Raw genomic sequence first — 115,343 nt, 5'->3', positions numbered from 1 at the left:
CAAAAAAGCCCAGTTTTTTATCTGTTTTTGCAATGCCGAACTCACCGCCTAAAATAAGTGCGCTCATTTCGTGCAAAAGGCTATCCTGGAGGCGGCTATAGTGTGCAGTATCAAGCGGGAAACGGATAGTTTTGCCATCGGGGCTATATTTAAGCCATTTCTTATTCAACTTATAAACGGCAGCATAACGGTCTGCAAGCGATTCTGAGCCTTTTACATCATAAGGTGACAACAAAGTACCTTTTATAAGTTTCTGGCTTCTTAAGAGCTCCTGTACGTTATCACCGGCTAATACACCGCTGCTGCCACCTATACCATCAAGATTAAAGCCGAATTGGCCAGCCAGCGCACTAAGGCCGGCACCGCCGCCGCTCGATTTAGAATCGTCAACAACAAAGGTTAGGCGTGCAGTATAAGTAGGGGTAGACATCCAGGCGGCTAATGCACCTAAAGCTATACCGCCTGCCAAAACAAGTACAATGCCTTTTTTAAACTGAAAAACATATTTTAAATCATCAATACGATCATCAATCAGTTTCTTAAAAGAAAATTCGGGTTCGTATGGATATGATGGTTGCTCAGGATTCATTATTAATTCTTCAGAATGGCAATTAAACTTATTAATGCTGTTAGGGCCGATGCTATACCAGCAATGTCGCCAACGCCAAGCCCCCATAATTTGGACGACGGTTCTTTTTCGGGTACAATGATCTTGCTTCCTGGCTTAACCTTGGGATAATTGCGAAAAACAAGCAGGAAATGTTTTACCGGTTGGTTTAAACCATTTGGATACTTAATATAAGCCCCTTTAAGGCGGGCTTTTGCTGTTTTACCGCCTGCTGCATTAATGTAATACATAAAGTGGTGCCCATCATAGTTAATTAACTGAGGGTTATTTACCGCACCTGCAACTTCAACAAAAGCAATTACGCGTGGGATATAAATGCTATCGCCCGCTAAGAGCATCATGCTGGCGCGGGTTAATGAGTCTTTATTGGTATTGGTAAGGTCGAGGTTTACACGTACGCCTTTACGGTATACCTGTGCATTTTGTATCGAGCCATAAGGGGTAAGGCCACCTGCCCGCTGTAAAAAGTCCTGAGCAGTCTCGTCACGGCGTTGTACAGGGTAATCACCAGGAAACAATACTTCCCCACGGACACTTACATTACCTAACGATCTGTAATTAACCAGGCGTTGTACATAAATATAATCAAGAGGCTCTAAGTCCAGGTCGTTGTTGCTACCCTGGGTCATATCAACCGTAAAAGTTTTGGCAACCTGGTTGGATACACTATCCTGTGTGTTTTTAATAATTCGCGAAACTTCCACATGATGTTCGGCAGCCTGATCATCAAAACCACCAGCCATTGCAATTACGTCGGCAAGTTTCATACCCTTGCGATATATAAATTTTGACGGATTACGCACGTGCCCGGCTACAGTTACAGCTTGCTGTGATATAAAAACACTTTCTTCCTGTATGGTAATTGTGTCCTCGCGTAAAAGTGGGATATCATTTTTACCGGCAAGTATATCGGCCGGTTTAAAAGAAATAAACTGGCGCTCGAGGTTTGGCAATGTACGCTTAATATAGCCACGGTCTGTATAAGCTTCTGGTTTTAAACCTTGTGCCAGTTTTAATAATGAACCGAGGCTTAGCCCTGCTGTAAGTTCATAAGGCCCCGGGCGGAAAACCGCACCCTCCAGTACAACCCGGTTTGCGTATCGGTTTGTAATAGCGCCGATGGTTACCATATCGCCATTACGAGGGGTAAAGTTGGCGAAAAGGTTAGCTGGCACGTCTTTTACTTCGCGCTCTAAGGCGTTAATCTGCTCTATCTTGGCAATGCCTTGGTAAGCTATATCTGTAAAACCACCTGCATATTTAATAAGATCATCTAATTGTTCGCCTTCTTTTAATTCATAAATAGCAGGGCGCTTTATTTCGCCGCGTATAGCTACATGTTTTTTGTATACAGGGACACGAATCACATCCTGATCTTCCAGCCGAACATTGCCATCTAACAGGGCGTGCTGTAAAAAGCTGTAAAAATCAACAGTCTTATATACTTTGTTGTTCCTTATCAGCTCGATATAGCGCAATGATCCATTTGGAGTTGGCCCGCCCGAATTGTACAATGCATTATACAACGTAGATAACGATGACATGGTATAAGAGCCTGGCGTTTTAACCTCGCCTACAATAGTAATTTTAATACTGCGTGTGTTGCCCAAATTAACGCTTAACTGGGTTTGGCCATTGCGTAAACCCGGGTAAATTTTAGTCATTTTACCACGGATAAGGTTGGTGGCCTGTTCAATAGTAAAACCATTTACGTATACAATACCGGCATAAGGGATTTGCAGGTTTCCTTCAGGGGTTACTTTACTGCGTACGCTACTTTCATTTAAACCGGTAATCAAAACAATAAGCTCATCACCGGGGCCTATTACATAGCCTTTGGGCGTTGCCAGGTTACTGTTGGGCTCAAATTTAACAGCGTTTTGCGTAAAGAAATCCATACCGTAAACATTTAACTGGGCAGGTGCGGCCTGTACGGGTGGCGCTACCGGTTTAATTACCGTATTGTCACTATCTCTCGAGAAATCTATTTTATCCTTCTCAGATTTATTGTACGTCTTTTTTCCACCGCTTTTGCTATTTAAACCAAGCAGGGTTACCCTGTCTTTAAGCGCTTGTACCTGGTCTTCGGGCAGTCCCTTTTGCAGCATCAGTTTATACGCCTGATCTTCAGATATACCAGAATCCTGTATTTTTTGCCAGAGCTGTGTTATCTGATCGTCAGAGAGCTGGCTTATTTTGATATTTTGAATATTGCTGAGAGAAAGACTCTGAGCATTACCCTGCCGGTATGTAGCCGTTAATAAAATAAGCAGAATAAAGAGTACGTATTTAATGCGCATTGAAGATTATAATGGTAAACCTGTTGTACAAATATAAATTATTAATTGGGTCTAAAAACCATAGTTAACACCAAGGCTAACCTGGTTAGGCACGGCCGATGTTTGAACATCTGGTTCTATTACACCTTTTTGGTGCTGGTAAGCCATTCTTAAATATAAACGGTGTATCAATTCGTATTTGGCTTCTAACGATATTTGGGTTTGTGATTGTACTGGCCCCTGTTGTAAAAACTTAGGTTGGGGCTCGGCAAAATATTGATCGTATACTGAACCTTCCATTCCTTTTCTTACATATACTAACTGGGCGGTAGTAATTAACCTTGGGAACGGATTATACGATAACCAACCGATCACTTTATCTGCATTTTGGCCAATCCAATCGCCAAGCAGATAGGTTTGGCTGGTATAAGTTTGGGCCGGTATTAAGTTGTTATAAACAAAAGGATTAATACGGGTATACTCTACGCCCGCAGTCAGGTAGGGGATAAACAAATCTGTACGCGATACACCGATGTTAAAACCAAGCTGGTTACGGCTTTTTGCCGGGTTAAATGCTGTTTCTAAGCGGATCTCATCAATAAACAACGTGGCATATAAATGCGTTTTGGGGATATGGTTACGTGAGCTAACCTGGAAAAATACCTGCCCGTTAGAGCCGGTTGTAATTTTGTAACGGCTTGCATACTGGTCGTAAGCTTTATAGAACAAAACCGGTATTAAATAGCCGGGATCTAACTGATCGCTGCTGATCATAGATTCGCCTATACTAAGTTCTAAACCCTTTGTTGGCAAAAAGTTTAAACTATGCGAAGCCATGTATTTACTTACATATATTTCGCGGTTGTTGCTAAACAAAGAGTTGCCTTTATTATATGTACGGGCCGAATCGATAATGCCTGATTGCAGCGAGGCAAAAATGTAATTAAAGTGAAGCCATTTTAAAGGCGAGTAATCTAAACGGAGGTAAGGATAAGACGGGGCTTTGTCAGAAAGTATTAAGCGGCCTTCCTGTCCGTAACCATACAGTATTTGATCTTTACCAATGCTGATAGAACCATTGTTCCAGGCATAAGTAATGTTACCGCGTACATCACTGTAGTTAACCGCGGTTGATTTATTATCAAGATTGGCGGTGCGTTGTATTCCTGTTTCGGGGCTGAAGCGTTTTAAGCTATCTACCCCTTTACCGCTCTCATTTATATCCTGAAAATAAGCCTGGAAACTCCAGTGCTTGCCTGCCTGCCCCCAAAATGCTAATCCTGTAGCTTGTTTGTATACACCTTTGTTTTTTCCGGCGGTGTATTCGTCGGTAAGTGCAGGGTCTGCGCGTAGTATAAAGTCATCCTTTTTTACATTTAAAAGGGCACGGTTATTATACTGGTCCTTACCCCAAATGTAATGTGTGCTATCGCGATAATCGCTGTTAAACTCGCTATACTCGTTTAAATAAAAGGTTACTTCCTTTTGTTCTTTTACCGAAAGTGTTGTTACAGAATCCTGCAGGTAATGCAGTAAAGTGGATATCTCTTTGCGGCTGACAGGTTGTATCAGGTCATCGAAATTAATATTACCCTTTTGTGCCTGGCGGGCTAAAAACTGATAAACCGGATGGTTAGGGTTTTCGAAAACAACCTGAGCGTTACTTTTTAAACCAAAGGCGAGTAAAATTAATAATATGGATAGGACAGGGTATTTATGTTTCATTTCTTCAATAGGTAGAATTAAAGCTTAACGAAGCTGATATAAGTTTAGATGTTTTTCAAAAAATAACCGGGTTAATAACGTACACACCCTTATATATTATACAAAGGTAATTTTATAATTAGTAGGAAAACTGTGTTTTTTCTGCATTTCCTGTTAATTGTAGATAAGCTTCCAGTGTTTGTTCGGCCGCTTTTCTCCAGGTGTGCAAATTTATGATCTTTTCGGCAAGGGCTTCGTTAAAAGTTGCTTCAGCTGCACGGTCAACCGCAGTTCTGATACTTTCGGGGCTTTCGGGTTCGCAATAAAAGGCATCATCTCCAAAATATTCGCGGGTATCGCCTTTTTCTGTTATTACAATGTTGCAATGCATAATGGCTGCTTCTAACGAGCTTAAGCCGGTTGTTTCGAACCAACTGGCCAGTACGTGTACTTTTGCTAACTGATAGTATCTTACTAAATCCAGATGCGGTATATGCTGTAAAAAGGTTACGTTAGGCCCAGCTGCCGCTTTACACCTTAAGTAATACTCATTTTGGTTTGCAGAGGGTGCGCCTATCAGTACCAGTTTATATTTTGTATTATTTAAAGCCTTAATTAAATTGAGCTGGTTTTTCCGGTTTTCTATACGGCCTACACAAATTATAAGGTTTTCATCTTTAGGTACATCAGGGTTATAAGGAAACTTTTCGGGGTTGATACCATTGGTAACCACAATCGATCTTACATTGGGCGTGTAAAGCTCTTTTAACCGGTTTGCCTCTGATTCTGAATTAGGCAGGATAAAATTGGCTGTTTCCAGTACCTTGATAATGGTTTTTCGCTGCCCGGTTAAAAAATAATTGAGGCTTGGGCGATGGTCTTTTCCAACCAGCCAGCGGGCAATGGTTTTAAAATACTCCATACTGTCTGACGACAGTTTTGCGAAAATGGCACCAACACCCTGCTTGTTATACTTATAATAATCGCCATAGGTGCAGTGTATGGTTGATATTACAAAAGGCATTTTAGCTAATTGGCTATGATGCAGCATATCACCCGGACGTGGAATCCCAAAAAAGTGCAACACATCATAGTTTTCGTATGGTATAACATCTACCGATCGCAAAATATCAACTTCAATACCCAGGTTGGTTAACTGTCGTGCTGTTTGTTCAATTTGTACGGTATCGCCGCCGGCTATTTTATATAAGTTTAATCTTGTGATAAATGCTACTTTCATTTTAATAATAGTATTCCTTTAAATTAATGAAGGAAACGGGCCAAAGTTAAATATTTTAATATTTTAAAAGTTGAAATGCCCCTGTGCCGAATAATAGATTAGTGTTAATATTTTAATGGCATAATTTATGCTGCTTAACATTAAGATAATGTATTGCCAAAGATGCCAGTATTAAACCAAACTTTTTAAACTTTATAATGTTTTTATCTTTTAAATAATACTTAGTTATGAATTTTGTATTTTTCGAAATACTAAAAATTCAAAGCTTAAGTAAGAAATCATTGTTTATGAAGTTAAAAAAGCTATTTTTGAATTTTGTTCTAAAGTATAATTAACATATCTACCGCTGTTAGATGTTTTTTAACCTAATGGCATGAAAATACATAATGAAGAAAAAAATTTATATCGCCGGGGCCGGTGGGATGCTTGGTGAAGCCTTTTACCGAATTTTTAAAAGTGAATATGATGTTAGATGTACAGATAAAGATGTAAACGAAGAGTGGCTTGATTTTTTGGATTTTCGCGATTTCGAAAAATACAAGCGCGATGTAGAAAACTTTAAACCTGATTATCTATTTCATTTAGGCGCACTTACTGATTTGGAAGAATGTGAGCTAAATGTTGATGACACTTATCTAACTAACACCACTTCTGTCGAAAATGCAGTTTTGTTAGCTAACCAGCTTAACATCCCTATGCTTTACATAAGCACTGCCGGGATATTTGATGGCCAGAAAGATTATTATGATGACTGGGACGAACCTAACCCGCTTGGTCATTACGCACGATCTAAATACATGGGCGAGCGTTATGTACGCGAAAACGCAAAGAAATATATTATTTGCCGTGCCGGTTGGATGATGGGTGGCGGCCCTAAAAAAGATAAAAAGTTTATTAATAAAATTATCAAACAATTAGTAAGTGGTAAACGCGACTTGCATATTGTAAATGATAAAGATGGTACCCCAACTTTTACGGTAGATTTTGCAAAAAATGTAAAGCTATTGATTGAAAAAGAATACTGGGGCTTATATAACTTAGTTTGCAGAGGCGAAACCAGCCGACGCGAAGTTGCTGAAGAAATTATCAATATACTGGGCTTGCAGGATGAAGTGAAAATTCATGAAGTAAGTTCTGATTATTTTAAGGATACTTATTTTGCACCAAGACCATCATCAGAGCGCTTGATTAACAAGAAGCTCGAACTAAGAAAAATGAACATTATGAGCGACTGGAAAGTTGCCCTGAATGAATATATTACAGATTATTACTCAGATTATTTGGCCGAAAATATTTACACTGTTAAAGAAGACGGAATTACCCTTAAACCGGCTGTCTGATTTATGCGTATTGCTGCTTTTGGTTTCCGTACCATCCCGCCTACAAAAGGTGCGGCCGGTGCCGATAAATTTGCACTTGAACTATTTCCACGTTTAGTTAAATTAGGACACAGTGTTGTTGCTTATAACAGACGCTACCCCGACGTGTTTGTTGATATAGATGATTATAAAGGCGTAAAAATTAAAAATATTAAAACCGTTCGTAAGTCTGGTTTCGATACGCTGCTGCACTCATTTAAATGCACCTGCGATATTATTTTTAACAATACTGCCGATGTTGTACATATCCAAAACGGTGGCAACAGTATATGGGCATTGCCATTACGGCTTTTCGGTAAAAAGGTTTTCATCAGTCAGGATGGGGTAGACTGGAAACGTGATAAATGGCCCTGGTACGGCAAAATGTATTTAAAGCTCTCTGCTTACATTACTGCCCATGTACCGAACCAAATTATATTTGATAATGTAATTGCCAAAAAGCTTTTTGAAGACCGCTTTAAGAAAGAATATCGTTTTATACCTTTTGGCAGCGAGGTGGAACCCGGAAACGGTAATACCGAAGTTTTAGAGAGGCTTAACCTTAAAAAAGGCGAATATTACCTGTTTGTAGGGCGTTTTATTCCGGATAAGGGTCTGCACTATCTAATCCCCGGATTTAAAAAATCTATCTCCAATAAAAAACTGGTTTTGATAGGCGGCTCGCCCAACCCATCACCTTATGAACAGCAGATCTTTGATATGGGCAATGAGCGTATTGTATTTCCTGGTTATATTTATGGTGATGAGGTAAATACGTTAATGCAGAACTCATACTGTTACATTCAACCATCAGATGTAGAAGGTCTTTCTCCCGTAGTACTTACCGTAATGGGGCTTAACGTACCCTTAATTGTGAGCGATATTGAAGAGAATATTTATGTGGTGGAAGATACTGCCCGTAAGTTTAAAAAAGGCAATATCGAATCACTAACAGAAGAGATCAATTACTGCGAAACCCATTATGCAGAAATGCAGGCACTGGCAGTTAAGGCCCAGGCACGCGCATTAAGTGTTTTTAACTGGGATAAAGTTGCCGAAGAACACGTGAGGATCTTCTCAGAATAATCAAACCGCTTTTCTAAACAATTCTACTAATTGCTCTGCCGCTATTTTCCACGAGAATAGCTTTAAACGTTCGCGGCCCTTGATAATCATTTCACTGCGAAGTTCGGCATCATTTAATACTTTGTTTATTTGGGCTGCCATATTCGCAATATCAAATGGATCGAAAGTTACAACAGCATCGCCCCCAACTTCGGGCAGGCAGGTGTTATTGGCTACCAATACGGGCAAATCATATTTAAAGGCTTCGAGTATCGGGATACCAAAACCTTCGTTTATAGAAGGGAATACGTACAATAACGCATGCTGATAAATACCGGTCAGTTCTGTATCTGATAAGTATCCGGTAAATATCACATCATACTGAAGGTCGGTTTCTGCAATAGCATTTTGAATAAGTTCAAAATCATTACCCAGATTTTTAGATGGGGGCGAGCCGGACAAAACTAATTTCAAATCGGGATGAGTAGTTTTAATCAGTTTAAAAGCATGAATCAACGCCGGGATATTTTTGCGCTTGTACATAGCGCCTACATGTAACAAGTAATTACCGCTTGATAGGTTATAACGGGCTAATAATTGGGATGAATTATCAGCGCCGATCTTATCCAGTGATTTCGGGCCTTCCGGTATCACCACCAATTGATCCGGAGGGATTTGTGTATAACGGTTGATCTGCTTTTTAGAATATTCGGTAGGCACCACAATATATGCTGCACGTTTACCTGCCGGGATTGCCGTTTGATGATATAACCATAACCATAGCTTGCCATAATGCTCCGGGTTTTCGAAAAAGAAAGCATCGTGAAAAACAGGAATAGTTTTATAGCCTAAATGAATAACAGGCGCAAAATTATCAGTACAAAATAAAACCTGGCAACCTTTCGACCATGCTTTAACGGGCAAAATCAGTTGCTTCCAGAGCTGATAGCGGAAATGCTCAATCCATTTCAACAACTTCTGTTTACCGGTATAAACCGGGATGGATACATCTAAAAACTGGAATTTAAGCTCATCGCTTTCCAGCAATTTAAACTGTGCACAAAGTTCTTCGAGGTATGTTTTGGTACCTGTTTGGGCAACCCGCAGGTCGCGCACATCAACGCCTATTACTAATAGTTTAGCCATCTGCCCGGTTACGTATTACTTTGGCCGGCACGCCCGCCACTATAGAGTTAGCAGGTACAGATTTAGTTACCACGCTGCTTGCAGCTATTACACAGCCATCGCCAATGGTTACACCATCCAGTATGGTTACCCCGCCGCCAATCCAGCAGTTGTTGCCAACGGTTACGCCAATGCGGGTTAACGGTTGTTCTTTAATAATTTGATTAAGATCGGCAAACACATGGTTCTCTGAAAAAATTTGCAGGTTAGGCCCTGTAATTACATCGTCGCCAATGGTTATGCCGCCTTGTCCGGCAAGGTAAGCGCCTGTGTTAATGCCGGTACGGTTGCCTATTTTAATCCCTTTACCTTTGTTAGAGATAATGCCGGTACCGAATAAAGTGGAATTACGACCGATAGAAACATGATCGCCAAATTGAATGCCATCGAATGACAGGGCATTTACGCTTACATTATCTTCCAGTATCAGGTTTTTGCCCGCAGTGATCTGGTAGGCATGGCGCACTTTTACCCGGCTGCCGATAAATAATAAACCCGATGCTTTTTTGAAGAAGATCCTCAGCCATAACCCCCTGATAACCTGTACAGCCCTGATCGTACTCACCACAGCCAAATCACGCACAGAATAGGTGCTGTCCCATTTATAATCTGGGTTGCCTTTTAATTTTCTGATGATATTCTCAATGATCATGGGGCCAATAAAAGAAAACGGAAGTATGATTGGGAAATAAACATGGTTAAATATAGCTCGCTTTAGTTATTAGGCCAAATTACGCTTCGTGGCGTAAACAGCCCTTCCTTTATTCCTTTTAATAAAAGAGATACCTTTTTGTTTCGGCCGCGCAATTTTAAATAGGTAAGTACTGCCAGGTAATAACCGGTATTGTAAATTAAGTTAACAGGATAAAAAACAGGCTTGCCATATTTTCTCAAAAACCAGAGGTGGTTTCTACTGGTGTAATAATGGATGAATGGGTTCAGAAAACCCTCGGCATTTTTTGTGCTCGATTTACCCGAAATACCAGCCTCATGATACATTTTATTTGTGGGCAAATAATGAACTTCATACCCGTGGCTCCGTAAACGATACGAGAGCTCCACATCCTCGTAATACAGAAAGAACTGCTTATTAAACATTCCGGCTTTTTTAAGAGCACTGTTTCTGATGAGGATACAACAACCCGTTACCCATTCTACTTTTTGATAAGAGGTAAGTTTTTGAATGCTATCCTGGGTTTTAGAGTAAGTAATACCCAGCAAAGCGTTAAAGCCACATGGACCGTTCCATAGTTTGGTACGGTTATGCATCCAGAAAATAGCCGGCTGTACTGCTGCTGCCTGAGAATGGTTATTGAGGTGAGTGGTTAAAGCAGTAACAATATCTTCATCAACTAAAGTATCTGTATTAATTACCAGCGAGTATTCATAACCTGCATTAATACTTTGCTGTAACCCGCGGTTATTGCCTTCGGCGAAGCCTAAATTCTCTTTATTATCAATATAAGTTAATTTGGGGAATTTTGCACTAAGAATCTGTAAGGAGTTATCGGTCGATCCATTGTCAACCACTATAATATCAAAAAGCCCGTTATCACAATATTCAATTAATGACCGGATACAATTAGCCGTAAATGCAGGCGTATTCCAGTTCACTAATATTACAGCAACAGCTTTGGGCATTTTGTATTAATGGGTTTAAGCCTGCTAAATTACTATAATTTGTCGATTAGCTAATTCGGCAATTTGTCAATTAAAACACAGTAATGCTAATTTGTGTATTCATTAATTGGATAATAAAGGCCATTGACAAATTGCCGAATTAGCTAATTGTCAAATTGAACTCAAATCGACAAATTGATTTTCACTGTTGTGCCTTTGCCTGGTGCAGATTGAATATCGAGTGTGCCGTTGTACAAACCTAAGCGATTCTTTATACTACTGAAACCCGAGCCTGTCGGTTTGCTTTCCTGCTGCCTGGCGTTAAACCCTTTGCCGTTATCTGTTAATACAATTTCTATCGTATCGCATTTGCAGATGCACAGATCTATAAGACTTGCTCCTGAGTGTTTCATGCAGTTATTAATGAGCTCCTGGATAATACGGAATATGCACGATTCGAGAAATAAGTCTAATCGTTCAGTAAATCCTTTAATCTGGGTGTTGATTTGCAATTGAGGGGTTGATAACCTGTGTGCTAATTCGGTAATGGTGGTAGGCAAGCCGAAATCGGTTAATATGGATGGCGCCAATGCAAAAGAAATATCACGCGTTTCTTTAACTGCCGTATCCAGTAATTCATAAATGTGGCTGATAGCATCCGTAGGCTGTAACTGGTCGAGCTGTAATTTTATGCCATATAATAACTGGCTCACACTATCATGCAATGCTTCGCTAATGCGTTTGCGTTCGTTTTCGCCGGCGGTAAGTGCAGCCGTTGCAATGTTTTTTTGCTGATCTTTTTTAAGCTGGGCGGCCTCTTCTTCCATCAGCTTTTTCTCCGTAATATCCATCAGGATACCAATGAGCCGTTTATTGTGATCAAGCCCATTCATCACATGCCCGCGGATACCCGCGTAACAGAGTTTTCGATCCGTATTAATAAAGCGGCATACCAGGTCAACCTCTTTACCCGTTTTTACCGCCGTTCTAAATTTCTGATCAACCATTACCTGGTCGTCTGGATGTACCAGGCTTATGAAACTCTCGTAATGGCCATCAAAGTTACTATCCTTTACAGCACACAGGCGATAGTTAAACTCGTGCAGGTAAAATGCCATGGTTTCGAGGTCGAGCTCCCAGGTACCAGCTGCAGCAGCTTCCATTGCCAATTCCAGGCGGTCTTTGGTTTCGGCTAAATGATGTTCGGCCTGTATACGTTCTGTGGTATCAACAATTGCAATGTAGCAATGTAGTTGTGCGTTAGCAGCGGTATAAATGGTAATGCCCTCTAATTGTGCATGAAACTCGCGGCCGGTTTTAGAAACTATTTTTAACTGGCAGGTTTGCCTTGCACGTGTATGCAGCATTTTTCTTAAAAATTGCTGGTATACGCCACCACAATCTGCGGTAATAAAGTTTTTTAATTTATGATTGATGAGCTCTGCCTTGCCACCATCAAGCAGGCCTGTTCCAATGGTATTTACTTCTACAATAATACCGGCCTTATCTAATATAAAATAGCCAATAGGCGCAAGGTCATAAATATTAGTAAGCTTTGCCAGTTGCTGTTGTAATGCATTACTATCAAAATATAACTGCCGGTTATGTTGTTCCAGGTCAGCTATATTTAATTTCAGTTCCTGTAATTGCGCATCATCTTTACCAGCACCGGCTTTGGTAATGCCTTTGCTTAATATTTTTTCGGCATCCGTACGTAGCTTATTCAGTATAGAGTTATCCTGTTGTAAGTATTTTTTCTCTTTCAAACCTTAAATCCTCTAATTGTTTATGTAAAAGCAGGATATCTTTGGTTGTAGCATCAAGTAAACTCTTAATGTTACTGTTTAACTGCTCTAGCTCCTGCGGGGTGGGGTAGTTGGGTATTAAGGCTGTTTTGGTATTATGTTTTTTATTGACCAGTTTTATTTCGACAAGCAAACTATCCATTTGCTTAGTGGCCATTATTAATTGTTGCTGGGTATCGGCAAATTTTTCCTGCAGGTATTTGATGTGGCTATACTGAAGCTGTGCTGAAGCTTTTTCTGTACTTGTTTTTTGCTGTTTACTCTCAGTAACAGGTTTTAAATCGGGTTTAACTTCATTGTCCCTGCGTTCAAATATCTTCCATTTTTCATCAACAGGTACAAACAACTCTGCAAGGCCGCTTATGTTTTCGGCCATACCGGTAAATATCAGCCCGCCATTATTAAGCGCGTAATGCATTATCGGTACAATTTTCTTTTGAAGCTCGGCCGTAAAGTAGATCATTACATTACGGCAGCAAAGCAGGTCGAGGCGGGTAAAAGGCGCATCTTTAATTAAATCGTGCCGCGAAAACGTAATCATATTACGTAACTCTTTAATTACCTGGTAGCCATTATCCTGTTTTACAAAAAATTTCCTGATGCGGCGCTCACTCAGGTCGGCAATTGCATTATCGTAATAAATACCGTGGCGTGCATATTCAATAGCTACGGCGCTTAAATCGGTAGCAAATATTTGCACTTTTAGGTTCATTTTTAGCTTCTCGAGGCATTCTGTAACCAGCATGGCGATAGAATATGCTTCCTGGCCGGTTGAGCAACCGCTAACCCAAATGCGTATAGCCTCTTTATCTTTTTTTGATTTAAAAAGGCTGATCAACTTTATCTTTAGTGAATCGAAAGCATACGCGTCCCTGAAAAATCGGGTAACCCCAATAAGTAATTCATTAAATAAAATATCTGTTTCGGCAGGGTTATGTTGCAGATAGGCGACGTATTCTGTATAACTGAGGTGTTTATGAAATGCAAGCCTGCGATTAATACGACTGGCTATTGTACTTTTTTTATAGCCGGTAAAATCGTGCCCCGAATGTGCCAGTAGCCACAATAAAACTTGTTGCATACCATGCGTATTACGCTGCTCTGAATCTAACAGATCTAATGTATCCCCAGATAAATCTGAGAATTTAATATACCGAATAATTTTAGTCGTTTCTTTCTCCGGCGGTGTGGTATCACTGGAGTTGGGTGCATTTATTAAACCAGCAGACCTTACAAATGTCTGCATCTGGTTTGTAGAATGCTCCGCAATACGCTCTTGCTGTTTTTTCGTCTTTTCTGACATGGGTCTATGGTCAAATAAACTAATAAGATGGGCATAACCTGTTGTTACAAATCAACAGATATTGTGCTTTATTAATTAAAATATGTGGCGAGTAAAAGATTTTCGCCGGGCACAGGATGGGCTAAAATATGGTACTAAAAAAGGTATTATAACTGCAATATAACAGGAGCGTTTATAAAAGTAATATATTGCTATCACAGCAGCAAATATTAAAGCACCTAAATTTGTAAGAATTTTATACCTGTAATGTTAATATAATACAGTCGTACTATCAGGGTGTTTAGCACTAATAAAAGAGTGTTTTCTGTGCTATGTAGGTAATATTTGCTTTTTTTGCCTTGGGTAAATCATAAAGTTTAATCAATGATAATTAGTTTAATTGTAGGATATTAACCTAATTACGGATATTATTTTGAGGGAGTTTGCCTATAGTGCTATAGGTTGTAAATATCCCATAAACAATAAAAGCACCTTAAGGTGCTTTTATCTAATTGTTATCTCCAGTGGCCGGCTACCCATACATAGCCGTGGCGGGTGTCTCTCCAGTGTCCGGGTACGTAAGCTACTCCGGGGCGTGGAGGAGCTGCCCAATAACCACCATGCCATACGTAGCGGCCATCACGTTCGGTCCAGTCTTCATCAACCCAAACATGTCTTGGCGATGGGGCTGGTCCGCGGCGCACTACTACGGTTTCATGTGGTCTTTCGGGGCGCACACGTACTATTACCTGTGCAAATGTGCTTGATGCCGCTAATGACATCATGCCTGCAATAATTAATGCTTTTGCTGTATTTTTCATAGTTATATTAGTTGTTATTGGTATGACAATTAATACCCGCCGAAGGTTTAAAGCATTTTTAATTGGTGGTTTAAAAAAGTTTTTTGTTGGCTATATGTTAAATTAGTTTTGATATTTATAGCTGTTCCATAAACAAGCAGTGTAGTGATTAAGATAATTAGTGATCAGGGTGATACGGCCGAAAACCATAGCGTAATATTTGAAGGGGTTACCATTGAAACCCTTTCTGAAGCTATTATTGCACAGCATGCACCCGCCGATATTTACACTGATGGCAAAGCTTATCAATATGTAATGCCTGTTAAACTGGGGATTGGTTATGGTGTTTTCATCAAACAATACAGCACTTTCGCCTTCCCGCATGTAACCGTTTCTCAGCAGGATGGCTTTATATCGCTCTCCTGTGCCTGCCATGCAGAAGAGGGCCGCTTATGCGAGCACCAGGCTTTGGTATTGAATGCTATAGTTAAGCGTGATGAGCTTCGCATATTTTTTGACGAAAAATACCGGCGCGAAAAACTCCAGAAATTTGCAGCTGATTACGGCCTGCAGCACGAACCGGATCTGGATAGTTTTTTTAAAATCGAATTCGACAATAAAAAACTTGTTATTGCACCAAGGCAATCGTCATTAATGCCGGTTACACGAGAGAGCCTGCATGCTTTAAATGAATTGATCACACCAGTTGCAGAACCTTTTATTTTACCCACAGCAGAGGAAGGCAAAAAGGTTTTTTTAGTGTTAAAAGAGCATAAATATTATAAGTACCTATTTATAGAATTATACGAAGCCCAAACTACTAAAGAAGGGAAGATTAAGAACCCTACAACCCCAATATCGCCACTTGATTTTGTCTGGAAAACGGAGGACACCCAGCAAATGAAGTTTTATACTGGGATTAGTAAGTTTCAAAACCACCTTAATGCAAAAAAATCAGAGGCCGACCTAATTGCTTTGAGGGCCATAGTTAAAAACCCATTAGGGTATGAATTTTATAGGCACTGGCCCGCAATGTCTGATAAGATAACTTCGGCTTCTGTTGATCGGATAAGAGTACAGGTTTTGCCCCATGATGGCCTTAAGTTAACAGTTACCCAACAAGATCAATTTTTTGAGGTGTCGGGGGGCATTAATATCGAGGGAAAAGTTTTTAGGCCCAAAGACTTTGCTGTGGTATACACCTATTTTATAGATACAATTCTGGGTAACCTTTACCTGGTGGACAACCTGCAGGTGCTAAACATTATCGAATTACTAAAAAAGAGACCGGGTAACCTGCTGATCCACGCCAGTAAATTCAATGAGTTTAAATCACTTTGGCTGAGTAAGCTGGAAGATAAAATTACCGTCGACTACCAGTACATTAAACCGGCCACCCCTGCGCAGTTGAAACAGCAGAGGTTTTACGAGGATACAGAGAAGATCATCTACCTGTCGGATTTTGGCAACCATGTGATGATTATCCCTGTAATGCGTTATGGTGAAATGGAGATCTCTACCCGCACCCGCAGGCTTATTTATGCGGTGGATGAAAAAGGGAAAGAGTTTGTAGTGCCACGCAAAGATTATGAAGAGGCCGATTTTACAGCCCTGCTTACCCGGCAGCATCCTTATTTTGCCGAGCAGCTGGATAACGATCTGCATTATTTCTACCTCCACAAAAAATATTTCCTGGACGAAGAATGGTTTTTAAATGTGTTTGAAGACTGGCAGCGCCACGATATTACCGTACTAGGCTTTAATGAACTGGAAGGTAACAAGCTTAACCCCAATAAGGTAAAGATCACTATTAAAATATTGAGCGGCATCAACTGGTTTAATGCCCTGGTTGATGTACGTTTCGGTAAAAAGAAAGCTTTGCTTAAACATGTACACAAAGCAGTTAAAAACAAGAGCCGCTATGTACAGTTGGATGATGGCAGCCTGGGTATTATCCCGGCAGAATGGCTGGACAAATTTGCCGATTACTTTAGTTCGGGCGAAATTGCTGATGACGATACAATTCAAATCCCAAAAGTAAACTTTGCAACCATTGAGGAGTTGTACGATGAGGAAATGCTGGACGAAGGTGTAAAGCAGGAGCTCAATACTTATCGTAAAAGAGTAAATGGCTTTGATAGCATTAAAGAAGTACAGGTACCTGCAGAGTTAAATGCAACGCTTCGTCACTACCAGCAAGCGGGATTAAACTGGCTTAACTTTTTAGATGAGTTTAATTTTGGCGGGGTATTAGCCGATGATATGGGCTTGGGCAAATCGATCCAGATCATTGCTTTTATTTTATCGCAGCGCGAGCGGGTAAAGCAAAACACCAATTTGCTTGTGGTGCCAACTTCGCTCATATTTAACTGGCAGCAGGAGGTAGCTAAATTTGCGCCAACCATCCGCATCCATACCATTTATGGTGCAGATAGGGTTAAGAGCACCAAAGGGTTCGACCAATACGAGATCATCCTAACCTCGTACGGTACGCTGTTATCAGATATTAATTTCATTAAAGATTATGAGTTTAACTACGTTTTCTTAGATGAGTCGCAGAATATCAAGAACCCGGAATCGCAACGGTATAAATCTGTTCGATTGCTGAAATCGCGTAACAAGATTGCCATTACGGGTACACCGATCGAGAATAATACCTTCGATCTATATGGCCAGCTCTCTTTTGCCTGCCCGGGATTGCTGGGGAGCAAGCAGTATTTCAAAGAGATTTATGCCATACCGATTGATCAGTTTAAGTACAGCAAGCGGGCTATTGAATTGCAGAACAAGATTCGTCCGTTTATTCTGCGCCGCACCAAGCAACAGGTTGCTACCGAACTACCCGAGAAAACCGAAATGGTATTGCACTGTGAAATGAAAGCCGAGCAGCGGAATATTTATGATGCGTATGAACGTGAGTTCCGCGATTATATTTCGGCAACCAATAACGATCAGCTAAAAAAGAGTTCGATTAATGTGCTGAAGGGTTTAACCAAATTACGGCAGATCTGCGATTCACCATTGTTGTTAAATGGGGATAAGTTGCCGGGTAACCAGTCAGCCAAAATTGATACCTTGATTGAGCAGATCGAGAGTAAAGAACCTCAGCATAAAATACTGGTGTTCTCGCAATTCGTAGGCATGCTCGATTTGATCAGGAAAGAACTACAGGGCAGGGGGATAGGCCATACTTACCTAACCGGCCAAACCCGTAACCGCGAAGCCGCGGTTAATGAGTTTCAAAACAATCCCGATGTCCGCGTATTCCTCATCAGCCTCAAAGCAGGGGGAACCGGACTCAACCTTACCGAGGCCGACTATGTTTACCTCGTTGATCCCTGGTGGAACCCGGCTGTTGAGAACCAGGCCATTGACCGCTGTCACCGTATAGGCCAAACCAAGCACATTGTTGCTATCCGGCTAATTTGTCCGGGTACGGTCGAAGAAAAGATCATGATACTACAGCAATCTAAAAAAGACCTGGCGAATGATCTGATCCGTACCGATGGTTCATTTGTTAAATCGCTCAATAAAGATGATTTGTTGAACCTGATTAGTTAAACTATAATCCTGAGTAATAATCGTATCCCAACTCGGCCCAGTAATCGCGCGGGCGTTTGTCGCTGAAGCTGATGGTGCCTATACGTTTCAGGTTTTTGATGCCATATTTTACCGGGATAATTAACCGCAGGGGCGCACCATGTTCAAGACTGATAGGCTGGTCGTTCATCTCATAAGCCAGGATGGTTTGAGGGTGCAGGGCGCTTTCACGGTCTAACCCGATGTAGTATTCGCCATTAGGGGTCTCCATGCCTATATATTGTTTTTTGGCAAGCTCGGTCAGCTTAAAATGCTCGACGAAATCTACAAAACGTAATCCCGCCCAATGCTGGATCTGGTCCCAGCCTTCCACACATTTAAAATCATAAATGATCTCTGTTTTGGGCAACGCTTTAATTTCGTCAATACTTATTTTGAGCGCCTGGTTAAGGCCTGTTATTACATTCAACTGCCATAAATCTGGTTTAAAGCCTTCATCGTTAATACCCACATCGCTGTTTACCCTTATTTGCTTAACAGCCATTGATTTAGGATAGGTTTTTACCTCGTGGTTATTGCTAAAGAAGTTTCGGAAAAATAGCTCTGTTTTATTCAATGCCCTTCGTAAAGGTTTATGCGCTCCGCCTGTAATTTCTGTTTTTTCCAGGGGAGAATTGTAGAGCCATTTCCAGCCACCTACAGCCGTACTGCCTGCAACAAAAAAGGTAGCGAATGATATAAAGTTACGCCGGTTAATCTTCTGATCAACAGTAAGCTCTTTTTTTACCTTCTTATTTTTTAGGTTCATGGCGGGGTTGGAGTTGAATGATTTTTGTTGGAGGGAGCGCTTTACCGGCTACAATGATTTTCGGTTTCTCTTCTACAACCTCAAAGCCAGAAATTACCGAGCGGAAGTTGTTCCATCCAGCCAAAATAACCTGGACAATGTGGACGATAAAGAAAAATACATAGCCAAGCGTTAAAACAAAATGTATAATCCGGGCTAAATGATAACCGCCGCAAAGCCAGCATAACCAGTAAAATTGCACGGGTTTATAAATAGCCAGTCCGGTAATTACAGAACCCAAGCCCATTACAATAATAGCAGTATAAGCAATGCGCTGGGCTGCATTATACTTGTTTTGTGGCGGTGCCATTTTGCGGATGTGCAAATCGTGTAGTATCACCAGCCAAGCTTCTTTAAATGATTTACGTTGCGGCACCAGCTCACGCCACTCGCCGGATATGATGGTATAGAGAATATAAAAGAAACCATTCAGCGTAAAGAACCACATAAACAGGAAGTGAAAGGCCATCCCTTCTGAAAGGCGGTGGGGGATGTGCAAGGCATTGTAAAACCAATCAGGGAAAAAGCGGAAGAAGGTATGCCCAAACAACCTGATGGTGTAAACATCATTTGCCCAATAGATCAACATCCCGCTCCAGATCATAATGCCGAGGATGGGGAAGTTGATCCAATGCGTCCACCGCATTACCAGCGGATGTTTTTCCTTAATTATTTTGATGGTTTTCATGCTTATGGCAATTGATTGATGGCATTTAATTCAGTCCGGCTGGCAGCCAGAATTTCGCCGTTTGACTCATTTTGCAGGAAACCTATCAACTCCAGATCTTTTGTATTTAAACCTTGCGGAATAATAATACTGCTATTGCCATCTGCCTTACCATTTATGTTGATGTTTTGCAACCCGCGAACAATTTGTACGTGCGATAACGTTCGGCCGCTATTTTCTCCACTTTTAACCTGGCTTCGGGCGGCTTTTTCAACTAAAGCTAAAACCAGCGAAGTATTATTAGATGTAGCCTGGGTGTGGTATTGAAGCGCAACGTTGTTGTTAGCCAATTTAATATTGCTAAAGTTTAAAGTATTTGGTGACGAATTTTGCAGACTGTTTTTAATGGCGTTACGCAAAGTGTTCTCTTCCGAACCTATAAATTCTTTTTTGCCATTCACCACAATCTGCGGGGTGTATACCGAACCCGATTTTAACCATTCGGAATATTGCCCCTGCCGCTTCGAATACTCGGCATTGCTGAATACATCTTTCCAGCCCAAACGGTTCCAGTAATCAACATGATAAGCGAGAATATAAATGGGTTGACCTGCGCTTTCTTTCTGGATGCGCGATACCAGTTCATCGGCAGGCGGGCAGCTCGAGCAACCTTCAGAGGTAAATAATTCTACTACGGCAAAACCTTTGTCGCCGAGGTTGCTGTGTACTTTATGTATATGGCCGGTAATTGCTTTGCTGATCATCCCTGCTGATACCAGGAATACTACGAGAATGGCTATTTTCAATATTTTCATGACGTGTCGAATTTGATTCTTGATGGCTTAGTCGGAGAGAAAAGAAAATCCTTACAAAAAAAATGAAAAAAGATTGTAAGGAAACCAAAGCCTCTACGACTAAGTATATATAATGAATAATAATACCCCTATGTACATATCAACCGGTAAAGCATTACCTTCATTTAAACATACGTTATTTTATGCCGGCAAGTAACCAAGCAGTATCAAATTTATCAGATGCGCAGCCAAATATCGATCCGCATAAATGGGTAGCCGCGCATGCCGATTACCTTTACAGCTATGCCCTCACCCGCATTAACGATGAAGAGCAAGCCCGCGATCTGGTGCAGGAAACCTTTTTGGCTGCGCTGGAAAAGGTAAAACAGTTTGAAGGCCGTAGTTCTGAACGTACCTGGCTCACTGCTATTCTAAAAAATAAGGTGATTGATGTGTACCGTAAAAAATCATCGGCTTTTGCCAAACGGACAGATATTACCGAAGCGGAGCACGATCAGGAAGATTTTTTTGACCCCACAGATGGTCATTGGAACCCCACGCACTGGCCCATGCCATTTGGGATAGAAACATACGATCCGCTGATGACCAAGGAATTTAACAACATACTGCAAAAGTGCATGCAGAAATTGCCTGCGCTATGGCTGTCGGTGTTCACCATGAAACATATAGATGAGGAAAGTACTTCCACTATTTGCAGCGAATTGAAGGTGAGCGATTCAAATTTCTGGGTAATTATCCATCGTACAAAATTAAACCTGAGGTCGTGCCTGCAGAAAAACTGGATTTAAAAGCATATTGAGAGATGAGTGAGCTTAAAAAGATAGCCTATAATTGCCGTAAAGCAACCTTTTTGATTGAGAAAAAACAGATCGATAGTTTAACCCTGCGCGAAAAACTGGAACTGAAAATCCATTTGGCGGGCTGCTCGGTATGCCGTACGTTTCAGCAGCAAAGTATAGTGATCAATAAAATGGTGCACGATCTTTTACATTCGACACAAAACCGTGAAATTACACTTGATAAAGAGTTTAAGGACGAATTGCAGAACCGTATTGAAGAAGAACTGAATAAAAAGTAAAAAAGATTGTAAGGTATGGTTATCACCTGCGACTAAGCGGGAAACACAAACGTTAAAATAACCACACAAATGAAAACTAACAATTTTAAATCGGGCATCGTTGCCGCTGCTATCATCGCTTGTTTCGCTGTTACCACCCAGGTTAAAGCTGCAAACATTACTTTAAAAGCCGATACTTCTAAAATGGCCAAGAAATCAGATAAAATGTCTGGTGGAAAGATGTCTTCGGATAAGATGTCAAAAGGCAGAATGTCCTCAGATAAAATGTCTGGCAGCAAAATGTCTTCAGACAAAATGTCGAAAGACAAGATGTCTAAAAGCAAAATGAAAAAGGATACTACTAAAGGCAAAATGTAAGTTTTGCTTTAATTATTTGGGTTTAGAAGAGGGGGATATTCCCCTCTTCTTTTTTAAATCAAAATCAATATGAAGAAATTAATACTCATAATACTTGGCCTGATACTGCAACTCAGTGTAATGGCACAAAGCGGCCTTAAAGCCGGAGATAAAGCGCCTGAATTTACTGCGAAAGATAATAATGGTAAAATAGTAGACCTGAAAGCATTGTTGAAAACACACCAATCTGTAGTGTTATTCTTTTACCGTGGCCAGTGGTGCCCTTACTGTAGCAAACACATCCAGCAATTACAGGATAGCTTACAAATGCTGACAGGCAAAGGAGCTTACGTAGTAGGCGTAACGCCGGAAACCGGTGAGAACATCAATAAAACCATCGAAAAAACGCACGCCTCGTTCTCGATGGTGCAGGATAAAGATTATAGTATTATGAAGGCTTATGATGTAAACTATGTGATGGACCCAGCGATGGTGGCCAAGTACAAGACTTACGGTGTAGACTTAGATAAAAACAATGGCAACACAGACCACGTGCTGCCTGTGCCGGCAACTTATATTATCGATAAGTCGGGCAAAATTAAGTATGTACAGTTTGATAAAGATTACCGCAAACGGCCGTCGGTAGCAACCATACTTAGCGAGTTATAATAAGAGGTGTTAGCTTAGGGGCGGCGTTGTGAACCGCCCCTTTATTATATTATTCGGCGGCCTTTTTCAAGGCGGCAACATCAAGTTTCACCATCTTCATCATGGCTTGCATAACCCTGTTGGCTTTTTCGCGGTCGGGGTTGCCCATTAGCTCGCCTAAAATCTCGGGCACAACCTGCCATGAGAGGCCGAATTTGTCCTGCAGCCATCCACATTGCGATTCGCGGCCACCATTGGCTAACAGGCTGTCCCAGTAATAATCTACTTCTTCCTGGGTTTTACATTTGATGAATAACGATACTGCTGGGTTGAACTGAAATTCAGAACCCCAGTTCAGGGTCATCAGTTCCTGGCCTTCAATTACTATGATGGCAATAAATGTTTTGCCATTATTGGTGTCCCTGCTTTTAATCTCGAAGTTTTTAAATACCGAAGCATAAAACTCAAGCGCTTCATCAAGCGTGTCGTTAAACCAAAAAAATGGCGTGATCTTATTTGTTGGTTGCATAATATTTGATTAACTGGTTTATACAAACTTACTATTGCAAACGGATATAAGCCGGGGGCAAAGCCGACATTGTAAAGGGTTGATTGCGACAAACAGCTGCGATTGTGAACCCAAAGTCATTTGTGAGATATTGACAAACCATACAACAGCTAAACTTTACTTTTGATTGTTATCACAGACCAAATAGTGTGGTAACAATATACAAATGGCTACGAAACAACTAAAAGACCTTAAATATTCGGTGCTCGACTTGGCTACCGTAGTACAAGGGCAAACACCAGCAGATAGTTTTAAACACAGTTTAGATTTAGCACAGCACGCCGAGCAATGGGGATACAACCGTTATTGGTTTGCCGAGCACCATAATATGTTTAATGTGGCTAGTAGTGCCACGTCGGTATTAATAGGCTACATAGCCCAGGGCACCAAGACCATCAGGGTAGGTTCGGGTGGTATTATGTTGCCTAACCATTCGCCTTTGGTGGTGGCCGAGCAGTTTGGTACACTGGCTTCATTGTATCCTGGCCGTATTGATCTGGGTTTGGGCCGAGCGCCGGGTACAGATCAGATAACCGCTATGGCCATCCGTGGCGAAAACTTTAATGCTGCACATAATTTCCCGAGGGATGTAGAGAAACTGCAGAATTTCTTTTCTGCTGATAATGTAAATAGCAAGGTCCGTGCTATCCCAGGGGAGGGTTTGGATATCCCGATCTGGATCTTAGGCTCAAGTCCTGATAGTGCACGTTTGGCCGCTGCAATGGGTTTACCTTATGCCTTTGCCAGTCACTTTGCACCGGCTCATTTTATGACGGCAATTAAGCTGTACCGCGATAACTTTGTACCATCAGAATACCTGAAAGAACCTTATGTGCTTGCATGCGTAAACGTGGTTGCGGCAGACACCGATAAGGAAGCTATCCGTTTAGCCACATCTGTGCAGCAATTTTTTATTGGTGTAGTAACCGGCAAACGCCAGCTTTTACCACCACCGATTGATACCATGGACGGCGTTTGGAACTACTTTGAACAGGAAGCAGCCGAGCAAATGCTGGCTTACTCTTTCTTCGGCAGCCCGGAAACTATTAAGGCTGATTTGCAATCATTTTTAGATCAGACAGGGGTTGATGAGGTAATGGCAACTTCGCATATCTTCAATCATGCGGCAAGGCTGCATTCTTATGAGTTGTTTGCGGAGATATTGAAGTAAGGATTGTTGGAGAAAGGACAAAAGACAAAGGACTGATAGCCTCCAGCCGTTATCCCGTCCCGATAACTATCGGGATTGTTTCGGGAACCCACATGCTAAGTATGCGGCATACCTGTCCTGTGGGGTGCTGATCCCAACGATAGTCGGGACAGCATGATGTGCCGTTAGATCAGGGGGTATTTTAGTGTTGTAACAAAGTGGACCGTTCCACATCTTCCACCTGTTCCATGTTACAGACTTAAATGTCATAAAATTCGACAAAAAATAGATATAATTATTTGTTAATCAATTAACTATGTCTGTTTTTTGATTGATACCCATGTTCCACTTTTCGTACTTTTAGGTAGACACCGGTTCATCCTTTACCCCTTTAATTAGCAGCCATAAGCAAATGCAAAGTTCGCCTAAGCTGGCCGGTAAGGTGATGTAATTTTCAATATGGGTTTCGTTGTAATGTGAGAAGAAAAAACTTCCGGCGAAGTTTGCCAGGTAACCAAAACAGCCAATCATTAGCAATATTCCTAAAGCCTTTGGCAAAAAAAAGATTTGAATACGAGATAGCCGAGAGGGAATAGCCATAATCCCCAAAATACCTGGCCCATTATCCCGCTTTCCGTGGTTTCCTGATTGACAGAATTTTGAAAAAAATGTTACATGTGGTTTGATAACAGCGTGTTGCAGTATTAGTAACCGTTTAATATATTGCATCTATATTAGCCCATGCTTTCAGATATAAAATCAAATCTCATCCCTTGAAGCAAATGAATATTGAAAAGCCTGTAAAAAAGAAATGGCTGAAGCCGGAAGTAGAAATTATTAGTGTTAAAGGTGGTTTTTTTCCGGGTAATTTTGAGGGCACAAATACATTTACTGTTACCGGTCACGTTGTAAAGAATACGTATCATAGTTAATAAACTCCTCCTAAGCATTATTAACGAGAGTAATAGAAATCCTAAGAAGAAAAGGGTATTATGATTCAACATAATGCCCTTTTCTTATCTCCGCCCGTCATCCCTAACTTGTTTCGGGATCCCACATGCTAATCACGCACATGCCAGTCCCATGAGGTGCTGAAACAAGTTCAGCATGACGTGCGGATTTTTATTTCGCTGTTTCTTTTCTCACCACCGGCGCTACCTTTGTTCCATACAATTCAATCGCTTTCAAAATCTTATCGTGCGGTGTATGGCCGGTTACCAGTTGCGCCACAAAGCGGGTGTTGCCGAATAGCTCATATTGCTTCATAATTTTATCAATAGCCAGTTGCGCATCGCCAACTACCAATGGGCCATCACTACGCAGGTATTCAAATTGCGGCCTGCTCATCGGCGACCAGCCCCTGTCTTTCCCGACCCGGTTCATTAGGGCTTCATAAGATGGATAAAACTCGTCTGCTGCTTGTTTAGCATTTTCGGCCATATAGAACTGTGAACTGATGGCCAATTGCAGCTTGCTCACATCGTGGCCGGCCTTGGCGGCCGATTCGCGGTACAAGTCAACAAAAGGCACAAATTGCTCGGGCGCACTGCCCAGTATGGCAATAATTAGCGGCAGGTTTAATTTACCTGCACGTACAGCAGATGCCGGCGTACCACCAACGCCCAACCAAACAGGAATTGATTCCTGGATAGGGCGGGGGTAAATGCCCTGGTTCTGGATAGGTGCACGGAATTTTCCTTTCCAAGAAATCACTTCCTGCTTGTTGATCTGCAGAAACATCTCCAGTTTCTCGGTAAACAACTCATCATAATCATTTAAATCATAACCAAACAGGGGGAATGATTCGATGAACGAACCACGGCCTGCAATCATTTCGGCACGGCCGTTCGAGAGCAAATCAACCGTGGCAAAGTTTTGAAACGTGCGCACCGGGTCGGCCGAACTTAATACGGTAACAGAACTCGATAATTTGATGTTTTTGGTAACAGCCGCTGCGGCAGCCATAAATATTTCGGGGGCCGATACTACAAAGTCGGGGCGGTGGTGTTCGCCAAAGGCAAAAACATCCAACCCAACTTCATCGGCCAGTTTAACTTCTTCTAATAATTCCTGTACACGCTTGTTGGCGTTTACAGCTTTGCCGGCTACACCATCAGGGTGTACCTCTCCAAATGTGCTGATCCCTAATTCCATAAGGTAATTTTATTAGATACAAATTTAAGAAATAAATTATAAATAGATGTTGTAACATGTATTTATCCGTGAGATATTACATACCAACCATAATTCGTATCATTTCAATTACAGAACCGAAGCATAACCCAAATTAAAGTTAAGTTAACATTGAAAAAATAGCTTTGCGGGCATACTTATTGAAAAAACTGACCCAATCAAATGTTAGATTCACGGAGAGATTTCCTCAAAAAAGCAGCCTTGCTTTCGGGCGCTGCTGCAGTTACCAGCGCCTTGCCGCCGGTTATACAAAAAGCGCTGGCTATTAACCCAGAGCCGGGTAGTACCTTTTACGATGCCGAACATATTGTATTCCTGATGCAGGAAAACCGCTCGTTCGATCACCAGTTAGGAAACTTGCAGGGCGTACGTGGTTATAATGATCCCCGTGCTATTAATCTGCCTAATAAAAACAAAGTCTGGCTGCAAACCAATAAAAACGGCGACACATACGGGCCATTCCACCTGGATGTAAAGGATACCAAAATTGCCTGGATGGGTTCGCTGCCTCACGGCTTTAGCGACCAGACTGATGCCATGAACAACGGTAAATACGACAGGTGGCTGGATGTAAAAAAGGCCCGTAACAAGAACTATGCAGATATGCCGCTGACGATGGGCTACTGCGACCGTTCTGATTTTCCATTCTATTATTCGCTGGCTGATGCTTTTACCGTATGCGACCAGAACTTTTGCTCGAGTATAACTGGTACGCATCCCAACCGCTATTACTGGATGACGGGTACCGTGCGCGAAGCTAACAAACCAGAAGGTATTGCGCATTTATGGAACATCGACAATTATAACTATCCTGAACTGAACTGGACTACCTTCCCCGAAAAACTGCAGGAGCACGATGTAACCTGGAAAGTTTACCAAAATGAACTAACCATGGGGCAGGATTTAAAACAGGAGCAGGAAGCCTGGTTAAGCAACTTCGGCACAAACGTGTTGGAGTACTTTAAACAATATAATGTGCGTATGCATGCGGGCGGTATTGCAGGCTTACAATCTAAAAAAGAGAATACACTACAACAAATTGCCGATCTGGAAAAACAACCGCAAGAGGGTAGAACCGTAACCCGCTTAGCGGCCGCAAAAAAGCTGCTGGCCAATATCGAAGCTGCACAGGCAAAATATACACAGGAGAATTTCGACAACCTGCCTAAACATCAACAGGAGCTGAACAACAAAGCATTCTCTACCAATACAAATGATCCTGATTACCACGAACTGGTATCATTAGAATATGATGATAACGGTACTGCGCGTAAATTGAATGTACCTAAAGGCGATATATTCCACCAGTTTAGGGAGGATGTAAAGAACGGTACTTTGCCAACTGTATCATGGCTGATGCCCCCGGCTCATTTCTCTGATCACCCGGGCGAGCCCTGGTTTGGCCCGTGGTATGTTAGTGAGGCAATGGAGATCTTACTGCAAAACCCGGAGGTATGGAAGAAAACCGTTTTTGTGATCACTTATGATGAGAATGATGGTTATTTCGACCACATGCCGCCTTATGTTGTACCAAATCCTTACAAAGAGCACACAGGTAAAGTATCAGCAGGTATCGACCCTAAACTGGATTTCGTAACCCGGGAGCAGCAAACTAACCCATCAGCACAGGAATCAAACCTGCGTGAAGGACCGGTAGGTTTGGGTTATCGTGTGCCGATGATCATTGCTTCGCCGTGGACACGTGGTGGTTATGTATGTTCTGAAGTATTTGATCATACCTCATCTATCCAGTTTGTTGAAACGTTTTTGGAAAAAAAATACAACAAGAACGTTAAGTTAGAAAACGTTACCCAATGGCGCCGTACCATTTGCGGCGATTTAACTTCGGCTTTCCGCCCATATCATGGCGAAAAAATAGATGGCCCGGTATTTTTAGAGAAGAAGCAGTTTATAGAAGGCATTCACCAGGCGCAGTTTAAGCAGGCACCATCAAACTACCGCAAATTATCTGCCGATGAAATAGCACAGATCAATACCGATCATAGCCAGTCGCCATATTTCCCTAAACAGGAAAAAGGGATTAAACCGGCTTGTGCTTTGCCTTATGAATTACATGTGAATGGCAATTTCAATAAAGACAAAAAAGCTTACGAAATAGCCTTTACTGCCGGTAATAAAGTATTTGGTAATAAGGCTTCGGGTTCGCCTTTCAGGGTTTATGCAGCTAACCCATATCAGCACGATGAGTTACGTGCCTGGGATTACAGCGCTGCCGCAGGTGATACCTTGAAAGATGAATGGCAGATAGGTGATTTTGAGAATGACGCTTATCACCTTAAAGTTTATGGCCCTAATGGTTTTTACCGTGAGTTTGCCGGTAACAAAAGCAATCCGTTGGTTAAAATTAGCTGCGAGTACGAGGCTGGTAAAATAAACGCTGCAAAGCTGACCGGTAACGTAGTGATAAATATTACTAACCTCGATACTAAGGCACATACATTTAACATCAACGATAATAGCTATAAAGCAGCAGGCCATAGCCAGGTAGTAGCCGCAGGTGGTACAACCAAATTGGTATTGGATTTATCTAAGAATTACAGCTGGTATGATTTCAGCGTGAAACTGAAAGGTTATGAAGCCTTTGAAGAGCGTTTTGCAGGCCGTGTTGAAACCGGTATGCCAACCAAAACCGACCCGTTAATGGGCGGCCTTGTTTAATTTGATGATCACATTAATAAATAGAAATGAGTAACAGTCGCCGCACGTTTATTAAAACAGGCATAACAGCCGGTATAGCCGGTATTAGTTTATTGCCTGCCATCAATACCTTCGCTAGTGAATATAAACCGGCCAAAGCAGCCGGTAAGTTTAAGTTGCGTTTTGCATTAGTATCAGACGGGCATTATGCACAGCCGGATACCGATTCGGATACCTTTTACCACAACATGATAGGTTGGATGAATAAAGAGAACCAGGATAACCACCTCGATTTTGTAATTGTTAATGGAGACCTGGTACACAACCGCCCCGATCTGTTACCAAAAGTAAAAACAACTTACCTGGATAAACTGGCTGTACAGTATTATACCATCCCCGGTAACCATGACTGGGCCGATGGCAAGATTTGGAAAAACGTATTCGGCTACGAAGATAAGTACACTGCTGAGCATGGCGACATAGGCCTGGTATTTGCCAACACCGCCAACACCAAAGGCGAATATGTAAGCCCGGATAACGCGTTCTTAAAAGCATCGTTCGAGAAGTTTAAGAGTAAGGCCATTGTATTTACCATATTGCACATAGCGCCGCATCAATGGGTACCTGAAGATAAAACTACCTTTGTAGAATGCCCGGAAACACTTGAATTACTGCATGGCTATCCTAATATTAAAGCCGCTTTCCACGGCCACGATCATAACCTGGATGGTATCAGGTATACCGGTGATAAGAAATTTCCGCATCTGTTCGATTCGCACTTCGGCGGTAACTGGGGAACCGAATACAAAGGTTACCGCATTGTTGAAGTAGGAGAGGACAACCAAATCTCTACCTATCAGGTTAACGCCAGCCAAAACCCTAAGCTGAACGCTAATAAGCTGATGTAAGAAAAAGGAAAAGCGGCCTGCATAAACATGCAGGCCGCTTTTCCTTTTTCTATAAAAGCTAAACCTGGCCAGATTTTATATAAATCTAATCAGCAGTTATGTTATTTCCAGTCTGTTTTTAACAAAAACTGCTTTAACCCAAGTCGAAAAATCTCAGCTTGTTCGTCAAAAGCCACATGGCCTGCAAAAGGTATATTAAACAGCGCCGCATTCTTTATCAGATCTGCCAGTGCCGCTAAACTTTTCCTGGCTGTAAGGTGGTCGGCATCACCTCTGGCAATCAAAACAGGCATCATCAGATCTTTGAGTGTTTCATTCAGATAACCGGTAGGTTGTTTATCCAGCCACATGGCTACGACCTTTTTAAACAGGTTTTCAAAATCAGGCGCAGGGTTATACCGTTCATAAAGTTCAACAGTTTGCGGAAATTTTTCTTTCCAGCTCGTCGCCGACATCTTTTTGAATATTTCCTCACTGCCTAAGGCATCATCCAAATGCCAGCGGGATCCTACCGTCACCAATTTATCTATGTGTATTTTACCTGCGTGTGCCATGTGATAAGCTGCGATTCCGCCATCGCTTAGGCCTAGCAAAATCACCTTATCCAATTTTAGATGTAATAATAAAGCTTCTGCCGATTCCTGGATCAGCGCATAACTCAAGCGCTCAGAGCCCAATGTAGATTTACCGTGCCCGGGGCTATCCATGCCGAGCAAGCAATAATCATCGGCCAACGCAGGCGTCAGTGATTTAAAATCTTCCACACTGCCAAAACCGCCATGCAAGAACATGATCAACGACCCCTGCCGGTTGCCCTGAAATTCGTAATAAATTTGTTTGTCGCCAAAAGTGAAATAATCACCGGAAACATGGTCAAATATTTTCATAGTAAAAGATGTAAGGTCTAATAAAATACCCACACCCTTTAATTTGTTTGCTTTATGTTAAGGTTTACAGTCAATTATCAAACCAGAAGCCATTCTGATTTCAACCCGCATGCTCCTTAAGAGTGTCCGGCTTTCTTTTAACTTCTAAAAAATTAAATCTTACAGGGTGAGGCATCCTAATAGGTAAGGAATTTTTGCTCATACAATGTGGACAGTGCAATGCCAATAATTTGAATCAGTGAGCTGTTTAAAGTCAATGCCCGTTAAAGCAAAAAGCCCTCTCAAATTGTTTTGAAAGGGCTTTTTATTTTGATGTCGCTTTAAGTCGGGATGGCAGGATTCGAACCTGCGGCCTCCACATCCCAAATGTGGCGCGATACCGGGCTACGCTACATCCCGAAATGGAATGCAAAGGTAAGCTTATAAATTACTTTTACAAAGTTTTTTTCAAAAAAAATAGAATAGATGATGTACTTATAAAAGGGGGTTAAAACACCCTCTTTTTATAGGTGTTTTAACATTGGTGGTAAAATAGTATTGTGGTTAATTGCAGCCATTATTAATAACTTTAGTGTAATGACGGGGTGTTTTTATTAATGAATAAAAATATTTGTTAAGTTTTGATAAACAATTATCAAAATTTAACATTTAGTTATTATAAATGCTTTGTTCTTTATTTAGAAATTGAGACAAGATGTGAGGCAACTAAAAAAATATTGGTTGTTTTAAAAAAAGAATTATCGGCACAATGTATCAGCTTGTCAAAAGCTTACGTACTTATATGAAAGTAAATATTGGGTCGGCGCATCGTGTAAACTAATTGTTAAGGTTTTTAAAAAGCGGGATTTCTAATATTTTATCTTAAATTTGAAAAAAAAATTATTTTTTTTGATTAACCTATATCTATCTACTTAATGTTTCAATCAATAAACATAGTTCCGCGTTGGATCATATTTTCCCTTGATATGATCATTTGCATGTTCTCTCTTGGGTTTGCTTACTTTATCAGATATAACTTTGATATCTATACTATTGATACCGCAGCATTCAGCAGAAACCTTCTAATATTTTCTATTATAAACTGTATTGTATTTCTGAGCGTAAAGACCTATGCCGGTATTATCCGCTATACGAGTCTTCAGGATGCACATCGTATTGTACTGTCAATCGGCATAAGCAATTTTGCATTTTTTATGACCAATATGGTGCTAATGGCCTATAGTTTTAAAGCTGCAATTTCTAATGAGGTATTGGTTATAAACTGCTTATGCAGCTTTGTAATGCTGGTAAGTTACCGTGTACTGATTAAGTATTTCTTTTTATATATCAAGAATTTAAATATCGATAAACGCCATGTAATTATTTACGGTGCCGGTGAGGTGGGTATGGCTGCAAAAAGAACGCTGGACCATGATGGAGCAGTTAATATGACTGTTATTGCGTTTTTGGATGATGATGTTAGGAAAGAAGGCAAAATTATAGAAGGGATTAAAATTTGCCCTGTAGCATCTTTCGAAAAATTTATCAACGTACATGAAAAAATCGATGATCTTATTATCGCTATAAACGGGTTGAACCCCGAACGGAAGAATAAGATTGTTGACATTTGCTTAAAACATAATATCAGGGTTTTAACATTACCACCGGTTTCAAACTGGATAAACGGTCATATTAATACCAACCAGATACAGCAGATAAAAATTGAAAACCTGTTAGAGCGCGAGCCAATAGAAATCCATAACGATAAAATAGCCGAACAACTAAAAGGTAAAAGAATTGTGGTTACCGGTGCAGCCGGCTCTATCGGGAGTGAGATTGTGCGCCAGCTTATTAACTTTGGCCCGCAAATGATTATCCTGAGCGACCAGGCCGAATCTCCATTGCACGAATTACAGTTAGAGCTTGAAGAGTGCTGCGAAGATCAAATCATCCATTCATTTATTGGTGATGTGCGCGATAAAGGCCGGATGGAGCTGTTGTTCAAAACATTCCAGCCACATTATGTATACCATGCAGCAGCCTACAAGCATGTGCCTTTGATGGAACATAATCCTTCAGAAGCCATTCGCACAAATATATTGGGTACTAAAATTATGGCTAATCTTTCTGTTCAATATGGTGTGCAGAAATTTGTGATGGTATCAACAGATAAAGCGGTAAACCCAACTAATATCATGGGTGCATCGAAACGTATTGCCGAAATTTATGTACAGGCGTTATATAATTCGTTTTCAGAACATAATATTATCTATGAAAACGGCCTGAGCCATCTTAACTACAATAGAAGAAAAGAGCTTACCAAATTTATCACAACCCGCTTTGGCAATGTGCTGGGCTCAAATGGCTCTGTAATACCAAGGTTTAAGGCACAGATTGAAAAGGGCGGCCCAATAACCGTAACCCACCCCGAGATTACACGTTATTTTATGACCATACCAGAAGCTTGCCGCTTAGTTTTGGAGGCAGGATCGATGGGTAACGGGGGCGAGATCTTCATTTTCGACATGGGTAAATCTGTAAAAATTGTTGAACTGGCTAAAAAAATGATCAGGCTCTCGGGCTTGATTCCTAACCAGGATATTGCAATTGAATTTACAGGTTTAAGGCCGGGCGAAAAGCTATACGAAGAGTTGTTAAACGACCATGAAAACACGATGCCTACACACCATCATAAAATAATGGTTGCCAAGGTTAGGGAATATGCCTTCGAAAGGGTTGTTAAACAAGTTGACGACCTGATTCAAACAGCTGCTACAGGTAATACAAACAAAACAGTTTCTAAAATGAAAGAAATTGTTCCTGAATTTAAAAGCAATAATTCGGTGTTCGAATCACTGGATTTTAAGACAGAATTGGCCAGTAATTAACTGGCTATTTTTGTTTAGTGCTATCTGGCTTCTATTCAGTTTAATTATTTTATTACTTCGCAAAACTTTTTCATAATACACATCGTAAACTTGTATATTCATATAGCTTATGCTATTTGGCGTATGAAATGATTTGTATAATTTAGACGCTTATAAGCACAATGCTTAATGAAGATGACTTGCTCGTTAATGAAAAAGATACCCATTTATATATTACTATCTGTTATCGCCTTATTATCTGTTAGCCGGCCGCTCAAAGCACAATCGTCCATTATCCAGGATGTTGATACAGCCTATCTAAACAAACTCATTGCTACAGCTAAAACTAATTATCCAAGGGTAAAGAGCTATCAGAACCATATTGAAATAGCCCAGCAAAATATCGGGAAGGCAAAGGCTTCCTATCTCGATGCGTTCACATTCTCGTACGTTTACCAACCGCATAGTTCAACTATTGTTAATACCACGCCTGGTACTGCAACAACTGGTTCTAATTACAGCTATTTTAACGGCATACAGGTTGGCCTGTTTTTTAACCTGGGTAACTACCTGGAGAAACCTTATGCAAGCAAAGTAGCCAAGCAGGAGTTAATGATAGCCAACAATGATCGTGACGAATATTTTCTGACATTAACTACGGAGGTAAAAAAGCGTTATTATGCTTACTTACTGGGTATGGCCGCACTAAAAATCCAGGTACAGGCAGCCCAGGATGCAGAAGAGATTGCAAAAAGTATCAGGTACAAGTTTGAGAAAGGGGAGGAAACTTATGATAATTACAATAAAGCGCAGGTGAGCTATGCCGATCATAACCAAACCCGTATACAGGCCGAAGCAGCTTTATTAACGGCCCGTGCCGACCTGGAAGAATTACTGGGACAACCACTTGAAAGTATTAAATAATGGAAATAAAAGGCTTTATAACATTACTGGGTAAACATAAATATACCCTTGTCATCATTCCATTAGTGGCTGTTATTATCACCTATTTTTTGGTGCGTAACCAGCCCGATACTTATACCTCCCAAGCAGAAATAGCAACCGGGATAGTTGACCAGACTAAACAGTCGCTTACCCAGGAGATACAGCAGGAGGCTCAAATTAACCAGCAATTTAATAACCTCATTGCTATTACGCGGTCAAAGAAAATGCTCGACCAGGTTTCGTACCAGATCATGATTCATGACCTAACGAGCAAATCGCCTTACCGGAAGCCCTCTAAGATAATGGAGAGCTTAAATGAAACGGCCAAAAAACATGCGGTAGAAGTTTATACCGAGATGTATAAAAAGCGCCAGGAGTTATCATTGTTTGATCCTGATCAGCAAGGCTTATACAAACTGATGGGTTCAATGCATTACGATGATCAGTCTATATTAAAAAATCTTACTGTTTACCGTGCCGATAACAGCGACTTTATACAGGTTCAAATGGATGCCGATAATCCAGAGCTTGCAGCGGCCATTGTAAATACACTTTGCCAGGAGGTAATCGAGTATTTTAATACCATGCTGAAAGATAACCAGCGTAAAGCAGTTAGCTTTTTGGGTAACCTGGCCAAAGCAAAGCAAGATAGCCTGACCAAGCGTATGGATGCGCTGCGCCAGTACAAAATACAAAACCATGTATTTAACCTCAACGAACAGGCCAGGGCTTTATACGGGCAGATCTCTGACTTTGAAACCAAGTTAGATCAGGCCAAGAAAGACGCTGTTGCCTACGAAGGTGCTATCCAGAACATCGACAAGCAGTTTGACCCGAACGATCGTAAATACATGGAGAGTGCGATGGTGAAGGTTAATCAAAACATCGTAAATACCAACGCGCAACTGCAAACCCTCAATCAGAAATATGTACAAAGCGGCTTCGATCCACATTATAAAACGCAGATCGATTCTATACGCAGGGTGCTGGCCAGTCAGATCAACCAATCGTCTGATAAGTATATTACCAACCCTTTAAGCACCAAGCAAAACCTGATTACGCAAAAGCTGACCATGCAGGTGCAGCAGCAGCTGGCGCAAAACAGCATTGGATCGATACAGAGCCAGCTCGATGCTTTGAATGAGCGCCTGCGTACGTTGGTGCCTCATGAGGCTGTTGTACAAGGCGATGAGAGCGCTATTACAGTAGCCAGCCAGGAGTATCTGGATGTGCTGCAAAAATACAATCAAACAAGCCTGGAGTCTAACTTTACAACACAGCTTAAACAAGTTAGTAACGCCATGCCGGGTATGGCAGCGCCATCTAAAAAAATGCTGCTGGTAATTATCAGTGGCGTTATCAGCTTTGTGTTCTGTATCGCCGTATTCTTTGTGTTGTTCTTGTTAGATAGCAGCCTGAAAGCACCGCGCGATTTGGCTAATAAAACTAAAGTGCCGGTTATCGGCTATTTAAACCTGTTAGAAAGTAAATCGATAGACCTGAATAAGGTTTGGGCTGATAGGGATAAAAGTGCCGATGTAAGGCAGTTTCGTAACCTGCTGCAATCTATCCGTTTCGAGGTAGAGGGAGAACTGCAGAGCGATAAAATATTGTTGATTAATAGTATTACAGGTGGTGAAGGGAAAACTTATTTAAGTATTAACCTGGCTTATGCTTTTGCTGCCATCAACAAACATGTATTGCTGATAGATGGCAACTTTATCAATTCGGGCATTACTGAAGCCATTAAACCAAAGGTTTTTCTGGAAGATTACCTGAGGAGCGATGCGGCCGCGAGCACCTTACGTACCACATCAAACATTACTGTTTTAGGTAATAAAGGTGGTGATATTTCTGTGCTCGAGATTGCTCCGCAAAACGCGATCGAGCAAAAACTGGATGAGCTTAAAAAAGCTTTCGATATTATTATTGTTGAATCGTCTGCGTTGGATACGCTCAACAAATCGAAAGAGTGGACCTTGTTTAGCGACAGGATACTGACCGTTTTTGAGGCCGGACAAAGCTTTAAGGAGCCTCAGCAGCTTAACCTCGAATATCTGCAAACATTCGGTCATAAATTTATTGGCTGGGTAATGAACATGGTTGCTCCCGAACAAGTAGTTGATACCACTAAAGTTAAATAGCTTGTATTATGGTTATTGTAAACTATATCTGGATTGTGTTGCAAGTGCTTATTGGCTACAATCTGGTATTGCCTTTTGCACTGTATTTAATTTCGCTGGTTAAAAAGGAGAAGCCTCTGGCAACCGATCTGTTTACACAAGGCGATGCCGATTATGGCATTATTGTAACTGCTTACGAACAGGTAACTGCAATACCTGATGTTGTAGGTTCGTTATTAAAGCTTAACTATCAAAATTATTTGATTTATGTAGTGGCCGATAAATGCGATGTATCGGGCCTGCATTTTGATGATGAAAGGGTGATCATCCTTCGCCCCGAAGAAACGTTGGCCAGTAACACACGCTCGCACTTTTATGCTATCAACCGCTTTAAACGCCCCCACAGCCGTTTAACGATTATCGATAGTGATAACTTAACTGATCCCGAATACTTAAATCAGCTCGATCTTTATTTTGCGGCAGGTTACCACGCTGTACAGGGGGTACGCGATGCCAAGAATCTAAATACCACTTATGCCCGTTTGGATGCTGCGCGCGATATTTACTACCATTTCTATGATGGTAAGATATTGTTCGGCGTAGGCTCGTCGGCAACGCTGGCTGGTTCAGGCATGGCATTTACTACGCAATTATACCGCGATTGCCTGGAACATCTTGATGTAACCGGTGCCGGTTTTGATAAGGTATTACAACACGCTATTTTAAGCCGTAACCAACGGATTGCCTTTGCAGAGCATGCCATTGTGTACGATGAAAAAACTACACAGAGCGACCAGCTGGTTAAACAGCGTTCGCGCTGGATCAATACCTGGTTTAAATACTTTAGCCTGGGCTTTGGCCTGTTGTTTAAGGGCAGTTGGAACCAATTTGTGTTTGGTTTAATCTTACTGCGCCCGCCATTGTTTATATTCCTGATCCTCTCAGTGTTTTTTATGGTGGCTAACGTATTTATTAGCGCTACGGCGGTTATTATATGGCTACTGGCCTTTATCATATTTGTGTTGGGCTTTTACCTTGCACTGGCTAAGTCGGATACCGATAAGCGTATTTACCAGTCGCTGGTTAATATCCCTAAGTTTATCTTTTACCAGGTACTGTCGTTGTTAAAAGTTCGTAAGGCTAACAAACATTCTGTAGCTACCACGCATTATTATAACAGCGCAGCAGAGGAGGAAATTAATAATGAGAATTAATCCGTCTGAAAAAGTTACCCGTGCGGAAGAGATAGCGGCAGAAACCCAGGCTAAAATTGATAAGGTAACCCGTATTGTAGCATTGGTTGTTGCCGGCCTGAGCACGTATACGTTAATTTTCAAAATCTTATTCTTTTAAGTGGCCGATTATCCTGTAATAGATCTTAACGGGGCTGCGCGAAGGCGCAAAGGAAGCTGGCGCGCAGCGCTTAGCCGGATCATTATGGTCGAAAAGCTAAAAAACCGCACCGGTTTATTGATGCTTGCGGTTATCGGCGTTATTATAGGTTTCGGGATTGCCCAGGCGGGCATGGCATTTGGGGGTATTATAATAGCCATATCTGTAGCGGTGCCATTAGTGTACTGTGTAATAGTTTATGCCAAATTCGGCACCTTCTTCTTGATATTCATGGCCTATTTCCTTTTCCAGTTTATGCGCATCGGTGTGCCCGGGCCATTGGGAACGTTGATGGATGCCTTGCAGCTACTATTGCTCGTAACCATCGCAGTAAAACAAAGGCGTGAAAATAACTGGGCTTTGTTTAAAGGCCCCGTAACTGTGATGATATTGATCTGGCTGGCTTACAACATTATAGAGGTGGGCAACCCGGCAGCAACATCACGCCTGGTATGGGTTTATACGGTGCGTGCCGTTGCGTTTGTGCAGTTTACGTATTTTATATTCTTATATAACATCCGTACTATCGAGGATATAAGAAACCTTTATAAGTTTTGGTTGGTGCTGGCATTTCTGGCTGCTACATGGTGCTATAAGCAAGAGTATATCGGTTTCTCTGATGCTGAAATGGCTTATTTGAACACGCCGGATATGATAAGCCTGTTGTTTATCAATGGGCACTGGCGTAAGTATTCGATATTTTCAGATCCGGTTTCATTCTCTTATAATATGGCTATGCCATGTATCATGTTTATATGCATCATTTTCGGGAAATTTGACTCCTGGAAAAAAGTAATATGCGGTTTACTCATCGTATACTGCTTTGTGGCTATGCTATACTCCGGAACTCGGGGTGCCAACGTACTGTTACCTGCTGCGCTTTTTATGTTTGCAATATTGAATTACAATAAAAAGGTGCTTATATTTTCGTGTATAGCTGCCTTCTTCTTTATCATACTCATTAACTTCCCTACGGGCAACCAAACTATTGTACGTTTCCAGTCGGCTTTCAGGCCAAATAATGATGACTCGTACAATGTGCGTAAGAAGAACCAAAAAAGGATCCAGCCTTATATTTTATCGCACCCGATGGGTGGCGGCGTAGGTTCGGTTGGTGAATGGGGTAAAAAGTTTTCGCCTGGCTCTTTTTTGGGTGATTTTGCGCCCGATAGCGGTTATATCCGTGTTGCAGTAGAGGAAGGACCTATTGGGCTCATCATATTTTGCACCATGATGTTTGTGATGATGCGAAACGGTATCAATAATTTTTACGCCATTAAAGACCCGGAGTTAAAAACGTATTGTTTGATAGCTGCGTTGGTTGTATTCACATACAATGTGGCTAACTTTCCGCAAGAGGCGTTAGTGCAGTTCCCATCAAACATCCTGTTTTATATGTTTGTGGCGTTAACAAATATTACCAAACGCCTTGATGACGAACTGCAGTTAAAGCAAAGTAAACAATTAGCCGAAGCAACCGTATAAACGAGAGAGCGATTCGAAGAAATGAACAAAGAAACTATCATCAACAGGGATATTATTATAGTTGGGCAGCAACCATGGGATGTTGAGATAGGCAGTAATTGTAAAAACCTGGCCGAAGAGTTCAGCAAAAATAATCGTGTACTGTATGTTAATTCGCCTTTGGACCGTGCCGTTTACCTCAAAAACAAAAACGAAGCAAAAGTTAAAAAACGTATAGATGTAGTTAAGGGCCGTACCGATGGCCTCATCAAAATTAGCGACAACATCTGGAACCTTTACCCGGATGAAATGATCGAATCCATCAACTGGATCACTAACATCAGCCTGCATACTGTTTTAAATAAGATCAATAACAAACGTTTTGCTGCATCTATTTTAAGGGCTGCAAATAAACTGGGCTTTAAGGATTTCATCCTGTTTAACGATAATGATATTTTCAGGTGCTTTTACCTGCCGGAACTTTTAAAGCCTGCTGTAAGCGTTTATTACAGCAGGGATAATATGGTGGCTGTTGAATATTGGAAATACCACGGCACACGCCTGGAACCTTTGTTAATAGCCAAAAGCGACGTATGTGTAGCCAACTCGAGTTACCTGGCTAATTACTGCAAAAAATATAACCCCAATTCATACTACGTTGGCCAGGGCTGCGACTTGAATATGTTTACCGGCTTTGACAACGCTTTTATACCCGAAGACCTGGTAAAGATTAAAGGCCCGATTATAGGTTACGTAGGTGCGCTGCAAAGCATCAGGTTGGATATTGAGCTGTTAGAACATATTGCTCAAACCAAGCCCGAATGGCAACTGGTTTTAGTGGGGCCGGAGGACAGGGAATTTACTGCCAGCAAGCTGCATGACTACCCTAATGTTCATTTTTTAGGGAGCAAAACCTCAGATCTGTTGCCTGCTTATATCGCTGGTTTTGATGTATGTATTAATCCGCAGGTTATCAATGAGGTAACTATTGGTAATTATCCGCGTAAGATAGATGAATACCTGGCCATGGGTAAACCTACTGTAGCATCGCATACTGAGGCTATGAGTGTATTTAGCGAGTTTGTTTATCTAGCAAAAGATAAAAACGAATACATCCCCATCATTACTAAAGCGCTGGAAGAAAATACGCCCGAATTACAACAAGCCCGTATTGATTTTGCATCCGGCCATACCTGGGAAAACAATGCGAAGGCCATTTATGCGGCTATTAATGCTGATCGCTCTTAATTATTATCAAACTATTTCTTAAAAGTTATCAACTCGTAAGTATGTTTTACGTTACGATAGATAGCCCGTGCAAATGCAATAAACGGATTAGTGCTTTGGCGGAAATCGCTGCGGGTTAAGGTCATGGTGCTTGGTTCTGCATCGGTGTTGATCTGGTCGAACAAGCCTTTATAGTCTTCGTAAAACATGCCTTTGCCTTTGTGTTTCAGGAAAGAAAGTGCCATTAAAAACTCGGTACGGTCGCCTTTTAAACCTTCGGCATAGCGGCCAAATTTCTCAAAGAAAGTAGTGCGGCGTAAGTGTGGGTGATCGCTATAGCAATGAAATTTGCGATAGCCGGGATACCAGATCTTAAAATCCATTTCAGAATAACCATCGCGATATGGTTTCAGATAAGGGTATTTAAAGTAGGCGTAAAAGCGTACAATATCCATCTCCTTACGTTTTTCCATAATAGATAAAGCGTCGGCCAAGTGCTTGCCATAACCCGGAAACGGATCAAAATCTTCCTGAACGTATAATGTATAGGGCGTGGTTACGGCGTCCTGACCTTTATTGATGTTGTTACCTAAACCTTTGTTTTTGGGCGTAGTAACCAAATTAAAACCGTATTTATCTTTTATGGATTGCAGATATTCCTGATGCTCGGGCTTGCTGCCATCGTCAGACACTACAATGCCGCCGAAACTAATATCCTGAGCTGCAAATGCCAGCAACAAACGTTCGAGCGACTGGCTGCGGTTGTAGTGTGTAATTAAAAGGGTGACTGCATTAAACTGCTGCGCCATAGAAACAAGGGTATGAGTAAAAGCTTATAACAATAAATACGGATAATAATATCTGAAGGTTCGGGCCGATTAATGTTTTTTATACAGAACCTCGTAGGTCCATTTCAATAATTTGTATCGAAGATAAGCATAACGCGCTGCCAATGCTATCGGGTTTTTACTTTCGCGCCAGCTGGCACGGCCCATCGTACTTGGCTCATCCGATGAGTTTTTTTGATGGAATAGTGTAGTATACTCATCATAAAACAAACCCCGGCCTTTATTCTGAATAAATGACGCCGCCATCCTGAATTCTGTCAAGTCTCCTTTAACGCCCTCGGGGTAGCGGCCAAATTTTTCCAGGAAATTGCTCCTCCTTAAATGCGGGTGATCGCTATAAACATAGAATTTAAGGTGGTTACCATAAACAGGTGAAGGTTTAAATAACATTTCCGAAAATCCTTTCCCGTAAGATTTCGTATAAGGATAAGAGAAGTAAGCATAAAAGCGCGCGATGTCTAAAGTGGCATCGGCCTTAAAAAAGTTAAGTGCATCTATAAAATGTTCGGCAAAAATGGCCTGGGGTTCAAAATCTTCCTGCACATACAAGGTGTATGGGGTGGTAACTGCATCCTGGCCTTTGTTAATGTTGTTACCCAAGCCTTTATTTTTAGGCGTGGTTACCAAAGTAAACTGATATTGCTCATGTAAACCTTTAATGTAGTCGACATGTTCGGGCTTGCTGCCATCGTCAGATACTACAATACCGCCAAATGTAAATTGCAGATCGGCAAAGGTTTTAAGCAGGCGCTCGAGCGAACGGCTACGGTTGTAATGGGTAATAAGTAAAGTAACTTCGGGAAAATGCAGTTGAGCCATTTATAAAGGTCCTTAATTTATGCTAATATCTAATAAAATAGATTATTTTAAGTAACCTTGTTTACGAATATTTCAACGATAAAGATGTGGTCGAAAGTAATTAGTGCTATAAAAAACAAACATTTCCTGTCCTTAGCCGGCAACGGTATCATGATCGTACTAAGTATGATCACCACCGCCATCATCTTCCGGGCGCTACCCATTGCGAGGGCAGGGGAATGGGGATTTTTCCAGGCTACATTTTTGTTGATCGATACTTTCCGTTCAGGATTTATTACCACGGCATTTATCAAGTTCTATGCTGGATCGGACGAGAAACGTACTGCCGAAGTAGCGGGATCAACCTGGTTTGTTGCACTCATTATTACCGGCATACTGGTTGTGTTGAACGTACCCGCCTTATTTTTTGCAAAGTATGTTACCGATGACGGCTTACTGTTATTTATCAAATGGTTTGGCCTGGCTTATTTATTTACGCTGCCCATGTTTATGGCTACCTGCGTATTACAAGGCGAGCAGCGGTTCGATCAGTTATTGTACGTGCGGTTTGTAAACCGGGGTTCGTTTATCTTATTTATCATAGCGCTCATCATCACTAAAAAGATGAGCCTCGAAACCCTGCTATACGCCTACCTTATTTCCAACTTAATCACCAGTATTTATGTAATGCTGATGGGCTGGTCGCGCATTAGCACGCTTGCCAAACGCTCGAGGGCCAGTATTATGGAGATCTACAATTTTGGTAAATATAGTGTGGGGACTACGCTGAGCTCTAATATGTTCCGTACTTCTGATACCTATATCATTAACTTTATGCTGGGGCCTGCTGCGCTGGCTATTTATAACCTGGGCCAAAGCTTAATGCAACTGGTAGAAGTGCCACTGGTAAGCTTTGCAGCTACGGGTATGCCGATATTATCTGCCCATTACAACCAGGGTAACCGCGAAGGTGTAATCCACACCATGAAGAAATACATAGGCATGCTTACCATTATTTTGCTGCCAGCCTGTATTATAGCCTGCCTGCTGGCCGATTTTGCTATCGGGCTAATAGGAGGCGGTAAGTACGTGCATACCGAAGCAGCGAACGTATTTCGCTTGTTTATGACGTTTGCACTTTTATATCCTGCCGATCGTTTCTCGGCGCTTACACTTGATGTGATCCACCGCCCACAAGTTAACTTCTATAAAGTATTGGTTATGCTGGCTGCCAACATCATTTTCGATTACCTGGGTATATTAGTATTGGGTAATGTTTACGGTGTGGCTATAACCACTGTAGTGCCGGTTTTAATTGCAGTAATTATCAGTTATGTGGAATTGAATAAATACCAGAAATACTCATTCTGGAGCATTTATTCGGCTGGTTGGTTCGAAACTAAGCAATTGTATAAACAAGTGTTGTCCATGATCAGGCCATCAGCAGCTAAAGGCTAACGGTAGCTGTAAAGGTGTTGAGGTTGGTTTCGCTATCGTACCGGTAGCTAAAATCGTCGGCCGCTTTGGTGATGATCAGCAGGCCGAAATGTTCGGGGAAATCGTTTTCGGTATCGATAGAAGGCACCGTGTTTTCATGGCAATAAAAATAGGCTACGCCTTCTTTTTCAACTGCATATAAGATGTGCATGATATCAGCAGTGACAATTATTGCATTTTCAAACTGATCATTCTTAACCTGGGGCAAAATTAACGGGTTGCCATAATCCTGTTTCTCGAATTTAACTACACTATCTTTAATCTCGATATTGAGCTTAACTTCATGCGTATTGGCATGCTTTATTGCATTGGTAAGTAGCTCGGTCAGTATAAATTTCGATTTAAAAAGTAGCTCGCGGGTACCCTCGCCGTTTGGTATATTGGTTTTTATCAATAGCAATATCTCTTCTAATAAATTAGCAGGCATGCTATCGAAATGGGCCAGGGTGAAAGATTTCTGTACAAGCACTTTATCTTCTCCTGTGTTAGTTTTCTTTAGTGGCGTCGCTAAAAGTATCGTAGATCTTGAAAACTTTATCGAGGCGTATCAGTACCAGCAAATCGCGAATGTCTTTGTTTAAGCCAACCAGTGCAATATCTAGCTTTAATGCTATGGCGTGCTTTAACGCAGCTACCAGTGCCCCTAAAAATGTACTGTCGATATAATTAACATGGTGAAGGCTTAAAACGATTTTTTTGCGGTATTGATCCAGCATGGCAATAACCTCCGATTTAAAGGTATCGGCATTGGCCATATTAGCTTCCTGGATGTTAACATCAACCAGTAGGTAGTTATCCTGGTTTGTAATAATATCAATCATTTTTTTAGACTGTTTTGTAGATGTGGATAATGCTGCAATCATCAACCAGTGATGCTTGCGGCTGTTTGGTCAGAAACTGTTTCAGTTTTTCGAACGAATTTTTACTGCTCGTTATACCTTCCAGTTTTTGCTGAAACAAATTATAATCGGTTTTGGTACCGCCGGGTATAGCGAAATCAATGATACCGTCGGTAAATATAAAGAGTTGATCGCCCGGGTTCATGCTGATCTGTTGTTGATCATATTGTCCGTCTGCAAATAAGCCAAGTAATAATCCGTTGCAGCGCAGGGATTCAAATTTCTTAGTCTTGGCCTCATAATAAAGCAGGGGCAGGTCGCCGGCACCGGCGTATGTTACCTGGTTGGTTTCGTGATCAATCATCAACAAAGAGAGGCTCGCCAAAATATCTTTCAGCGCATCATCCTCGCAAATAACCTGGTTTACTTTTTCGAGTATACCGGCTGCAGAATATTCATGGGCAGAAACCCCAAAACGTACCGCCGCACGGATGTAACTTAAAAAGCTGAAGCTCAGAAACCAGGCCATCCATTTTTTGCCCATTACATCGCCCAGGATCACAAAGCTAAAGCGGTCTGTTACCTGTATAAAATCGATAAAATCTCCCCCAGGAATATCCTGGAAGGATTTATGCCAGAAGTTAACCTCATATCCCTCAACAACAGGGGCTTTTTGCGGTACAGAGCGGATATTTAAAGCTGCTACAGCTTTTTTAACCTCCAGTTCAGAGAGCTCACGTTGTTTACTTACAGTGGCCAGCAGATTGTTGATCTTGGCTATAATTACGTTGATGGGAGTGTCCTTAATTACATAATCAATAGCATGGAGGTCGAGGCCGGTGTTTACCAATTCTTTATCAGAGAAATCGGTAAGGAATATGAAGGGGATGTCTTTGAGTTCGGGTTGTTTCAAAATATATTTCCGAAACTCAATGCCATTCATTTTGGGCATCTGGTAATCAGAGAGGATAGCATCGGGCAAATCGGTTGATAGCTTGCGGATAGCCTCGTTGGCTGATTCGGCAATTGTGCATTCGAATCCAGCTTTGCTGAATGCTTTTGACAGCATTTTCAGGAAGAGCGGATTATCGTCAACCAACAGAATCTTTTTAAGTACCGGCGTATCTGTCATTTTGATCGGGCAATATTTTTCTTATAGAACGTTTTTATAAGGAGGTACACTCCCGCTAATATAATAAGTAAAGAGATAACATCCATTATAGTAACTCCATCATTTGGATTAAAATAATAAATGGTAAACATTTCGAAGTACGGCGGTGCCGGCATAATGATCATGGCGAAGCCAAGGCCTATCATTACCACACCAATCATCATCAGCACAAAGTTTGAAGTACGCTCTTGCCTGATAAATTTGCGGGCCTGGCTGCTGTCGATGCGGGTATTAGTTAATAAAACGCTGAATTCATCCAGCAACTCTTCGCGCGATGAGGTTTCACTTAACTTATCTATTTTTTTAAAATGATGGATCTGGCTTTTATCAATATCGCTTACTTCAAGTGCTTTATTAAATTTGTTTTGGATTAATTTTACCGATTCACTATCCAGGTTGCTCTCACTTAAAAGCGCAATCAACTCATCCAGTTTCTGATCGATATGCGTGTGCTGCTCATTCAGTTTCTGGAAGTTGGAAACCTCTTTCGATATTATTTTTTTATTATCCAATTGTATCGATATATTCAATGTAACTTAATCGGCTGTTTGTTACGTTAAACACCGTGTATTTAATATATGAAGAAAACAGTCTCTGTCATTACGGTTAATTTCAATCAAAGTTTCATTACCGAGCAACTTTTGTCGTCTATTGCTACTACTAACGCATATTTGGAGGTAGAAATTATAGTTGTTGATAACGGGAGCAAGGTAAATAGTGTGCCCGAATGGGAGCAAAAATATCCCGGTATCAAATTTATCCGTTCCGAGCTTAACCTGGGGTTTGCAGGTGGTAACAATTTAGGTATAAAAGAAGCAAAAGGCGAATATTTATTCTTTGTAAATAACGATACCGAGTTTACTGCTGGCTTGATAGAAACCCTGGTAAAGGTAATGGATGAAAACCCGGAAGTAGGTATGGTATCGCCCAAGATCAGGTACTTCGACCAGCCCGATACGCTTCAATATGCAGGATTCACACCCATGAATTATTATACCTGCCGTAACTATTGCATCGGCCAGTTTGAGCCCGATAAAGGCCAGTATGATGACAACCTGGGTGTAACAGGCTATGCCCACGGTGCAGCTATGATGCTGAAACGCGAGGCAATGGACGAAGCCGGTTTAATGGCCGAAAACTTCTTTTTATATTATGAGGAGATGGATTGGTGCGACAGGGTTGTACAGGCCGGTTATGAGATCTGGTTTGTACCGCAGGCACTTATTTATCATAAAGAATCAGTTTCGGTGGGTAAGGCAAGTGGTTTGAAGGAGTACTTTATGAATCGTAATCGCATTTTGTTTATCCGCCGTAACGCACCATTTATAGCGAGGATATTTTTTTATGTTTACTTTATATTATTAGTTACGCCGCGTAATATCATCAACTACAAAAAGAATAAGCAAAAGGGTTTTACAACGCTCTTATTAAAAGCCATTTGGTGGAATATTACAGAGAAAAAAGACAGTGATAATTTAGGATACCCCATTACACGATAAATGAAAATAGCACTTTGGCTTAGCCTGTTTATAGTATTTTACGCCTTTTTTGGATACGGCATCCTACTGTTTTTCCTGATTAAGATCAGGCGCGCAGTTAAAGGTAAGCGTGTGCCCCCGGCAGAAGATTTTGCATCATTGCCAACCTGTACGTTAATTGTTGCGGCCTATAACGAACAAGATTTTATTGTTGAGAAGATAAAAAACACGCTTGCGCTTAATTACCCGGCAGGTAAGGTGCAATACGTTTTTGTAACCGATGGATCGAGCGACAGCACACCCGAACTGGTGGCCGCTTACGCCGAAATTAAATTAATGCACAAAGAAGGCCGTAGTGGTAAAATTGCAGCAGTGCACCGCGCTATGGACGAGGTGACTACCGAAGTTGTGGTATTTACTGATGCCAATACCTTTTTAAATGCTGATGCGCTGATTAAGATTTGCCGCCATTATGCCGATCCTAAAATTGGCGCCGTGGCCGGAGAGAAACGTGTACATGCCGATGAAACTGCCGATGCCACCGCAGGCGAGGGTTTTTACTGGAAATACGAATCGAAATTAAAAACCTGGGATGCTGAGTTGCATACTGTTGTAGGTGCTGCGGGAGAGTTATTTAGTATCCGTACTGATCTATATCGCCCCGTGCCGGTTAATACCATTTTGGACGATTTTATGATCTCCCTATTGGTTGCTGACGAAGGTTATCGCGTAGTTTATGAGCCAGAGGCTTATGCCACAGAGAATGGATCTGAAAGTGTAGGCGAGGAGCTGAAGCGCAAGATCAGGATTGCGGCGGGTGGTATCCAATCCATCGTGTGGTTAAAAAGTCTGCTGAATCCGTTTAAACAGCCTGTGTTAACGTTTCAATATGTGAGCCACCGGGTATTGAGGTGGACGGTTGTTCCTTTCCTGATGATCCTGGCTTTAATTATCAATATTGTTATTGTAGTAAGTGGCTACGACAGTATATTGTATGATGTTTTACTGGCTGCACAGATCGCATTCTACGGTGCATCATTGCTGGGTTGGATACTGGAAAGCAAGCAGATTAAAGTAAAGATCCTGTTTATCCCATACTACTTTTGTATGATGAACTATGCTGTTATCCGGGGTATCTTCCGTTACTCGGCAGGTAAACAAAGTGCGGTTTGGGAAAAAGCTAAAAGAAAATAAGAAGCATACCATGTCATTAAAGGAAAAGATAAAAGAGAATCCATCGTTAAAAGCCTTTGTACACTGGATGCTGATACCAAGCGGCGAAGCCCGGCCACGGCTTTGGGTAAAGTGGTTTGTAAACCCGTTTATCCATAAACGCGGCAAAGGCGCCAAAGTGCACAACCGTACCCGACTGGATGTATTGCCATTTAACCGTTTCGAAATGGGCGCACATTCGGCTATAGAAAGCTTCTCTACTATTAATAATGGCGTAGGTGATGTGCTGATCGGGAGCAGATCGTTAATCGGCATGAGCAACGTAATTATCGGTCCTGTTACTATAGGTAATAATGTAATCTTCGCCCAAAATATTGTAGCCAGCGCTTTAAATCATGTTTATACCGATGTGAATGTACCGATTGTAGATCAGCCTGTAATAACCAATCCCATCATTATTGAAGATGATTGCTGGATAGCTGCCAACTCGGTAATTACATCGGGCGTAACCATTGGCAAGCATAGCGTAGTGGCTGGTGGGGCAGTGGTAACTAAAAGCATCCCGCCATATTCTGTAGCTGCAGGTAACCCGGCTAAGGTGATTAAGCGTTATGATTTTGATTTGAAGGAGTGGGTTAGGGCGTAGGTTCTGTTGTCGGTTATCAGTTGTCAGTTGTCGGTTGTCGGAGTTCACAACACGTCATCCTGTCCCGATAGCTATCGGGATTGTTTCAGGATCTCACATGCTAAGTATACAAATGCTAAGTTGACAAAATTAAAGTAGCAGACCTGTCCTTTGGGGTGCTGAAACAAGTTCAGCATGACGGAGAAATATAAAAGAGAAAGGCCCGGCATTAATGCCGGGCCTTTCTCTTTTATATGGATTTTTTTATCTGACAACAGACAACCGATAACAGACAACCAATCTAAACGCTTTCCTTTTGCAACAACGCTGGTATGGTTTTAAATATCAGGCGTAAGTCGTTTTTAAGGCTGTGGTTTTTGGCGTAAACGTTATCAAGCATCAAACGTTCTTCTTCACTCATATCGCCTTTACCCCGTTTTTCTACCTGCCATAATCCGGTTATTCCGGCTGGGGCATTAAAGCGTAGGGCGTATTTGTCGGTGGTTAATTTTTCGGCTTCGTAGAGTGGAAGCGGGCGGTTGCCTACAATGCTCATGTCGCCAATGAAAACGTTCCATAACTGTGGAAGCTCATCAATACTGGTATTGCGGATAAAGTTACCAACCTTGGTAATACGCGGATCATTCTTCAATTTAAAGAAAGCCGAACCAGCCGCAGTTTTTTTGTTGCTGGCGTAATCCTTTTCGCACCAGCTGTTTTTATCGGCATAAACCGGGAACTGGCATTTACCTGCTTTTAAACAATCGTTACACAGCATGGTAGTAACCGGAGACGGCGATACCGATTTTTGTGTTTCTACAGGTGCGGCATTGGTAACGGGTGCCGGGCTATCTGCCGGGGCATCTGCGCCGGATGCAGAGTATTGGTTCAGGTGTTTCAAATCCTTTAAACGCTGATCGGCATTAACAAACATCGATCTGAATTTATAGAATTTAAATACCCGGTAACCTGTACCTACACGTAACGAATAGTAAAACGCAGGGCCTTTTGACTCGAGCCTTACCAATATGTAAATAAGCAGGAATAAAGGTGAAAGCATCAATAATGCTAAACCTGAGAAGAAAATATCGAATGCGCGTTTGCCGCGTGGTACGGTATACGTATCGTTAACCTTTTCGTGTACCTTGCTTTTAATATCTTTCCAATGGTTGATCAAAAAATTAACCCGTAGCTGTACTTTATGCATTTTAGCCGGGGCTTTAAATACATCAACCACACCGGCCTGTAATGCCAGTTTACGAAGATTGCTATTGTACTGGTTGGAGATTAAAAAGAAGGGTACATTAGGCAGTCCCTTGTTTTTAAAAGCTTCGAGCAGGGTTATGCCCGATGGTGCCAATATCTCGCTCTGCGAAATAATACCGACAATATTTAGTTTTTTACTTTCCCAGGCTGATGCTAACTCAACGCCATTGTTAAAGTAAAGTATCTGCCTGTCTTCAAAGTCACAGCAATTAAGCATCGCTATCACATCTTCCGAGCCGTGTATTACAGCCAGGTAATTGATGTTGCCGTCTGCTAAAGTAGAATCGCCCATAAATTAATATGTTATTTTACCTATACGTCTTAAAATAGCTCTTACCCTTGCTTCAACCTCTGCCGGGTTAAATGGTTTTACAATGAAGTCATCAGCGCCACTATCCAGGCATTTGATACGGGTTTCCGAACTGTCTTCGCCCGAAAGTATAATTACCGGTATCGATTTAAAAAAGTCGCTTGCACTTAACTGGGCCACCAGTTCCAATCCGCTTAAGTTTGGCGTGTTCAGATCCGAAATAATCAGATCGGGGATGTTGCCATTCTGCAAATAAGAGAGTGCATCCATTGCTGTCGGCAAAATTTCAACATCATAAGTTTTGCTGAGGAATTTCTTAAGGATCAGTTGCATGTAAGCATCATCCTCTACAGCAAGAATTTTGGTGCGGTCAGAATCATTTAAACCCATTTCTCGGAATGTTATTGATGTGAATTTTTATACCGTTAAAGATACTTTAAAATATGTGATGTTGTTTTATAACTTTTACGTAAAAACTGCCCCTACAGTTTCGGGAATCACAATTTTATCCAAAAACTCGCTTCAGGCGTTTAAAGGTAGCCTTCCATAATCCGCCATCAATTTGGATGCGCCTGTCGGTGGTCCAAACAATAGCTTTTGGGCTGGTTACGCGGTATAAATCGCCGAAACCTTTTGCTTTCAGTTTCAAAGCCAGGTATCCATCTTCATTGGTGCCCGGCGGGTGGTTAAAGTGATCAACCTGTAAACCCTGCTCGCGGCGGAACCCTGAGTTAAAGCCATAAACATTTACAGCCTCGTTTTTAAAGAATTTATTGTAAAGCCGCGTAAAATCGGCAATGTATTCGTAAAAAAAGTAAGTAAACCTGCCAGTGTTGCCAACAGGGATAAAGGAGAAACGGCCGTAAGTAATGGCAACTTTATCTGAGTTTGCCAGTGGTTTCACCATTTCTTCGATCCAGTCTTTCGGGTAAATGGTATCTGCATCAGCATTTAAAATGTATTTACCTGTTGCCGTATCTAAACCCATATTGCGCGATACGGTAATACCCTGTATGCTTTGCAAAACGCAGGTAACACCGCAGGCTTTAACAAGCTCCTCAGTTTTGTCTTTCGAGTTATTGTTAACCACTACAATTTCAACCGCGCGATCAGTAATATTGTTACAGAGCGAAGAGAGTGTTTGCACAATGGTAAGTTCTTCGTTGTAAGCCGGTATGGAAACGGTGACTTCGGCGGGGCCGGTTTTACGCAATTTCTGATACGCAGCGTTTACCTCTGCAGGTTCAATCTTGTCAGCGATGTAATGATTAATATAATCTGGAATTCCTACTGGCCTCATACTGTCTGCAAATTAGTAAACTATTTTAATTGTAAAATAAAGCCTTTTACATCAATCTTTATATTTAAGTTACGTTATTATAAATTATTATTGAGGCAAGCTGTTTAACCAATAGATGAATACCGAACAAACGAGACTCAAAGATGCCAGCTGGAAACACTGGGGGCCTTATGTAAGCGACCGCCAGTGGGGCACAGTCCGCGAGGATTATAGCGCTAATGGCGATGCCTGGAATTACATAACGCATGATATGGCCCGAAGCAAGGCCTACCGCTGGAGCGAGGAAGGTATTGCTGGTATTTGCGATGATCAGCAATATCTTTGTTTTGCTATAGCTTTATGGAATAAGAAAGATCCTATTATTAAAGAACGCTACTTCGGCCTCACAAATCCGGAAGGTAATCATGGCGAGGACGTAAAGGAGCTTTACTATTATTTAGATAGTACGCCTACACATTCGTACATGAAAATGCTGTACAAATATCCGCAGCAGGCCTATCCTTACGAGCGGTTAAAAACGGTAAATGCGCAAAGATCGCGCAACGAACCAGAATTTGAACTGATTGATACCGGCATTTTTGAACACGACGAATATTTTGATGTGTTTGTTGAATATGCCAAAAATACCTGCGATGATATACTGATTAAAATTACCGTGCATAACCGTGCCGGTGTTGATGCCCCAATTAATGTGCTGCCAACTGTTTGGTTTCGTAATACCTGGGCCTGGGGCAGGCATGTGAGTGTGCCGAGTATAAGTGTTGATTCGCCGAAGGCGATTGGTTTGTACAGTAAAAATATTGGAGAATACTGGCTGATGGCCGATGGAAACCCAGAATGGCTATTCTGCGATAATGAAACCAATACAAAGCGTCTTTATAATTTCGATAACGGGAAACCTTATCCTAAAGATGGTATAAATGACCACCTGGTGCATGGTTCGCCAACTGTAAACCCACAACAAAAGGGTACAAAGGCTGCAGCTAATTATGATCTGGTTATTCCGGCTCGTAAAAGTGTGGAGCTACATCTGCGACTCACTAAAAATCCGGCTAATAATTTCAGCGATTTTGATTCGATATTTGATACCCGTGTAAAAGAGGCTGATGAATTTTATGCCGATGTGCAACAAGGTGTTCCTAACCCCGAAACTGCAATGGTGCAGCGCCAGGCTTTTGCCGGTATGCTGTGGAGCAAGCAGTTTTATAATTATAACGTATTTCAGTGGCTCAACGGCGACCCCGATCAGCCTAAACCACCGGCCGAACGTTTTAAAATGCGCAATTACGATTGGCAGCATTTAACAGCACGCGAAATTATCTCGATGCCCGATAAATGGGAGTACCCCTGGTTTGCCGCCTGGGATTTGTCGTTCCATTGCCTGCCTTTAGCCAAGGTAGATTCTGACTTTGCCAAACAGCAACTCATATTGCTTACCCGCGAATGGTATATGCACCCCAACGGTCAGCTACCCGCGTATGAATGGGCCATGGGCGATACCAATCCTCCTGTGCATGCTATGGCTACCTGGAATGTTTATAAAATTGATAAGCTGGCAAACGGTGGTAAGGGTGATCTTTTTTTCCTCGAAACCGTTTTCCATAAACTGATGCTCAATTTTACCTGGTGGGTAAACCGTAAGGATTCGGCAGGTAACAATATTTTCGAGGGTGGTTTTTTGGGTTTAGATAACATTGGTGTTTTCGATCGTAATGCCCCACTGCCAACAGGCGGTTACATGGAACAGGCTGACGGTACCAGCTGGATGGCTATGTACTCGCTTAATTTAATGCGTATTGCCATTGAACTGGCCACGGTTAATAAAACTTACGAGGAGATAGGCGTGAAGTTCTTCGACCACTTTATGTATATCGCCGGTGCTATGTCGAGCATGGGTGACAGCAAAGACGGCTTGTGGGACGAAGAAGACGGCTTTTTTTATGATGGATTGGAATTGCCCGATGGTACTACCCAACGTTTAAAAGTACGTAGTGTAGTAGGTTTGATCCCGATGTTTGCTGTTGAAGTGCTGGAGGCGGAAGATGTACTGAACAGCCCGATTTTTAACCAGCGTTTTAAGTGGTTTTACGATAACCGCCCCGATCTGGCAGATCAGATCTCGCGCCTCAACGAAAGTAATGCCGATGGTAAGCGTTTGGTGAGCTTACTGCGCGGGCACCGTATGAAAATGCTGCTGAAACACATGCTGGACGAAGGCGAGTTTCTGAGCGATTACGGCATCCGTTCGGTATCAAAATATCACCTCGATAACCCGTTCCGTATTATGGCTGGTGGCAAAGAATTTAGCGTAAAATACTTACCTGCCGAAAGCGACAGTGGTTTATTTGGCGGTAACAGCAACTGGCGTGGCCCAATATGGCTGCCGATGAACTATCTCATTATAGAAAGCCTCGAACGTTTTTACCAATACTATGGCGATGAGTTTAAGGTTGAATGCCCAACCGGATCTGGCATATTTATGAATTTGAAAGATATCGCCGATGAGATCCGTAAGCGTCTGTCAGGTATCTTCAGAAAAAACAAAGATGGCCAACGCCCGGTGTTCGGCACCAATACCAAAATACAAACTGACCCTGCCTTTGCAGATCATATCCTATTCCACGAATATTTTGACGGTGATACAGGCAAAGGCCTCGGCGCTTCTCACCAAACAGGATGGACGGGTTTGATAGTAAATTCACTGAATTTGAGCTTGCACCCGGATGCATAACCGGGCCTGTCATGCTGAGCTCCGTCGAAGTATGGTGGGTAGGCTATCTGCACCATACTTCGACGGAGCTCAGTATGACACCCTTACGGTGCTGTCAAAACGTCGCCAGCATAAATGTCAAATCAGCCTCAGATATTTGTTTTGTTCCTTTTGGGCTTATAGCTTGAGAGGGATATGCTGATAATATGGTCAGTAGAAATGGAAAGGATGATTTGATAACATAGAATATAAAATTTGTCATTGCGAGCGATAGCGTGGCAATCTCGTAGTAAGCATATCGGATTTGTATCGCTACGAGATTGCTTCGTACCTCGCAATGACAAAATGGGACAAGTAAGTCTCACATTGGTTCAGATACGTCATTTGAAACTTTTAATTAAGAGTATCCACAACTCCAATTATTCACTTTAAATTATTATCAAGAGTATTAATTTGTCAAATTTATTTATTGACAAATTAACTAATTGCCAAATCGACAAATTATAACAATTGTAAAGGCTAATTGTATATTTATATATGATTGCCGAATCCATCGCCATATTACCCATTATTAAAGTAAACAGCCAGGGTAGCTTCGCCCAAACAGATATGCTGGCTGCCGAAGAGCCGCTGGAAATCAGGCTGGAATATGGCGAAACCGAAAACAGGCAAACCCAAAACGTATCGGTTACCATGCGCACACCGGGCAACGATGCCGAACTGGCCACCGGCTTTTTATTTACCGAAGGCATTATTAAAAATAGCACTGATGTAGCCGAAGCCTCGCATTGTTTTATAGCCTGCGCCGAAAATAAAGAGAACGTAATACAGGTAAGCCTTAAACCGGGCATTGTGCCTAACCTGCGCAATAGCGAGCGTAACTTTTATACCACATCCAGCTGTGGCGTTTGTGGGAAGGGTTCTATCAATGCCATCCGTACGGTGAGTGAGCACAGTTCATTCATTGAAAATAATAACAGCATTGACGCACAAACGTTAATTAGTTTACCACAGATTTTAGAAAATAGCCAGGAAGTTTTTGCTGATACAGGAGGTTTACACGCTTCAGCATTGTTTACTACCGATGGCCAATTACTAATAGTGCGTGAGGACGTAGGCCGGCATAATGCGCTGGATAAACTGATCGGTGCTGCTTTAACTAACAACCAATTGCCATTAAATAACCGGGTTCTGTTACTGAGCGGACGCGCCAGTTTCGAACTGGTACAAAAGGCCGTAATGGCAGGCATTAATATTATTGCAGCGGTTGGTGCGCCATCAACACTGGCCGTGCAACTGGCCGAAGAATTTAATGTTACCCTCGTTGGCTTTCTGCGTAACCAGCGATTCAATATTTATACCGCAGCACATCGAATAACTAACACTATACAAAATACCCCAGAGCTATGAAGATCAGGATTAAAGCTAATGCTATACGTTTTAGATTAACCAAAAGTGAAGTTGAACGGTTCGCCCATGAAGGCGTGATGAAAGAAGTAGTTGATTTTGGCGACGATACCCTGACCTACGTTTTACAGCGCACTATGCAGGAGAACCTGTTTGCTACCTTTAAAAATAACATTATCACCCTGTTTGTACCCGAAGCTTTGGCTGATGACTGGACAGGCACAGACCGCGTAGGCATTCAAGGCAATGGCGGTCCGCTGCAATTATTGGTAGAGAAAGATTTTACCTGCCTCGATAATGTAGAGGAAGACCAGAGCGATAATTACCCCAATCCATTAGCCGTAAAAAGCCATGAGTAAAGAACAGGAAGTACCGCAACCTAACGCCGAAAACCCGGAAGAGTTATCGAATAAGTTTAAGGTAACCGAGCCTAAAAAGTGGGCTGCGGGTATTCCGGCTGTGTTGAAAGCTTTTGAAGATATTCTGGAAGAAACAGGTGCTACCCGTGGTATGGGTGCTTTGCTGAAGATGAACCAAAAAGGTGGCTTTGATTGCTCGAGCTGTGCCTGGCCCGACCCGGATGATGACCGTTCGCCCATTGCCGAATATTGTGAGAATGGGGCAAAGGCATTAGCCGAAGAGGCGACTACCAAGAAGTTGACCGCTGAGTTCTTCGCCCAAAATTCAATTGCTGATCTGGCTAAACTGGATGATATGCATATCGGCAAAAAGGGCCGGATTGCCCAGCCGGTTTATTTGCCTAAAGGCGGTACACATTATCAACCGGTAACCTGGGATTGGGCATTTAAAAAGATCGCGGAGCATTTAAATACCCTCGATTCACCTAACGAGGCTGCTTTTTATACATCTGGCCGAACCAGTAACGAGGCTTCGTTCTTATACCAGTTATTTGTGAGAGAGTATGGAACCAATAATATGCCCGATTGCTCTAACATGTGCCACGAATCAACCAGCGTTGGTTTGGCCGAATCAATCGGTATAGGTAAGGGGACGGTTACGCTCGAGGATATTCATGATACTGACCTGCTGATTATTATGGGGCAGAACCCCGGTACCAATCACCCGCGGATGCTTACGGCCTTGCGCAAGGCTAAAGAGAAAGATGCTAAAATCATCGCCATAAATCCGCTTAAGGAGGCCGGACTGATGGCTTTTAAAGATCCGCAGACTGTGCGTGGTTTTGTAGGCACAAGCGTACAACTGGCCGATCTGTATTTGCAGGTAAAAATAAACGGCGATATGGCTTTGCTGAAAGCTATTGAACTGTTACTATATCAGGCCGAAATGAAAACTCCCGATGAGGTTTTCGACCATAAATTTATACAGGAAAGCACGGTTAATTACGAGCAGTTTGTAGAGCATATCCAACAATACAAAGTTGAGGATTTAGCTAAAGCCTGCGGTGTGCCGGTAGCCCAGATTCGTGAAGCAGCTGATATGATAGCGCATAAGAAACGCATTATTGTATGCTGGGCCATGGGGATCACCCAGCAAAAAAATGGGGTAGATACAGTTAAGGAAATTGTAAACCTTGTGTTGTTAAAAGGTAGTATCGGCAAACCGGGATCAGGATTGTGCCCGGTACGCGGGCATAGCAATGTGCAGGGAAACCGCACCATGATGATTTGGGATAAACCCAAACCGGCACAACTGGCGGCCATTAAAGAGGTATATGGCTTTGATCCACCTAAAGAACATGGTTTTGATGTGGTTGAATCAATCCAGGCAATGCATGATGGCAGGTTGCAAGTATTTTTTGCTATGGGTGGTAATTTCCTTTCGGCCACGCCAGATACCACTTTTACGGCCGAAGCTATGCGTAAAACCAAGCTTACCGTTAATATATCGACCAAGTTAAACAGGGGACATTTAATTACGGGAGAGGAATCAATTATCCTACCCACCTTTGCGCGCAGCGATAAGGATGTGATAAACGGTGTACCCCAGATTGTAAGCTGCGAAAACTCTATGGGTGTGGTGCAGCAATCAAAAGGCGTGCTCGATCCGGTTTCTGATGATCTGATGAGCGAATCATTTATCGTTTGTAACCTGGCTAAAGCAGTTTTGGGCAGCAAATCTGTTGTGCCCTGGGACCGCTATATGGAAAGCTATGATAACATCCGCGATGATATTGAAAAGGTAATTCCGGGTTTCGAGGAGTATAACAAGCAGATCCGTAAGCCGGGTGGTTTTTATCTGCCTAATGCACCACGTGCCGGCAAGTTTGAAACGCCTGATTGGGGTGGCAAAGCAGCCTTTAATATTGCCGGCTTGCCGAAGCATGAACCCAAAGCTGATGAATACTATCTCACCACCATCCGTAGCCACGACCAGTTTAATACCACTATTTACGGTATGGAAGACCGTTACCGCGGCATCCACAACGAACGCCGGGTAATATTTATGAACCCTGCAGATATTGCCAAAGCAGGTTTTAAGGCAGGGGATAAGGTTGATATATCGAGCCATTATGATGGAATAGAGCGAGTTGCCCGTTTGTTTATCATCGTAGCTTATGATATTCCAGAACGTAATACAGCAGTTTATTATCCAGAAGGAAACGTGCTGATCCCATTAAGCAGCGCTGCTGATAAAAGCAATACGCCTACGAGTAAGCTGGTTTTTGTGAAGATTAGGAAGCATGAAGCTAATTAGATAATTTGTCAATTCGGTAATTTGTTAATGAAATGCCTTTTTGAAAAGCATTGTCAAATCGACAAATTAACTAATTGACAAATTAAAATTACTTCTTCGTTGCCTTATCCTTTAAAACCCCGTCAAATGAAATGGCGCTTTTGTTGGTGATGGTAAACTGTACATTGGTATAGCCATCGGCAGAAATATACATGTTAACAGTATCCATATACTTTACGTCGGACGGTTTGATAATTACATCCCAGCCACCTTTTTTCTTAGCAGTTATTTTGTAGGTAAACTTGGTTGAGGTAAACTTAATGCCGTTGTCGCTGCTGCCATAACCTGTATCAAAATAAGCCCGGCCAAAATAAGGCAGGTAAGCAATCAATGAATCTTTCCTGATTTTAAGATCATAATCAGAGGTAAGATAACGGTGGCCACCACCCAGCGGGTTAGCGTATTGCGCTATAAATGTATAATGCTGCGATTCAACCAATGCTTTTACGGCATCTTGCTGGGCTTTCTTTTTATCGGCCTTGGTTGGTGTTGTTTGGGCGAATGCAGTGGTAATGGTTGTGAGGGCAATGAATAGGATGAGGATGTGTTTTATTGATTTCATGGCAATGAACTTTATTGGTTTATAGGCCTTTACTCGTCATTGCGAGGTACGAAGCAATCCCCGATAAGCAGAGCGGCTCTGTAAAGTTCGCGATTGCTTCGTACCTCGCAATGACGGGCGTGGGCAACTTGGTTTATTATTTAAATATACCAAAGTTTATTGCATAAAAAAAGCTGCCCGAAAGCAGCTTTTAAGTATTTACCATTCGTCATCTCGAACGTAGTGAGAGATCTTATTCGTCTTGCTTTAAGATGGCAGGGCGTATAAGATTCCTCCTTCGTCGGAATGACAAAGTGGGAGAAACCCTTGTTAGATTAAACTAACACTTCTGTTCACAAACTCTGTTAATTCGGCACCGGTTAATAAGCCTTGCGATAACAGTGCTAAGTCAAAAGCTTGTTTAGCTAATTGAGCCTGGGTATCTGCGTTTTCTTCGCCTAAAATGCGGGTAATTAATTTGTGGTTAGCGTTAACTACCACTTTGTAATTATCAGGCATTTGGCCGTAAAAACTCATGCCGCCACCCATAGCTGCCATATCTTTCATACGGCGCATAAACTCGTCCATAGTTACAGTTACCGGTAACTCATCCGGGCTTAAGCTTTCCAGCTCAACCTTAAAGGCCGGTTTGTTAATAGCAGAATCGAAAATGGTTTTTACAGAAGCACTTTGCTCGTCGGTTAAGATGTGTGCAGGGGCATCTTCTTTCTTAATCAGTTTATCGGCAACATCAGCATCAACACGTTTTAATGATGTTTTATCCAGTTTTTGCTCCAGGTGGCTCACAAAGTGAGTGTCGATAGGAGAGTCCATCAATAACACATCATAACCTTTGCGATTGGCCGATTGGATAAAGGCATCCTGTTTAGCCGGATCGTTGGTATAGATGTAAACCAATTGGCCGTCTTTATCGGTTTGCTCAGCTTCTACTTTCTCTTTGTATTCATTTAAGGTGAAAGTTTCTTTAGCTGTGTTTTTTAATAAAACAAAATCTTTCGCCTTGTCATAGAATTTATCGTCGCTCAGGAAACCGTATTTTACAAACAGGCCAATGTCGTTCCATTTGTCTTCGTAAGCTTTACGGTCATTTTTAAATAACTCAGCCAGTTTGTCAGCCACTTTCTTAGTAATGTAGCTGTTGATCTTTTTAACGTTGCTATCAGCCTGTAAGAAACTACGTGATACGTTCAGAGGAATATCCGGTGAATCGATAACACCATGCAATAACATTAAGAATTCAGGAACGATATCCTTAACCTCGTCGGTAATAAATACCTGGCGAGAGTATAATTTAATTTTGTTACGCTGAAATTCGTAATCGTTTTTCAGTTTAGGGAAGTATAATACACCCGTTAAATTGAATGGGTAATCAACATTGAGGTGGATCCAAAACAGCGGATCTTCAGAGAATGGATAAAGCTCTTTGTAGAATGCAAGGTAATCTTCGTCCTTCAGTTCGTTAGGCGATTTAGTCCAGATCGGATTAGTTTCGTTGATGATGTTATCAGTTTCAACGGTTTTATATTTTGGTTTGCCTTCCTCGTCCTGGCCGTCTTCTTCCTGTTGCTCATTAGTGCCAAATTTAATAGGCACAGGTAAAAACTTAGCGTATTTATCCAGTATATCCTGCAGGCGTTGTTTGTTTAAAAACTCTTCCGATTCTGCGTTTACATGCAGTATAATGTCGGTACCACGGGTTGTACGGGTTCCTGTAGTAATTTCAAATGTAGTGCTGCCATCGCAGGTCCAGTGTGCAGGTTCGGCACCATCCTGGTATGATAGGGTGTTGATCTCAACCGTATCGGCCACCATAAAAGCAGAGTAGAAACCCAAACCAAAACGGCCGATGATCTCATTGGCATCTTTAGCTTCTTTAAATTTCTCCATAAACTCGGTAGCGCCTGAGAATGCGATCTGGTTAATGTATTTCTTGATCTCATCGGCAGTCATACCCAAGCCATTATCAGAAATGGTGATGGTTTTATTTTCAGCGTCTAAGGCAACCTCTACCTGTAGCTTACCCAGCTCGCCGTTGTACTGGCCCAGTGAAGCCAAACGTTTAATTTTTTGGGTAGCATCTACTGCGTTTGATACCAGCTCACGTAAAAATATCTCATTATCAGAGTATAAAAACTTCTTGATAATCGGGAAAATGTTTTCGGTGTGGATTGATATTGTTCCTTTTTCTTGCATATCGTTATTATAAATATTTTGGTCCGCTAACAAACATCAACTCATAGTCCAAAGTTGCGTTTGTTGTCAAATTGTCAGAAATTAAGATTGTGCTATAGCAGCCAGCAAGGCTTTCAGGACATTTTGAACATTCTGTTCAGTTTGCTCGTCGGTGATCTGATTCTCGGCATTCATTTTAGCACGGATGAATGGAATTAACAGCGTGCCGCCTTTAACAATATTGGCTGTCAAAACTTCCAGTGTTTTTAATAACGAAGCATGGGCACTTTCGCCAACGCTCGAGGCTGTGATTAACGCCACAGGTTTATCAACCAAACTGCCGGACGATACCGTCCAGTCGAGCATATTCTTTAAAGATCCGGGTACGCCGAAAGCATATTCGGGCGTGCAGATGATGATACCGTCGGCTTCGGTAATTGCTTTGCGAAGGTTTTGAATTTCAATCGGAGGATGTTCGTTATCCAGCGCAGGATTAAAATGAGGTAGTTTATCCAAACCATCGTATAGCCAGAAATTATGCTGAGGAACTATTGATTGAAGAAATTTAAGAATAGAAGTATTGGATGAATCTATACGCAGGCTGCCCGAAATAGCCATGATATTTAATGGTTTGGCAACACTCATTACTCGTTAAAAGTTAAGATAAATACAGAGCCCTTGCCTTCAACAGATTGTACTTGGATATTGCCTTTATGCAGTAACATAATCTGTTTACACAAACTTAAACCAATACCGCTGCCGGTTTTACGGGTACTGAAGAAAGGGATAAAGATTTTCTCGATGATCTCTGGCGGCATACCAATACCATTATCCGCAATTTTAATAACGGTTTTATTATTGGGGTGGAGTTCTGCTGATAAGGTGATCTGGGGTTCGTCGCGCTCTTTTACGGCTTCAATGGCGTTTACAAGCAAGTTAATTAACACCTGCTCAATCAGGTTTAGATCGACATCAATAGCCAAAGAAAGGTCACGGATGATAATATCGAGCTCGATATATTTTTTCTCGAGCGTGGGTTGCATCAGGGTGTTGAGGTTCTCAAACAGGTCGCAAACCAATACCTTTTCCAGGTCGAGTTTAGTGATCTTGTTGAGGTTCCGGTAGCTTTCGGTGAATTTAAGCAGGCCTTCGCTGCGGCGTTTAATGGTGTCGATGCCCAGTTCCAGGTCTTCCAGATCGTCGCTTACAGGCAGGCCAGTTTTGTCGATATTTTGCAGGCGATTTTTTAAGGTATCAGCAAGTGATGAGATAGGCGCTACAGAATTCATGATCTCGTGAGTCATTACATTCAACAACTTCGACCAAGCTTTTGATTCTGTCTCATCTAAAGCCTCGCTCACGTTCTGGAAAGCCAGCAATTTGTAAAGCTTATCATCACTACGCAATACGCTTGATGATATCAGCACTTTAAAAATCTGCCTGTCGCGGGTAAAAGATACAACCTTGCTATCACCCGATTTTAGGCTGATCACTTCATCATAAAGTTTCTCTTCGCGTTTTTGGAGCGAGCCAATGGTTTTAAGATAGGGGATGCCCAGTAGTTTTTTGAACGATTCGTTAATCCAGGCTACCTCCCCGGTTTCTTCTTCGTACGAGAGAATGCCCGTATCAACCAGTTCCAGGATCTTTTGGAGATAATAGTATTGGGTCTCCCGCTCACGGCTAATGAGTTTGAAGGTAGAGTTGATCTCGTTAAAGCCTTTACGCAATGGCTTAAGCTCATTAGGTGCCTTGCGCTCATCAAAATGACGGGAAAAATCGCGATAATGGATCGACTGCACAAATTGCTCTACTTCGTCCTGGGCTTTTTGGTGAAAGCGGATCAGCTCAATCACCTCATAGATGACGATGGGAACCAAGACGGCCGAATAAAGATAATACGTATTAATAAGCAACCATGACATAGCAGCCAGTGTGGCGAACATAATAAACACCCGCAGCACCAGCCGCCATTCGTAACGGTTAAATATCATATTTGCTTAATCTGCGGTATAAGGCAGTACGGGTTAGGCCCAATTCTTTTGCGGCACGGGTAATGTTGCCGTTGTGCTTTTCAATCACACGTAAAATGGCGTTTTTCTCCAGTTCGCTTAGCTGAATGTTTTCCTTCTCTAAAGAAACCTTCTCATCCATGCCTGATTCCAAAGCCGAGAATATCAAATCATCAGCTTTCAGGATAGGATCATCGGCCATAATTACGGCGCGTTCAATGGTGTATTGCAATTCGCGCACGTTACCAGGGTAATGGTAGCTCTTGAGTTTATTAACTGCCGAAGCATCAAAATCCATAGCAGGTTTTAAGTATTTGGTGGCGTACTGCGCAGCAAAGTGTTTGGCAATTAATACAATGTCATTATTACGCTTGCGTAAAGGAGGCATGGTAATTTCAACGGTGTTAATACGGTAAACCAAGTCCTTACGGAAGCGGTTCTCATTAGCCAGTTCGCTCAGGGGTACGTTAGTAGCGCAGATTAATCTGATGTCAATATCTATCGGCTTGTTGGTTCCTAAACGGGTAACTTGCCTGTTCTGTAATACAGTTAATAGTTTGGCCTGTTGTTGCAGGGTAATATTGCCAATCTCATCCAGGAAAAGAGTGCCGCCGTGTGCATCTTCGAAACGGCCGGGGCGATCTTCGCGTGCATCGGTAAAGGCACCTTTTTTATGGCCGAAGAGTTCGCTTTCAAATAGCGTATCAGTTAATGCGCCTACATCCACCTTTATAAATGGCTTATCGGCACGTAACGAGCGCTCGTGAATGGCTTTGGCCATCAAGTCTTTTCCGGTTCCGTTTTCGCCTAAAATTAAAATATTGGCATCGGTAGGGGCTATCTTGTTTACTTTGTGGAATATATCATCCATCGCTTCAGATTCGCCCAGTATCATGGTCGAACCTTTGCTTTTACTCGATTTGGTTGATTTACCGCCGTCTTTTTTCTCCAGCAGGTCGGTAACGGTTTCCAATAGTTTTTCGTTATGCCACGGTTTCACCACAAAATCGTTAGCACCTTCCTTAAGCGAGCGTACTGCCAGGTCGATATCACCGTAGGCGGTAATCATAATTACGCAAAGGTTTGGTTTCCATTCCTTTACCTTGCGCAGCCAGTAAATACCTTCGTTACCGGTATTGATGGCGCTGTTAAAGTTCATATCGAGCAAAAGAATATCAACCTGGTTTTTTTGCAATAGCCAGTTTAAATTCTCGGGGTTTTTATCGGTAATAACTTCCTGAACTTCAGTTTTAAGCAGCAGTTTTACTGCCGTTAACACATCCGGGTCGTCATCTACTACAAGTACAGTCGCTTTTTTTAATATCATTATAAGCTTATAATAAGGTAATGGGTTTAAAAATAATAAAAAGACATCAATTGTACTAAAGGACAACTTTAAACTGAAAACGTTACAGTTTTATTTAAAATAAAAAGGCCGCCCCTTGCGGGCGGCCTTTTACTTAACTATTAACTATTAACGCAAGGCAGATGCTCAATTTGGGTTTTTAATTGGGGCACTACCAGCTGCAGGTGGGTTTAATACAAACTCATCTGCAGGTACGTCCCAATAATCAAGGAAGTTGTAATTGATTTTTGCATGTGTATTAACAACAGGTGTTGTACCAGTTGTTGGTTGTGTTACCACTACAGCATTAGTTGGGCCAGCACCATCGTAAATGATTCCGTAACGGCGGGCATCATAAAATGCAACACCTCTAAATACTAATGCTACGCGGCGCTCGGCACGTAATGCTGCAGTTGCTGCTGCTGCGCTAAGGCTTTGGCCGGCTAAAGGCGCAAGGCCTGCGCCCTGGTAGTTACGTACGTTATCAATACTGGTTAATGCAGCCGGGATATTAGCTGTATTAATGGCAGCTTCGGCTTTCATCAGTTCATTCTCTTCGTAGCTGCCGGCAATAAACAGCTCATAATTGCCGGGGGTTCTGTCGCTAAGTACTTGTACGCCGGCTATGCCTGCACCGCCATCAAGCAATTGCCACCTGGTGCTGAAGGTAAAACCACCAACCTGGTTGTAATACACAGCAACTTGCTGGAAGTTATTGGCTAAGCGCTGATCGCCCGCGCTATAATTCTGGATAAGCCTTTCGCTAACCTTAAAGGTAGTTTGTTTCGGTAAACCGGTAGTCATAGCGGCTACAGAGCCACCTCCTGCCGAGAAGAAACCGTTAACACCTGTTGTACGGCCGGTAAAAACGTAATCGGTTGCGTTAATACCCGAAGCAGTTAAAGTTGCTAATGATGTCCAGTCTGCAGCGGTCATGTCAGACACTTTTTTGTTTACCAGTAGGTTACGTGCTTTTAAAGTATTAATGTTGTGTACCCACATTGCTGGTGATGGCACCTGGCCTTTACCTACCTGTACAAAATCCGGAATTAATTTGCCAAGTACGGTAGTGTAATCAGCAGTGTTGCTGATGCCGGCTAATAAAGCGGCTGCCGCATCAAGGTTTTTGTTTGATTCTGCAATCATGGCAGCACTGCTTACATAATTAGGGTTAGGTGCTACTGCGCTGGCATCGCTGGTAATAATACCTGCATAATAAAGGGAGCCAATTTTTGCGTAGGCAAAACCTTTCCACCAGTAAGCCCAGGCTTTAATGGTATTCTTTTTAGTGGTAGCATCGCCCGTAAAAGGTATGGCGTCAACTAACGATAAAATTTCGTTACATGCATTGTTTAAGCCATACATGTAAGTCCACTCGTAATAAAATGCATTAGAAGCACGTTTGTCGCGGGTGTTACTGATACGCATTACAGATTTAGAAGGCGACGTGTTGGTGATCGTAACCCCTGCATCGTTAGTAAATGATGCAGGCAGGTTAACCACGTTGATATTCTGGTTTGATGCTTCGGCCGAAATGTTATCGCCCAATAATTCATGAAAACCGATACCTAATGAGAAGTAGCTATCACCAAGCCAGTTAAGGCCGCTGATTACCGAAGGGTTACTACCGTTAAAGCCCGTGATATATACACCACCAGATGCCAGCGATATAAGGCCGGTTTCTGTTTTAGCCTGGTCTAAGGTAGGTGAATTGGGGTTTTTTACATCCAGCTGTTTTTTGCAGGAAGTAACTCCAAGCAAAGCCGCTGTAATAACCCAGGTTGATATTATTAGTTTATGTTTTTTCATTGCTTACAATTTAAATGTTCAATTAAAATCCAAGATTTAATCCTAATTGATAAGATTTAAGATTTGGTGATGAGCTGTTATCAACACCGCGGTCAAATGCTGAGTTAGAAGTACCCGTGCTGATCTCAGGATCGAAACCGGTGTATTTAGTAAACGTAAGTAAGTTACGCCCGGTAAATACAAGCTGTACTTTTCTGAAAACTTTGTTGTTGATTATTCTCGAAAAATCGTAGCCTAATGACACGTTTCTCAGGCGTACAAATGAAGCATCTTCATAGAAATAATCTTTAGTGCCGTTACGTGCCGGGCCGTTACGTGCGCCAAAATAATCGGCGTAAGCACTGCGGTAGTAAGCAGTGTAAGCTGCAGTTGTACCGTTAATGGTTACAGGTTTATCATAATCGCTGCTTATACCATCACGATACATCCACTCTTTTGTTTGGTTGTACAGGTGGCTGCCTTGTACCCAGTCAAACTGAAAACCAAATGTTAAATTTTTGTAGTTAAATGAGTTGATGAACGACATGTTGAAAGCCGGGTTGGGATCACCAAAAGCATAAGCTTCGTTGGTAAATTGGATACCCTTGGTGGTTTTATCTACAACAGCACCGTTAACAATTTCATATTTGCCATAATCTGCCGGTTGGATATAAGGCACACCTTCCTGATTTTTTTCATCAAGGCTGGTAATTACTTTGTAACCATATAACTGGCCGATCTTAGCGCCTGGTATCAATACTAATGAAGAGCTACCGGCTGATGAGGTTAAGATAATTGGAGGTCCGTTGATTTTGTCAATTTTAGAAGTTTGCTTGCTAAAGTTGGTGGTCATGTTCCAGTTAAAATCTTTTGATTTATAAATGTCCATGTTTAATGAAGCCTGGAAACCGTGCGAAGAGATATCGATCGCGTTGTTTTTCAACGTAGATGCACCTGTTGACGGAGCCACACTAACATTGTAAATAATGTCGCTGCCTTTACGTTTCCAATAGGTTGCGCTTACGTTAAAGTTAGAGAACCAGTTGCCGTTTGCGCCTTTAATAGCGAAATCGGTACCAAACTCAGTCTCTTTAGAAACCTCAACATTGATGTTGGGATTGTTTTGCTGATTAGGCAGGGAGAACGCCAGGTTAGAACCTAAGTTACCTGGAGTAATAGTAGGGTAGCGGTCAAACGGCTGCGGTTGGATACCGGCCTCGCCATAAGCACCTCTTAATTTAAACTCCGGGAAAATCTTTCCTAAAGCACCATCTTTCCAGAAATTGAATGATGAAGGGCGGATGTATGCATTTACGTTTGGAAAGGTAAATGGTTTAGAGCCTTGCCCAAATGCTGATGAATAATCACTTCTGAAACCACCTGCTACACCACCAAAATCGCCAAAGTCAATTTTTTGATTCACTACATAACCATAAGTAACAAATGGCTCGGTGTAATCCCTGGTAACTTGTTGTGTTGATGTTTGCTGAAAGTTATAGATAGGGTAGCTTGGCAAGCTATAACCGTAAACAAAAAATTCAGAATAATTGGTTTTACGATAATCGTATTGCAATAATGTAGATGTAGTGATCGGTACGTTTAAATGAAAATCTTTTTGGAAATCTGTACGGATAATTGCCGAACCGTTAAAGTTCTGGAAAGTGGTTTTATAGGTGAATTTGTCAAGCTCACCGGTATTATCATTACCATTGTTATAGTATGTCCAGGCTTCCAGGTCATTTGAGTTTTGGTTGCCAGATTGATTTTGGAAAATCCAGTTTTCTTCCCTGTTGCTATGGTTTAAGCCATATTTAGCGTTTAAGGTTACAAAATGATTGATCTTGTAATCAGCCTGGATGTTTTGCAAAATGTCTACACGGTTATCAGAGTTGCTCGAATATTCTGTATTGTAGAATGGGTTCGAACCGTTAACACTCACCGTACCCGAGTTTAATGAGTTAGGATAAGTGCCATCTGGCAAGCGCTGGTTAAAGTCGTAAAAAGGAGAAGAGTTTAATGCCGCAAATAAACCACCTGCGTTACCTACACCAAAAGATGGGTTAAGTGTGCTTTTGTTGTAAATTAATTGGGTTGTTGATCTTAAAGTGAATCCTTTAAAAAGTTCGAAACCTAAGTTAGCAGTAAGGTTGCTGCGATCATTATAACCATTGGTACGGATGGTACTTTGCTGGTGGTTATTTGATACGCCAAAGTTATAATCAACCTTATCATTAGCGCCCGAAATATTTACGGTATTATTAGTTGTATAAGCGGTTTTAAATAACTGCTGAATGTGATCGTAATACTTAAGGTTAGTACCATAAGGTTTGTTATCGATGTTTAGCGGGTTCGACATTGCTGTTGGGTTATTGCCATCAGCAGCATAAGCCCAGGTTACACCGTTAAACGTACCATCTTCATCCAGTTTAATAATGTTGCCATTGCCGTCAATGAAATTACCGTTGGCATCAGTTTTAAAGCTGTTGAATTTTGCCTGGTGCACATCGCCGCTGTTGATGATGCTGTTAGCAGCAACACTGCTTGATACGTTGATTTGCAACCTGCCTTGTACACCCTTTTTAGTAAAGATCTGGATAACACCGTTTGCACCCTGGGCACCATAAATGGTAGATGAAGCTGCACCTTGTACAACCTCAATGTGATCAACGTTACTAAGATCTAATAAACTGATGTCTGTAGCACCAGATTCAACCCCGTCAACCAAGATCATTGGTGATGTACCACGTTGAATAGTGTTAATACCTCGTAACAAAATGTTGGTACGGGCACCTGGTGTACCATCTACTGATGATATTTGCGCACCCGGTATTTTACCTACCAATGCCTGGTCGACAGATGCAGACGGGGTTGGCGGTAAGTTTTTGGCCGAGATACTCTCTGGTGAGATACCTAGTTTTGCCTTACTGGTTGCAACACCCGAACCAGTTACTACAACCTCATTAAGTTGTTTGTTATTGGTTGCTAATTTTACATGGATTGGCCCGCCTGTGATAGGTACATCAACAGTGTTATAACCAATGAAACTAAATACCAGGGAGGTGGCTCCAGCCGGAACCGAGATAGTGAATTTACCATCCGCAGATGTTTGTGTGCCAATGCGGGTTCCTTTGGCTGTGACGCTTACACCGGGGAGTGGTAAACCGTCATCTTGTGCTGTTACAGTACCGGACACGGTACGGGTTTGTGACCACGCTAAATTGCAGGTCAGTAACATCAAAACCCAAAACAAGTTCTTGAGTAAGTGTTTTTTCATACTTGAATAATTAAGTCAGTTAGTTAGAATAACACTAACAAGATATGACGTAACATTTTAATTACAATAGGCGCTCATATTTTTAGGAAAATGTAAAATACTTAGAAGGCTGTTTATAATTATTTATGATTGTGTTAATATTAAATTCACTTAATTGCCATTTTTATAAATAAATATGTAACTATATGTTTGGTTTTTTGTCACTTTTTGATGTTTTTATTGATCGGATGTCAAATAAAATCGTGTTTTATTAAAATTATATTGCTTTTGTGTGGTTTTTATTGAAATAAATACGACTGTTTGTTATATAAACCCCGTATTAAATTATGATTAAGGTGATTTTTTATATCTATTTCAATATTTTATCAAATATCATTAGAGATTATAGGGTGATAATGTGGTTTTAGGTCATAAAATCGCCGTTTTTGCCAGATCAATAAACTTTTCGGAGAGTTGTATCAATATCGTACACATGCTGTAACAGAAGCGTACGCTTAATTACCATAAAGCTATATTACTGTACTGATAATCAGTATTTTATATTGTGGCATGCGTTTTTGATAGTACTTAGAAATTATATTTATAGCTGTGGACAGAAAAATTGAAAAAAAGAAATGGAATACTAAACGTATTATGACTATTGCCGGTATTGCGGCAGTTGTAATACTTGTAGGAGGCAGTATTTTGTTTACTTCCGGAAAAAGTAAATTAAATGTTGATACAGAGCGTATTACAATAAGTGAAATTACAAAAGGGCCGTTCCAGGAGTTTATACCGGTTAATGGCGTTGTAATGCCTATTACCACCATTTACCTTGATGCGATAGAAGGCGGACGTGTTGAACAGAAATTTGTTGAAGACGGTGCCGAAATGAAAAAAGGCCAGCCCATTATGAAACTGGCCAATACTGATCTGGAACTAAGCCTGGCCAACCAGGAAACTGCCGTATTTAACGTGCTCACCCAAATGCAAATCTCGCGCGATAATGCGCAACAAAATACCATTGGCAAATTAAACCAGATGGCCGATGTTGACAACGCCCTTAAAGAATCTGAAAGGGTTTATAAATTGGATAAACACCTGTACGAACAAAAAGCGATTGGTTTACAGGAGTTCCAAAAAGCGCAAAACGATTTTACTTACCAGGTAAGGCGTAAAAAATTAAACTTGCAGATCCTGAGCCAGGATACAGCATCAACCAAAGTTCAGGCAGCGCAGATGAAAGAGTCTTATGCCCACATGAAATCAACCCTGGAGCTGATGCGCAGAAAGGTTGGTGACCTGATTGTGCGTGCTCCTATTGATGGCCAGTTAACCTCAATGGATGCTGAAGTTGGACAAAATAAAAAACAAGGGGAACGTTTAGGCCAAATTGACGTCTTATCTGGATACAAGGTAAGGGTTGATATTGACGAGCACTACATCACCCGTATTTTTAACGGTCTGATGGGCGATTTTACTTTGGGCGATAAAACTTATAAGCTAAAGATCACCAAAATATTTACACAGGTAACCAATGGCCGTTTCCAGGTTGATATGCAGTTTGTTGGCCAGGTGCCAACTACTATCCGCCGCGGGCAAACGCTGCAGATCAGGCTGGCATTAAGCGATCAGATCCAGGCAGTACTGGTGCCGAAAGGTGGTTTCTACCAGCAAACCGGTGGTAACTGGATCTTTAAACTGAGCGAAGATGGTAAAACTGCTTACCGTGTTGATATACAACTGGGACTTCAAAGCCCGGATTATTACCAGGTATTGCAAGGCTTAAAACCTGGCGACAAAGTAGTAACATCAGGCTATGATAATTACGGCGATATGCAGGAGCTGGTGTTGAAGAAATAACACACTATATATAAGGTGTAACAAACGAGATTTAATAAATAAAGATATAATCACAATTAAAACAAAAATAACCCCCACCCGGGTTGAGGAGGCCAAATGATTAAAATTACAGATCTGGAAAAATTCTATCGCACAGAAGAGGTAGAAACCATTGCACTTAACAAATTAAGCATGGAAGTGCGCAAAGGCGAGTTTGTTGCCATTATGGGCCCATCGGGCTGCGGCAAATCTACTTTGCTCAATATATTGGGCATGCTTGATGATCCGGATGCTGGCAGCTATGTGTTTAACGATATAGAGGTTGCCCATTTTAATGAGCGTAAACGTGCCGACCTGCGCAAGCATAACATTGGCTTCGTTTTCCAGAGCTTTAACTTAATTGATGAACTTACCGTTTTTGAAAATGTAGAGCTGCCTTTAATTTATACCGGCGTAGCCGCTGCCGACCGTGTGAAAAGGGTAGAAGAAGTGCTGGACAAAATGCAGATCATGCACCGCCGCAACCACTATCCGCAACAACTATCGGGCGGTCAGCAACAGCGTGTGGCCATTGCCCGTGCCGTGGTTAACAACCCTAAACTGATACTGGCGGATGAGCCTACCGGTAACCTGGATAGCAGTAACGGTAATGATGTAATGGAACTTTTAACAGATCTGAACGAGCAAGGAACTACCATTGTAATGGTAACCCACTCTGAGCATGATGCTCGTTACAGTCACCGCATTATCCGCCTGTTGGATGGCCATACGGTGATGGAAAATATTATGATCTAAGGATCTGCGCTGAACAGAAGGAAAGATAAAGGACGAAAGACAAAAGAGCTCTGCTGACAACAAACAACCGACAACAGACAACCAAAATGATACGGAATTATTTAAAAACTGCAGTAAGAAGCCTTTTCAAAAATAAAGGCTATAGTTTCCTTAATATTTTCGGGCTGGCTATTGGTATTGCCTGCGCGGCGTTTATATTTCTATGGGTTGAGAATGAGTTTAGTTTCGACCAGTTTAACACCAATAAAGACCGTGTTTATTTAACCCTGGTTAACCAGCCGTATGATAAATATGTGTTTACCCATAACTCAACGCAGGCACCCTTAGCTGCTGCTATGCAGACTGAAATACCGGGCATAGAGAAAACCTGCCGTGCATCAGAAGGTGAAACATCACTGCTTTTTACCGTTGGCGATAAATCTGTATATGCATCGGGCAGATATGCTGAGCCAACGTTTTTCGAGATGTTTACTTTGCCATTTGTGCAGGGGAATATCAAAAATGCCTTCTCTCAATTAAACTCATTGGTAATTACTGAGGCTACGGCCAAAAAGTTTTTTGGCAACCAGCAAAATGTGATCGGCAAAACCATACGGGTTGATAATAAAGAAAATTACGTGGTGTCGGGCGTAATAAAAGACAATCCCACTAATTCGAGTATACAATTTGAGTGGATAGCACCATTTGAAATTATCTACAAACAAAGCCCCTGGATGAAAGACTGGGGTAACAGCGGCCTCACCACCTATGTCGAATTAAAACCCGGTGCCAACGTTGATGCCGTTAACAAGCAACTGAAAAACTTTGTGCAGCGCCACTCGCCTGTATCCATCAGTCACCCTTTCCTGTTTAATTTGAACAACTGGCATCTGCACGATCATTTCGAAAATGGTAAAATGACCGGAGGGCAAATCGAGTATGTACGGTTGTTCAGCGTTATAGCCTGGATCATCTTATTAATAGCCTGCATCAATTTTATGAACCTGGCTACCGCCCGCAGCGAGAAACGTGCACGCGAAGTGGGTGTACGTAAAGTGCTGGGTGCAGGTAAAAAATCATTAATAGCTCAATTTATCGGCGAAGCTTTAATACTGGCCTTTGTCGCCGCTATTCTGGCTGTATTTATAGTAGTGTTGCTAATGCCATTGTTTAACGCGTTGGTACAGCAGCAGCTAACTATTGGCTTGGATAAACCTTTGCATCTGCTTGCTTTATTGGGTATTACGCTAATTTGTGGGCTAATTGCAGGGAGTTACCCTTCGTTCTATCTGTCGTCATTTAATCCGGTATCTGTATTAAAGGGGCTGAAATTGAAAGACGGCAGCGCCGCATATATCCGCAAAGGGCTGGTGGTTCTACAGTTCTCTGTTTCTATTATTTTAATTATAGGCACCATCATTATTTATCAACAGATCCAGCATGTTAAATCGAGGAACTTAGGCCTCAATAAAGACAACTTAGTTGAAGTAATGGTACATGGCGACCTGGGTAAAAACTTTAACGCCATTAAGCAGGATATGATTAATAGCGGTCGCGTAAGCGATGCAGCTTTAGCCGACCATACCACATTAGGCGGCGGCAACAACACCGACCGCTTAGGCTGGGAAGGAAAAGCCCCCGGTAGTAAAGTATTAATATCGGGCCGAAGTATTACCCCCGAGTTTTTTGCCACCTCGGGCATGCACATTCTGGAAGGCCGTAACCTACAATCATCCGATTCTGTGGTTGCTGTGCAGGGTGCGGTTAAAACCATGAACACGGTGATAACAAGATCTTTTGCAAAGCTAATGGGCAAGGGAAGTGCTATCAATAAGCTCTATTATAACGAAGGCGATCCTAATGTTAAATTAAGGGTAGTTGGCGTAGTAAATGATTATGTATATGGCAACATGTATGGTACGCCAGACCCTGTTGTTTTTTCTGTTATAAAGCCGCAGGATGCCTACATTATGTATGTTAAGCTTAACGGAAAAGATGTAGCCAAAGGCATTGACGATGTTAAAAACATTGTAAGCCGCTACAATCCAGGCTACCCGTTCGAATACCGTTTTGTGGATGATCAGTTTAATAAACATTTCCTGAGTGAAATGCTGGTGAGCAAGCTGTCGCAGGTTTTCGCGTTGCTGGCCATCGTTATTTCGTGCCTGGGTTTATTTGGCTTAGCCGCTTACACCGCTGAACGCCGCTTTAAAGAAATTGGTATCCGTAAAGTGCTCGGTGCATCAGTTTCGGGTATCACAAGCCTGCTTTCTGTCGACTTCCTAAAACTGGTTGCGATGGCCTGCATAGTAGCCTTTCCGCTGGCTTATTGGGGCATGCATAATTGGCTGAATAATTACGAATACCGTATTACTATTAACTGGTGGGTGTTTGCCATTGCAGGTTGCGTAGCCATGTTAATCGCACTGCTAACCATTAGTTTCCAATCTATTAAAGCAGCTATAGCAAACCCAATAAAGAGTTTGAGAAGTGAATGATTGAGTTGTGAGGGAGTGAGTGGTGAATTAGTGAGTTGTGAGGCGATAGATATTAGATGAAGGATTAAAGACAAAAGACCAAGAACATAAAACGGTTGCCAGGACTGACAACCGACAACAGATAACCGACAACTAAATCGAAGAGTTATGTTTAGGAATTACATTAAAACTGCGTACCGCAGTCTGAAAAAAAATAAAGGTTTTACTGCCATCAATGTATTGGGCCTGGCTTTGGGTTTGGCTGTTTGCTTGCTGATTGTGTTTTATGTGATTGATGAGCTGAGTTATGACCGTTATAACGTTAAGTTAGACCGAATTTACCGTGTTAACAATGATATTAAGTTTGGTGGAAGTGACGATTCTTATGCGGTGGCTCCCGCACCTCTGGCGGCTGTTTTAGAGAGCGAGTTCCCTGATGTAGAACATGCTGTTAGGTTTAGGCAAAACGGTGGACTTAATCTGAAAAAAGGCGAGCAAAATATCCAGGAACACCATGTGATTTATGCCGATCCAAAGATTTTTTCGGTATTCACCTTTCCCATGATCAATGGCGACCCTAATACTGCCTTGAAAGAGCCCCATGCTGTAGTAATAAGCGAAAGCACAGCCAATAAATATTTTGGCAGCACCAACGTAGTTGGCAAAACTTTGGTAACTAATGAAAATACCAACTATAAAATAACCGGTGTAATTAAGGATATCCCTAAGCAATCGCACGTGCAGGCTGATATTTTTATATCGATGACAACACTTGACGAAAGCAGGCAAACAACCTGGCTGAGCAATAATTTCCAGACTTATATCCTGCTTAAACCGGGCGCAGACATTGTTGCCTTAAACAGGCGGATGAAACAGATGGTGAAAGAGCACATGGATCCGCAAATGCAAAATGTAGTGCACATGAGCTATGACGATTTCGAAAAAGCCGGGAACTACATCCGTATGAATACCATTCCGTTGAAAGATATTCACTTGAAATCTAATCTTCAGGCGGAATTGGGACAGAATGGGAATATCCAGTTCGTATATATCTTCTCGGCTATTGCTTTGTTTATTCTGCTGATAGCCTGTGTAAACTTCATGAACCTTAGTACCGCGCGTTCTGCAAACCGGGCACGTGAGGTAGGGGTACGTAAGGTATTGGGTTCGGCACGTAAACATTTAATCGCCCAGTTTCTGGCTGAATCTATTATGGTTACCCTGGTGGCTACTGTTATTGCGCTTATCACCGCATGGGCTTTATTGCCGATATTTAACCAAATGTCTGGGAAAGAGCTAACTTTTACTGTTCATTCCTTAATATGGCTAATCCCAACCATATTAATTATTGTATTGGTTATTGGTTGTTTGGCTGGCTCGTATCCTGCGTTTTTCTTATCAGGTTTTCAGCCTATCGAGGTTTTAAAAGGTAAACTGGCTGCCGGTTTTAAAGGTGGTTCGTTACGTAGTTTTTTGGTGGTGCTGCAGTTCTCTATTTCTATATTCTTGATCATTGGTACGCTGGTAATTTATAATCAGTTAAAATATATCCAAAATAAAGATCTGGGTTATAGCCGCAGCCATGTGCTGGTGGTAAAAAACTTATACGCATTGGGTAAGCAAGCCAAAACCTTTAAAGACGAAATTAAGCGGATGCCTGGTGTTGGCAATGCTACCATGACCGGTTATACCCCAACAATGGACTATCGGAACAGCAATACCATGTTTCTGACACCAACGCTGGATACTAAAAACGCCATGAACACCCAAATGTGGTATGTTGACGAAGACTATATCAACACACTGGGAATTAAAATGGTTGCCGGTCGCGATTTTTCAAAACAAATGCTTACAGATTCGTCATCAATTATTATCAACGAAATGGCTGCAAAGCGCCTCGGTTATAAAGATCCTATAAACAAAATGCTGTATGTGCCTATGGACCAGCAAGCTAAGGTTATAAAAGGATACCGCATTGTTGGCGTGATGAAAGATTTCAATTTTAACTCGCTGCGCGAAAATGTTTCGCATTTAACACTCATACTTGGCGAGGAGCGGGGTGCATTAAACATACGCGTAAAAACAAGTGATATGCCTGGCTTTATCAAACAGGTTGAAAATAAATGGAAAGAAATGAGCCCTAACCAGCAGTTCGACTACTCATTTATGGACCAGGATTTTGATGCTACTTATCGTACCGAGCAACGTATGGGCAAAATATTTGTATCCTTTACCTCACTGGCCATCATTATTGCCTGCTTAGGTTTATTTGGCCTTGCAGCCTACGCTGCCGAACAACGTACCAAAGAGATCGGTATCCGCAAAGTATTAGGAGCCGGAGTTTCTACGATTGTAGCTATGCTTTCTATAGATTTTATAAAACTGGTAATTGTTTCAATAATAATAGCCGCTCCATTAGCCTGGTTTGCCATGCAATACTGGCTGCAGGGCTTTGCTTACAGGCAAAATATACAATGGTGGATAATTGCGGTAGCAGGTTTAGGAGCCATAGTTATTGCTTTTGCAACCATCAGTTTCCAATCTGTTAAAGCAGCGCTGATTAACCCGATAAAGAGTTTACGAAGCGAATAGGTTTAGTTGTGAAGGAGTGAGTAGTGAATGAGCGAGTAACACTTATGCTTTAAATAAAAGACGAAAAGACAAGACTGACAACCGATAACCGATAACAGACAACCGAACTATGATAAGAAACTATATCAAAGTGGCTTTACGAAACCTAAAGCACAATAAGGCTTATGCTATTATCAATGTGGTGGGCTTATCATTGGGTATTACCTGTGGTATACTCATTTTTATGCTGGTAAGCTATCATCTAAGCTTCGATTCGTTTCATCGTAATAAGCAGCGGATTTACCGGGTGGTTACCGAGTTTCACGAAGAGTCGATTGAATATCAACCGGGTGTGCCGCAGCCCCTGGGTAAGGCCGTACGTGATAATTATAGCTTTGCAGAACACGTAGCGCGTATTAAAACCAACCGCAAGGTGCTCATATCTTTACCCGGAGCAAAGGATGTTAAAAAGTTTGATGAAGAGGAAACCGTAGCATTTGCCGAGCCTCAATTTTTCGACATATTTAATTTCCCATTACTGCAGGGCGACAGGAAAACTATGTTGGCCGAACCCAATACCGCCATTATCACCCAAAAAATGGCTGCCAAATATTTTGGTACCGAAGAGGCCATTGGCAAAATTATAAGGTATAACAACAAAACAGATTTTAAGGTTACGGGGATTTTGAAGGATATCCCCAATAATACAGATTATAAGAGCGAGATTTATTTATCCTATCTCAATTTAAAAGATGCTTATCCCGACCTGGCGCGTGACGATAGCTGGACACAGGTTTCGAGCAGTATGCAGTGTTTCTTACTGTTAAAACCAAGCGTAACCCAACAGAATGTAGACCTTAATTTTGTTGGATTTGCTAAAAAATACCTTGCCCCCGAAGACGCCAAAACCACCACTTATAAATTACAGCCCCTTAACGATATCCACTTCAATACAGATTACAGTGGCGAAACAGACAGACGCATGCTGTGGGCTTTTGCTTTAGTTGGCCTGTTTTTAATTGTAACAGCCTGTGTAAACTTTATTAACCTGGCTACGGCACAAGTGCTTAACCGGGCTAAAGAAGTTGGTGTACGTAAAGTGATGGGCGGGGTACCTAAGCAGCTTTTCTGGCAGTTTATTTCAGAAACGGCATTAATTACACTCCTGTCTGTAGCAGGGGCTTGTGTGTTGGCCTATCTTGCTTTGCCTTATCTTAATGATCTTTTCGGCACAAAAATTCAGTTTAATACAGGTACTGATATTGAGCTGGCATCATTCCTTGTGCTTTTATCTTTAGTGGTTATATTTTTATCAGGTTCTTATCCGGGTTTGGTACTTGCAAAATTTCAGCCTGTAATCGCTTTAAAAGGGGAAGTGTCGCAGAAAAATGTGGGCGGTTTTTCTTTAAGGAGAGTGCTGGTTATAACGCAGTTCGCAATTTCGCAGGTGCTGATTATTGGTACTATAGTGATAGCCAGCCAGATGAATTTTTCGCGCACTACCGATTTAGGTTTTAATAAACAAGGGATCATTTTATTGCCTGTACCAACAGATGATAAAATGAAGATGAATACCTTACATAACCGGCTGGCCAGCGTGCCGGGGGTAGAGAGTGTTTCGATATGCCATCAGCCGCCAGCTTCTCAATCTAATAACCTAACGGGCATCAGATATGGCAATAACGTTAAAGATGAGCTTTGGGAAATTAACGAAAAGGATGCCGACGACCAATACATTAAAACTTTTGGATTAAAGCTGATAGCCGGCCGCAACCTGTTTCCATCGGATACCTCGCGCGAATTCGTTGTGAATGAAGTGGTAGTGAAAAAACTAAATCTGCGTTCGCCGCAGGATATTATTGGCAAAATGATTCGTGCCGGGGGTAATACTGGCCCGGTTGTGGGGGTGATTAAGAATTTTCACAATGCCTCATTCCGTCAAGGTATAGCGCCGGTATTTTTAACCACTAACTATCAGAGTTATGATAATTATGCTATAAAAGTTAACCTTAATAATGCTAAACCTGCTTTGGCTGCTTTTGATAAACTTTGGACCGAAACCTACCCCGATCATATTTATAGCTATCAGTTTTTGGATGAGCGCCTTGCCAAATTTTACGATCAGGATAATACCATGTTAAAGCTGATTGAGGTATTTGCATGCATCGCCATCTTAATTGGGTGCCTGGGCCTATATGGATTAATATCTTTTATGGCACTGCGTAAAACCAAAGAGATAGGCGTACGGAAAGTATTAGGAGCCTCGGTACAAAATATTATATGGTTGTTTGGGCGCGAGTTTGGTATGCTGGTGCTTGTGGCTTTTGTAATTGCCGCACCACTAGCCTGGTGGGCTATGCACCACTACCTACAAGATTTTAAATACCGGATAGCACTAAGCCCCTGGATCTTCTTATCGGCGGTGTTAATTACAATTGTTATTTCGTCTTTAACGGTTAGCTATCGCTCGGTTAAAGCAGCTTTAGCAAACCCGGTTAAAAGCTTGCGTAGTAAATAGATTTTGGATAAAGGACTTGGGGACAAAAGACAATTAGATAAAAGATAGAGGATTATAAGAGGGAACAAAGACTGACAACAAACAACCGATAACAGACAACCGAACTGATAACAGACAACTGAATACCATGTTTAAAAACTATCTGAAAGTAGCTTTACGAAGCTTACTGAAACGCAAAGCGTTTAGTGTTATTAACATATTGGGTTTGGCTACAGGTATGGCCGTTTGCCTGCTCATTGTTTTGTTTATACAGGATGAGCTGAGTTATGATAAGTTTCAGGAGAAAGGCGACCGTATTTACCGGATAGCGCTTGATCGGATTTATCCTGGCAGATCAACGTCTTATGCCATTATCCCGGCGTCAATTGGTGATGCGGCGAGACATGATTTCCCCGAGATTGAACAATGCACCAGGATGTTTGACCCTATAGGAAATGGCACTTTCCCGCTTAAATATGGTGATAAGGTTTTTGAGGAAAGAAAGGTACTGATTGCCGATTCTAACTTTTTTAATGTGTTTAGTTACAAGGCACTCGCCGGTAATCCCTTAACTGCTTTAACTAAAGTAAATAATGTGGTTATTAGCGAGAGTACAGCTAAACGCATTTTTGGTTCGGCAGATCAGGCCATCGGTAAACAGTTTTTGGTTGATCAAAATAACGCGAACCCAAACTTTGTAATCAGCGCTGTGGTGCAGGACTGGCCCGCTAACTCACACTTTAAGTTTAGTATGCTGATTTCTGCAAGTAGCTTCCCGTTTACCAGTCAGCCTAATTATACCGGTTTTTCGGCTTACACTTATTTACTGCTTAAGCCGGGCGCTTCGCCGCAGGCTGTTGATGCAAAGCTTCCATCCATTGTCAAAAAATATGTCGCGGGAGAAATTGGCCGTTCTTTCGGCGAAACTTATGAGCAATTTACGGCAGCGGGTAATGGCTACCATTATTATTTGCAGCCGCTTACCAAAATACATTTGATTTCAGACCTGGAATCCGAACTCAGCGTAAATGGCAGCATGACCACCATTTACCTGTTTAGCGTAATTGCCATATTTATATTGGCACTGGCCTGTATCAATTTCATCAACCTCTCAACCTCATTATCTGTCGAACGCGCTAAAGAAGTAGGGATCCGCAAAACATTCGGGTCCGATAAACAATCTATTGTTTACCAGTTCTTAACCGAGTCTGTAATCATTAGCCTGATGAGTTTGGTTATAGCTTTTGGGTTGATACTGTTGCTATTACCGTTGTTTAACCAGATCGCCGATAAAGATCTTTCAGTCTTATATTTTATAACGCCTTTGCACTTATTGTTGCTTGTTGTATTTGCAATTGTGCTTGGTGGAATAGCAGGTATATATCCCGCATTTATTCTGTCGTCATTTAATCCGATAACCGTTTTAAAGGGACGATTTAAATCAAACAAATACGGTTTGTTTCTGCGGAATGGGTTGGTGATCTTCCAATTCAGTATATCCATTGTATTAATCATCGCTACCATTATTGTAAACCAGCAGATCAATTTTATGCAAGGCGATAAACTGGGTTTTAAAAAGGACCATATCATTGTGGTGAACAATGCATTTTTGCTCAACAAACAAACCAAAGCTTTTAAAAATGAATTGCTGAAAATCCCTGGAGTAGAGTCGGTAAGCGGCACATCAACCATGCCCGGCGATGCAGGCTTTTTTGGTGTAAGTTACCAGCCCGAAGGTTCAAAACAATCTATAACAGGCCGCGGCATTGTGGTTGATGACGATTTTTCCAAATTGCTTGGCCTTGAAGTTAAGCAAGGGCGTTTCTTTTCAGAATCTTATCCAACAGACTCATTAGGTTTAGTACTTAATGAAAAAGCCGTAAGTGAAATGGGCTTGAAAAACCCGATCGGTGCGCGGCTAACCAGTCCGGGCGTTACATTGAAGGATGGCTCAAATGTTATTTTTACGGTGATAGGCGTGGTTAAAGATTTCCATTATCAATCGTTACACCAAAAAATTACACCACTGATATTCAACAGCGGCCAGCGTAATAATACGGTGTTTGGGGAGATAGGGGTAAAGGTAAAATCAGATCATTTTCAGAGCACCCTAAACAGTATCCAGCATACCTGGGATAGTTTCGTTAAAGATCACCCCTACCATTACAACTTCCTCGACCAAACCGTTGCCGAACAATATCATGCCGAGCAAACTGCACAAAAGGTATTCAGCGTGTTTACCGTGTTGGCCATCTTTATTGCCTGTATCGGTTTAATGGGTTTAGCAGCTTATGCTACCCAACAACGCATCAGGGAAATTGGCATCCGCAAAGTATTGGGTGCATCTATCAGTGGTATTGTAAGCATGCTCTCGGTTGATTTCCTGAAATTGATCCTGTTTGCAAGCCTTGTGGCCTTCCCGATAGCCTGGTTTGCCATGCACAGCTGGCTGCAAAACTTTGCTTACCGCGTTGCCATCAACTGGCTGGTATTTATACTGGCGGCTGGTATTTCGGTATTGATCGCGATGCTTACCATCAGCTTCCAGGCCATTAAAGCAGCATTGACGAACCCGATAAAAAGTTTGAGAAGCGAGTGAATTTAGTTGAGAGGGAGTGAGTGGTGAATGAGTGAGTTGTAACCCCATAATAGTTGATTAGATAAAGAGCTAAAAATAAAATGTTGATAATAAATGTGGTTCACGTGTGCAAAGACTGACAACCGACAACTGATAACTGACAACAGAAATGATAAAGAACTACTTTAAAATAGCATGGCGTAAGCTTAAAAAGAACAGGCTGTATTCGTTTGTGAATATATTGGGTTTAACGGCAGGGTTGGCCAGTTGCTTGTTAATTGGTTTGTATTTATATAATGAATTAACTTACGATAATTTCCATCAGAATGCCAACCGTATTGCGCGGGTTACTATGGAATATAACCACGGCAGTACAAGCAAAACAGCAGTTACAGGTAGTAAAGATGGCCCGCAATTAAAAAGAATGTTCCCGGAAGTAGAAGATTACGTGCGGACTATCAGATACGATGGTGTTTTTAATAAGGATGGTAAGTTTTTCCACGAAGATAATATCCTTTATGCCGATCAGCCTTTCTTCAAAGTATTCTCTTTTCACCTGTTAGAAGGAAGCGCTGCACAAGCATTATCTGCACCAGATCATATCGTGCTTACATCGGCAATGGCTAAAAAGTATTTTGGCGATGCAGACCCGATGGGCAAAACCCTTAAATTGGGTAAGAAAGACTATGTGGTAAGTGGCATTGCCGCAAACATCGCACCCAACTCACAGATTCATTTTGATTTTGTGGTGCCCTTCGATGTACTTTCAGCTGCCAAAAATGAAGAATGGTTTTCGGCTAATTATGTTACCTATCTGTTGCTGAAAAATGGCAACAATATCCAGCCGCTGCAAAAACAAATTAGCGCTTATATGCAGCAGGTAAGCGCCGGCGAGCTTAAAATGACTGGCCAGGAATATTTAACCTTAAATCTCGAACCGCTAAAAAGTGTTCACCTGCACTCGCAGCTTAGCGGCCTTGAGTTAAATGGAAGTCTCACTTATATCTACATCCTGTTCAGTATTGCGCTGCTTATTTTAATTATTGCAGCGGTTAACTATACCAACCTGGCAGTAGCGCAATCGGCAGGACGGAGTGCCGAAATCAGCATCCGTAAAGTGTTAGGGGCAAGTACCCTGCAACTGTTCAGGCAGTTTATTGGCGAGTCTGTATTCTTTACCACTCTCGCTACCGTGCTGGCTATATTGGTAGCTTACACTTTGCTACCTCAGTTTAATGCAATGGCTGGAAAGAACTTCACTACTGAAGATTTGCTGAATCCCATTGTATTAGTTTTATTAATGATATTGAGCATTGTAATCAGCTTTGTTGCTGGTGCCTACCCATCGCTGTTGTTATCGAACGTTAAACTTATCAAGCTTTTAAAATCGGGTTTTGCATTTACGGGTAATACATCGTTGCGCCAATCGCTTATTGTGTTTCAGTTTGTAATTTCCTTCTTCCTTATTATATCTACCACAATTATTATTCGCCAGCTTAATTACATCCAGACTAAAGATGTGGGCTATAACCGCAATAACGTGATTGTTTTGCCGCTCGATTATAATTTATATCCGGTTGTTAATACCCTTAAAACACAAATGGCCGCCGTGCCTAATGTTGAAGGGATTAGCGTGGCTAATTCATCGCCGGTTAATGTGGGCTGGGGCGATGGTATTACCACTCACGATGGCAAAAAGGTAATGGTGAATGCCATACCTGCCGATGAAAATTTTGTGTCGATGTTTAAGCTGAAAATTTTAGCAGGCACTAATTATACCCATGCAGATGTACTGCAAATGGATACTACCAATAATGGTAAAAACTTCAAGTATTCATTCATTATCAATGAATCGACCGCTAAGGCATTGGGCTGGACGCCGGAAGAAGCCATTGGCAAAACCATTAACAGAGGGAATGATGGAGTAGTAAAAGCCGTGGTAAAAGATTTCAATTTCAGATCGCTGCACGACCCGATAACGCCGTTGATTATCTTTTTGGATAACAATAATACCAATGCGCTTTTCTTAAAAGTGGCCGATAAAAACGCCCCGCAAGTATTGCATGATCTGGAGGCGATCTGGAAACATGAGGTTGCCAATTATCCGTTCTCTTATCATTTTCTTGATGATGACTATAATGCCATTTACGTATCAGAACAACGTACTGCCGCCATATTTAAAACCTTTGCAATACTGGCCGTTTTATTAGGTTGTTTAGGTCTGTTCGCGCTTACGGCATACTCAGTACTTAACCGCACTAAAGAAATAGGCATCCGTAAGGTATTGGGGGCATCTGTAAGCAGCATCACCTTAATGCTTTCTAAAAACTTTATGAAACTGGTTTTGGTAGCCATTGTCATAGCTTCGCCCATTGCCTGGTATGCTATGCACAGGTGGTTGCAGGATTTTGCCTACCGGATAGCTATCCAATGGTACCTGTTTGTACTGGCTGGTTTGGTAACCATTATTATTGCTTTTGTAACGGTAAGTTTCCAATCTATAAAGGCAGCAGTTAGCACACCAGTTAAAAGTTTACGCAGCGAGTAACTGTAAATTAATGTAAATCAGTTATTTATTTTTTAGAAATGAAACATATTCCTAAAAGATGTGTGTGAAATAACCGAAAAAATATCGGATATTTGGCTAAGCCCACAGTCACATGAAAACGCCCCTCATAACACTGGTCCTGATATTTGTATACAGTATCACTTTCGCCCAGGTAAACTGGACTAACGAGCCGCTTATACAAAAGCAAATTAAAGACCCTATACGTAGTGTTAGTGTTAAAACTTTGGCCGGTAATATTGCTGTAATAGGCACCAGTGACCAACCCAGTATAGAGGTATACGTTGATGCCATTAATGAGGCCACTTCATCAAAAGCCGAACTGAGACGTTTTGTAGAGCAGGATTATGCCATTGATATGGTAGTACGCGATCATCAGTTAATGGTATCTGCAACCTGTAAATACGGTGATAGCAACTGGAAAAAAGCTGTAAGTATTTCTTTTAAAATATTTGTTCCCCGTAATGTTGTTTGTAACCTCACTTCAAAAACAGGCAGTGTAAGCCTGGTGAATTTAGATGGCAACCAAACTTTTAACACCAGTGGGTCTGTAAACCTGGAAAAGATAACAGGGGTAATTAAAGGTCATACTGAAAGTGGTGATATTAACGTTTCTAATGCCGGTTCTGACATTGATCTGTCAACCAAAAGCGGTGATATAGTTGCCATGAATTGCCAGGGCAAGGTTAAACTCAAAACAGATGAGGGTGGTATTAACCTGAGCCGTTTGAAAGGTACTATTGATGCCGAAACACTGGCCGGTAATATCCTGTCGGACGAGATTGACGGTACTTTTAATACCCAAACCACAGCAGGTGATATAACCCTGAAACGGATGTCGTGCCATTTAACAGCAACTACGGTATCGGGCACTATTAATGCCGAATTATCTAAAGCCTGTAAATCCATTAAGCTCAATGCTACCGAAGGGGATGCCAATATTATCCTGACATCAAAAGATGGTTTTAACCTCAATTGTGAAGGAAAATCTATTAGCGGTGATATGCCTAAAAAATTCTCAGGCACTAATGATGGTAAAAAGTTATCGGGAGCTGTATTTGGTGGAGGAGTACCGGTTGAAGTGCATGCCGCATCTGGCGAAGTTAAAGTGCAGTTTATATAAGCAATCAACTTATTTAATATAATGGAGCGGTACAAATGTGCCGCTCTTTTTTTTGCTTTATTGTTCGGAATCAATCACTTACATAGTGTATCAAAACCGTACGCATCGTGTTACACAATCGTACACCATTTAATTATTTATTGAATATAAATATTTGATAATCAATAATTTGATTGTTTGGTATGGAATTGTAACTATAGTGTACGATAAAACAAATTATTGCTACATGAAAACACTCCAAAACATATTTACGATCTGCATTTTAGGGATAGCATTAGCTGCTACGGCACAAACTACACATAAGGATGTAGTTGCAGTTTACCATAAATCGATAGATGATGATGGCAAAACATTGCATATCGCTATTGAAGGAATAAAGAACAAAAGCCAGCCCATTAAATTTGAACGTACCTATGATATAAAAGGAATGAGCAAAATGCAAAGAGATTCTATCATTAAACACGTTACCGACTCACTGGGGGTTAAATAATACAGCATTATGTTTAAAAATTACATTAAAACTGCCTGGCGTAATTTGTGGAAAGGCCGCGTATTCAACAGCATGAATATTGTTGGGCTTTCGGTAGCTATTGCGAGCTCAACATTGTTATTGCTGACTGTGTTTTTCGAATCATCGTACGATAACTTTCATAAAAATATCGACAATATTTACCAGGTATATTTTACCATAAGCAGACCGGGCGCACCACAAAAAACAGGTTCAATGCCTGTACCGTTAGCTCCAACCTTAAAGGCAGATTATCCCGATGTGAAATACATTACCCGTGTAACAGGCGGCCCGCCGGCAACTGTAACTTATGGTGATAAGCAAATACAACAAGAGGTTAATTTTGTTGATGCCGATTACTTTAACATTTTCTCATTTCCGATCATCAAAGGAAATAAAACAGCATTAACCGGTTTAAATGATGTGGTATTAACCAAAGCTTCGGCCAAAGCTATTTTTGGCGATGCCGACCCGATTGGTAAAACCATCGTTGTAAAATACGACGATCAGCCGCGGAGTTTTATCGTAAGTGGTTTGACGGATAATTATCCGGCTAACTCGAGCCTTGGGTCTGATCTTACGGTCCGTTTCGAAAATTCTGGTAGCTACAAAGAGCTGTTAAAAGTCTGGGATTCGCGCACGCATATTGTATACGTACAGTTAAACGCCAATGCCAACCCTGCCAGGTTTGAGCAGGGTTTAAAACCATTTGTAAAGAAATACCTGAAACAAGATCTGGATGATTTAAAGCGTGACGGCGCCAAACCACTGACAGATGGCGAGCGCGAATCATTGGGCATTTTTCCATTTAAAGACAATCACTTTAATACCGATATGGGCGCTGTTTACGGTTCGCCAATCAGCAAAACTTATGTGGGTGCCTTATTGGTTATTGCCATATTTATATTGATCATTGCCTGCATCAACTTTGTTAACCTATCGGTAGCCCGCTCATTTACCCGTGCCCGCGAAATTGGGGTGCGCAAAACTTTAGGGGCAGGTAAGTGGCAATTGCTAACCCAGTTTTGGACAGAAACCGTAATGATATGCCTGATTGCTTTGGTTGCAGGTATTAGCCTTGCTGCACTGGTGATGCCTGGCTTTAAAGCAGCTTTTCAGAGTGGGATAAAGCTTAATATGCTTTTACAGCCGCTGCAACTGTTTACAATTATTGGTCTGTTCTTTTTTATTACCATTGCAGCTGGTTTTTATCCTGCTTTATTGATGCTGCGCTATAAAACTACCCAGGTTTTAAAAGGATCTGTAAATACGCAAAAGCCCGGCAAGGTGCGTAACATATTACTGGTGGTACAATTCTCGCTGGCTACTATCCTCACTATTTGTACCCTTATTATCTGGCAGCAGATCAGCTATCTGCAAACCAAGCCACTGGGCTATAATAAAAACGAGGTAATCAGTATCCCGATTGGTAATAGTATCAATGGTTTGCAGGCCGTACAGTTGTTCCGTAACCAGATGGCCGGCGAACCGGGCGTGGTGGGTATCAGTGGTTCTTATATTAATTTGGGCAGGGGCAAAGATGGCTCGAGCAGCAACTCGGTACGTGGGTTCAATTACAAAGGACACGAGATCCGTACGCATGAGCAAACGGTAGATTTTGATTTTCTGAAAACGCTTGATATTAAACTCGCAGCCGGTCGCGATTTTTCGAGAGATTATGCCGCAGATAGCAATAACGTAGTAATTAACGAGAAAATGGCCGCCTTAGTTGGCAAGGGTAATGTAGTAGGCACCTATTTGCCGATGCGCGATGGCGAACCGCCAATGCAAATCATTGGTGTGTTTAAAGATTATAACTTTCAATCGCTGCATGAAGAGGTTGAACCATTGACGCTGACGATGAAAAAGGATTTTCCGATCAGCTACATATTTGTTCGATTGAAATCTAATAACCTGCTGAATGATTTCGACCGGGTAAAAGCAAAATGGCATGCGGCTTTCCCTAATATTGAGTTTACCGGTTCGTGGCTTACAGAAAATACCGAAAAGCAATACCGTGCCGAGAAACGCTTGTCAACCATATTTATCAGCGCGGCAATCATCGCTATTATTATTTCTTGCATCGGTTTATTGGCCATCTCAATCATGGTAATTGTACAACGTACTAAGGAGATAGGGATCCGTAAGGTGTTAGGATCTAGCGTGTCGAGCATTGTGATTTTACTGTCGCGCGAGTTTGCCAAACTGGTATTAGTGGCCGCAGTAATCGCTTTCCCGGTTGCCTGGTGGGTAATGCATAAATGGCTGGAAGGCTTTGCCTACCGCATCACTATCCAATGGTGGATTTTTGCGCTGTCTGCATTAATAGCTCTTACCATTGCTTTACTAACTATAAGTATTCAGGCGGTAAGAGCTGCATTGGCCAACCCGGTTAAGAGCCTGAAGAGCGAATAGATCTAGTTTTAAATTAGTGAGGGACTGAGTTAGTGAGTGTTAAAAGGCATTTTTTCATTAATTCAAAAATCGACAATAAATACTCAATCACTCACTAATTCACTCATTCAAAATTGAATTTTATGATACGTAATTACTTTAAAATAGCCTGGCGTAACCTTAGCCGCAATAAGGTAAGCAGCATTATAAACATTAGCGGTTTAGCTATTGGTTTGGCCTGCGTGTTGTTTATTGGCATGTATGTAAAAGATGAGCTGAGTTACGACCGCTTTTTTAAAGATAACGACCATATTTTCCGTGTTAACCTGGATGGTAAAATGGGTAACGACGAGTTTTTGCTCGGTCATACGCCACCACCTGTTGGTGCCGCGTTGAAAAGCAATTTCTCTGAGGTTGAAAGTTATGCACGGATCTATAAACCCAATAACGAGATCATTTATTTCGAAAGTAATGGTCAGAAAAAATCATTGACCGAGAAAAACCTGTTGGCTGTTGATTCTAACTTTCTTCAGCTTCTAAATTATCCCCTGGTAGTCGGTAATGCTGCAACTTGTTTAAGCGGCGTAAATTCTGTTGTGTTAACAGAACGTGCTGCTAAAAAGTATTTCGGTGATGCATCGCCTATTGGTAAAACCTTGGTGTTTGATGAATACGCTAAGCCGTTTACCGTTACTGCGGTACTGAAAGATCTTCCCGCACAATCGTCATTGCAATTTGATATGCTTCAATCTACTGAAAGCATCCCGCCTGTAAAGCATTTTAACTGGAGCTGGGTATGGCTGCAAATGGGTACTTATGTAAAGTTGAAACCTAACGTAGCTGTAGATGCCGCCAGTATGAAACGCCTGGAAAGCAGGTTCCCGGCCATGGTAAATCAACAAGCGGCAAGTGCATTTAAACGTATTGGCCAACCCTGGGACGAGTTTAAAAAGAAAGGCGGCCACTGGGACCTGCACCTGCAACCCATTACAGAGCAGCACTTGTATTCAGTTAACGTAGGTACACGTTATTTTAATCAGAGCGACATTAAGTATGTATATATATTTTCGGCTATTGCACTGTTTATAATACTGCTGGCTTGTATCAATTTCATGAACCTTTCTACTGCACAGGCTGCGCGCAGAGCAAAGGAGGTGGGGATTAGAAAAGTACTGGGTTCGGCACGTAAACAATTAATCGGTCAGTTTATGGCTGAGGCATTTTTATACTGTTTATTTGCTGCTTTTGTGGCAGTAGTAATTGTTGCCTTGGCATTGCCTGCATTTAATCAGTTAGCAGCGAAGGAGCTGAGTATTAATACACTGTTTGGTTTACAGGCAATTGCAGGTATTGGTGCATTGATCGTAATTACCTCTTTACTGGCCGGTAGTTATCCGGCGTTCTTCCTCACGTCATTAAAGCCGGTAAGTATTTTAAAAGGCAGCAGTATCTTCAAAGATTCGAGCGGGTTTTTAATGCGCAATGCGCTGGTTATATTTCAGTTTACGGTTTCAACTGTGCTTATTATTTGTACGCTGATTGTTTACAAGCAACTGCATTATACCCAAACCAAAGATCTCGGCTTCAATAAAGAAAACGTACTCGTTATTCAAAATGCCGAACGTTTGGGCCAGAGCGAAGAAAGCCTTCGCCAGGAACTGCTGCGTTTGCCAGAGATCAGCAATGCCACCATAGCCACCGGTATACCAACCCAAAATAGGTTTGCAGACACCTATATCCCCGAACTGGAACCGGGCAATACCAAAAGTGGTGAGAACAACATCCTGCTAGCTTCATTTATTGTTGATGAAGCCTTTGCACCAACCCTGGGATTAAAAATGGCCAACGGTCGTAATTTCTCTAAAGAATTTGCCGATTCTGCCTCTGTCGTTATCAACGAAGCTGCTGCTAAACAAATTGGCTGGAAAAACCCAATCGGCAAAACCATGACTTATCCGGGTGGCAACAACACACAGTTTAAAGTAGTAGGAGTGGTTAAAGATTTCAATGTAGAATCATTGCATCAATCTGTACCGCCGTTTGCATTGTTCTACAAAACATCTAAAACTTACGGTTCATCTACCTCATATATCACCGTTAGGATAAAGCCGGGTGATTATGCCGCAACAATAGCTGCGATACAAAGCAAATGGAGATCGTTTATGCCTGATACGCCGTTCGAATATACCTTCCTCGATGCCGAATTTGATTCGCTTTACCGTGCAGATCAAACAATTGGGCAGGTGTTTAGTGTGTTTACGTTCCTGTCGTTAACCGTAGCTTGCTTAGGTTTACTGGGATTAGCCATTTACACTGCGCAACGCCGCACCAAAGAGATCGGTATCCGTAAAGTGCTGGGCGCATCAATCGAAAACGTGGTGACTATGCTCTCGAAAGATTTCCTGAAACTGGTTATTGTAGCGTCAGTAATTTCCTTCCCTATAGCCTGGTATGCTATGGATAAATGGCTTCAGGATTTTGCTTATCGCACCCCCGTAAGCTGGTGGATCTTTTCCCTGGCAGCAGGTATAACATTGATAATTGCGCTGGCTACTATCAGCTTTCAATCCATTAAAGCCGCGTTGACTAACCCGATAAAAAGCCTGAGGAGTGAATGAGACTAATGATAGAATGATAGAGTGAGTGAATGATAGAATAATGATAGAATGATAGAATCTTGATTTTAGTTCTTTCCATTCACTCATTCTATCATTCACTCCTTCAAAATTATTTTAAAATCGGTGCAACTATTCTAAAAATATGCGCGTCTGATAGGTAACCAAATTCAACGTTTATGAAAATCAACCTTATTTTAACAATGCTTTGCCTGGGCAGTACTGTGGCCATGGCTCAAAATGATAAACAAACTCCGTTTTTAACTAAATCGCTGGCCAGTTATGGTATTAAACAAGCCTTTGTAAATACTTCGGGTGGCAGCATCCAGGTAAGTGGTGTTACCGATGGTTCGGCACGGGTAGAAGTTTACGTAAATGACAACCATGGCCAGCAATTAAGCAAAGAAGAAGCCCAAAAACGTATTGAGAAAGATTACACTCTTGATATAGACGTTCACGATGGTGAAGTACATGCTACAGCGAAATCGAAGAGAGAAAGTAACTGGGGTTGGAATAATAACAATATCAGCATCTCTTTTAAAGTATATGTGCCGGTAAAAACTTCTACCAATTTAAATACAAGCGGCGGCAGTATCCATCTGGATAATTTATCGGGCAACGAAAAATTTGAAACCAGCGGTGGTAGCCTACACCTCGACCACTTAGCGGGTGTTATTAAAGGTGAAACCAGCGGCGGCAGTATCCATGTATCTGATTCGAAAGATAATATCGATCTGCAAACTAGCGGCGGTAGCATTTCGGCAGATAATTGCCAGGGTACTATCCGTTTAGAAACCAGTGGTGGCTCTTTAAACTTAACCCGTTTAAGTGGCAGTATTAAAGCTAATACCAGTGGTGGCAGCGTACATGGCGACGATATTGGCGGGGAACTAATTACCGGTACATCGGGCGGCAGTATTAACCTAAGCGGTATTGATGGCAGCCTTGATGCATCAACCAGCGCAGGTAGCCTGCATGCGCAATTTAAACAGGTTGGCAAATATGTTAAGCTTGAGGTAAGTGCCGGCCATATAGATTTAATTTTGCCAGCTAAGCAAGGCTTAAACCTCGATTTGCGTGGCAATACTATAATCAAATCGCAATTAAACAACTTTAATGGCGATACGGATAAAGAGCATCTTCGTGGCACTGTAAATGGTGGTGGCGCTGTGGTACGTGCCGATGCAGGCAGCGGCCGTGTAAACTTGTCGTTTAACTAATTGATGTAATATAGTGTGATTAATAGTGGAAGCAGGCCGGGTATTTACCCGGCCTGCTTTTTTTATGCAAATGGCTGTAAGTATAATTTCGGCCGAAAATTGTATCATTACCGTACGCACCGTGTTACACTACCGTACAGTTTAAATACTTAAACTAAATATTAAAATATTGATAATCAGTATTTTAAATGTTTGGTATGTTATTGATACTTTAGTGTTCGGTTAAGCAACCAAAAAACAACAGATCACAAACAATTTGTATATGTTATCCTTAAAAAATATCTCTAAATACTATCAGGCCGGTGGCAATAAAACTTATGTGTTAAACAATGTAAGCCTTGATGTTGATGCCGGCGAATTTGTATCAATAATGGGCCCTTCGGGTTCGGGCAAGTCAACCTTGTTAAATATCATCGGTATGCTCGATGAGCCTTCTGAAGGTTATCACTACTTCATGAAAGAAGCTGTTCATCAACTGAAAGAAAAAGCACGTTCGGCTTTATACAAACAATACATCGGTTTCGTTTTCCAGGCTTATCACCTAATTGATGAGCTTACCGTTTACGAAAACATCGAAACCCCGTTAATTTATCAGGACATTAAAAGCAGCGAGCGCAAGGCATTGGTTGCCGATATGCTGGACCGTTTCCAGATCGTGGGTAAGAAAGATCTTTTCCCTGCACAGCTATCAGGCGGCCAACAGCAATTGGTGGGCATTGCCCGTGCACTGATCACCAAGCCCCGTTTAATACTGGCCGATGAGCCTACCGGTAACCTCAATTCAAAACAAGGGGAGGAGATTATGGAGCTTTTCCGCAAGCTGAACAAAGAAGATAAGGTTACCATTATCCAGGTTACCCACAGCGAAAAAAATGCCGAGTACGGTTCGCGCATTATCAATGTGCTGGATGGGAAAATTGATTCATCAAGAAACGTTTAATACTGTAATGAGATACTTTAAATACATATTATTTGCGCTAACCCTTTGCTCATCTGTTCCGGCTTTTAGTCAAACTGATAGTCTGTACACCCTACAACAATGTATCGACATCGCCATAAAAAATAACCTTACTGTTAAGCAAAGCGAGCTGCAAATGGACCGCGATAGGATCTACTGGAACCAGGCCCGCGAAAACCTGCTACCACAGGTATACGGCGATGCATCGCGCAGCATTAACAATGGCCGCAGTTTAGACCCTACAACCTACACTTACGCTAACCAGCAGATTACGAATGATAACTACAGCCTTAACAGTAGTCTGGTGTTATTAAAAGGGTTAAGCCTGATGAATAGCATTAAGCAAACTTCATTGGCTTACCAGGCTGGTAAACTCGATTTTCAACAGGCCAAAAATGATATTACTTTAAACGTAATTACCACTTATCTGCAGGCTTTGGAGAATGAAGATCAGATTTCGTTAACACAAACACAGATAGAGCTTTCGCAACAATCGTTAGACAGGTTAAACATATTGAACAAGGACGGCAGCATTTCGCCATCAGATGTAACAGATGCCCGCGGACAGTTAGCCACTAATAAATTATCGCTGATAGATGCCCGCAATTCTATGTACGCACAGAAGTTAAACTTGTTGCAGTTGATGAATGTGCCTTATAACAGAAACGTAAAACTACAGCGTTTATCGGCCGATGAATTGCCTGCACAATATAAACTAACGGTTGATGAGGTTTATAACAATGCTTTGAATGATTACCCCATGGTAAAAGCGGCAGACCTGCGTTTAAAAAGTACCGATAAAGAAGTAGCGGCAGCAAAAGGCATTTATTATCCAACATTAACTGTAGGCGGCGGCCTGTCGAGCTATTATTCAAGTTTCGATAATACGGGCTACCATAGCCAGATCAATAACAACTATAATTACGGTGTTAATATTGGTTTACATATCCCGATACTGAATTTCTTTCAAACACGCAATAATGTAGCCCTGGCTAAAATTGATAGGTTGAATGCACTGTATACAACTCAAACCACTAAAATAACTTTAAAGAAAAATGTGGACCAGGCGTATGTAAATATGACATTGGCTTACGAGCGTTATCAGACACTGGTTGAACAGGTTGATGCCTACACCCAATCATTTAAAGTAGCCGAAACCAAGTTTAACGCCGGTGTAATAACCTCGGTTGATTATATCACCATCAGGGGCTTTATGGACCGTGCAAACCTAAGCCTTATTAGCGCACGCTACGATTACTTTATCCGCATTAAAATACTGGATTATTACCAGGGAAAACTGGCGCTATAGTAGCTTAATTATCTCTATCACAAAAAAGGCGAAGGATTTAAATCCTTCGCCTTTTGTTTTATCCGGCTGTATTTTCTTCGTCAGATTCATCTGCGGGTTCCCAAAGCTCAATCATGTTGCCTTCCGGGTCGAGGATATGGGCGAACTTGCCGTACTCATATTCTGCAATCTCATCAACAATGGTCACATTGTCTTTTTTTAGCTCTGCTAACAAATCAACCAGGTTTTCAACCCGGTAGTTGATCATAAACGGTTTGGTTGAAGGATTGAAATGCTTGGTATCCTGCGGAAAGGTACTCCATGTTGTAGATCCCTTTTTCGATGGGTCTTCATCCTCTCGCCAGTCAAAAGTTGCTCCATAGCCTTTATTCTCCAATCCAAGGTTTTTGGTGTACCATTCGTTCATCGCTTTCGGATCGTCGCATTTAAAAAATATGCCGCCAATGCCTGTTACTTTTTTCATATTAAATGTGTTGTATGTTTAAGAGTTGATATAAAATGATATTAAGCTATAATTGGTTGTTGCTTGTTAGATCGTTTTAATATTAATGCGGCAATTAAAGTTATTACCAACCCCACAGGTAAAACCTCCAGGTAAGTAAGTACAATAACCCCAAACGGGCTTTTATACATCTGTATGTAGCTTGCCATTGATGCCCTTTGCTTATCAAGTTCTGCTGCGCTTGCCCCGTGGCTTTTAGCCTGGGCAAGGGTGTGGGCAACGTATTTATCCATAAAATCAGGCATAAAAACGTAGTAGTCAACCAGCCAGGCCAGCACATAAATGGTTGATGCAATAAGCGTAATATAAAGCCCCACCTGAAATGCTTTCCAGAAAGCGATATGGCCATTATTATATTTATCCCTGTAGCTTTTTATGCCCACAAATACAAAGGAGAAGGCCACAATCATTGATCCGTAGCCCAGCCACATGTTGGCCTGTGTATCGGGATGATCGTAACAGGCTGTATAAATAAAGGCCATCCACACGATGAAAATTAACCCGGCTATTGATCCGAAAACAAATACAATCTTTTTCATATCATTTATTTAATTAGTGGTTTGATGGTACAAATCTGAGTATTCGACAATTGATCAGGCTCATACTTTCGGGTGATTTTGCTAATCGGGATACAATTTAATACTAAAGTATGAGTATTACTAAGGTATAAGGCAAAGCCTTTTAGCCATTTCAACAGCCTGGGTGCGGCGTTTTACCTCCATCTTTTCAAAAAGTTTTGCCGAATGCGTTTTGATGGTATTTAAGGAAACAAATAAGCGGTCGGATATTTCCTGGTTACTTAAGCCGTCGGCCATTAATTGTAATACCTCAAGCTCGCGTTTACTTAGGTTTAGCCGTTCTAATTCGTTTTGATTGATCGCAAACTCATCTGTTGTATTCTCAATATAAACATGCTTTTCTACCACTACCGTTTTTACTTTAGGCTTGGTAAGTTTAAGTGCCAGCCAAATGCCCAATGCAGTAAAAAATATAGCGATGGCACCGGCATAAGCCTCAAAAGCGTAATCAACCAATATCAGGCGATATTCCAGCCACTTCAATAGCAATAATAATACGGCCAGTGCGGTTCCGTACAATATGAGGTGTTTGTTTTTTACCAATATATTGGAGGGCATTCTAATAGGGCTTTATCAGTTAAAAATAATATATTTTGAAGAGAAAAAAATGTCTGTAAATGGCAGAAGGCTGTTTTTTTGAGTTATTATATATTTGCAACACAAAAAATACCGTTTACAGTTATAACATTTTAAACTATCACTATGAAAAAAATTACTTTACTATTGGTTGTGCTTGTGGGCATGACGATTAATATGGCATCAGCCCAACTGCTGCCAACGTTTCAATTTGGGATTAAGGGAGGCGTAAACCTTTCTAATATTTCAACATCGGGTAATGTATTCAATAATTTAAATACCGATAACCGTGCAGGTTTTTTAGGCGGTGTATGGGCAAGGATAGGCGGCGCAGGTTTGCACTTCCAGCCCGAGCTTTATTACACCAGCAAAAATGTAACTTTTAAAAACGATGCAGGCGCTTATGATAAAGCCGAATTTAAAAGCATCGATGTGCCTTTGTTAATAGGCACCCGCTTTGGAGTACCTGCTTTAGGAGTGCGTATAAATACTGGCCCGCTGGTTTCTTTTGCAATTGATAAAAATCAGGATATTCATGGTGCACTTACTGAAGCTTCTGATCTGCATTATAAAGATCAGAACTATGCCTGGCAGTTTGGCGCAGGTGTAGATATCAAGAGTATTTCCTTCGATCTGCGTTACGAGTTAGGTTTAAGCAAGGTTGATAATTTTGCTGATGATGGCCACGCTAAAATCAACATGTTTAACCTTACTGTTGCTTACCGCTTGTTTGGTTTATAATTAGTTAGCCTAGCACAGAAACATTTGTGCTATGCTACGTTTACATTTGTGCTATTGTACTTGTTGTAGTATTTACACTATATTTATCAACCAATTACACCCGGACTGATAATTAGTATTGATTGGCCTTTCGGCAACACACAATAGGTACAATAGCTCATGAAATTTAGAAGCAAGTTTTCGCTTATAACTGCTTGTTTAGCTTCGCTGCTGGCATTTAATCAAGCCAATGCCCAAAACGCCGATAGTATCCGTTTAAACCAGATTGGCTTTTACCCCAACGCCCCAAAAAAAGCGATTATTTTAAATACCGATCGCGGTGCTTTTTATATCGAGACCGGAGCCGGTAAAAAGGTATTTACGGGCAGCGTCAGCCGTTCAGTAAGTAAGGCCTTTAATGGAAAATATACTGGCATCGCCAATTTCTCTGCACTAAATACTCCCGGAACCTATAAACTCGTTATCCCGCAAAAAGTAGAATCTTATACTTTTTCTATCTCCAACAATGCACTTAAAAGTGTGGCCGATGGTGCTATCAAAGGTTTCTACTACATCAGGGCTTCCACAGAATTGAAGGAACAGTATGCCGGCAAATGGTACAGGGCGGCAGGCCATCCCGATGATAAGGTATTGATCCATTCTTCAGCTGCCAGTAAAGATCGTAAAGAGGGAACAGTGATCTCATCGCCCGGTGGCTGGTATGATGCAGGCGATTATAACAAGTATATTGTAAACAGCGGAATTTCTACTGCAACGCTATTATCGTTGTATGAGGATTTTCCGGCCTATATGCAAACTGTAAAGCTGAACATCCCGGAAAGCAACGATAAACTGCCCGATGTTTTAAACGAAGTGCTCTGGAACCTGCGCTGGATGCTTACTATGCAAGACCCTGCCGATGGCGGCGTTTACCACAAACTAACTAACGCCGCATTTGATGGCATGGTTATGCCCGACCAAACCAGCACACCCCGTTATGTAGTGCAGAAAGGCACAGCTGCCACTTTAGATTTTGCCGCGGTTATGGCTCAGGCGAGTCGCATCTTTGCCAAATATCCGCAGCAGTTACCCGGGCTGGCAGATTCGTGCCAGAAAGCAGCCATACACGCCTGGGAATGGGCTGTGAAAAATCCAACTGTGCTGTACAATCAGGATAAAATGAATAAGACCAAAAAGCCCCAGATTAATACCGGGGCTTATGGCGATAATAAAGTAGATGACGAATTTGTATGGGCGGCCTGCGAATTATTAGTCACCACAAAAAATAATATTTATACCCCGTATATTAAGTTAGTACCGGTTGAAGCCATAACTGTACCTACCTGGAGTGATGTACGCACTATGGGCTATTACACACTGCTGAAGCATGAGGATATTGTATTAACTACTTCCTTTAATGAATTACCGGGGCTTGAAATCGATTTTCTGAAATTTGCAGATAATCTGGTTGCCGGCGCGAGTGATGATGCTTATCAAACTGTAATAGATAAATCTGCCAAAAACTTTGGATGGGGGAGTAACTCCGTAGCAGCTAACCAGGGGATGGCTTTGATATTGGCTTATAAATTGAATGGCGATCAGAAATATCTGGACAATGCCCTCGCCAATCTCGATTATCTTTTAGGCCGAAATGGTACGGGCTATTGTTACTTAACCGGCTTTGGCGATAAACAGGTGATGCACCCGCACCACAGGCCATCTGTTGCCGATGGGATAGAGGAGCCGGTTCCGGGTTTACTGGCAGGCGGACCCAATCCTGGTATGCAGGATAAAATACCTACGGCATCAAAAGTACCTGACGAAGCTTATATCGACGACGACCGCGCGTATGCCGTAAATGAAATTGCCATCAACTGGAATGCACCGTTTGTATACCTGGCCAATGCGATACAAGCGATAGAAAGCGTCACGAAGAAAAACAGGAAATAATTCAGAAGAAACTCAAATCAACAATCTCAATCAAAACCAAACAAATGACAAGATTTACAAAAATCTGCAGCCTCATGTTATTCGGCTCGGTCAGCCTGATGGCCCAGTCTAAGAAAGCTGTAGTGGCATCGGCAAGCCCACTCGATAAAAAAGTAGACGCTTTAATTGCCGGGATGACACTCGAAGAAAAAGTAGGCCAGATGACCGAAGTAACCCTCGATGTGGTATCAAAAACCGGGGCACCTACTCACCAGCTGGATGTTTTTAAACTAAAAGAAGCTATCGAGAAATATCACGTAGGTTCTATATTAAACGTTAGCGGTACAGCTTATACACGCGAGCATTGGCACGATGTTATCGTATCCATACAAGCAGAGGCGGCTAAAGATCGCTTGAAAATCCCGGTGATTTATGGCATCGATGCCATTCACGGCGTTACGTATACGGTAGGCAGTACGCTATTTCCGCATGAGATTGCGATGGCAGCTACATTTAATAAAGATCTGGCTTACAAGGCAGGCGAAATTACGGCTTATGAAACCCGTGCAAGTTATATCCCATGGAATTATTCGCCGGTGTTGGACTTAGGTAAAAATGCCCTGTGGCCACGTATTTACGAAACCTTTGGCGAAGACCCTTATGTGGTTAAAACTATGGGCGCATCTATTATTAAAGGTTACCAGGGGAATGATATTGGCGATAAATATCACGTTGCTGCTTGTATGAAACATTACCTGGGCTACAGTGCACCATTAAGCGGTAAAGACCGTACCCCGGCCTGGATCCCGGATCGTTACATGCGCGAGTACTTTTTGCCATCATTTGCCGAAGCTGTTAAGGCAGGTGCAAAAACATTAATGATCAATTCCGGCGAAATTAACGGTATCCCCGTGCACAGCAGCAAATATTTACTGACTGACGTTTTGCGCGGCGAATTGAAATTTGATGGTATTGCTGTTACCGACTGGAGAGATATTCAATACCTGTACACCCGCCACCACGTAGCATCCTCACAAAAAGAAGCGGTGATGATTGCCGTTAATGCCGGTGTGGATATGAGCATGGTGCCTTACGAGTATACTTTCTTCGATTACCTGGTACAATTGGTACACGAAGGCAAAGTGCCGATGTGGCGTGTTAACCAAGCCGTACACCGTATCCTGAAAGTGAAGTATGAGTTAGGCTTATTCGATCGCCCGGTTGGTAACCCGGATGATTATCCAAAATTTGGATCAGAGGAGTTCCGTGCATCAAGTGTGCAGGCAGCGCGCGAAGCTATCACGCTTTTAAAGAACAACAACAATGTATTGCCGCTTAAAAAAGGCGTGAGAGTTTTGGTAACCGGCCCAACAGCTAATACCATGCGTTCATTAAACGGTGGCTGGAGCTATACCTGGCAGGGCGATGTGAGCGATAAGTTTGCTGCCGATAAAAATACCATATTGGAAGCTATCCAGAAAAAAGTAGGCAATGATAATGTAACTTACCAGGAAGGATCTAAATTCGACACTTTGACCAATGTTGAAGAAACGATCAAGGCCGCTAAAAAGTCAGATGTGATTGTGCTTTGTTTGGGCGAGTTATCGTATACCGAAAACGTAGGTAATATTGATGACTTGAACTTACCTGATGCACAAATTCAACTGGCTACCGAACTGGCTAAGACCGGCAAACCTGTAATATTGGTATTGGCCGAAGGCCGCCCGCGTATCATGACTAAGGCTGATAACCTTTCTGCTGCTACTGTGATGACTTACCTCTCAGGCAACGAAGGCGGTGATGCCCTTGCTGATATTTTGTTCGGCGACGTAAACCCTTCGGGCAGGTTGCCTATTACTTATCCGAGGTATGCCAACGCGCTGGTTAATTACTATCGCAAAAACTTAGAGAATGGTAACTCGGATGATAGCCACGGTTACAATCCGTTATATGAGTTTGGTTATGGTTTAAGCTATACTACTTTCCGTTACGGTAATGTACACCTGAACAACCCTGATTTGAAAGATGGGCAGACTTTAAAAATCTCTGTCGATGTAACCAACAGCGGTCAACGTGAAGGTAAGGAGTCGGTGTTATTGTTCATCAGTCAGTTGTATGCCAGCGTATCACCAGATACCAAACGTTTACGTGGATTCGACAAGATCAGCCTGAAACCGGGTGAAACTAAAACGGTAAGCTTTAACATTACCCCGGCCGATCTGGCTTTTATTAATGATGAAAGCAAATCGGTAACCGAACCGGGCGAGTTTAAGATCCAATTGGGCGATCAAACTCAAAGCTTTAACTACGTGTCGGCAAAACCGGTTGCGGCGCGTACCGGTAAATTGTAAAATCAATCAATCTACTATAATCCCCAAGGCTATCCTGATTTCAGGATAGCCTTTTTTGCTTTTATAATTATCGTTTTAGTTAAATAATATAAACTATAGTTTGTAAATAATGTTGTCCTATAACAAAAACTAAACAAAAACTAAACAAAACTATCTATGAAAGCAGCAGTGTTTCACAAACCGGGTGATATTACCTGTACCACAGTACCAGATCCTACCATTGAAAATGCAGGGGATGTAATTTTAAAAGTAACCGCGACAGCTATTTGCGGCTCTGATCTGCACATTCTTGATGGCGGTATCCCACAGGCGAAAGATATGGTGATGGGTCATGAGTTTATGGGTATTGTAGAAGAAGTTGGCCCATCCGTTAAAAATCTGAAACGTGGTGATAGGGTAGTAGTACCTTTCCCGATTGCTTGCGGGCATTGTTTCTTTTGTACCCATGGCGCTTCGCCGCATTGCGAAAACTCTAACCATGAACATTATGGGCCTGAAGGTGGCCTGGTAGATCAAAAAGGTGGTGCCTTATTTGGTTATACCGATTTATATGGTGGTTATAGCGGAGGCCAGGCCGAGTATGTGCGTGTACCTTATGCCGATGTAAGCCCGCGTATTGTGCCGGATAACATGACCGATGAGCAGGTACTTTTCCTGTCAGATATCTTCCCTACAGGCTGGTCGGCAATTGACTGGGCGCAGTTGAAAGGCGGTGAAGTAGTAGCTATTTTTGGATCTGGTCCGGTAGGCTTAATGGCACAAAAGGCGGCTTGGCTAAACGGTGCAAGTCGCGTAATAGCCATCGACCCGTTAAATTATCGCTTAGCACGCGCTAAACAAGCCAATAAGGTAGAAACCCTGAATCCACACGAAGTTGATGTAGTTGAAGCTATCCGCGAAATGACAGGTGGCCGTGGTGCCGATGTTTGTGTTGATGCTGTAGGTTTCGAGGCCGAACGCTCATTCCTTGATAAGGTTAAAGCAACCATCAACTTTGAGAAGGGGACCATGAAAGTGATTGAAACTTGCTTCAAAGCAGTTCGTCGTGGCGGTACCGTAAGCATTGTAGGTGTATACGGCACGCCTTTTGATAATTTCCCTGTTGGGCAAATGTTTGATAAGGGTATTACTATTAAACAAGGCCAGGCACAGGTACTAAACTATGTAGATCACCTGATCGATTTAATCAAACAGGAAAAAGTGGTATTGGATGATATTATATCGCACCGCTTACCGCTCAGCCAGGTATCCCATGCTTATGACATTTTCAAAAATAAGCAGGAAGACTGTGTTAAAGTAGTACTTAACCCCTGGGCATAATTGAGGACAAAGGAGGAAGGACGGAAAGACAAAAAGACGGGAAGAGCAAGGAGAAAGGACGGAAAGACAAAAGATGCAAAGAGCGAGGACGATGTAAGAATAAAGACGAAAAGATAAAAGAACTTGATAAATGCTATTTCTTTAGTTTGTAGTCTTACTTTTATCCTTTTTCTCTTTTCTCCTTTGTCTTTCAATCCTTTCTCCTTCAGTCTCTTAAACCGCTGTTACCGCAGTAATCAGCACCAGCCCAAGCATACAGAAAGTAAACACAAAGAAATACACAAAAGATATTCCTATCATCTTGCTAATAGTTCTGAAACGGCTTCGTTGGTACACAGCCTTAAGTGCTTTATAGATATAGAGGGTGATGCCAACAACGGCTGCAAAATCTGCCCAGCCATGCAGGTGCATTACGTTTGGTAACATGTTAATGAGCATTACTATCGCTAAAAACAAAAATAAGAAGCAATGCAGGTGGAACGAGAAGATCAAGTGTTCCACATAAAACTTGTGGTTTCGCCAAAAAGCAAACCTTAAAATAAGGGCAAATAAAGGCAGTAACACAAACATCATTTTAGGTACGTTGTGTTTTAACTCATCAGTAAACACTTCTTTAGCGCGGCTGCCATATTGTTTATAGGCAAACTGTTTACGAATGGCCATACGTTCAAAAAAACCATCACGCTCGGCAGCAGGAAGTTTTAGTTGAGACGCCTGATAATCCTCATAAGTAGAATCGGCGCTGTTATCAAACAAACGGGTAAAGAATGAATTGTCATCTTCGTCATCGTCATTATCCTTGTGTTTACTCTTGTGTTTTTTTACGTTAACTGTAGTAAGGCCTGCCTGTATAGTGGTATCCGGGTTTTTGATTTTAGGTTTCTGCACAGCAGATACTTTATTGGTATTAATTTTTACAAGCGTATCTTTATTAAAGGTTAGTGCTGTTGTGCTGGTTCCCGGCTTTTTGGCCGATGAATCAATTTTTACATTTTCTCCGTTAAGTGCTGCAGATTCAATAACCTTTTTTTGCAAATCAGTAAGGTTAGGATTGGCATCCAGTTTCTTTTTTAGGATAGCTGCCTTCTCTGCATTGTTCAGATTTTTTATATCGTCTTTTTTCTCTTCCTGGTTATGCTTAAATATCAGGATAAAGAAAATCAAACTAATAAAAATGTACATTTTAATAGGGTGCAGGTATTGTACCCGGCGGCCGGCCATGTATTCGTTAGTAAGCTTGCCCGGCTGAAATAACAGCGGTTTTAGGGTATGAAAAAACTGGTGGTCGAAGTGAAAGTAATCGCTGATGGCGTGGTTCATCAGGTGACCAAAGTTTTCTTTGATCTGTAAATTCTCCTGGCCGCAGTGATGACAAAATTTCCCTTCTAATTGGGTGCCGCAGTTTAAACAGTCGTTCTCATGGCGGTAGTGTTTCTTCATAATTAAAATTGCTTCCCATTAATACATGGGGATAAGGTGCTTATGTTTATTAAAATGTGTGTGCCACTAAAAATAGGAAAAATGCCTGCTGCTTTTATAAAAAACACAAAATAATAAGTTAAACATTGCAATAATCAATCTCCAAAAACACAAAAGCCCATCCGGATAATATCGAATGGGCTTTTGTATTATTGATTTTATGCTTTACGCATGTTGTATGGCATGCTTAAGTGCCGCATTGTGTTTATACCTAAATACAAACGGAAATATAACAGCAATAACAAGGGCGTAAGCCGCAAATGTTAGCCAGATACCATGCCAGTTGCGGCTATGATCGGCCAGGGTAAAAAACTTATCGATAATTACACCACTTGCCAAACTACCAAATAGTGCGCCAAAGCCGTTTACCATCATCATAAACAAACCTTGGGCGCTACCTCTAATCTCGGGCGTGGTTTGCGTTTCAACAAATAGTGAACCGGAGATATTAAAGAAGTCGAACGCCATGCCGTAAACAATGCATGAAAGAATGATCATCCACAACCCATCTGCCGGGTTACCAAATGCAAATAAGCCAAAACGTAATACCCAGGCCAGCATGCTGAACAGCATTACATTCTTGATACCAAATTTGCGCAGAAAGAACGGGATGGTTAAGATAAACAGCGTCTCAGACATTTGCGAGATCGACATAATAAATGCCGGGTGCTTTACTGCAAAGGTTGCCTGGTAAGCGGTTACTGTTTTAAACTCACCGATATAAGCATCGCCATAAGCATTAGTTAACTGTAAAGCAGCGCCCAATAACATAGAGAAAGCAAAGAATATAGCAAACTTAGGAGTTTTAAATAAGGTAAAGGCCTTTAAACCCAGTTGATCTACAAGTGATTTTGAAGTATTTTTATTTAATAATGGCGGGCACTTAGGTAAGCTGAAAGCGTAAATCCCAAGTGCAAAAGCCACCGCGGCTGCAATGTAAAACTGGTTAGAAGATGTTTCGTTATTGGTAAGTGTAACTGTCCACAAAGCCACAATAAAACCTACAGTACCCCAGGTGCGGATAGGTGGGTATACTTTTACCACATCATGACCTGCATTTTTTAAAGCAGAATAAGCAACCGTTATTGATAATGATAGGGTTGGCATGTAAAATATCATGTTAAGCAACATGGCCCAGAAAAATATAACGGGATCTTTAATCAGCGGGATGCTGCATAAAACCAGGCCACCTAAAATGTGGCAAATGCCATATAGCTTTTCGGCGTTAATGTATTTATCAGCAATAATACCAGTAAGGGCAGGCATAAATATGGCCGAAATACCCATGGTAGAGAAGATGGCGCCAAATTGTGTCCCCGTACCCAAATTGTTAGTGAACCAGTAATTGCCAATAGTGAGCAACCACGATCCCCAGACAAAAAATTGCAGAAAGTTCATTACTATTAAGCGAAACTTAATATTCATACAGCACGGGTTTAAAACAAATTATTACAGTGTAAATTAATGGTGAAAAGTACTGAAATATTGCGAAATGCGAAAATGATGTGGATAGATTACAGTATTATGGCGTGAGACGCAGAATAATGTTACGCCGGAGGAATGTCTTGAATCAGAATTAACTGAATTTATGAATTAACGAAATATTTTGTACAAGTTAAACGGTACGTCATTGCGAGGTACGAAGCAATCGCGAACTATACAGAGCGGCCTTGTCGGTCGGGGATTTCTTCTACAGCAATAACGAGATAGTTAAAGTCTTGTTTCTTGGTTCTCGTTTCTTGCTTCTCTTAATATGGGCGTCCACCTACGGGTCAGGCTATCCGCTCATACTGCACAGGCCTTAATCACAAGCCGGTATCCGCTTCTATCCTTAACGCACAAAGTCTTGTTTCTTGTCTCTTGTTTCCTGCTTCTCTCTTACAGGTACATCTCCAAATCTCCTTTACCTTCACGCAGCACTTCAAACTCGCCGGAGGTACAATCAACAACCGTTGATGCAATGTTGCCACCATATCCGCCGTCAATTACCAGGTCAACCAAATCTTCGTACTTCTCATGGATCAGTTCCGGGTCGGTGGAGTATTCAATAATATCATCATCATCGTGGATAGAGGCTGATACTATCGGGTTGCCTAAAACCTTTACAATTTCGCGGGCAATATCATTATCAGGCACACGGATACCCACCGTTTTTTTGTTGCTGCTTAGCAGTTTAGGTACGTTATGGCTGGCGTTGAATATAAACGTGAACGGGCCGGGCAGCGCCTTCTTCAACACGCGGAAACAAGTATTATCGATGGGTTTGGTATAATCGGCAATATTACTCAAGTCATAACATACGAAAGAAAAATTAGCCTTCTCGGGTTTAATGTTACGGATGCGGCAAATTTTTTCGATGGCTCGATGGTTGGTAATATCGCAGCCCAAACCATAAACGGTATCGGTAGGGTATATGATTACTCCACCCTTGCGCAATACATCAACAACCTGTTCAATGGCTTTAGGGTTAGGGTTTTCGGGGTAGATTTTAATCAGCATAATATTAAAGCAAACATAAAAACAATTGGTTTTAAAAAGTATGCAGCCGCTAAATAATGCATTTTATATTATTATTCTATTTTCTGCTGATAATCAACACATAGTTTGTTAATAGTTGTTTAATAATATGCTTACATTGTATAGCCAAATACCAATTTTATAAACCAATATAAACCACAGATAGGGAGTTCGCGCATGAAGTTTGGTGCTTTACGTATTTGCATTATTTACGTTGCATTAAGTGTTTTATGGATAACACTTAGCGATAAAGCGCTTTTTTTACTGGAGGCCGGTGTGCCTAAATTAACACTTTTGCTTTTAAGCAGCTGCAAGGGGTACTTTTTTGTTGTAATGACCGGACTGCTATTCTATAAACTAATTAAGGTTGACGAAATGCGCCTTAAAGAAAGTGAAAAGAAATACCGTACCATGTATGAGGGTAATCCGCTCCCTATGTGGATCTACGATTTAACCACCTTGAAATTTGTATCTGTTAATTCAGCAGCAGTTAAAATTTATGGTTATTCCGAAGAAGAATTTCTGCAGAAAACAACATTGGATATTCGCCCTGCCGAAGATATCCCTAAGGCTTTGGAGGCTATTAATAAGATCCGTATAGATAGCCTTACTTCCTCGGAATGGACTCATCTTAAGGCTGATGGTACACGCCTGCATGTGAATGTTAATTCGCAGAAACTCATTATTAATAACAAGCCTTACATCATGGTAATAGCCAAGGATATTACAGAGAAGGTAGCTTATGAAAAAGAGTTAAAAATGCTGAACCGCAAGCTGCAGGATGAAAAACGAAGGCTAAGCGATACCCAATTGCTCGCCAAATTAGGCGGTTGGATGTTTTATCTGGATGAAAAACGATTGGAATGGTCGGACGAGGTGTATAAGATCACCGACCATATTCCGCAACCCAATGAGAACTTGTTTGATGTATACCTGGCGCACATTTACCCCGAAGACAGGCCTGCTATGATAGAAGCTTCGGAAACATTGATAAGGACAGGGAAGGGCTTTGATGTTACACATCGTATCAGGTTGCATGATGGGCAAACCCGCTACATCCATCATGTAGCCCGTTTAGAATATGCAGATGGCAAGCCTTATCGCGTGGTGGGATCGTTACAGGATATTACCGACCAAAGGGAGCGTGAGAGCAGGATTGAACAGCAAAACAAAATGTTGCAGGATATAGCCTGGGTAAACTCGCACGAGATACGCGGCCCCGTGGCTTCTATTTTAGGTTTATTTAATCTTTACAACGAAGCGCATACGCAGGAAGAGAAAGACAACATTATCAAAATGATTAACACCTGTGCCATTAATTTAGATAGCATGGTGAAAGATATTGCGGGCAGGATAGATACAGAGTTGGAGAACTAGAATAGCAAAAAAGGCCTGGCAAATTATTGCCAGGCCTTTTTTGCTATTAAATATTATAATTAAGCTTGTTTAGCAAACTGAGCATTGATGATCAGTTTAATGTCTTCGCCTACAACGATAGCGCCTGCTTCGGTGATACCTTCCCAGGTTAAACCAAACTCTTTACGGTTAATTTTACCAGTGATTTCGAAACCTGCTTTAGTGTTACCGTAAAAATCAGTAGCAGTACCACCAAATTCAACGTTTAATTTTACAGAGTTAGTAATGCCTTTAATGGTTAAATCGCCAACCAGTTCGTAATCGCTGTCGTCAACTTTTTTCAATGAAGTTGATTTGAAAGAGATTTTTGGATAAGTAGCAGCATCAAAGAAATCTGGGCCAGCTAAATGTTGGTCGCGTGCTTCTTGAGTAGTATCAATACTTGCTACATCTAAAGAAAAGTCGATTTTTGAATCCTGGAAATCATCGCTTTCAGTTAAAACTTCACCTTCAAATGATTTGAAGAAACCAGTTACTGTAGAAATTACAAGGTGTTTAACTTTAAACTGAACCTCTGAGTGCATTGGGTCTAAAACCCATTTTGTTTCTGTTGCCATGGTAATATGATTGTTTTATTGAATCAAATATATGATTATATGTTTAAACATGTATTATTAATAATGCTAATTTACACTGCGTAAACAAATCAATTCAAAATACTGATTGCTTTGTGAACTTACTAACTCATTTATGTGATTTTTGTTGCTTTAATTTGTTAAATATCTGTAACCCATGAGGAAGCTATTCATTGTATCATCAATCATAATCCTGCTTGTTTTAGCCGGATGGACTATTTTGTGGAAACCGGCTGTATGGTCGTTCGTTATCATCGGCCCTATAATATTAATAGGAGTGTATGATCTGCTTCAGCAGAAACATAGTATCGTGCGTAACTTCCCGGTATTCGGGCATTTCAGGTTCCTGGCCGAAGAGCTTCGACCAAAGGTTTACCAATATTTTGTAGAAAGCGATACAGATGGCACACCCTTTAACCGCCAGAGCCGCAGTGTAATTTACCAGCGCGCTAAAAAGGTTGATGATACCAGTCCATTCGGCACCGAGTTGGATGTTTATCAGAATGGTTACGAATGGTTAAACCATAGCATTGCGGCCATAGATCATAAAGAGCTAAATAGCGCGCCACGTGTACTGATCGGTGGGCCGCAGTGTACGCAGCCTTACTCGGCCAGTGTATACAATATTTCGGCCATGAGTTTTGGTTCGTTAAGCGAAAACGCCATACTGGCTTTAAACGGCGGCGCTAAGATTGGCGGCTTTGCCCATAACACAGGCGAAGGCGGTTTGAGCGACCATCACCTCGAACCGGGCGGTGATATTATCTGGCAGATAGGCACCGGCTATTTCAGCTGCCGCCATAAGGATGGTACGTTTGATTACGATGCCTTTGCCGAACGTGCTGCCAAACCGCAGGTAAAGCTGATAGAGATTAAGTTATCGCAAGGTGCAAAGCCTGGTCATGGTGGTATATTACCCGCCGCAAAAGTTACATCCGAAATTGCCAGGATCAGATTGGTAGAGATGGGGCAGGATGTGGTATCGCCTCCGGGGCATACAGCATTCAGAACACCAATAGAAATGATGCACTTTATCCAAAAACTGCGCGAATTATCGGGCGGTAAACCTGTAGGCTTTAAATTGTGCGTTGGCCATAAGAGTGAATTTTTGGCCATTTGTAAAGCCATTGTGAAAACAGGTATTTACCCCGATCATATTACGGTTGATGGGGGCGAGGGTGGTACAGGTGCCGCACCCTTAGAGTTTGCCAACTCGGTAGGTATGCCGTTGCGCGAAGCTTTGGCTTTTGTGTACGATGCCTTAACCGGGTTTGATTTAAAGAAACATATTAAAGTTATAGCTTCAGGCAAAGTAGCGACAGGGTTTGATCTGGTGAAGAATTTTGCACTCGGTGCCGATATGTGCAACAGTGCCCGCGGAATGATGTTTGCCCTGGGTTGTATACAGGCCTTGGAGTGCAATAAAAATACTTGCCCAACCGGAGTTGCCACACAAGATAAAAGTTTAATGAAGGGCCTGGTTGTGGATGATAAGAAAGTGCGTGTAGCCAATTTTCAGAAGGAGACGGTGGCCAGTGCGGTGCAGATGATTGGTGCCGGTGGCCTGCGTACGCCTTGCGATTTGCACCGTGCGTATATTTACCGAAGGATAAGCCCCAATCAGATCCAGACTTATGCGGAGTTGTTTCCTTATATCCCGATAGGTAGTTTATTGCAAACCCCTTATCCGGCACAATTTGAGCTCGATATGGCCCTAAGCAGCGAGGATACTTTTGTACCCGATTATAGTAAGGTTGGGAGTGTGGTTGTTAACCAGGTTAATGGTTGATTAGTTTATCCGATCCTCATCCTGTCCCGACTATCGTTGGGATCGGGATCCCACAGGACAGGTATATAACTTGCATGGTTCGCTCAGCATGTGGGCTGCTGAAATAATCCCGATAGCTATCGGGACAGCATGACGTGTCGTAGTACTATTTAAGTCTTATTGCAATAATCTTAACAATAAAAAACAAAGGAGCTGCCTGAGCTACGATACCTGCGATTACAATTGCGTGATTCATGATTTCTAAAATTTAATTGTGAATGATTGATTTCGGTTTTATTAGTTATTCAATTTAGCGGCAATGATTTTAACGATGAAGAATAAAGGAGCTGCTTGTGCTACGATGCCTGCGATGATGATTGAAGTATTCATGGTTTCTAATGTTTTATGATATATAGAGTGGTTGATAATTGAAAAGGTTTAAAGCTTAGTTATTGAATTTAGCTGCGATAGTTTTAACTACTAAAAATAATGGAGCTGCTTGTGCTACGATACCTGCGATTACGATTGAAGTGTTCATGATTTTATGTTTTAAATGTTTTAATAATGTTTGATGTATAGGTTAAGGCAAAGCCTGTGCCGATGGTGAATAGGACTTTAAAATGGGCTCTAAATAACTTTAAAGGCCATTTTTATTTACTGTGGAATATTTCCCCAAAAGAAAAACCGGGGAAAAAGTTGTGGAAATGGGGAAATTGTTACTTGCACGGCGTGGCGTTGCAAACGCCGTGAAGTATTGCGCACGCGATGCAATCGCGCGCGAGAGGAGCGGGAGAAGAGCCTTAGTTTGCTTAGAATCCTTGCGCGCGATTGCATCGCGTGCTTAACACTTCTTAGCGTTTGCAACGCTACTAACAAAAAAAGGGAACCATTGGCTCCCTCTTAATATTGTAGAGACACAATACTTTGTGTCTCGGATGTAGAATCTAATTAAAGCGCTAAAACTTCTTTAACTCTGTCTGCAGCTTCTTTTAATAAGATAGCAGAGTAAACTTTTAAGCCAGAGTTATCAATCAAGGCTTTACCTTCCTCAGCATTGGTACCTTGTAAACGTACAATGATTGGAACAGGGATATTGCCAATTTCGTTATAAGCATCAATAACACCTTGAGCAACACGGTCGCAACGAACAATACCACCGAAAATGTTGATCAGGATAGCTTTAACGTTAGGATCTTGCAAAATGATGTTAAAACCAGCTTTAACAGTTTGTGCGTTAGCAGTTCCGCCCACGTCTAAGAAGTTAGCAGGTTCGCCACCGGCAATCTTGATAATATCCATGGTAGCCATTGCTAAACCGGCACCGTTAACCATACAGCCAACGTTACCATCTAACTTAACATAGTTAAGGTTCGATTTGCTGGCTTCAACCTCAGTAGGGTCTTCTTCAGCAGTATCGCGCATGTCTGCATAGTCTTTATGGCGGTATAATGCGTTATCGTCAATGTTTACTTTAGCATCAACAGCTAAAATTTTATTGTCAGATGTTTTTAACACCGGGTTAATCTCAAATTGAGAAGAGTCGGTAGCATCGTAAGCTTTGTATAAAGCAGTGATAAATTTCACCATTTCTTTAAAAGCATCGCCGCTTACACCTAAGTTAAAGGCAATTTTACGGGCCTGGAAAGCCTGTAAGCCAACTTTAGGATCAATCTCTTCTTTAAAGATCAGCTCTGGAGTGCTGTGTGCAACTTCTTCAATGTCCATACCACCTTCGGTAGAGTACATGATAATGTTACGGCCTTTAGCACGGTCAAGCAATACAGAAATATAAAATTCTTTGGTTTCGCTTTCGCCTGGGTAGTAAACATCCTGTGCAATCAGCACTTTGCTTACTAATTTACCTTCGGGACCAGTTTGCGGGGTAACCAGTTGCATACCAAGTATGTTACCAGCTTTTTCCCTAACGTCATCCAGGTTCTTGGCTACTTTAACACCACCGCCTTTACCGCGGCCGCCGGCATGTATCTGGGCTTTAACAACCACCCAGTCTGAACCGAAATCTTCTTTCATTTTTTTAGCCGCCTCAACAGCCTGGTCAACGGTATCGGCAACTATGCCTTCTTGTACCCTGACACCAAAACTTTTTAAAATGGCTTTGCCCTGATATTCGTGAATGTTCATGTCTACTCTTAGAATTTGCGGTAAATCTACAATTTCATCCCTATTTATGAAACCTTAATTTATTTTATCCATTAATTATTACAGTTGTTACAAATTGGGTGCTAATATTCTATTTTTGCCATAATGCTGAAAGCGCTAAACATTCAAAAAAAATTCGGGAACCTGCATATCTTAAAAGGTGTTAACCTCGAGGTAAATAAAGGAGAAATTGTAGCCATCGTAGGCGCGTCGGGTGCCGGTAAAAGCTCATTGCTAAATATACTGGGTACTTTAGATAAGGCCGACAGCGGACAAGTAATTATCGATGGCATCGACACCAGCGCCTTAAGCAGCAAACAACTAAGCGCTTTCCGTAACCATAAAATTGGTTTTATATTTCAGTTCCACCATTTATTGGTTGAGTTTACTGCCTTAGAAAATGTATGTATCCCGGCTTATATCGCAGGTACATCTAAAGCTTTGGCAGAGAAAAGAGCTATAGAGTTATTAAATAAGTTAGGTTTAGGCGAACGTTTACATCATAAACCAGCTCAGCTATCGGGTGGGGAGCAGCAACGTGTGGCTGTTGCCAGGGCACTGGTAAATAGCCCGGCGTTAATATTTGCTGATGAGCCTTCGGGGAACCTCGATTCTAATAATGCGCGTGAGCTGCACGAATTGTTTTTACAACTGCGCGATGAGTTTAACCAAACCTTTATTATTGTAACCCATAATGAAGATTTGGCCAACTTATCAGACCGTAAGGTTTTAATGCGGGATGGTTTAATTGTTCAGGAATAATATAGATAGAAAAGTGAGTGTACTCATAACAGCTGCATCAACATCAAAAGCATACCAAATTAAAGGCACTATTAATGCCGATGAGATTATTTTGGGCGATTATGAAGAACTGCCCGAAATGATGATCAAATCGGGGAAAATGATTAAGCTGCCTAATCCTAAAAGTGCATCTTATATGCATGAGATGCTGGCCCTGTGCCTTGATAAAGGAATAACACAGATTTACCCGCTGCGCAACATCGAAATGCAACTACTTAAAGAAGCGCAGCTATTGTATGATGAATATGGTATAAACATCAACTACACTGCCGATGGTTTATAACGAGATAGATCCGCGTAAGCAAGCCTTTATTTTTGAACTGGATAATGTGCTGTATCCTGAGAAAGATTACCTGCTGCAGGTTTATTACCTGTTTGCCACTTTTTTGGAGTATACCGAAATGCTTGATGCCAAAGCCATGCTTAAAACCATGACTGAAACTTACGAGCAGCAGGGGCATGATGCAGTTTTTGATGCACTGCAAAAGGAGTTTAATATCGATATTAAATACGCACAAAACTTTCAGATTTTATTGGGGAATGCCAAGTTGCCGCTGAAGTTGTTGCTATACCAGCAAATGCTGGATCTGATGCAGGAGATTGTGGTTGATCGCAAAAAGCTGTTTATTGTAACTAACGGCAACCCGCAGCAACAACTCAATAAAATACGCCAGGTTGAATGGCACGGACTT

At 41.7% G+C, this 115,343-nt stretch carries 90 protein-coding genes and 1 tRNA gene (2 of these 91 only partly in view); 49 read left to right on the top strand and 42 right to left on the bottom strand.

The genetic code is table 11. The features are described from left to right. The 4 genes from PQO05_RS17855 to PQO05_RS17840 form a co-directional block, all read right to left on the bottom strand. Positions 1–589, bottom strand: partial view of a hypothetical protein gene (locus PQO05_RS17855; RefSeq protein WP_273628794.1) — the 5' portion only. The gene continues 494 nt to the left of window position 1, outside the view; only the first 589 of its 1,083 coding nucleotides appear in the window; the start codon lies at positions 587–589; its stop codon lies off the left edge, out of view. Positions 590–591: 2 nt separating this feature from the next. After that, complete coding sequence (locus tag PQO05_RS17850; protein ID WP_273628793.1) at positions 592–2,928, bottom strand: SLBB domain-containing protein; 2,337 nt, start codon at positions 2,926–2,928, stop codon at positions 592–594. A gap of 51 nt (positions 2,929–2,979) precedes the next feature. Continuing rightward, a complete protein-coding gene (locus PQO05_RS17845; protein ID WP_273628792.1) occupies positions 2,980–4,632 on the bottom strand; it encodes a capsule assembly Wzi family protein in 1,653 nt (550 codons plus the stop codon). Between the two features lie 118 nt (positions 4,633–4,750). Then, entirely contained in the window at positions 4,751–5,851 is a 1,101-nt protein-coding gene (locus PQO05_RS17840; RefSeq protein WP_273628791.1) for a glycosyltransferase family 4 protein, read from the bottom strand. A 386-nt stretch (positions 5,852–6,237) separates the two neighbouring features. Here PQO05_RS17840 and PQO05_RS17835 point away from each other — a divergent pair, with 386 nt between their 5' ends. Both PQO05_RS17835 and PQO05_RS17830 read left to right on the top strand, forming a co-directional pair. Beyond that, positions 6,238–7,191, top strand: a complete 954-nt coding sequence (locus PQO05_RS17835; RefSeq protein ID WP_273628790.1) for an SDR family oxidoreductase — start codon at positions 6,238–6,240, stop codon at positions 7,189–7,191. Between the two features lie 3 nt (positions 7,192–7,194). Next, on the top strand, positions 7,195–8,295 hold the full coding sequence (locus tag PQO05_RS17830; protein ID WP_273628789.1) for a glycosyltransferase: 1,101 nt from the start codon (positions 7,195–7,197) through the stop codon (positions 8,293–8,295). Here PQO05_RS17830 and PQO05_RS17825 read toward each other — a convergent pair whose 3' ends face one another. From PQO05_RS17825 to PQO05_RS17800, 6 genes are all read right to left on the bottom strand, one after another. Beyond that, positions 8,296–9,420, bottom strand: coding sequence for a glycosyltransferase family 4 protein (locus PQO05_RS17825; protein ID WP_273628787.1), 1,125 nt, complete (start codon positions 9,418–9,420; stop codon positions 8,296–8,298). After that, a complete protein-coding gene (locus tag PQO05_RS17820; protein WP_273628786.1) occupies positions 9,413–10,111 on the bottom strand; it encodes an acyltransferase in 699 nt (232 codons plus the stop codon). Before PQO05_RS17820 ends, PQO05_RS17825 begins: the two co-directional genes overlap by 8 nt. Before the next feature lie 62 nt (positions 10,112–10,173). Beyond that, entirely contained in the window at positions 10,174–11,100 is a 927-nt protein-coding gene (locus tag PQO05_RS17815; RefSeq protein ID WP_273628785.1) for a glycosyltransferase family 2 protein, read from the bottom strand. A gap of 161 nt (positions 11,101–11,261) precedes the next feature. After that, positions 11,262–12,845 (bottom strand): PAS domain-containing sensor histidine kinase, encoded by a 1,584-nt coding sequence (locus tag PQO05_RS17810; RefSeq protein ID WP_273628784.1) that lies wholly within the window; start codon positions 12,843–12,845, stop codon positions 11,262–11,264. Then, positions 12,814–14,187 (bottom strand): CheR family methyltransferase, encoded by a 1,374-nt coding sequence (locus PQO05_RS17805; protein WP_273628783.1) that lies wholly within the window; start codon positions 14,185–14,187, stop codon positions 12,814–12,816. The genes PQO05_RS17810 and PQO05_RS17805 overlap by 32 nt, the downstream gene beginning before the upstream one ends. Positions 14,188–14,681: 494 nt before the next feature. Next, a complete protein-coding gene (locus PQO05_RS17800) occupies positions 14,682–14,987 on the bottom strand; it encodes a hypothetical protein (RefSeq protein WP_273628782.1) in 306 nt (101 codons plus the stop codon). A 144-nt stretch (positions 14,988–15,131) separates the two neighbouring features. Between PQO05_RS17800 and PQO05_RS17795 the strand changes: the two genes are divergently transcribed. After that, positions 15,132–18,527 (top strand): DEAD/DEAH box helicase, encoded by a 3,396-nt coding sequence (locus PQO05_RS17795; RefSeq protein WP_273628781.1) that lies wholly within the window; start codon positions 15,132–15,134, stop codon positions 18,525–18,527. Between the two features lies 1 nt (position 18,528). Here PQO05_RS17795 and PQO05_RS17790 read toward each other — a convergent pair whose 3' ends face one another. From PQO05_RS17790 to PQO05_RS17780, 3 genes are read right to left on the bottom strand one after another with little or no spacing between them, the layout of a single operon-like run. After that, on the bottom strand, positions 18,529–19,314 hold the full coding sequence (locus PQO05_RS17790) for a molybdopterin-dependent oxidoreductase (RefSeq protein WP_273628780.1): 786 nt from the start codon (positions 19,312–19,314) through the stop codon (positions 18,529–18,531). Then, entirely contained in the window at positions 19,298–20,041 is a 744-nt protein-coding gene (locus PQO05_RS17785; protein ID WP_273628779.1) for a cytochrome b/b6 domain-containing protein, read from the bottom strand. The genes PQO05_RS17790 and PQO05_RS17785 overlap by 17 nt, the downstream gene beginning before the upstream one ends. 2 nt (positions 20,042–20,043) lie before the next feature. Continuing rightward, on the bottom strand, positions 20,044–20,835 hold the full coding sequence (locus PQO05_RS17780) for a DUF1223 domain-containing protein (RefSeq protein ID WP_273628778.1): 792 nt from the start codon (positions 20,833–20,835) through the stop codon (positions 20,044–20,046). Positions 20,836–21,017: 182 nt separating this feature from the next. On the opposite strand from PQO05_RS17780, the gene PQO05_RS17775 reads away from it, so the two are divergent. The 4 genes from PQO05_RS17775 to PQO05_RS17760 all read left to right on the top strand — a co-directional run bounded on the left by PQO05_RS17775 (position 21,018) and on the right by PQO05_RS17760 (position 22,918). Further along, complete coding sequence (locus tag PQO05_RS17775) at positions 21,018–21,623, top strand: sigma-70 family RNA polymerase sigma factor (RefSeq protein ID WP_273628777.1); 606 nt, start codon at positions 21,018–21,020, stop codon at positions 21,621–21,623. Between the two features lie 14 nt (positions 21,624–21,637). Further along, on the top strand, positions 21,638–21,913 hold the full coding sequence (locus PQO05_RS17770; protein ID WP_273628776.1) for a hypothetical protein: 276 nt from the start codon (positions 21,638–21,640) through the stop codon (positions 21,911–21,913). Positions 21,914–21,982: 69 nt separating this feature from the next. Continuing rightward, positions 21,983–22,270, top strand: a complete 288-nt coding sequence (locus tag PQO05_RS17765; RefSeq protein ID WP_273628775.1) for a hypothetical protein — start codon at positions 21,983–21,985, stop codon at positions 22,268–22,270. A 69-nt stretch (positions 22,271–22,339) separates the two neighbouring features. Continuing rightward, complete coding sequence (locus PQO05_RS17760) at positions 22,340–22,918, top strand: peroxiredoxin-like family protein (RefSeq protein WP_273628774.1); 579 nt, start codon at positions 22,340–22,342, stop codon at positions 22,916–22,918. Positions 22,919–22,967: 49 nt separating this feature from the next. Here PQO05_RS17760 and PQO05_RS17755 read toward each other — a convergent pair whose 3' ends face one another. Continuing rightward, positions 22,968–23,426: a VOC family protein gene (locus tag PQO05_RS17755; protein WP_273628773.1), complete on the bottom strand. Its 459-nt coding sequence runs from the start codon at positions 23,424–23,426 to the stop codon at positions 22,968–22,970. A 205-nt stretch (positions 23,427–23,631) separates the two neighbouring features. Between PQO05_RS17755 and PQO05_RS17750 the strand changes: the two genes are divergently transcribed. Beyond that, entirely contained in the window at positions 23,632–24,636 is a 1,005-nt protein-coding gene (locus PQO05_RS17750; protein WP_273628772.1) for an LLM class flavin-dependent oxidoreductase, read from the top strand. Between the two features lie 339 nt (positions 24,637–24,975). Here the strand turns inward: PQO05_RS17750 and PQO05_RS17745 are convergent, their stop codons facing one another. Next, the gene (locus PQO05_RS17745; RefSeq protein WP_273633535.1) at positions 24,976–25,215 is read right to left on the bottom strand and encodes a DUF4386 family protein; all 240 of its coding nucleotides are present in this window, start codon (positions 25,213–25,215) and stop codon (positions 24,976–24,978) included. Between the two features lie 182 nt (positions 25,216–25,397). Between PQO05_RS17745 and PQO05_RS17740 the strand changes: the two genes are divergently transcribed. Next, a complete protein-coding gene (locus PQO05_RS17740) occupies positions 25,398–25,547 on the top strand; it encodes a hypothetical protein (RefSeq protein ID WP_273628771.1) in 150 nt (49 codons plus the stop codon). A 190-nt stretch (positions 25,548–25,737) separates the two neighbouring features. Here PQO05_RS17740 and PQO05_RS17735 read toward each other — a convergent pair whose 3' ends face one another. Next, the gene (locus tag PQO05_RS17735; protein ID WP_273628770.1) at positions 25,738–26,769 is read right to left on the bottom strand and encodes an Atu2307/SP_0267 family LLM class monooxygenase; all 1,032 of its coding nucleotides are present in this window, start codon (positions 26,767–26,769) and stop codon (positions 25,738–25,740) included. A gap of 201 nt (positions 26,770–26,970) precedes the next feature. Here PQO05_RS17735 and PQO05_RS17730 point away from each other — a divergent pair, with 201 nt between their 5' ends. Then, entirely contained in the window at positions 26,971–29,487 is a 2,517-nt protein-coding gene (locus PQO05_RS17730) for a phosphocholine-specific phospholipase C (protein ID WP_273628769.1), read from the top strand. A 26-nt stretch (positions 29,488–29,513) separates the two neighbouring features. After that, positions 29,514–30,374 (top strand): metallophosphoesterase family protein, encoded by an 861-nt coding sequence (locus PQO05_RS17725; RefSeq protein ID WP_273628768.1) that lies wholly within the window; start codon positions 29,514–29,516, stop codon positions 30,372–30,374. A 101-nt stretch (positions 30,375–30,475) separates the two neighbouring features. Here PQO05_RS17725 and PQO05_RS17720 read toward each other — a convergent pair whose 3' ends face one another. Further along, positions 30,476–31,261: an alpha/beta fold hydrolase gene (locus PQO05_RS17720; RefSeq protein ID WP_273628767.1), complete on the bottom strand. Its 786-nt coding sequence runs from the start codon at positions 31,259–31,261 to the stop codon at positions 30,476–30,478. A 325-nt stretch (positions 31,262–31,586) separates the two neighbouring features. Next, positions 31,587–31,660: transfer RNA gene (locus tag PQO05_RS17715), tRNA-Pro, on the bottom strand. A gap of 515 nt (positions 31,661–32,175) precedes the next feature. Here PQO05_RS17715 and PQO05_RS17710 point away from each other — a divergent pair. The 7 genes from PQO05_RS17710 to PQO05_RS17680 all read left to right on the top strand — a co-directional run bounded on the left by PQO05_RS17710 (position 32,176) and on the right by PQO05_RS17680 (position 41,279). Then, on the top strand, positions 32,176–34,128 hold the full coding sequence (locus tag PQO05_RS17710; RefSeq protein WP_273628766.1) for a polysaccharide biosynthesis protein: 1,953 nt from the start codon (positions 32,176–32,178) through the stop codon (positions 34,126–34,128). A 189-nt stretch (positions 34,129–34,317) separates the two neighbouring features. After that, positions 34,318–35,031: a TolC family protein gene (locus tag PQO05_RS17705; RefSeq protein WP_273628765.1), complete on the top strand. Its 714-nt coding sequence runs from the start codon at positions 34,318–34,320 to the stop codon at positions 35,029–35,031. Beyond that, the gene (locus PQO05_RS17700; protein ID WP_273628764.1) at positions 35,031–37,196 is read left to right on the top strand and encodes a GumC family protein; all 2,166 of its coding nucleotides are present in this window, start codon (positions 35,031–35,033) and stop codon (positions 37,194–37,196) included. The genes PQO05_RS17705 and PQO05_RS17700 overlap by 1 nt, the downstream gene beginning before the upstream one ends. Before the next feature lie 8 nt (positions 37,197–37,204). Next, entirely contained in the window at positions 37,205–38,389 is a 1,185-nt protein-coding gene (locus PQO05_RS17695; RefSeq protein WP_273628763.1) for a glycosyltransferase, read from the top strand. After that, entirely contained in the window at positions 38,379–38,528 is a 150-nt protein-coding gene (locus tag PQO05_RS17690; protein WP_273628762.1) for a hypothetical protein, read from the top strand. Before PQO05_RS17695 ends, PQO05_RS17690 begins: the two co-directional genes overlap by 11 nt. Next, positions 38,529–40,052 carry an O-antigen ligase family protein gene (locus PQO05_RS17685; RefSeq protein ID WP_273628761.1) on the top strand — a complete coding sequence of 508 codons (1,524 nt, stop codon included), beginning with the start codon at positions 38,529–38,531 and terminating at the stop codon, positions 40,050–40,052. Positions 40,053–40,073: 21 nt separating this feature from the next. Beyond that, a complete protein-coding gene (locus PQO05_RS17680) occupies positions 40,074–41,279 on the top strand; it encodes a glycosyltransferase (RefSeq protein ID WP_273628760.1) in 1,206 nt (401 codons plus the stop codon). 11 nt (positions 41,280–41,290) lie between these two features. Here the strand turns inward: PQO05_RS17680 and PQO05_RS17675 are convergent, their stop codons facing one another. Continuing rightward, a complete protein-coding gene (locus PQO05_RS17675) occupies positions 41,291–42,067 on the bottom strand; it encodes a glycosyltransferase (protein WP_273628759.1) in 777 nt (258 codons plus the stop codon). A 69-nt stretch (positions 42,068–42,136) separates the two neighbouring features. Then, positions 42,137–42,925, bottom strand: a complete 789-nt coding sequence (locus tag PQO05_RS17670) for a glycosyltransferase (protein ID WP_273628758.1) — start codon at positions 42,923–42,925, stop codon at positions 42,137–42,139. A 150-nt stretch (positions 42,926–43,075) separates the two neighbouring features. On the opposite strand from PQO05_RS17670, the gene PQO05_RS17665 reads away from it, so the two are divergent. After that, positions 43,076–44,362 carry a lipopolysaccharide biosynthesis protein gene (locus PQO05_RS17665; protein WP_273628757.1) on the top strand — a complete coding sequence of 429 codons (1,287 nt, stop codon included), beginning with the start codon at positions 43,076–43,078 and terminating at the stop codon, positions 44,360–44,362. Here the strand turns inward: PQO05_RS17665 and PQO05_RS17660 are convergent. The 4 genes from PQO05_RS17660 to PQO05_RS17645 are packed head-to-tail and all read right to left on the bottom strand — an operon-like array spanning position 44,352 to position 46,941. After that, positions 44,352–44,870 carry an ATP-binding protein gene (locus PQO05_RS17660; RefSeq protein ID WP_273628756.1) on the bottom strand — a complete coding sequence of 173 codons (519 nt, stop codon included), beginning with the start codon at positions 44,868–44,870 and terminating at the stop codon, positions 44,352–44,354. The genes PQO05_RS17665 and PQO05_RS17660 overlap by 11 nt on opposite strands. A 16-nt stretch (positions 44,871–44,886) precedes the next feature. Then, positions 44,887–45,222, bottom strand: a complete 336-nt coding sequence (locus PQO05_RS17655) for an STAS domain-containing protein (protein WP_273628755.1) — start codon at positions 45,220–45,222, stop codon at positions 44,887–44,889. Positions 45,223–45,226: 4 nt separating this feature from the next. Further along, positions 45,227–46,372 (bottom strand): fused response regulator/phosphatase, encoded by a 1,146-nt coding sequence (locus PQO05_RS17650; RefSeq protein ID WP_273628754.1) that lies wholly within the window; start codon positions 46,370–46,372, stop codon positions 45,227–45,229. Next, positions 46,369–46,941 (bottom strand): hypothetical protein, encoded by a 573-nt coding sequence (locus PQO05_RS17645; protein WP_273628753.1) that lies wholly within the window; start codon positions 46,939–46,941, stop codon positions 46,369–46,371. The genes PQO05_RS17650 and PQO05_RS17645 overlap by 4 nt, the downstream gene beginning before the upstream one ends. Positions 46,942–46,989: 48 nt before the next feature. On the opposite strand from PQO05_RS17645, the gene PQO05_RS17640 reads away from it, so the two are divergent. The 3 genes from PQO05_RS17640 to PQO05_RS17630 are packed head-to-tail and all read left to right on the top strand — an operon-like array spanning position 46,990 to position 49,708. Further along, positions 46,990–47,910: a glycosyltransferase family 2 protein gene (locus tag PQO05_RS17640; protein ID WP_273628752.1), complete on the top strand. Its 921-nt coding sequence runs from the start codon at positions 46,990–46,992 to the stop codon at positions 47,908–47,910. Further along, positions 47,911–49,083, top strand: coding sequence for a glycosyltransferase family 2 protein (locus tag PQO05_RS17635; RefSeq protein WP_273628751.1), 1,173 nt, complete (start codon positions 47,911–47,913; stop codon positions 49,081–49,083). Between the two features lie 10 nt (positions 49,084–49,093). Beyond that, positions 49,094–49,708 (top strand): acyltransferase, encoded by a 615-nt coding sequence (locus PQO05_RS17630; RefSeq protein WP_273628750.1) that lies wholly within the window; start codon positions 49,094–49,096, stop codon positions 49,706–49,708. A gap of 280 nt (positions 49,709–49,988) precedes the next feature. Here the strand turns inward: PQO05_RS17630 and PQO05_RS17625 are convergent, their stop codons facing one another. The 3 genes from PQO05_RS17625 to PQO05_RS17615 form a co-directional block, all read right to left on the bottom strand. Further along, on the bottom strand, positions 49,989–51,245 hold the full coding sequence (locus PQO05_RS17625; protein ID WP_273628749.1) for a sugar transferase: 1,257 nt from the start codon (positions 51,243–51,245) through the stop codon (positions 49,989–49,991). 3 nt (positions 51,246–51,248) lie between these two features. Further along, positions 51,249–51,653 carry a response regulator transcription factor gene (locus tag PQO05_RS17620; RefSeq protein WP_273628748.1) on the bottom strand — a complete coding sequence of 135 codons (405 nt, stop codon included), beginning with the start codon at positions 51,651–51,653 and terminating at the stop codon, positions 51,249–51,251. Positions 51,654–51,768: 115 nt separating this feature from the next. Beyond that, positions 51,769–52,563 carry a glycosyltransferase family 2 protein gene (locus PQO05_RS17615; protein WP_273628747.1) on the bottom strand — a complete coding sequence of 265 codons (795 nt, stop codon included), beginning with the start codon at positions 52,561–52,563 and terminating at the stop codon, positions 51,769–51,771. Between the two features lie 115 nt (positions 52,564–52,678). Between PQO05_RS17615 and PQO05_RS17610 the strand changes: the two genes are divergently transcribed. The 4 genes from PQO05_RS17610 (at position 52,679) to PQO05_RS17595 (ending at position 59,356) form a co-directional block, all read left to right on the top strand. Beyond that, a complete protein-coding gene (locus PQO05_RS17610; RefSeq protein WP_273628746.1) occupies positions 52,679–55,294 on the top strand; it encodes an MGH1-like glycoside hydrolase domain-containing protein in 2,616 nt (871 codons plus the stop codon). A 516-nt stretch (positions 55,295–55,810) separates the two neighbouring features. Further along, positions 55,811–56,683: a formate dehydrogenase accessory sulfurtransferase FdhD gene (fdhD, locus tag PQO05_RS17605; protein WP_273628745.1), complete on the top strand. Its 873-nt coding sequence runs from the start codon at positions 55,811–55,813 to the stop codon at positions 56,681–56,683. After that, the gene (locus tag PQO05_RS17600) at positions 56,680–57,039 is read left to right on the top strand and encodes a DUF7009 family protein (RefSeq protein WP_273628744.1); all 360 of its coding nucleotides are present in this window, start codon (positions 56,680–56,682) and stop codon (positions 57,037–57,039) included. Before fdhD ends, PQO05_RS17600 begins: the two co-directional genes overlap by 4 nt. Next, complete coding sequence (locus PQO05_RS17595; protein ID WP_273628743.1) at positions 57,032–59,356, top strand: FdhF/YdeP family oxidoreductase; 2,325 nt, start codon at positions 57,032–57,034, stop codon at positions 59,354–59,356. Before PQO05_RS17600 ends, PQO05_RS17595 begins: the two co-directional genes overlap by 8 nt. Positions 59,357–59,444: 88 nt before the next feature. Here PQO05_RS17595 and PQO05_RS17590 read toward each other — a convergent pair whose 3' ends face one another. The 7 genes from PQO05_RS17590 to PQO05_RS17560 all read right to left on the bottom strand — a co-directional run bounded on the left by PQO05_RS17590 (position 59,445) and on the right by PQO05_RS17560 (position 70,548). Next, the gene (locus PQO05_RS17590) at positions 59,445–59,957 is read right to left on the bottom strand and encodes a DUF4251 domain-containing protein (RefSeq protein WP_273628742.1); all 513 of its coding nucleotides are present in this window, start codon (positions 59,955–59,957) and stop codon (positions 59,445–59,447) included. A 309-nt stretch (positions 59,958–60,266) separates the two neighbouring features. Then, entirely contained in the window at positions 60,267–62,150 is a 1,884-nt protein-coding gene (gene htpG, locus PQO05_RS17585; RefSeq protein WP_273628741.1) for a molecular chaperone HtpG, read from the bottom strand. A gap of 81 nt (positions 62,151–62,231) precedes the next feature. Next, positions 62,232–62,774 carry an NADPH-dependent FMN reductase gene (locus PQO05_RS17580; protein ID WP_273628740.1) on the bottom strand — a complete coding sequence of 181 codons (543 nt, stop codon included), beginning with the start codon at positions 62,772–62,774 and terminating at the stop codon, positions 62,232–62,234. Further along, complete coding sequence (locus PQO05_RS17575; protein ID WP_273628739.1) at positions 62,774–64,123, bottom strand: sensor histidine kinase; 1,350 nt, start codon at positions 64,121–64,123, stop codon at positions 62,774–62,776. The genes PQO05_RS17580 and PQO05_RS17575 overlap by 1 nt, the downstream gene beginning before the upstream one ends. Continuing rightward, positions 64,113–65,468, bottom strand: a complete 1,356-nt coding sequence (locus tag PQO05_RS17570; protein ID WP_273628738.1) for a sigma-54-dependent transcriptional regulator — start codon at positions 65,466–65,468, stop codon at positions 64,113–64,115. Before PQO05_RS17570 ends, PQO05_RS17575 begins: the two co-directional genes overlap by 11 nt. Positions 65,469–65,633: 165 nt before the next feature. Further along, the gene (locus PQO05_RS17565) at positions 65,634–67,295 is read right to left on the bottom strand and encodes a RagB/SusD family nutrient uptake outer membrane protein (protein ID WP_273628737.1); all 1,662 of its coding nucleotides are present in this window, start codon (positions 67,293–67,295) and stop codon (positions 65,634–65,636) included. Between the two features lie 22 nt (positions 67,296–67,317). Then, positions 67,318–70,548: a SusC/RagA family TonB-linked outer membrane protein gene (locus PQO05_RS17560; RefSeq protein ID WP_273628736.1), complete on the bottom strand. Its 3,231-nt coding sequence runs from the start codon at positions 70,546–70,548 to the stop codon at positions 67,318–67,320. Between the two features lie 588 nt (positions 70,549–71,136). On the opposite strand from PQO05_RS17560, the gene PQO05_RS17555 reads away from it, so the two are divergent. The 14 genes from PQO05_RS17555 (at position 71,137) to PQO05_RS17490 (ending at position 95,959) form a co-directional block, all read left to right on the top strand. Continuing rightward, positions 71,137–72,390 (top strand): efflux RND transporter periplasmic adaptor subunit, encoded by a 1,254-nt coding sequence (locus tag PQO05_RS17555; protein ID WP_273628735.1) that lies wholly within the window; start codon positions 71,137–71,139, stop codon positions 72,388–72,390. Positions 72,391–72,486: 96 nt separating this feature from the next. Next, on the top strand, positions 72,487–73,164 hold the full coding sequence (locus tag PQO05_RS17550) for an ABC transporter ATP-binding protein (protein WP_273628734.1): 678 nt from the start codon (positions 72,487–72,489) through the stop codon (positions 73,162–73,164). Between the two features lie 86 nt (positions 73,165–73,250). Further along, a complete protein-coding gene (locus PQO05_RS17545; protein ID WP_273628733.1) occupies positions 73,251–75,641 on the top strand; it encodes an ABC transporter permease in 2,391 nt (796 codons plus the stop codon). Between the two features lie 147 nt (positions 75,642–75,788). Continuing rightward, a complete protein-coding gene (locus tag PQO05_RS17540; RefSeq protein WP_273628732.1) occupies positions 75,789–78,212 on the top strand; it encodes an ABC transporter permease in 2,424 nt (807 codons plus the stop codon). Between the two features lie 109 nt (positions 78,213–78,321). Further along, positions 78,322–80,709, top strand: coding sequence for an ABC transporter permease (locus PQO05_RS17535; RefSeq protein ID WP_273628731.1), 2,388 nt, complete (start codon positions 78,322–78,324; stop codon positions 80,707–80,709). 127 nt (positions 80,710–80,836) lie between these two features. Next, positions 80,837–83,287, top strand: a complete 2,451-nt coding sequence (locus PQO05_RS17530) for an ABC transporter permease (RefSeq protein ID WP_273628730.1) — start codon at positions 80,837–80,839, stop codon at positions 83,285–83,287. Between the two features lie 148 nt (positions 83,288–83,435). Then, entirely contained in the window at positions 83,436–85,814 is a 2,379-nt protein-coding gene (locus tag PQO05_RS17525) for an ABC transporter permease (RefSeq protein ID WP_273628729.1), read from the top strand. A 112-nt stretch (positions 85,815–85,926) separates the two neighbouring features. Then, positions 85,927–86,955 carry a DUF4097 family beta strand repeat-containing protein gene (locus PQO05_RS17520; RefSeq protein WP_273628728.1) on the top strand — a complete coding sequence of 343 codons (1,029 nt, stop codon included), beginning with the start codon at positions 85,927–85,929 and terminating at the stop codon, positions 86,953–86,955. Between the two features lie 226 nt (positions 86,956–87,181). Then, on the top strand, positions 87,182–87,445 hold the full coding sequence (locus PQO05_RS17515) for a hypothetical protein (RefSeq protein WP_273628727.1): 264 nt from the start codon (positions 87,182–87,184) through the stop codon (positions 87,443–87,445). A gap of 9 nt (positions 87,446–87,454) precedes the next feature. After that, a complete protein-coding gene (locus PQO05_RS17510) occupies positions 87,455–89,878 on the top strand; it encodes an ABC transporter permease (RefSeq protein ID WP_273628726.1) in 2,424 nt (807 codons plus the stop codon). A 122-nt stretch (positions 89,879–90,000) separates the two neighbouring features. Continuing rightward, positions 90,001–92,475 carry an ABC transporter permease gene (locus tag PQO05_RS17505; RefSeq protein ID WP_273628725.1) on the top strand — a complete coding sequence of 825 codons (2,475 nt, stop codon included), beginning with the start codon at positions 90,001–90,003 and terminating at the stop codon, positions 92,473–92,475. A 176-nt stretch (positions 92,476–92,651) separates the two neighbouring features. Next, complete coding sequence (locus tag PQO05_RS17500) at positions 92,652–93,692, top strand: DUF4097 family beta strand repeat-containing protein (RefSeq protein WP_273628724.1); 1,041 nt, start codon at positions 92,652–92,654, stop codon at positions 93,690–93,692. Between the two features lie 262 nt (positions 93,693–93,954). Beyond that, positions 93,955–94,632 (top strand): ABC transporter ATP-binding protein, encoded by a 678-nt coding sequence (locus tag PQO05_RS17495; RefSeq protein ID WP_273628723.1) that lies wholly within the window; start codon positions 93,955–93,957, stop codon positions 94,630–94,632. A gap of 7 nt (positions 94,633–94,639) precedes the next feature. Next, positions 94,640–95,959 carry a TolC family protein gene (locus PQO05_RS17490; protein ID WP_273628722.1) on the top strand — a complete coding sequence of 440 codons (1,320 nt, stop codon included), beginning with the start codon at positions 94,640–94,642 and terminating at the stop codon, positions 95,957–95,959. Positions 95,960–96,017: 58 nt separating this feature from the next. Here the strand turns inward: PQO05_RS17490 and PQO05_RS17485 are convergent, their stop codons facing one another. The 3 genes from PQO05_RS17485 to PQO05_RS17475 form a co-directional block, all read right to left on the bottom strand. Next, the gene (locus PQO05_RS17485) at positions 96,018–96,422 is read right to left on the bottom strand and encodes a VOC family protein (protein ID WP_273628721.1); all 405 of its coding nucleotides are present in this window, start codon (positions 96,420–96,422) and stop codon (positions 96,018–96,020) included. A gap of 41 nt (positions 96,423–96,463) precedes the next feature. Then, positions 96,464–97,000 carry a DUF4199 domain-containing protein gene (locus PQO05_RS17480; protein WP_273628720.1) on the bottom strand — a complete coding sequence of 179 codons (537 nt, stop codon included), beginning with the start codon at positions 96,998–97,000 and terminating at the stop codon, positions 96,464–96,466. A 120-nt stretch (positions 97,001–97,120) separates the two neighbouring features. Next, a complete protein-coding gene (locus PQO05_RS17475; RefSeq protein ID WP_273628719.1) occupies positions 97,121–97,597 on the bottom strand; it encodes a response regulator transcription factor in 477 nt (158 codons plus the stop codon). 144 nt (positions 97,598–97,741) lie between these two features. Between PQO05_RS17475 and PQO05_RS17470 the strand changes: the two genes are divergently transcribed. The 4 genes from PQO05_RS17470 (at position 97,742) to PQO05_RS17455 (ending at position 103,935) form a co-directional block, all read left to right on the top strand. Then, positions 97,742–98,356: a porin family protein gene (locus PQO05_RS17470; RefSeq protein ID WP_273628718.1), complete on the top strand. Its 615-nt coding sequence runs from the start codon at positions 97,742–97,744 to the stop codon at positions 98,354–98,356. Between the two features lie 159 nt (positions 98,357–98,515). Continuing rightward, positions 98,516–100,285, top strand: a complete 1,770-nt coding sequence (locus PQO05_RS17465) for a glycoside hydrolase family 9 protein (protein ID WP_273628717.1) — start codon at positions 98,516–98,518, stop codon at positions 100,283–100,285. 44 nt (positions 100,286–100,329) lie between these two features. After that, entirely contained in the window at positions 100,330–102,615 is a 2,286-nt protein-coding gene (locus tag PQO05_RS17460; RefSeq protein WP_273628716.1) for a glycoside hydrolase family 3 N-terminal domain-containing protein, read from the top strand. A 156-nt stretch (positions 102,616–102,771) separates the two neighbouring features. Next, positions 102,772–103,935 carry a zinc-dependent alcohol dehydrogenase gene (locus PQO05_RS17455; protein ID WP_273628715.1) on the top strand — a complete coding sequence of 388 codons (1,164 nt, stop codon included), beginning with the start codon at positions 102,772–102,774 and terminating at the stop codon, positions 103,933–103,935. Positions 103,936–104,148: 213 nt separating this feature from the next. Here the strand turns inward: PQO05_RS17455 and PQO05_RS17450 are convergent, their stop codons facing one another. The 3 genes from PQO05_RS17450 to PQO05_RS17440 all read right to left on the bottom strand — a co-directional run bounded on the left by PQO05_RS17450 (position 104,149) and on the right by PQO05_RS17440 (position 107,913). Continuing rightward, the gene (locus tag PQO05_RS17450) at positions 104,149–105,375 is read right to left on the bottom strand and encodes a DUF3667 domain-containing protein (protein WP_273628714.1); all 1,227 of its coding nucleotides are present in this window, start codon (positions 105,373–105,375) and stop codon (positions 104,149–104,151) included. A gap of 204 nt (positions 105,376–105,579) precedes the next feature. Then, on the bottom strand, positions 105,580–106,839 hold the full coding sequence (locus PQO05_RS17445) for a nucleoside permease (protein ID WP_273628713.1): 1,260 nt from the start codon (positions 106,837–106,839) through the stop codon (positions 105,580–105,582). Between the two features lie 453 nt (positions 106,840–107,292). After that, positions 107,293–107,913: an L-threonylcarbamoyladenylate synthase gene (locus PQO05_RS17440; RefSeq protein WP_273628712.1), complete on the bottom strand. Its 621-nt coding sequence runs from the start codon at positions 107,911–107,913 to the stop codon at positions 107,293–107,295. A gap of 195 nt (positions 107,914–108,108) precedes the next feature. Here PQO05_RS17440 and PQO05_RS17435 point away from each other — a divergent pair, with 195 nt between their 5' ends. Then, positions 108,109–109,308 (top strand): PAS domain S-box protein, encoded by a 1,200-nt coding sequence (locus tag PQO05_RS17435; RefSeq protein WP_273628711.1) that lies wholly within the window; start codon positions 108,109–108,111, stop codon positions 109,306–109,308. Positions 109,309–109,367: 59 nt separating this feature from the next. Here PQO05_RS17435 and PQO05_RS17430 read toward each other — a convergent pair whose 3' ends face one another. Beyond that, positions 109,368–109,904, bottom strand: a complete 537-nt coding sequence (locus PQO05_RS17430; protein WP_273628710.1) for a YceI family protein — start codon at positions 109,902–109,904, stop codon at positions 109,368–109,370. A 175-nt stretch (positions 109,905–110,079) separates the two neighbouring features. Between PQO05_RS17430 and PQO05_RS17425 the strand changes: the two genes are divergently transcribed. Next, the gene (locus tag PQO05_RS17425; protein ID WP_273628709.1) at positions 110,080–111,711 is read left to right on the top strand and encodes an FMN-binding glutamate synthase family protein; all 1,632 of its coding nucleotides are present in this window, start codon (positions 110,080–110,082) and stop codon (positions 111,709–111,711) included. Positions 111,712–112,638: 927 nt separating this feature from the next. Here PQO05_RS17425 and sucC read toward each other — a convergent pair. After that, positions 112,639–113,832 carry an ADP-forming succinate--CoA ligase subunit beta gene (gene sucC / locus PQO05_RS17420; RefSeq protein WP_273628708.1) on the bottom strand — a complete coding sequence of 398 codons (1,194 nt, stop codon included), beginning with the start codon at positions 113,830–113,832 and terminating at the stop codon, positions 112,639–112,641. A 123-nt stretch (positions 113,833–113,955) separates the two neighbouring features. On the opposite strand from sucC, the gene PQO05_RS17415 reads away from it, so the two are divergent. The 3 genes in view from PQO05_RS17415 to PQO05_RS17405 are tightly spaced (at most 13 nt apart) and all read left to right on the top strand, a layout consistent with a single transcriptional unit that may run on beyond the window. After that, positions 113,956–114,612, top strand: coding sequence for an ABC transporter ATP-binding protein (locus PQO05_RS17415; protein WP_273628707.1), 657 nt, complete (start codon positions 113,956–113,958; stop codon positions 114,610–114,612). 13 nt (positions 114,613–114,625) lie between these two features. Continuing rightward, the gene (locus tag PQO05_RS17410; RefSeq protein WP_273628706.1) at positions 114,626–114,934 is read left to right on the top strand and encodes a hypothetical protein; all 309 of its coding nucleotides are present in this window, start codon (positions 114,626–114,628) and stop codon (positions 114,932–114,934) included. After that, positions 114,924–115,343 carry the 5' portion of an HAD family hydrolase gene (locus tag PQO05_RS17405; protein WP_273628705.1) on the top strand. 204 nt of this gene lie beyond the right edge of the window, so only the first 420 of its 624 coding nucleotides appear in the window; its start codon is at positions 114,924–114,926; the stop codon falls past the right edge of the window. The genes PQO05_RS17410 and PQO05_RS17405 overlap by 11 nt, the downstream gene beginning before the upstream one ends.

The organism is Mucilaginibacter jinjuensis, from assembly GCF_028596025.1.
In the GTDB taxonomy this organism is placed as follows: domain Bacteria; phylum Bacteroidota; class Bacteroidia; order Sphingobacteriales; family Sphingobacteriaceae; genus Mucilaginibacter; species Mucilaginibacter jinjuensis.
This window is presented reverse-complemented; position numbering and strand designations above follow the sequence as displayed.

What these genes read in the sequence shown, in the direction of transcription:
- PQO05_RS17850 (WP_273628793.1), bottom strand. Translation starts at nt 2,928, where the DNA reads ATGCGCATTAAATACGTACTCTTTATTCTGCTTATTTTATTAACGGCT.
- PQO05_RS17845 (WP_273628792.1), bottom strand. Translation starts at nt 4,632, where the DNA reads ATGAAACATAAATACCCTGTCCTATCCATATTATTAATTTTACTCGCC.
- PQO05_RS17840 (WP_273628791.1), bottom strand. Translation starts at nt 5,851, where the DNA reads ATGAAAGTAGCATTTATCACAAGATTAAACTTATATAAAATAGCCGGC.
- PQO05_RS17835 (WP_273628790.1), top strand. Translation starts at nt 6,238, where the DNA reads ATGAAGAAAAAAATTTATATCGCCGGGGCCGGTGGGATGCTTGGTGAA.
- PQO05_RS17830 (WP_273628789.1), top strand. Translation starts at nt 7,195, where the DNA reads ATGCGTATTGCTGCTTTTGGTTTCCGTACCATCCCGCCTACAAAAGGT.
- PQO05_RS17825 (WP_273628787.1), bottom strand. Translation starts at nt 9,420, where the DNA reads ATGGCTAAACTATTAGTAATAGGCGTTGATGTGCGCGACCTGCGGGTT.
- PQO05_RS17820 (WP_273628786.1), bottom strand. Translation starts at nt 10,111, where the DNA reads ATGATCATTGAGAATATCATCAGAAAATTAAAAGGCAACCCAGATTAT.
- PQO05_RS17815 (WP_273628785.1), bottom strand. Translation starts at nt 11,100, where the DNA reads ATGCCCAAAGCTGTTGCTGTAATATTAGTGAACTGGAATACGCCTGCA.
- PQO05_RS17805 (WP_273628783.1), bottom strand. Translation starts at nt 14,187, where the DNA reads ATGTCAGAAAAGACGAAAAAACAGCAAGAGCGTATTGCGGAGCATTCT.
- PQO05_RS17800 (WP_273628782.1), bottom strand. Translation starts at nt 14,987, where the DNA reads ATGAAAAATACAGCAAAAGCATTAATTATTGCAGGCATGATGTCATTA.
- PQO05_RS17790 (WP_273628780.1), bottom strand. Translation starts at nt 19,314, where the DNA reads ATGAACCTAAAAAATAAGAAGGTAAAAAAAGAGCTTACTGTTGATCAG.
- PQO05_RS17785 (WP_273628779.1), bottom strand. Translation starts at nt 20,041, where the DNA reads ATGAAAACCATCAAAATAATTAAGGAAAAACATCCGCTGGTAATGCGG.
- PQO05_RS17780 (WP_273628778.1), bottom strand. Translation starts at nt 20,835, where the DNA reads ATGAAAATATTGAAAATAGCCATTCTCGTAGTATTCCTGGTATCAGCA.
- PQO05_RS17775 (WP_273628777.1), top strand. Translation starts at nt 21,018, where the DNA reads ATGCCGGCAAGTAACCAAGCAGTATCAAATTTATCAGATGCGCAGCCA.
- PQO05_RS17770 (WP_273628776.1), top strand. Translation starts at nt 21,638, where the DNA reads ATGAGTGAGCTTAAAAAGATAGCCTATAATTGCCGTAAAGCAACCTTT.
- PQO05_RS17765 (WP_273628775.1), top strand. Translation starts at nt 21,983, where the DNA reads ATGAAAACTAACAATTTTAAATCGGGCATCGTTGCCGCTGCTATCATC.
- PQO05_RS17760 (WP_273628774.1), top strand. Translation starts at nt 22,340, where the DNA reads ATGAAGAAATTAATACTCATAATACTTGGCCTGATACTGCAACTCAGT.
- PQO05_RS17755 (WP_273628773.1), bottom strand. Translation starts at nt 23,426, where the DNA reads ATGCAACCAACAAATAAGATCACGCCATTTTTTTGGTTTAACGACACG.
- PQO05_RS17750 (WP_273628772.1), top strand. Translation starts at nt 23,632, where the DNA reads ATGGCTACGAAACAACTAAAAGACCTTAAATATTCGGTGCTCGACTTG.
- PQO05_RS17745 (WP_273633535.1), bottom strand. Translation starts at nt 25,215, where the DNA reads ATGGCTATTCCCTCTCGGCTATCTCGTATTCAAATCTTTTTTTTGCCA.
- PQO05_RS17740 (WP_273628771.1), top strand. Translation starts at nt 25,398, where the DNA reads ATGAATATTGAAAAGCCTGTAAAAAAGAAATGGCTGAAGCCGGAAGTA.
- PQO05_RS17735 (WP_273628770.1), bottom strand. Translation starts at nt 26,769, where the DNA reads ATGGAATTAGGGATCAGCACATTTGGAGAGGTACACCCTGATGGTGTA.
- PQO05_RS17730 (WP_273628769.1), top strand. Translation starts at nt 26,971, where the DNA reads ATGTTAGATTCACGGAGAGATTTCCTCAAAAAAGCAGCCTTGCTTTCG.
- PQO05_RS17725 (WP_273628768.1), top strand. Translation starts at nt 29,514, where the DNA reads ATGAGTAACAGTCGCCGCACGTTTATTAAAACAGGCATAACAGCCGGT.
- PQO05_RS17720 (WP_273628767.1), bottom strand. Translation starts at nt 31,261, where the DNA reads ATGAAAATATTTGACCATGTTTCCGGTGATTATTTCACTTTTGGCGAC.
- PQO05_RS17710 (WP_273628766.1), top strand. Translation starts at nt 32,176, where the DNA reads ATGTTTCAATCAATAAACATAGTTCCGCGTTGGATCATATTTTCCCTT.
- PQO05_RS17705 (WP_273628765.1), top strand. Translation starts at nt 34,318, where the DNA reads ATGAAAAAGATACCCATTTATATATTACTATCTGTTATCGCCTTATTA.
- PQO05_RS17700 (WP_273628764.1), top strand. Translation starts at nt 35,031, where the DNA reads ATGGAAATAAAAGGCTTTATAACATTACTGGGTAAACATAAATATACC.
- PQO05_RS17695 (WP_273628763.1), top strand. Translation starts at nt 37,205, where the DNA reads ATGGTTATTGTAAACTATATCTGGATTGTGTTGCAAGTGCTTATTGGC.
- PQO05_RS17690 (WP_273628762.1), top strand. Translation starts at nt 38,379, where the DNA reads ATGAGAATTAATCCGTCTGAAAAAGTTACCCGTGCGGAAGAGATAGCG.
- PQO05_RS17680 (WP_273628760.1), top strand. Translation starts at nt 40,074, where the DNA reads ATGAACAAAGAAACTATCATCAACAGGGATATTATTATAGTTGGGCAG.
- PQO05_RS17675 (WP_273628759.1), bottom strand. Translation starts at nt 42,067, where the DNA reads ATGGCGCAGCAGTTTAATGCAGTCACCCTTTTAATTACACACTACAAC.
- PQO05_RS17670 (WP_273628758.1), bottom strand. Translation starts at nt 42,925, where the DNA reads ATGGCTCAACTGCATTTTCCCGAAGTTACTTTACTTATTACCCATTAC.
- PQO05_RS17665 (WP_273628757.1), top strand. Translation starts at nt 43,076, where the DNA reads ATGATCGTACTAAGTATGATCACCACCGCCATCATCTTCCGGGCGCTA.
- PQO05_RS17655 (WP_273628755.1), bottom strand. Translation starts at nt 45,222, where the DNA reads ATGATTGATATTATTACAAACCAGGATAACTACCTACTGGTTGATGTT.
- PQO05_RS17650 (WP_273628754.1), bottom strand. Translation starts at nt 46,372, where the DNA reads ATGACAGATACGCCGGTACTTAAAAAGATTCTGTTGGTTGACGATAAT.
- PQO05_RS17640 (WP_273628752.1), top strand. Translation starts at nt 46,990, where the DNA reads ATGAAGAAAACAGTCTCTGTCATTACGGTTAATTTCAATCAAAGTTTC.
- PQO05_RS17635 (WP_273628751.1), top strand. Translation starts at nt 47,911, where the DNA reads ATGAAAATAGCACTTTGGCTTAGCCTGTTTATAGTATTTTACGCCTTT.
- PQO05_RS17630 (WP_273628750.1), top strand. Translation starts at nt 49,094, where the DNA reads ATGTCATTAAAGGAAAAGATAAAAGAGAATCCATCGTTAAAAGCCTTT.
- PQO05_RS17625 (WP_273628749.1), bottom strand. Translation starts at nt 51,245, where the DNA reads ATGGGCGATTCTACTTTAGCAGACGGCAACATCAATTACCTGGCTGTA.
- PQO05_RS17620 (WP_273628748.1), bottom strand. Translation starts at nt 51,653, where the DNA reads ATGGGTTTAAATGATTCTGACCGCACCAAAATTCTTGCTGTAGAGGAT.
- PQO05_RS17615 (WP_273628747.1), bottom strand. Translation starts at nt 52,563, where the DNA reads ATGAGGCCAGTAGGAATTCCAGATTATATTAATCATTACATCGCTGAC.
- PQO05_RS17610 (WP_273628746.1), top strand. Translation starts at nt 52,679, where the DNA reads ATGAATACCGAACAAACGAGACTCAAAGATGCCAGCTGGAAACACTGG.
- fdhD (WP_273628745.1), top strand. Translation starts at nt 55,811, where the DNA reads ATGATTGCCGAATCCATCGCCATATTACCCATTATTAAAGTAAACAGC.
- PQO05_RS17600 (WP_273628744.1), top strand. Translation starts at nt 56,680, where the DNA reads ATGAAGATCAGGATTAAAGCTAATGCTATACGTTTTAGATTAACCAAA.
- PQO05_RS17595 (WP_273628743.1), top strand. Translation starts at nt 57,032, where the DNA reads ATGAGTAAAGAACAGGAAGTACCGCAACCTAACGCCGAAAACCCGGAA.
- PQO05_RS17590 (WP_273628742.1), bottom strand. Translation starts at nt 59,957, where the DNA reads ATGAAATCAATAAAACACATCCTCATCCTATTCATTGCCCTCACAACC.
- htpG (WP_273628741.1), bottom strand. Translation starts at nt 62,150, where the DNA reads ATGCAAGAAAAAGGAACAATATCAATCCACACCGAAAACATTTTCCCG.
- PQO05_RS17580 (WP_273628740.1), bottom strand. Translation starts at nt 62,774, where the DNA reads ATGAGTGTTGCCAAACCATTAAATATCATGGCTATTTCGGGCAGCCTG.
- PQO05_RS17575 (WP_273628739.1), bottom strand. Translation starts at nt 64,123, where the DNA reads ATGATATTTAACCGTTACGAATGGCGGCTGGTGCTGCGGGTGTTTATT.
- PQO05_RS17570 (WP_273628738.1), bottom strand. Translation starts at nt 65,468, where the DNA reads ATGATATTAAAAAAAGCGACTGTACTTGTAGTAGATGACGACCCGGAT.
- PQO05_RS17565 (WP_273628737.1), bottom strand. Translation starts at nt 67,295, where the DNA reads ATGAAAAAACATAAACTAATAATATCAACCTGGGTTATTACAGCGGCT.
- PQO05_RS17560 (WP_273628736.1), bottom strand. Translation starts at nt 70,548, where the DNA reads ATGAAAAAACACTTACTCAAGAACTTGTTTTGGGTTTTGATGTTACTG.
- PQO05_RS17550 (WP_273628734.1), top strand. Translation starts at nt 72,487, where the DNA reads ATGATTAAAATTACAGATCTGGAAAAATTCTATCGCACAGAAGAGGTA.
- PQO05_RS17545 (WP_273628733.1), top strand. Translation starts at nt 73,251, where the DNA reads ATGATACGGAATTATTTAAAAACTGCAGTAAGAAGCCTTTTCAAAAAT.
- PQO05_RS17540 (WP_273628732.1), top strand. Translation starts at nt 75,789, where the DNA reads ATGTTTAGGAATTACATTAAAACTGCGTACCGCAGTCTGAAAAAAAAT.
- PQO05_RS17535 (WP_273628731.1), top strand. Translation starts at nt 78,322, where the DNA reads ATGATAAGAAACTATATCAAAGTGGCTTTACGAAACCTAAAGCACAAT.
- PQO05_RS17530 (WP_273628730.1), top strand. Translation starts at nt 80,837, where the DNA reads ATGTTTAAAAACTATCTGAAAGTAGCTTTACGAAGCTTACTGAAACGC.
- PQO05_RS17525 (WP_273628729.1), top strand. Translation starts at nt 83,436, where the DNA reads ATGATAAAGAACTACTTTAAAATAGCATGGCGTAAGCTTAAAAAGAAC.
- PQO05_RS17520 (WP_273628728.1), top strand. Translation starts at nt 85,927, where the DNA reads ATGAAAACGCCCCTCATAACACTGGTCCTGATATTTGTATACAGTATC.
- PQO05_RS17515 (WP_273628727.1), top strand. Translation starts at nt 87,182, where the DNA reads ATGAAAACACTCCAAAACATATTTACGATCTGCATTTTAGGGATAGCA.
- PQO05_RS17510 (WP_273628726.1), top strand. Translation starts at nt 87,455, where the DNA reads ATGTTTAAAAATTACATTAAAACTGCCTGGCGTAATTTGTGGAAAGGC.
- PQO05_RS17505 (WP_273628725.1), top strand. Translation starts at nt 90,001, where the DNA reads ATGATACGTAATTACTTTAAAATAGCCTGGCGTAACCTTAGCCGCAAT.
- PQO05_RS17500 (WP_273628724.1), top strand. Translation starts at nt 92,652, where the DNA reads ATGAAAATCAACCTTATTTTAACAATGCTTTGCCTGGGCAGTACTGTG.
- PQO05_RS17495 (WP_273628723.1), top strand. Translation starts at nt 93,955, where the DNA reads ATGTTATCCTTAAAAAATATCTCTAAATACTATCAGGCCGGTGGCAAT.
- PQO05_RS17490 (WP_273628722.1), top strand. Translation starts at nt 94,640, where the DNA reads ATGAGATACTTTAAATACATATTATTTGCGCTAACCCTTTGCTCATCT.
- PQO05_RS17485 (WP_273628721.1), bottom strand. Translation starts at nt 96,422, where the DNA reads ATGAAAAAAGTAACAGGCATTGGCGGCATATTTTTTAAATGCGACGAT.
- PQO05_RS17480 (WP_273628720.1), bottom strand. Translation starts at nt 97,000, where the DNA reads ATGAAAAAGATTGTATTTGTTTTCGGATCAATAGCCGGGTTAATTTTC.
- PQO05_RS17475 (WP_273628719.1), bottom strand. Translation starts at nt 97,597, where the DNA reads ATGCCCTCCAATATATTGGTAAAAAACAAACACCTCATATTGTACGGA.
- PQO05_RS17470 (WP_273628718.1), top strand. Translation starts at nt 97,742, where the DNA reads ATGAAAAAAATTACTTTACTATTGGTTGTGCTTGTGGGCATGACGATT.
- PQO05_RS17465 (WP_273628717.1), top strand. Translation starts at nt 98,516, where the DNA reads ATGAAATTTAGAAGCAAGTTTTCGCTTATAACTGCTTGTTTAGCTTCG.
- PQO05_RS17460 (WP_273628716.1), top strand. Translation starts at nt 100,330, where the DNA reads ATGACAAGATTTACAAAAATCTGCAGCCTCATGTTATTCGGCTCGGTC.
- PQO05_RS17455 (WP_273628715.1), top strand. Translation starts at nt 102,772, where the DNA reads ATGAAAGCAGCAGTGTTTCACAAACCGGGTGATATTACCTGTACCACA.
- PQO05_RS17450 (WP_273628714.1), bottom strand. Translation starts at nt 105,375, where the DNA reads ATGAAGAAACACTACCGCCATGAGAACGACTGTTTAAACTGCGGCACC.
- PQO05_RS17445 (WP_273628713.1), bottom strand. Translation starts at nt 106,839, where the DNA reads ATGAATATTAAGTTTCGCTTAATAGTAATGAACTTTCTGCAATTTTTT.
- PQO05_RS17440 (WP_273628712.1), bottom strand. Translation starts at nt 107,913, where the DNA reads ATGCTGATTAAAATCTACCCCGAAAACCCTAACCCTAAAGCCATTGAA.
- PQO05_RS17435 (WP_273628711.1), top strand. Translation starts at nt 108,109, where the DNA reads ATGAAGTTTGGTGCTTTACGTATTTGCATTATTTACGTTGCATTAAGT.
- PQO05_RS17430 (WP_273628710.1), bottom strand. Translation starts at nt 109,904, where the DNA reads ATGGCAACAGAAACAAAATGGGTTTTAGACCCAATGCACTCAGAGGTT.
- PQO05_RS17425 (WP_273628709.1), top strand. Translation starts at nt 110,080, where the DNA reads ATGAGGAAGCTATTCATTGTATCATCAATCATAATCCTGCTTGTTTTA.
- sucC (WP_273628708.1), bottom strand. Translation starts at nt 113,832, where the DNA reads ATGAACATTCACGAATATCAGGGCAAAGCCATTTTAAAAAGTTTTGGT.
- PQO05_RS17415 (WP_273628707.1), top strand. Translation starts at nt 113,956, where the DNA reads ATGCTGAAAGCGCTAAACATTCAAAAAAAATTCGGGAACCTGCATATC.